Genomic DNA, 113,049 nt, shown 5'->3' with positions numbered 1-113,049 from the left:
TCGTCGGGAATTTCCGCCGGGCAGACGTGCTGCGTCATGCCATCGGTGTACTTGGCGTCGAAATCGTAAAACCCGCTCTTGGGCACCAGTTCGGTCACCAGCAGGGCGCGCGCCTTGTCGCCCGCGCCCATCACGGCGGCGGTCAGTTCGCGCCCGCGGATATAGGGTTCGGCCAGCAGGGTGGAAAACTCCTGCCACGGACCGGTGGCGTCGCGGCGGATCGGGTTGCCGCAGTTGGACTGGTCGGTGACGATGGCCACGCCCACGCTGGACCCTTCGTTCACCGGCTTCAGCACATAGGGGCGGGCCAGCGGATCGGCGGTGTACAGGTCTTCGCTCTTCACAATGCGCCCGCCGGGCATGGGGATGCCGTGGGGCACCAGCGCCTGCTTGGTCAGTTCCTTGTCGATCGCGATGACCGAGGTGACCATGCCGGAGTGGGTATAGGGGATGCCCATCAGATCCATCATGCCCTGCACCGTGCCGTCTTCCCCCGGCACGCCGTGGAGCGCGTTGAACACCACATCGGGCTTTGCCTCGGCAAGCAGTGCGGCAATGTCGCGGTCCAGGTGGATGCGGGTCACCCGGTGGCCGCGCTCCTCCAGCGCATCGGCCACGCCGTTGCCGCTCATCAGGCTGACGGGCCGCTCGTTGGCCCAGCCACCCATCAGGACGGCAACATGCAGTTTCGGCAAGGTGCTCACGGTCTTCCCACTCGCTTGATTTCCCATTCCAGCGCCACGCCGGTTGTCTTGGCCACGCGGGCGCGCACTTCCTCGCCCAGGCCTTCGATGTCCGCGCTGGTGGCATCGCCGGTGTTGATCAGGAAGTTGGCGTGCTTTTCGCTGACTTGCGCGCCGCCACGGGTCAAGCCCCGGCAGCCCGCTTCGTCGACCAGTTGCCACGCCTTGCGGCCTTCTGGATTCTTGAAGGTGGAGCCGCCGGTCTTGCTGCGCAGCGGCTGGCTGGCCTCGCGCGCTTCGGCAATGCGGTCCATCTCCGCGCCGATGGCGGCGGGATCGCCCCGCGTACCGCGGAAGCGGGCGGACACCACGATGGCCCCTTCGGGCAGGCGCGAGTGGCGGTAGGAATAGTCGAGATCGGCCACCGGCAGCGTCACAAGTTCGCCGCCGGGCAGCACCACGTCGCAATCGACCAGGATATCGGCCACCTCGCGGCCATAGGCACCGCCGTTCATGCGCACGAAGCCGCCCACGGTGCCGGGGATGCCACGCAGGAATTCCAGCCCCGCGATCCCCGCATCGCGCGCGGTGGAAGATACCAGGATGCCCGGCGCCCCGCCGCCGCATTCCAGGATACAGTCGCGCTGCACCTCCACGCTGGCGAAAGCCTTGCCCAGCCGCACCACAACGCCGGGCACCCCGCCATCGCGGATGATCAGGTTGGAGCCAAGGCCGATCGCCATCACCGGGGTATCCTCCGGCAGGCGGGAGAGGAACTGCGTCAGGTCATCCACGTCGGCCGGTTCGAACAGCCAGTCGGCCGGACCGCCGCTCTTGAACCAGACAAGCTTGTCCAGCGGCGCGTGTGGGGTCAGCTTGCCCCGCACCGGCGGCATGGCCACCTTGCCCCAGCCCGCACCGGTCATGCCATAGGTCTGCTCGCCCGCCTGCATGGTCATGAGCCACGCTCCTTGCGGATGGCATCGGCCAGCCCTGCCGCCCACTTGGTGATGTCACCCGCGCCCAGGCACACCACGATATCGCCCGGCACGATGAGTGAAGCCAGTTCCTTCGCCAGCGCTTCAGGCCCGGCAATGGTGCTCGCATGCCGGTGGCCGCGCGCCTTGATGCCCGCCACCAGCGCATGGTTGTCAACGCCCGCGATCGGTGCCTCGCCCGCTTGATAGACGGGCGCGCCGTAGACAATGTCGGCATCGCCGAAGCAGCCCTGGAACTCCTCCATCAGGTCGCGCAGGCGGGTGAAACGGTGCGGCTGGGCCACCGCGATCACACGGCCGCCCGGCGCCACTGCCTCGCGCGCGGCGGACAGGACGGCGCGGATTTCAACCGGGTGATGGGCGTAATCGTCGATGATCCGCACCCCGTCCACTTCGCCCGCCAGGGTGAAGCGGCGGCGCACCCCGCCAAAGCGGGCAAACCCGGCGCGGATGGTATCGTCCGGGCACTCCATCTCGCGCGCCACGGCAATGGCGGCCAGCGCGTTCTGCACGTTGTGGCGGCCCGGCATCGGCAGCGCGATCCCGTCAATCCGGTGTTCGATGCCATCCCGGTCGCGGTGCACGGCATCGAAGCGGCTGGTGCCGCCCTCGGTCGTGATGTTCTCCGCCCGCACGTCGGCATGGGGGGAAAAGCCATAGGTGATTACCCGCCGGTCACGCACGCGGGCGATCAGCTTCTGCACCTCCGGATGATCGAGGCACAGCACCGCCGCGCCATAGAAGGGCACGTTCTCCACGAACTGCAGGAAGGCATCCTTCACCGCATCGAAGCTGCCGTAATGATCGAGGTGCTCAGGGTCGATGTTGGTGACGACGGCAATCGTCCCGTCCAGCCGCAGGAAGCTGCCGTCACTTTCGTCAGCCTCCACCACCATCCAGTCACTGCCGCCAAGGCGCGCGTTACTGCCATAGCTTTCGATGATCCCGCCGTTGATCACCGTGGGATCGACCCCGCCGGCATCGAGCAGGGTCGCGACCATGCTGGTGGTCGTCGTCTTGCCGTGGGTGCCGGCCACGGCCACGGTGTTCTTCAGCCGCATCAGCTCGGCCAGCATTTCCGCCCGGCGAACCACGGGAATGCGCCGTTCCAGCGCCTCCGCCACTTCGGGATTGTCGCGCTTCACCGCGGTGGAGGTGACCACAACGGCGGCCTGCCCCAAGTTGGCGGCGGCGTGGCCGATATGCACGGTGATGCCGCGCTTGCGCAGCCCTTCCACCACGTAGCCTTCGGCAATGTCGGACCCTTGCACGCTGTAGCCCAGGTTGTGCATCACCTCGGCAATACCGGACATGCCGATGCCGCCGATGCCCACGAAGTGGATCGTGCCGATATCGGTGGGGACGCCTTTCATGGCTGCACCCGCGCGGTGGCTGCCCCGCCCATCACGGCCCCGGCCACGGCCGCATCGGCCACGCGGATCACGTCCTGGATCGGCGCACCGCCGAAGCTCTCCAGAATGTCCGCCAGGTCCGCCGCTGCGTTGGGCCGGCCGCAGTTCCACGCCGCATGGGCCGCAGTGGCGAGCGCTTCCGGGTTCTGGGCGATGGCCTGGATCTGCTTGGCCAGTTCGGGGGCGGTAAACTTCTCCTGCCGGATCGAGCGCGCCCCGCCGGCCTTCACCATCTCGCGCACGTTGGCGGCCTGATGGTCATCGGTGGCAATGGGCAGCGGCACCAGGATCGCCGGGCGGCCCACCGCCGTCAGTTCGGCAATGGTGCTGGCCCCGGCGCGGCCGATGAACAGGTGGGCATCGGCCAGCCGCGCCTGCATGTCTTCGAAATAGGTGCCCAGTTCCGCCGGAATGCCGTGGCTGGCATAGCGCTGGCGCACCGCGTCAAGGTCTTCCGCGCGGCACTGCTGGGTCACCTGCAGGCGGCTGCGCAGTGCCGGGGGCAGCATGGCCAGCCCATCGGGCACCACTTCGGAAAGCACCCGGGCGCCCTGGCTACCGCCGGTCACCAGCACGCGGAACAGGCCGTCGGCCGTGAAGGCCGGAAACTCCAGGTCACGCAGCGTCATGACCTCGGGCCGCACGGGATTGCCGACCAGGTGGACCTTGCCCTGGTACTTCGGCTTAAGGCGCGCAACATCCGGGTAAGCGGTAGCAATGGCATCCACCCGGCCCGCCAGCAGGCGGTTGACCCGGCCCAGCACGGCGTTCTGCTCGTGGATCACGGTGGGGATGCCATCGGCCTGCGCGCCCAGCAGGGCGGGCAGCGCGGGGTATCCGCCGAAGCCGACCACGGCGGTGGGCTGGAACGTCTCGTACAGGCGGCGCGCCATCTTGCGCCCTTCCAGCACGGCGGCAAAGCCCCTGGGCCAGTGCAGCGGGTTCTTGCCGAAGCGGCCGGCGGGCAGCACGTGGGCGGGCAGGAAATCGGGCTTGCCGGGGATCGCCGCGCCGCGCTCGTCGGTCACCAGCGCCACGTGATGGCCGCGCGCCACCAGCTCTGCCGCCAGGGCGAAGGCGGGGGTCAGGTGGCCGCCGGTGCCGCCTGCCGCCAGGACATAGTGCCGCGAAACCGGGGTCATCGCCTGATCCTCTTGGGGCCGCCTTGGGGCAGCAGGAATTTCTCGCTACTCAGATACGGATTACGCCGCGTTACCGCCAGAAGCAGGCCCACGGTAAAGCACTGGGCGATGGTGGAACTACCGCCATAGCTGACCAGCGGCAGCGTCATTCCCTTGGACGGGAACAGTTGCAGGTTCATCAGGATGTTGATGAAAGCCTGCCCGCCGAACAGCGCGGTCAGCCCCGTGCCCGCCAGCACGATGAACAGCCGGTCTTCCGCCATCAGGCGCAGCACCACGCGCACCACGATGGCCAGGTACACCGCCACCAGCAGGGCGCAGGCCAGCAGGCCGAATTCCTCGCCCACCACCGAGAAGATATAGTCGGTATGCGCTTCGGGCAGGCGCATCTTGTTGGTGCCCAGCCCCAGCCCGGTGCCGGTCCACCCGCCGCCAAGCAGCGTGCGGCTGGCCAGGTCAACCTGGTCATAGGCGGTGCCCCCGCCGAAGAAGGCGTTGATGCGGTTGCGGCCGTTTTCATAGAAGATGTAGGCCAGCACCAGCAGGCCCAGCCCGGCCCCGGCCATCAGGCCCAGCCGCTTCAGCGGCAGGCCCGCCAGCAGCACCAGCACGAACCAGCAGCCCACGAACAGGATCGCCTCGCCCAGGTTGGGCTGCAGCATCAGCAGCACCACGATGGCCCCCAGCACGGTGCCTGAAATGCCGATCACCGGCAGCCCGGGATCTCGCGCCTGCCATGAAAGGATCCATGCGATCAGCACGGCAAAGGCGGGCTTGAGGAATTCGGACGGCTGGAACTGCACGCCAAGGTTCAGCCAGCGGGTGGCGCCGTTCTTCTCCACGCCGATCAGCGGCACCAGCACCAGGAAGGCCAGCATCAGCGCGGCCAGCAGGATCGATCCGCGCCGCGCGGTTTCCGGCGGTACCAGCGACGTGCCCAGCATGACCGCGATGCCCAGCACCTGCCAGCGCAGGTGCAGCCAGAACCAGTGCATGTCGCCCAGCGTCACATCATCGGTGGACAGGCGACCGGCGCTGGCGGGACTGGCCGCCATCACCGCCAGCGCGCCCAGCGCCATCAGGCCCAGCACCAGCGCCAGCAGCACCCGGTCGATCTCGCGCCACCAGATCAGCAGTTGCCGCTTGCGGTCCAGCGGGAAGGCCGTGGCGGCCGCAGCGCGCTGGCCGGCGCGGGGGACATAGGGACGCGCGCCGTTCATGCCTCACCCGCTCCGGCGGACTGCCCGGTGACCCGCGCCACGCAGTCGCGGAAGGCATCGCCGCGTGCCTCGTAGTCGCGGAACTGGTCAAAGCTGGCACAGGCCGGGCTGAACAGCACCACGTCACCCGGACGGACGGCCTTTGCCGCGCGGTCGGCGGCCTCGCACAGCATCTCGCAGCGTTCGACCCGGGTGTGGGGCGAAAGGATGTCGGCAAACATCGGCCCCGCCTCACCGATGGTATAGGTGGACGCCACGTTGCCGATGTAAGGCAGGCACTCGTCCAGGTTATCGGCCTTGGCAATCCCGCCGCAGATCCAGTGGACGCGGGGCTTGTCCGTGGCAGGCCAGGCAGCCAGCGCCGGGGCGGTGGAGGCAGCGTTGGTGGCCTTGCTGTCGTTCACCCACAACACGCCGTTGTGCTGGGCGATGATCTCCATCCGGTGCGGCAGGCTGCGATAGGAGGCGAGGCCTGCCTCGATCTGCTGGTCGCTGAGGCCCAGCGCACGGCAGGCAGCGCGGGCGGCCAGCACGTTCTCCAGGTTGTGCGGACCTTGCAGCGCGGGCCAGCGGCTCTGGTCCTCGGGCTGCGCGGGATCGACCGTGATGACCTGCTGCGGCAGGCCGGCCACCTGCGCCAGCGCTGCGGGCGTGGAGGCGGAGACAATCGCCACCTGCCCCGCCCTCTGCATGGCGAACAGCCGCCCCTTGCTGGCGGCGTAGGCATCGAAGCCGTCATACCGGTCAAGATGGTCGGGCGTGATGTTCAGCAGCACGGCCACATCGCAAGCTAGGCGATGCGTCAGGTCGATCTGGTAGCTCGACAACTCCAGCACATAGACCCCGCCTTCAGGCAGCGGATCGCGGCCCAGGATCGGGAGGCCGATGTTGCCCCCCATCAGCGCGGGCACGCCTGCCTGGCTCAGGATGTGTGTAACCAGCGCCGTGGTAGTGCTCTTGCCGTTGGTGCCGGTGATGCCGACCACCTTGTGCGGCGGAAGCTCCGCGCGAGCCTGCGCGAACAGTTCAATGTCCCCGATCAGCGGCACGCCCGCCGCGCGGGCCTTGTCCGCCAGCGGGTGTGTGTTGAGCGGAACGCCGGGGGACACGACCACGCCGTCGAAACCCGCCAGGTCGATCTCCATGGGATCGGCCAGCGTGCAGCGGCCCTCCAGCTTGGCGCGCGGGGTCTGCTGCCGGTCCCACGCGGTGACATCGGCCCCGCTGGCCAGCAGGCTTTCCACCGTGGCCAGCCCCGTGCGGGCGAGGCCGAGAACGGCGTATCGTTTTCCTGCGAAGGCGCGAGCCGTGATCACCTGAGCTTCAACGTGGCAAGACCGATCAGCGCCAGCACGATCGCGATGATCCAGAAGCGGATCACCACGGTCGATTCCTTCCAGCCGAGCTGTTCGAAATGGTGGTGGATGGGGGCCATGCGGAACACCCGGCGGCCGGTGCGCTTGAACCAGAAGACCTGGATGATGACCGATGCGGTCTCCATCACGAACAGGCCACCCACGATCAGCAGCACGATCTCGTGATGGCTGGCCACGGCCACCGCGCCCAGTGCCCCGCCCAGCGCCAGGCTGCCGGTATCGCCCATGAACACGGCGGCCGGGGGCGCGTTGAACCACAGGAAGGCCAACCCCGCGCCCATGATGGCGGTGCAGAACAGCGCCAGTTCTCCCGCGAGCGGGACATAGGGGATCCCCAGGTAATCCGAATAGTCGACGCGGCCGACCACGTAACAGATGATGGCAAAGGCCCCGGCGGCGATCACCACTGGCATGGTGGCCAGGCCGTCCAGCCCGTCGGTCAGGTTGACCGCATTGCCCATGCCCACGATCACCGTGGCGGCGAAGACATAATAGAATGGCCCCAGCGGGATCGACCGGTCAGAGAAGAACGGCACATAAACGTTGGTGTTGATCTCGCCCACGATCAGCCACGAGGCGATCCCCGCCACGGCGAATTCGGCCAGCAGCCGCGCCTTGCCGGACAGGCCCTTGTGGTGACCCTTGGTCACCTTGTCCAAGTCGTCGAGGAAGCCGATCACGCCAAAACCGGCGCACACCGCCAGGCAGGCCCAGACAAAGGGGCTGCTGAGGTCCATCCACAGCAGCATCGAGACCATCAGGCTGGTCAGGATCATCAGCCCGCCCATGGTGGGCGTGCCGCGCTTGGCCAGGTGGCTCTGCGGCCCGTCCTCGCGGATCGGCTGGCCCTTGCCCTGGCGCACGCGAAGCATGGCGATGAACTTCGGCCCGATGATCAGGCCGATCACCAGCGCGGTCATCAGCGCGGCACCGGCCCGGAAGGTCTGGTAGCGCACGAGGTTGAGGATGCCCTCGAAGTCCAGCAGTTGGGCGAGGTAGTAGAGCATGGTTCCGGTCGATCAGCCTTCCCGGGCGCTGAAGTGCGCCACCAGGCGCGACAGGCCGACGCTGTTGGAGCCCTTGACCAGCACCGCGTCCCCGCCTGCCAGGCCGAACTCCTCCAGCGCGGCGATTGCCTCGCCCGCATTGGCGCAATGGGCAAAGGGGAGCGGCTTGCCAAGCGTGGAAGCCAGCCCTTTCCCCAATTCGCGCGCGAGGGGCAGCATTTCCTCGCCCACCAGCACGGCATAGTCTACCTGCGCGCCCAGCAAGGGCTCCAGCAACTGGGCGTGGAAGGCGGGGCCGAAATCGCCCAGTTCCTTCATCGCGCCCAGCACCGCCAGGCGGCGGGTGGCGGGCGTCTGCCCAAGCTGCGCCAGGGTGGCGCGCATCGATGCGGGATTGGCGTTGTAGCTTTCGTCCACCAGCAGGGCATGGCCGCCGGGCACGGGAATGCGGCTGCGCGCGCCCCGGCCCTTCAGGCCGCCCATGCTGGCCAGCGCGAGGCCCGCCGCGCCCAGGTCGCCGCCGGCGGCGTGGACCGCCGCCATCACACAGGCCGAATTGGCCACCCAGTGCTCGCCCGGCTCGGCCACGGTGTAACACAGCCGCTGGCCCAGCAGCGAGGCGGTGACCAGCGATCCGCCGCCGGCATCGGCAATCACGTCCAGCAGGCGCACGTCGGCATGCTCGGCGCGGCCGAACGAGAGCACTTTCGCCCCCGCCGCCAGCGCCGCCTCGCGCAGGATTTCGTATTGCGGGCTGTCCGCCGGGATCACCGCCGTGCCGCCCGGTTGCAGGCCGCCGAAGATTTCCGCCTTCGCCCGGGCGATCCCTTCGATGGACCCCAGGTTCTCGATATGGGCAGGCGCAATGGTGGTCACCACGGCCACGTGCGGGCGGACCATGCCGGTCAGGTGGGCGATCTCGCCCGCGGCGCTCATGCCCATCTCGAACACGCCGAAGCGGCTGCGCGGTGGCATGCGGCTCAGCGTCAGCGGCACGCCCACATGGTTGTTGTAGCTGCGGATGGAACGGTGCGCCCCGCCCCGGCTGGTCCTCTCAAGAGATGCGAAGATCGCCTCCTTCACACCTGTCTTGCCAACCGAACCGGTCACGCCGATCACCGTGGCCCCGGCCCGCTCACGGCTGGCCTTGGCCAGGTCCTGGAGGGCCTGCATGGTATCGGCCACCAGCACGTGCGGGCCGTCCACCGGCCGGTCCACCAGTGCGGCGGCGGCACCGCTGGCGAAGGCTTTCTCCACGAAGCGATGGCCGTCCATCGCCTCGCCCTTGAGGGCCACGAACAGGTCGCCGCTTCTCACGTCGCGGCTGTCCATCTCCACGCCGCTAACCTGAAATTCACCATAAGCGGTCCCGCCGGTAGCCTTGGCGATCTCGGCGGACGTCCACAGGGCCAGCCGCTGGCGGTCGGCTGCATCGGCAGGCCAGCGCAGGATGGAAGCGAGCGCGTTCATGCTGGGGAAGCTCCTGCTAGCTCGGCAGCGCACTCGCGCGCCACGGCAACGTCATCGAAGGGCAGCACGCGGGTCTGGTCCCCGCGGCCGATGATCTGGCCCTGTTCGTGGCCCTTGCCGGCAATCAGGACGATGTCGTCCTTGCCCGCTGCGGCAATGGCGGCGCGGATCGCCTGGCGCCGGTCGCCGATCTCGGTCGCACCGGGGGCACCGGCCAGCACGGCGGCGCGGATGGCGGCGGGGTCTTCCCCGCGCGGGTTGTCGTCGGTCACGATCACCAGGTCGCTGCCCGCCACGGCGGCGGCACCCATGGGGCCACGCTTGCCGGTGTCGCGATCGCCGCCCGCGCCAAACACGGTAATCAGCCTTCCCGTCACGTGCGGGCGCAGCGCGGCAATAGCCGCCTCCAGCGCGTCGGGCGTATGGGCATAGTCGACATAGACCGGCGCGCCGCCCTGCGCGATCACCGCCCGCTCCAGCCGCCCGCGCACCGGTTGCAGGCGGGAAAGGGCATCGAACACGTGCGCCGGTTCACCGCCCGTCGCCAGCACAAGGCCGGCAGAGACCAGCGCATTGGCCACCTGATAGGCCCCGATCAGCGGGAGGCGCACCTTGCGGGTCACGCCTTCATAGACGATCTCAAGATCCTGACCCAAGTGACCGGGAACGCGTGAGACGAGGTGCAGGGTTTTCCCGCCCTCGCCCACCGTTAACAGCGCCAGGCCGCGCTGCTGCGCCACGGCCATGGCACGGGCAGACCATTCGTCATCGGCCCAGATCACCGCCGTGCCGCCATCGCGCACCACTTCGGTGAACAGCCGCATCTTGGCGGCGAAGTAGTCCTCCATGCCGGCATGGTAATCGAGGTGGTCGCGGCTGAGGTTGGTGAAGGCCCCGGCGGCCACGCTCAGCCCTTCGTTGCGGTACTGCGACAGGCCATGGCTGCTCGCCTCGTAAGCCACGTGGGTCACGCCCTCGCGCGCCAGCCCCGCCATGTTGGCCAGGAAACTGACGATATCCGGCGTGGTCAGGCCGGTGGACACGCTCTCGTCCGGCGTGGTCACGCCCAGCGTGCCGATGGAGGCAGCGGAGTGGCCGGCCATGCGCCAGATCTGGCGCGTCATCTCGACCGTGCTGGTCTTGCCGTTGGTGCCGGTGACGGCCACCAGCGTGGCGGGCACGGGGGTATAGAAGCGCGCGGCCAGCCGGGCGAAGGCGCGGCGTGGGTTGGCATCGGCCAGGTGCAGCGCGCCCGCGACATTCGCCTCCGGCCGGGCGACCACGGCGATTGCGCCGGCAGCCACGGCAGCGGGGATGAAGTCCTCGCCGTTGACCTTGGCACCCTCGAAAGCCCCGAACACGTTGCCCTGCGCCACCTTGCGGTGATCGATGGCAAAGCCGGTGACCACCTTCTCGCCATCAGGGCCGGAGCCGATCCCGTGGGCTGCGGCAAGCTCCGCCAGGCGCATCAGTCGCCGCCCCCGCCCACCAGCGGTTCAAGGTCGGTCAGGTCGATGTCGCGGCTTTCATCGGGCAGCACGCCCAGTTGCGGGCCGATGCGCGGGATCAGCCGCTTGACGATCGGGGCGGCGTTCCACGCGGCGGTGCGCTGGAAGCTGCTGGCTGCCGTGCCCTGCGGCTCGTCCAGCATGATGATGACGACATAGCGCGGCTGGTCCATCGGGAAGGCGGCGGCGAAAGTGGCCACCAGGCTGGACTTGCGATAGCCGTTGGCACCCGGCTTTTCGGCGCTGCCGGTCTTGCCGCCGACGCGGAAGCCCGGGGCATCGGCATTGCGGCCGGTGCCATAGACCGCGATCATGCGCAGCAACTGGTTCATCCGCGCGCTGGTGCTGGCCTTGAACACGCGGCGGCCGCGCGGGGCGTGGCCCGGCTCCACCCGCTGCAGGGTGGCCGGGCGCCACACGCCGCCGTTGACCATGGCGGCATAGGCGCTGGCGAGGTTGAGCGGGGTGACCGCGATGCCGTGGCCGAAGCCAACGGTCATGCCGGTGATGCGCGCCCAGTCGCCACGCGGCCACAGCGGCGCGCCGCGACCGGGCAGCTCGATATAGGGCCGCTCGTTCATGCCCATGTCGATCATGTAGCGGCGCAGCACGGCCGGCCCCATTTCGTCGGCGATCTGGGCCGTCACGATGTTGCTGGAATGGATCAGCGCCTGCGGAGCGTTGAGATAGGGCGCGCTGGCGTGGCTATCGCCGATCGACATGCTGCCAAAACGGATCGGGTTGCTGGCCTGGTAGGTGCGGGCAAGGTTGGTGATCGACCCGGTGTCGATCGCTGCGGCCACGGTCAGCGGCTTGAAGGTGGAACCCAGTTCATAGACCTGGTTGGTCACGCGGTTGAACACGCGCGGCATGGTGGGGCCGCCCTCGGTGCCGGGCGGGCTCATCAGATCGCTCGGCTGCACGTGGTTGGGATCGAACTGCGGCAGGCTGGCCATGGCTAGCACTTCGCCGCTGTCCACGTCCAGCACCAAGCCGGCAGCGCCCACGGCGTTGACCACCTGCATCCCGCGCGACAGCTCGTCCTCCAGCGCGCCCTGCACACGCACGTCGATGGAAAGTGCCGTGGGCTGGCCGCGCGTGGCGGGATCGGTCAGCCGGTCATTGAGCACCTGCTCCATGCCCACGCGGCCCTGGCCATCCTGCAGGTAGCCCAGCACGTGGGCGGCAAGCGCCCCTTGCGGGTAATAGCGGTCACGCTCGCGCGGGAGTTCCAGCGCCAGCTCGCCGATGTCCTGCACGCGGTTGGCATCCTCGGGCAGTACGCGGCGGCGCAGGTAGACGGGCTCGCCACCGGTCAGCTTTTCGACCAACTCCACCTCGTCCAGGTCCGGGAAGATGGCCTTCAGTTCGGCGGCCACCTGTTGCGGGCTCTTGACCAGCGGCGCGCCGCCATCGTCCATCGCCTGCGGGTTGAACCACAGGGCATAGGCGGGGAAGGCGCGCGCCAGCGGCACCCCGTTGCGATCGGTCAGTTCGCCGCGCGGGGGCAGCAGCGCCTCGGCCATGCTGGCCTGTGCGGGGGCGGGCTGGACCACGCCCAGCCAACCGATCCGCAGCACGGCCACGCCGGCCACGGCCACGAAGGCCCCGCCCACCATCAGCGCGCGCAGGCGGGCCAGCAGCAGGGCGCTGCGGCGATAGTCGACTATGCGGGTATGCCGCCCGTTGCGGGGCTGCGGCGGCTTGGTCGTCACGATCCGCTGGCCAGGGGCCGAACCACCGGTGCGGCCGAAACCGGAGAAGGCGGTGGTCAGGCTCATGCTCAGTTCCCCCCCAGCATCACGCGCACCGTGCCTCGGTTGCCGGCAGGTGCATTGAGCGGCGCGCGGGCCGTGGCGCCGGTGACGGCGGCCAGCACGGTGGGCGCTTCGTCATCGCGCGCGGCGGCGGGGCGCACCAGGTCCTCGTCCAGCGGCTCGCCCGTGATGGGGGACACCAGCCGGGGGAACGGGGCCACTTCCTGGTCGGCCGAGAAGCTGGCCAAGCGCATGGCATCCTCGCGCCCCTGTTCGCCATCGGCACCGAAGGCGGCCAGTTGCCGCTCGCTGGCAATGAACTGGTCGGCGCGCGGGGCGGAATAGCCGAAGTCCACCCGGTTCCACGCCGCCAGTTGCGCCTGGCTGCTGCGCGTGAGGAACTCGGTCTCCAGCAGCAGCTTGGACTGCTCCAGCGCCACGATCCGGCGCTCGGCGCGCTTGACCTCGCTGGAGACGGACCAGACCTGCAGGTGCAGCAGGCCATACAGCAACGTGCACACCGTCAGCATGGCAACCCAGCCGATGCGGCGGAAACGGGCTTGCGGGGTCATGCGGCCTTCTCCTTCTGGCGGGGTGCGGGGGCGGCGGTGCGGATGGCAGCGCGCAGGGTGGCAGAGCGGGCGCGAGGGTTGCGCTCGCATTCGGCAGCGCTCGGGCGCACCGCCTTGGCAGGGGTGGCAAAGGTGGCCGGGCGGCTGGCGGGCATGTCCGGCAGGTGGCGGCTGGCGCGCCCGCCGGCATTGGCGGCATCGCGCAGGAAGCGCTTGACGATGCGATCCTCCAGGCTGTGGAAGCTGACCACGGCCAGCCGCCCGCCCTCGTTCAGCAGTGCCTCGGCCGCGCCCAGGCCCGCTTCCAGCTCGTCCAGTTCGCCGTTCACGTGGATGCGGATCGCCTGGAAGCTGCGGGTGGCAGGGTCCTTGGGCATCCCGGCGCGATAGCCCAGCGCACGGCGCACGACGTCGGCCAGTTGCCCGGTGGTCTCCAGCGGGCGGGCGGCCACGATGGCGCGGGCAACGCGGCGCGACTGGCGCTCCTCGCCATAGGTATAGAGCACGTCGGCAATCTCGCCCTCGCCCGCCGTGTTCAGGAAATCGGCCGCATCGGGCTTGCCCTGGTCCATCCGCATCGACAGGGGGCCGTTGAGCGAAAAGGCAAAGCCGCGCTCCGCCCGGTCAAGCTGCATGGAGGAGACGCCGATATCCATCGCCACGCCGTCCACCCGCTCGACCCCGGCGGCGGTCATCGCCTCCCACATCTCGGAGAAGCGGCGCGGGTGCAGCACCAGGCGCGGCGGGTTTTCCTGCGTTTCGGGCCAGCGCGCGCCATCGGCAATGGCATCGGGATCGCGGTCGAAGGCGTGGACCGTGGCGCCGGCATCCAGGAAGGCACGGGTATAGCCGCCCGCGCCGAAGGTGGCATCGATGATCACGTCACCCGGCTGGATCGCCAGCGCGGCCAGAACTTCGTCCAGCAGCACGGGGACGTGGGGGGCGGCGCTCATTTGCCTTTCCCCTTGGCCAGCGCCTCTTCCATTTCCTGTTCGCAGTAGATCTTGAACACCGCGAACTCGTCACCCAGGGCCAGCAGTACCTGCGGGTTCCACATAGTGATCACGTCACCCACGCCGTGGAAATAGATCTGGTCGGTGATCTTCCCCAGCTTCACCGAGGACGGGTTCATCACGAAGCGGCCGCTGGCATCGAACAAGTGGCGCTTGAAGCTCCACAGGTTGGCCTTGCGCAACGCGCGGTTGAACGGCTCGCCATTGGCGCGGGCTTCGGCCTGCTGCTCGTCCAGGATGGCATCGAACTGGGCCACGCGGTCGCCGCCGAAGCCGACCAGGCAGGGCCAGCTTTCGTGCAGGCCCACGTTCAGCACGCGGTCGCCGCTGGCGTGGGCAATGGCGTTGCGCATGTCGGCGGGCAGCACGAACCGGTCTCCCCCGCCCTTCAGCGAGAAGCCCTGTCCGCCAAAACCTGCCGCAGCCTGCGCCAAGCGCCCAACCCCCCTGAATTTCGGTCCCGAAACCCCACGCCGTCCCGGACACGCCTTCCCCGCCGCGAGCCGCGCAGGTGCGCGGCCCGGTCATCCACGGAATCGGGATGCATTACGGGCGCCATGTCCGGTTGCGCCCGTGATAACGCGGGTGGACTGGTGAGAAAAGGGGAAATCTGGGGGATTTTGGGGATGAACCTGCAAATCCCTGTTTATAATTACCTTTTAAGGCGGATCAGCATGGCCATGGTGGTCGGCATGGGAATCTGAAAATGGCGGATTTCCGCCATTTCCGCTGGCACCCCGCGCGCCATCCCCGATTTTCCCCGTTTCCCCCAGATCGACTCCGAAGGCCGAGTCCACCAGCGCCGCCAGGCCCGCTTCGGCCCCCGCAAGCGGGCCGTCGATGTCCAGCAGCGCGGCATCGGCCACCACCAGCACCTCGCCCGCGCCCAGGGCGCAGCGGGCAGCCACGCCATCGCCCAGTACGCGGCATGCGCCGGCAGGCAGGGCCATCAGTTTTCCCGCCTGGTTGACGGGGAACTGCGCCACACCCGCATCGCCCGGCACCAGGCCCGGCGCAGGCTGGTCGGCCAGCGCCAGCTCCAGTCCCCAGTGGGTGAGCACGGGAGACAGCAGCGCCACGTCTTGCGGGCGGCGCCGGTCACCGATGGCGAAGCGCGAGTGGCCGGTCATCAGCGGGTCGGCAAACAGCAGCACGCGCCCGCCACCCCGCACCCAGGCGTCCAGCGCCACGTTCTCCGGCGCGGATAGGGTGCGCGGCTGGGCCAGCAGCAGGCGGCCACCGGCGGGCGGCAGGGTCTCGGCGCTGAGGGTATCGAGCGGAACCAGTTCGAAGCCGCGCTCCAGCACGCCGCGCGCCCAGTGCGGGGTGGCTCCGCCGTGCAGCAGGTCGGTCAGTTCCCCCGCCTCGCCCCAGTAGATCGGGATCGTGCCCATCAGCAGCAGCGGCGGGCGCACCGGTGCCGCCGCGTCCTGAGCAGCAGCGGGGCCAGCCAGCGCCAGCCAGGCCGCCAGGCCAAGCGTCGTGCTAGTTCTGCGGAGCCAGTTCGAGGTCATTGCCGGCCTCCGCGGCTCCTGCGGCGCTGTCAGCCGCGTCATCGGCCGGCAGGCCGGGGGCCACGCCGGCATCCGCCAGCGGATCGCGCCGACCGGGCTCCGGCAGGTCTTCGGCGGAAGGCGCGGGCAGCTCTGCCACCGCTTCCTGCTCGCTCTGCCGCGCGCCGGCGATGATGATGTTGGCCAAGCCCACCAGCAGCAGGATGCCGCCCAGCCCCAGCAGCCCGATCTGCAGCCGCTGCAGGCGTTGCTGGTGCGTGCCGGCCAGCGGCGCCGGGGGCACGTTGTCCGGATTGCCACCGGCCTGGAGGATTTGGTGCGGATCGAGCGCCATGCCCGCTATCCTAGTGTCGCAAGATTAACCTAGCCAGTCGAAAACGGGCAGTTTCTTCGACCGCAGCCATTCCGCGTTGTAGAGCGTGGAGAGATAGCGGAAGCCGGTATCGCACAGGATCGTCACCACGCGCGCATCCTCGCGCCCTTCGGCCACCAGTTGCCGGCCCAGTTCCACCGCGCCCGCCACATTGATCCCGCTCGACAGGCCCAGCGCCAGCCCTTCCTCGCGCAGCAGGCGGGCGACCCATTCCAGGCCCTCCTCGTCGCTGATGCGGAACTGGGTGTCGATCGGCGCGCCTTCCAGGTTGGCGGTGATGCGGCCCTGGCCGATACCCTCGGCCACGCTGGAGCCTTCGGCCTTCAGCTCGCCGTGGGCGTAATAATTGTACAGCGCCGCGCCGAACGGATCGGTCAGCGCCACGCGGATGTTCTCGTCGAAGGCCTTCAGGCCCATGCCGGTACCGGCAATGGTGCCGCCAGTGCCCGCCGCGCAGGTGAAGCCGTCCAGGCGCCCGCCCATCTGCTCCCAGATTTCGGGCGCGGTGCCTTCGATGTGGGCACGGCGGTTGGCCACGTTGTCGAACTGGTTGGCCCAGACCGCGCCCGGCGTCTCCTCGGCCAGCCGGCGGCTGGTGTGGACGAAGTGGTTGGGATCGGCAAACTTGGTGGGCGGCACCAGCACCAGCTCGGCCCCCAGCGCGCGCAGGGTGGCCATCTTTTCCTGGCTCTGGTTGTCGGGCATGACGATGATCGTCTTGTAGCCCAGGGCATTGGCCACCAGCGCCAGGCCGATGCCGGTGTTGCCGGCGGTGCCTTCCACCACGGTGCCACCGGGCTTCAGTTCGCCCCGGCCTTCCGCATCGCGCACAATCCACAGCGCCGCCCGGTCTTTCACCGAGGCGCCGGGGTTGGCGAACTCGCACTTGCCCCAGATCTCGCAGCCCGCCGCCTCGCTGGGGCCGGCCAGCAGGACGATGGGAGTGTTGCCGATCAGGTCAAGGCTGTCGGAGCGCGGGGTCGGTGCTGTCATGCTGCACGAATTAGGTGCAGCACGTTACGGGTGCAACGGATTTGCGCTTGGGGGCCGTAAAGCCCTGCTGCCCTCAGTCCTCTTCGGCGATGGTCACCTTCAGGCCGTCCAGCGCATCGGTGAACGGGATCTGGCACGAAAGGCGGCTGGTGGCATCGCGGCTGTCGCTGGAATCGAGCAGGTCGTTCTCGTCCTCGCTCATGGCGGGCAACTTGTCGGCAAAGGCCGGGTCCACGTGGACGTGGCAGGTGGCGCACGAACAGCAGCCGCCGCACAGGGCCAGCAGCTCGTCAAACCCGTTGTCGCGGATCGCTTCCATCACGCTCAGGCCGGCGGCGGCCTCTACTTCGCGTTCTTCTCCGGCACGGTTGACGACGATCAGCTTGGGCATGGATGCGGGTCCCTGTTGCGTATGGTGGCGTTGCGTTTGGTGGCGGCTGGCTAGGCAATTGCCGCCGAATATGCAAGGCGGGACACATGGGCATTGCCGAGGATCAACTGCACGCCAGCGTGGACTGGCTGGCCGCGCGCGAACCGGCGATTGCCGCCGCGCTGGCCAAGGTCGGCTATCCCGCCGCGCGCATCCGCGAGCGCGGCTATCGCACCCTGCTGCGGACCATCGTGGGCCAGCAGGTGAGCGTGGCGGCGGCCAGCTCCATGTGGCGCAAGCTGGAGGCGGAACTGGGCGAGGACATCCCCCCGCACGAGCTGCTGGCCCGGGATTTCGATGCCCTTCGCGCCTGCGGCCTGTCGCGCCAGAAGCAGGGCTATGCCCGGTCCCTGTGCGAACTGGTGGTGAGCGGCGAGCTGGACCTCCATTCCCTGCCTGCCGATGACGAGGAGGCGATCGCCCAGCTCACCCGTATCAAGGGCATCGGCCGCTGGTCGGCGGAAATCTACCTGCTGTTTGCCGAAGGCCGCCCGGACATCTGGCCGGCGGGTGACCTGGCGGTGATGGCCGGCCTGGGCAAGATCCTGGACCTGCCCGAACGCCCGGACGAAAAGGCCACGCGCGCCATGGCCGAACCCTGGCGCCCGCACCGCGGCGCTCTGGCGATCTTCACCTGGCACTGTTACGACAGTACCGCCATTTAGAAATATTTTCTGCTGTATTACAGTGACTTATCTAAAGTCCTGCAAATGCCAATCCCATAGCATGATGTCAGTTGCCGAAAGGGATGACCTCAATAAGATCGTATTTTCAAAGGGTTGGGCCATCTCTGCACGACTGGAACATACCGGCGCGCAAACTGACATTGTAGTTGTCTGCTCTCGGCGTTTGATCATCAAAAGCTGCCTGTCGGCTAACGACCCCATAGGAGCCATTCGAGAGTTGGCCAGAGCTCCCCCCATTTTTTCAGATAGCTATGCATCTACCCCAAGCCTGTCGTTTTCGATTGCCCGCGCATATCGCTTCATAACCAAACGTTTAGGATGATCTTAACCGAGTGAGACTAAGCCCGTAGGCACCATGGCAACGACCGTCCAAAGTCTGCGACTACGTGCGGCGGAGTTTTTTTCACTCCTGCTGATCGAAACTGCTGGCAACGTCATCCTGATCGTGGCCGCGGCGCTGTTCCCCTTACTAGCCCTCGTTGGTAGCGGGATTGATATGGGGCGCGGATACCTCGCGGAAACACGGCTCCAACAGGCCTGCGACGCCGGAGTGCTTGCTGCCCGCAAGCGTCTGGGCACCGCTGTGGCGATCAGCAGCACCATTCCCTCCGCCGCCGCCGATAGCGGTCAGAGGTTCTTCAACGTCAATTTCCGCGACCAATCCTACGGCAGTGTAAACCGCAAGTTTTCAATGCGGTTGAACGAGGACAACTCGGTCAGCGGTTCCGCCTCCGCTGACGTTGAAACCACGATAATGGGCGTCTTCGGATTCAAGGTCATTCCGATCTCGGTATCATGCCAGGCCCAAGTCAATACCGGCAATATGGATATCATGCTGGTGCTCGACACAACCGGTTCCATGGCAACTACCAATTATGGAGATACCAAAAGCCGCATTCAGGCTCTTCGAGAGACGGTAAAGAGTTTTTACGCCCAAATGGAGGCCAACAGAACGCCAGGTTCACGCATTCGTTATGGCTTTCTGCCTTACTCAACCAATGTGAACGTCGGCGGCCTACTGCAGCAAGACTGGCTCGTGGACGAGTGGAGGTATAACTACCGTCGACCACAAAAGACCGGAAAGCTTAAGGAAGAACCGGTCTATGAAACCCAATACACCTACCTGAGCGGCAATACTTCTACGGCCGCAAGCTATATCACCTCTGCTTGTCCTGCATCCACCTCGCGTAAGACCGTTGAGAGCCAAACTGCGGGGGCGGATGGTTGGACTAACCAACAAATTTTGGAGACCGGGACAAGTTACGGATGCGAAGAAATCGCAGCCAACAGCTTTCGGGTCACCCCGACAAATCATGCAGACCACCGTTACCGCTGGTCGTTTCGCCAAATCGGGACGGAGATTAAAGAAGTCCCGGAATGGCGCTACGACACTCTCGAAATGGACTTAGGATTCTTGCCTTCTTCAAATTCGGTTGATGTGTTGATGGGCGGCACACCAATCGCCCCACTTCCGGTCGTTGCAACTTATCGTGGCTGCATCGAGGAGCGCAGCACCTACGAGATCACCAACTACAACAACGTAGACCTTCGCCGAGCGCTGGACCTCGACATCGACCGCATCCCTGACCGCAGAAATCCAGACACCCAGTGGCGACCGATGCTGCATGAACTCAGCTATACGAGAGAAATCAGGACCAATGGGCGCGGGGGCCTTAACCCAGGAAAGGTGGACAGCTCTGAAGAGTTCATCAACGCCTGGTTTTGGGGATACAGTGCTTGCCCTGCCCCAGCACAGCGGCTCCAAGTCATGACGGCTGCCCGCGTGGCAGCTTATGTCGACAGCTTGGTACCCCAGGGCAATACTTACCACGATATCGGCATGATCTGGGGCGGTCGCCTACTTTCTCCCACTGGTCTTTTTGCGAGCGATAATGCCGACGTTGGTGGCATACCAACCTCGCGCCACATGATCTTCCTGACCGATGGCGAAACCGCACCTCTCGACATCTCTTACGGAGCATATGGCATTGAACCGCTTGATCGTCGCCGCTGGAGACCCACGTCTTCGCTATCGCTAACCCAGACCGTAGAAGCTCGGTTCAGTTTTGCTTGCGAGGAAGTCAAGCGTCGCAACATCCAGGTCTGGGTCATCAGTTTCGGCACTGGTTCCAACACGCTGATGGAAAGTTGCGCTGGCGCAGGACATTACTTCGTAGCTGCCAATGCTTCGGAACTGCAAAATACGTTTGCCGAAATAGGCCGTCGGATGGCAGCTTTGCGGATCACTCGCTGATCGATTTTGCCCGAGAAGAAGATGCTTGGCCCCGACCGAGATCGTCGATTTGTGCGCCTTCAACCTTCCACCCCATATGCGATCTAGTACCAGGGTGAGCGTCAGCCTGGAAGCGGACGGTCAGCGAACGACCCCAATATGGACATTCGAACCGGACGCATGGGTGCGTGACCAAGCCAAGTTAGCGGGCATCTGTAGACCGCCTGAACTTCCGTCAAAGGCGGAGGAGCAGTTTCTCGGCGCTCACCTCCACATATGCCGAGAGGCTCGGCTGATGAGCGCTGACTTTTGCCGCTGCGCTTCTCACAATCTGCGTCACTTCCTCCCTCGTGGCATTGCCCGCCGCAATTCGAGAAGCGAGCATCTCGCACAACAATTCGAGTGCCAAAACTGCATCGGCGGCGGCGGGATTTGGCAGAGACATGGGTTAGCTACCTGTCTACAGTTTGAGTCCGAGCGATCTTACGGGCATCATTCAGGGAAACCGATGGGTACTCGCCGATTTTGCGCCTTGTCTTCCGGCGGCCAACTTCGATGAGCACATACCAATAGCCCTTTCCTCGATTGGTGACCTGCAGGAACAGGCGATCATCGTCCCACCATTTTTCGGGGACCGAGCATTGCATCGCAAGTTCTACTGAATCGGCTGTAAGGCGGCCCGTCAAGTTTGATGGCGTTCCTGTCCCGCTCGTCCTTCCGGGCGCAATCCAGTGGCAATTGTCCGGTCCGTAAATCCGCTCTTCATCAATCCGTCCAAGGACCAGATCGTCGCGGTATCCTGACACAAGCGCCCAACCTGCAAAGTTCTGGTACTCTTCCCAGGCAGGGTAGAGAAAGGCCGGCGGCCGTCCGGTCATACCACGATCTTCTTCGTTATCGGAGCATCGGGCTTTCAATTCCCTCCAGATGCGCTGAATCCGATCCGCGTCGATTAGTTGCATGCAGCACTATCCCTGCCAGCGGTGTACGAGCCAATCACGCAATTGGACCGGACGGTCTTGGCGACTCCTTGGCTAGCGCGTCAAAGTGATGACTGGTTGTCACGCATAATATGCCGCAGGGCAAGTTTTCCGCAATGTCCGCTTCCCACCCCCATTTCCGCCATTCGAAAGCTGGCGGTGTTGGCCCGAAAGCAGACATTGGACCCGACCGCTGACAGCGAAAGCTTTGCGCAGTTTGGGGAAGTCTGGCACGAATCTTTCTTCCAATCAGATCAATCGGTCTGCCTCTACACAACCTCCTGAGCGGTAGCATTGTTACGACAATCCGGCGCTGTAGCGGCCACCGCCCCTTCCCTCTCCGCGCCACTCTTCCTACCTCCCTCACCGGGACGCCATTACCGGAGCACACATGACCAGGACCGCCGCCAACCTCGTAAGCCACGTGCCCCTGATCCCGCGCGAGGTGCTGTATGGCAACCCGGAGAAGAGCGGCGGCAAGCTGAGCCCCGATGGGCAGTGGCTGAGCTGGATGGCCCCGCTGGACGGGGTGATGAACGTCTTCCTGGCCCCCTATGCCGAGCCGGACCAGGCCCGCGCCATGACCCGCGCCACGGACCGGCCGATCCCGCAGTATTTCTGGGCCCCGGACTCCTCGGCCCTGCTCTACATCCAGGACAAGGCGGGGGACGAGAACTACCTGCTCTACAAGGTGGACCTGGCGAGCGGGGAGGAAAGCTGCCTGACCCCGTTCGAGAACACCCGCGTGCGCGTGGTCGGCAGTTCCGAGACGATCCGCGACAAGCTGCTGGTGGGCCTCAACAACCGCGACCCCATGTGGCACGATGTGTGGCTGCTGGACCTGACGACCGGCGACCTCACCATCGTGCTGGAAAACAACGAATGGGCCGGGTTCGAGGCGGATGACAGCCTGACCCTGCGCTGGGCTATCCGCCAGAACGAGGCCGGCGGCACCGACATGCACCAGATCACCGACGGCGTGATCGCCCCGACCCCGTGCGAAGTGGTGGACATGGACGATGCCCTGACCACCGGCACCGATGGCTATACCACCGATGGCAGCACGCTCTACTGGCTGGACAGCCGGGGCCGCGATACCGCCGCGCTCTATGCCGAGGACGTGGCCACCGGCACCCGCACCCTGATCGCCGAAGACCCGCGCGCCGATATCGGGGGCACCATGCGGCATACGAAAACCGGCGAGGTGCAGGCCTGGAGCGTCACCTACCTGCGCACCGAATGGCACTGCATCGACCACGGCATCAAGGCCTCGCTCGACTGGCTGCGCGACCAGCTCGATGGCGATTTCGGGGTGATGAGCCGCACCGATGACGACCGCAAGTGGCTGGTGTGGAACGATCCCCTCACCGCGCCGATCCGCTGCTTCATCTACGACCGCGAGCTGGATTCGCTCAGCCTGTTCTACGTCACCAAGCCGGCGCTGGAAGATGCCCCGCTGCAACCGATGGCCTGCGTGGAAATCCCGGCGCGCGACGGGCTGACCCTGCCCGGCTATCTCACCCTGCCCGCCGACGCGAAAGATCCGGTGCCACTGGTGCTGCTGGTTCACGGCGGCCCCTGGGCGCGCGATGGATACGGCTTCAACCGCGCCCACCAGTGGCTGGCCAACCGCGGCTATGGCGTGCTGTCGGTCAACTTTCGCGGCTCCACCGGCTTCGGCAAGCACTTCACCAATGCCGGCAATCGGCAATGGTCGAAAGCGATGCACGATGACCTGCTGGACGCGGTCGACTGGGCCGTGGCGCAGGGCCACGCGGACCTCGACAAGGTGGCGATCATGGGCGGCAGCTATGGCGGCTATGCCACGCTGGTTGGCCTCACCTACACGCCCGACGTGTTCGCTTGCGGCATCGACATCGTCGGGCCGTCAAACCTCGAAACGCTGCTGGAAACCATTCCCCCCTACTGGGCACCGATGGTCAAGCAGTTCCACGACCGGATGGGCGACCCGACCACGCCCGAGGGCCTGCAACTGCTGAAGGACTGCTCGCCCATCCACAAGGCAGACAAGATCGTGAAGCCGCTGCTGATCGGCCAGGGGGCCAACGATCCGCGCGTGAAGCAGAGCGAGAGCGACCAGATCGTCGCGGCCATGCAGGGCCACGGCATCCCGGTCACCTATGTGCTGTTCCCGGACGAAGGCCACGGCTTCCACCGGCCGGAAAACAACATCGCCTTCAACGCCGTGGTCGAAGGGTTCCTGGCGACCGTGCTGGGCGGGCGCGCCGAACCGCTGGGGGAGGCGCTGGCCAAGTCCACCGCGCAGATCCTGACGGGTGAGGACATGGTGCAGGGACTGGGCTAGGCTCTCCCGAAAAGGGGAGAGTCGCCATGCGAAAGTCGATCTTCATCACCGGCGGCGCCAGCGGCATCGGCCGGGCCATTGCCCAGCGGTTTGCAGCAGAAGGCTGGTTCGTGGGACTGGCCGACCTCAACGTGGCGGGCATGGCGGAAACGCAAGCCCTGCTGCCTGCGGGGATGAGCGCGGCCTACCGCCTCGACGTGATCGATGCGCCCGCGTGGGACACGGTTCTGGCCGAATTCGCCGCCACGGCCGGTCGGATCGACGTGATGGCCAACAACGCAGGTCTCCCCGCCGGTGGTCCCCTGCGCGAGATCACGGTGGAGGAACTGGACCGGCTGATCGACGTGAACCTGAAAGGCGTGTTCTACGGGGCAATGGCGGCCTACCCTCACCTGAAGGCCGCTGCGCCGGGCAGCGCCCTGATCAACACCGCCAGCGCCGCCGCGCTTTACGGCATGGCCAACCAGAGCGTCTATGGCGCAACCAAGGCGGGCGTGAAGTCGCTGACCGAAAGCCTGGAAGCGGAGTGGGCTGACGAAGGCATCAGGGTGCGCAGCCTGATGCCCAGCTTCATCGATACGCCCCTGCTGATGAACCCGCCCAACCGCAGCCGCAACACCCCGATCCGCGATGCCGTGGTGGCCGCCGGGCTGGAATTCACCCCGGTCGAATTCGTGGCTTTCGAAGCCTGGCGCTCGATCCACGAGGACAAGGTGCATCGCATTATCGGCAAGACCGCGAAGAAAATGCGCCGCGTGGCCAAGTGGATGCCCAACCTCCTGCGCAAGCGGGCACGCCTGCTGGCCGAGGCGCACGACAGCAGCGAGGGTCGCTAAGCAATCGCGTCAACCGCCTTTGCCAGTCGCACATCCCTTGCGCTCAGGCCGCCCGCATCATGGGTGGTCAGCGTAATTTCCACCCGGTTGTAGACGTTGCTCCATTCCGGGTGGTGGTCCTGCGCCTCGGCCAGCGCGGCGACCTTGCCCATGAACGCCCAGGCTTGTGCAAAATCCTTGAACCTAAACTGGCGGGTGATTGCCGCACCATCTTCGCGCAGATTCCAGAGGGGCAGCTCAGCCAGAGCGGCCGCGCGTTCCTCGACCGTCAGTTCCGCAACCCTGCCCATGCGCGCCCTCTGCTTGTCGTGTGCCGCACTCTGCCCTAACGCAGCGCCCCATGGAACCCCGCCTCACCGCGACCGATCTTGCCTGCCGCCGTGGCGAGCGGCTGCTGTTCGCGCGGCTATCTCTGGAGCTTTCCAGCGGTCAGGCGCTGCAGGTGGCCGGCCCCAACGGCATGGGCAAGTCCAGCCTGATCCGCCTCCTCGCCGGGCTGCTGCGGCCCTTCGCCGGGAGCGTTGAACGGTCCGGCCAACTGGCGCTGGTGGACGAGCGGCCGGCGCTGGACGAGCACCAGCCGCTGGGCGCGGCGCTGGCTTTCTGGGGGGCATTGGACAAAGGCGCCGCCCCGCTTGAGCGCCTTGGCTTGGCCACCCTGATCGACGTGCCGGTGCGCTATCTCTCCACCGGCCAGAGGAAGCGCGCCGCCCTCGCCCGCCTGATTGGTCAGGACGCGCCGATCTGGCTGCTGGACGAGCCGCTCAATGGTCTCGACACCCACGGCGTGGCGCTGGTGGAGGCACTGGTGGGCGAGCATTGCGTCGGCGGAGGTATGGCGGTGATTGCCAGCCACCAGCCGTTTACGCTTCCCGGCCTCCAGCGCCTCGACCTGGCAGACTACGCCGCATGACGCTGTGGACGCTCCTCAAGCGCGATCTCGCGACCCTGCTGCCCGGCGGGCGCGGTGGCGGATCGCTGCTGCCGGTGCTGTTCTTCCTGGCCGTGGCCATGCTTTATCCCTTCGCGGTCGGCCCCAACCCCACCCTGCTGGCGGCGAGCGGCGGCGGCGTGCTGTGGGTCGGCGCGCTGCTGGCCGCGATCCTGCCGCTGGAACGGCTGCTGGCGGCTGACGTGGAGCGCGGCATGTTCGACCAGTGGGCCCTGCGTGGCCTGTCGGAAGAACTGGTGGTGGCCGTGCGCCTGCTGGCCCACTGGCTCAGCTTCGGGCCGTTCCTGCTGCTGGCCGCCCTGCCCGCCAGCGCGCTGGTGGGGATCGATGGCGAGACGCTGCGGATCGTGGAACTGGGCCTGCTGGCAGGCACGCCCGGTCTCGCCGCCATCGGCGTGATCATCGCCAGCGTGACCGTGGGCCTGAAAAGTGGCGGCGCGGCGCTGAGCGGCCTGCTGATGGTGCCGCTGGCCGTGCCGCTGCTGATCTTTGGCGCGGGTTCGCTCAGCACGGGCGGCGAAGGCGGCCTTGCCCTGACCGCCGCAATCAGCCTGGTGCTGGTGGCGATTGCCCCGTTTGCGGGCGGGGCGGCGATCAGGGCAGCGCGGGAGGGTTAGCGACTGAGGTCGACCCAGATGTCGCGATCGAGCACCCAGCCTTCCTCGTCCAGCACCCAGATATGGGCAAAGCGCCCACTACCCAGCGGGATACCGCTGTTGCGATCCAACACCTGATAGTTGCCGTGGACCAGCAACATCTCCCGGTCCACGACCGAATCGGTCACGTTCAGCACGGTGATCGGGTTGGAACGGCCCATGTCAGCCGCCCAGTAATCGCCGATCGCTCCGCGCCCCATGAAGCGGCCTTCCTGGTGGATGTAGAGTTCTGCGTCATCGGCGTAGAGCGCTTCCAGAGCCGGCACGTCCACCGAGTTGTAGGCCGCGGTCCAGCGGTTGGCGAGTTCCTGGATTTGCGCCTGCGATTGGGGTGCGTCCTGCGCCGTTGCGACGCCCGGCAAGGCCAGCCCGGCAAGAGCGAGGGCGGGGACGAAGGCCGCTGCAAGCTGACGAAATACCATGACTGCTCTCCCATTGATCCTGCAGGACCAAAGGAAAGCTCAGCAGCCGGCCCTGTCCTGCACCATCAGGATAGGCGTCGGCCAGGGCGCGGCATTGATGGCAGTCAATAAGGCGGCTTGTGCAGCCCCTTCGGACTCTCGGTAAAGATTTCCCGCCCGGTCGCGGTAATCCCGATCGAATGCTCGAACTGCGCGCTCAGGCTCTTGTCGCGCGTCACCGCAGTCCAGCCGTCGCTCAGCATCTTGGCGGGGGGCTTGCCCAGGTTGATCATCGGCTCGATGGTCAGGAACATGCCTTCCTTCAGTTCCGGTCCCGTCCCCGCGCGGCCGGCGTGAACCACTTCGGGGGCATCGTGGAACAGGCGGCCCAGGCCGTGGCCGCAGAACTCGCGCACCACGCCATAGCGGTGGTTTTCGGCATGGGCCTGGATGGCGGCGGCAATATCGCCGATGCGCACGCCGGGCTTGGCCATGTCCACGCCGATCATCAGGCACTCGTAGGTCACTTCCACCAGCCGGCGCGCCTTAAGCGGCACGTCACCCACCAGATACATGCGGCTGGTATCGCCGTGCCAGCCATCGACCAGCGGGGTCACGTCCACATTGATGATGTCGCCGCTCTTCAGCACCTTTTCACCCGGGATGCCGTGGCAGATCACGTGGTTGATGCTGGTGCAGCAGGAATGGGTGTAGCCTCGATAGCCCAGGGTGGCGGGCACCGATCCGGCGTCCAGCATCATGCCCCTCACCATGTCGTCGATGGCGGCAGTGGTCACGCCGGGGACGATGAAGGTGGTCAGCTCATCCAGGATCTCGGCGGCCAGCCGGCCGGCCTTGCGCATCCCGTCGAAGCCTTCCGGCCCGTGAAGCTTGATGGTGCCGTCGCGATAGACGGACATGTCGGAGGTTACGTGCTGATATTCGACCATGGCGGGCTACTTAGCGATTGCCGCGCTCAATTGCGAGCCGCGAAGGCATCGCGGAATTCAGGCGCCACCGTGGCCAGCACTTCCGCCGTCACCGGCAGGGTAAATTCCCAGCTGCCTTCCGCATAGGGTCCGGCCACGTAAGGTCCGATCTGCACCCCGATGCGGTTGAACTTGGAGCCATTGGTGGAGCCGAGCAGCAGCGTGGTATCGCTCAGCGGCACGCACTGGTTGAAGGGATCGTCCGGCTCGATGCCGGCAATGGCCTGGTTCTCCGCCGCGTCCGGGCCGCGGCGCTTGGCCCGCTCGGCGTTGAGCAGGTCGCACAGGTCTTCCCCCACCACCTCCTCCAGCGCGGCCAGCGAGGTGAAGAATTCGCCCACCTGCAGCACCCGCTCGCCCTGCTTGTCCCACACCAGCGAATCGAAGCCGTAATTGCCGTGGGCCCCGCCGGTATAGCTGGTGAGTTCCGCCGACAGGCTGAGGTAGTCCGGGGTTTCCGCCACCACTTCCCAGGTGACGCTGCTGGAATACTTGTTGAACGGGAAGCCGTTGCTGCGGGCATCGGCCCGGCCTTGCGCGCTCTGCTCCGCAAGCTGGGCACGCAGCCGGTCCGCCCTGGAATCCAGCAGGCGGGCCAGCGGGGCGATGTTGCCCGCCTGCGCCGGATAGGCATAGGCGAACAGGAAATCGTCCGTCTCCTCCTCCACGCTGCGCGCACCGCTGGCGGGGGCTGCGCTCGCGCTGGCACTGGCCGAAGGCGTGGGAGTGGAGCTTGCCTGGGGCTGGGGATCGGTCGGGTCGCAGGCAGCCAGCAGCAGGACCAGTGCCAGAGCCGGACTAACCTTGCGCATGAAACGTCATTGCCTTCCCAAACCGTGCCGCAACGGGCAATGATCGCGCTTATGAGCGCAAATGATGATCTAATCCAGCCGGATCGCGGGCAAAATGCCATGGCGATCCATCTCGTCAACAAGGAAGGCTACGAGGCGTTCGCCCGCTCGCTCAGCGCCCCGCAGCGGGCCAGCCTGGCCGGGCAGAAGTTTACCGGGGCGGGCTATCAGGTGGCCATCGTGACCGATGGCGATGGCTGGTTTGCCCTTGGCGGGGTGGCCGATCCGGCGGAACTATCCAGCTGGTGTCTGGCCAAGCTGGCCGAAGTGCTGCCCGCCAACACCTATCGGCTGCACGGAGCCCAGCCCGGCCCGGCCCTGTTCGGCTGGCTGCGCGCGCAATATGCCTTCGACCGCTATCGCAAGGACGAGAATGCCGAAGGCCCGCGTGTGCTGCTGACGGGTGACGTCGGCCGCATCCCCGCAACGATCGCCCTGGCCCGGGCCGAGGCGCTGGTGGCCGACATGGTCAACACCCCAGCCGAAGACATGGGGCCCGAGGCGATCGAGGCCGAGGCCAGGAAGCTGGCCAATGCCCATGGCGCGGCCCTGAATGTCGTTCGCGGCGATGCGCTGGCCACCGGCTTTCCAATGATCCACGCCGTGGGCCGCGCCGCCGCGCGCCAGCATGCCCCGCGCCTGGTGGAATTCACCTGGGGCGATGACAGCCACCCGCGCCTGGCCATCGTGGGCAAGGGCGTCGCCTTCGATTCGGGCGGGCTGGACATCAAGCCTGCTGCCGGGATGCTGCTGATGAAGAAGGACATGGGCGGCGCGGCCCATGCCCTGGCGCTGGCTGGCCTGATCATGGGCAGCGGCCTGAAGGTGCGCCTGCACTGCCTGCTGCCCTGCGTGGAAAACGCCATTGCCGGCAACGCCTTCCGCCCGGGCGACATCCTTTCCAGCCGCAAGGGCCTGACCGTGGAGATCGGCAATACCGATGCCGAAGGGCGGCTGATCCTGGGCGACGCCCTGGCCTATGCCTGCGAGCACGATCCCGAACTGGTGGTCGATTTCGCCACCCTGACGGGGGCCGCCCGCGTGGCCGTGGGGCCTGACCTGCCCGCCCTGTTCACCCGGCGCGACGGGACCGCCAACGAACTGCTGGCCGCCGGGCAGGAGGTGGACGATCCGTGCTGGCGCCTGCCACTGCACGCGCCCTATGGCGAATGGCTGAAGAGCGATGTGGCCGACCTCAACAATTCCCCCAGCAACGGCTTTGCCGGGGCCAGCGTGGCGGCCAGCTTCCTCGACCGCTTCATTGCCGACGGGGTGGACTGGGCGCACTTCGATACCTTTGCCTGGCGGCCAGCGGCCAAGCCCGGTCGACCCAAGGGCGGCGCGGCGCTGGGCCTGCGCGCCACCTTCCAGATGCTGAAGGCGCGCTATGGCTGATGCTTGCCCTCCCGTGTCGGCTTGTCTAAGCGCCCGGTCATGAGCACAGGGGACACCACTCTCAGCAGTCACACGCAAGGGCCGTTCTGCCTGGCCGGCCCGGTCGTGCGCCCGGACGAGCGGACCGTGCCCCTGCGCGGGGACCTGGCGCATATCGGCCTCGCCGGCCGCTATTTCGTGCCCCATTATGCCGTGCCCCAGCCGCGCACCGTGATGCCCGGCGGTGCGCCGTTGCTGGCCGCCCCGCGCGAGGATGCGGAGGAGCTGTGCGTGCTGCTGGAAGGCGACAGCTTCGAACTGCTCGACATTACCGGCCAGTGGGCCTGGGGCTGCCTGTCGCTGCATGGGCCGGTGGGCTATGTCCACAAGGACCGGCTGGAAGCGGTGGTCTGACGCGGTGGCGCATTCGGTATTCATCGACGGAGCCGCCGGCACCACCGGCCTGGAGATCGCCGACCGGCTGGCGGGGCGCAGCGAATTCGGGCTGATCGTGCTCGACAATGCCCGCCGCAAGGATCCCGCCGCCCGCCAGGAAGCGCTTCACGCGGCGGACTTCGCCGTGCTGTGCCTGCATGACGATGCCGCGCGCGAGGCCGTATCGCTGGCTGAAGGCAGCAAGGTACGCATCATCGATGCCTCCACCGCGCACCGCGTGGCGCCCGGCTGGGTTTATGGCTTCCCCGAGATCAGCGGGCTGGAGGCAGTGGCCAACGCGGCCCGCGTGTCCAACCCCGGCTGCTATTCCACCGGCTTCATCGCCCTGCTCGCCCCGCTGATTCGCGCCGGCCTGCTGCCGGCTGACTGGCCCTATAGCTGCAACGCGGTCAGCGGCTATTCGGGCGGCGGCAAGGCGCTGATCGAGCGGTTCGAGGCTGACCAGGACATTGCCTGGCGCGGCTATGCCCTGGCACTGGGCCACAAGCACGTGCCCGAAATGCAGGCCCAGTGCGGCCTCACCCTGCCCCCGCTGTTCACGCCCGCAGTGATCCCTGCCCATCGCGGCATGGTGGTGGAAATTCCTCTGCACCTGGCCGCCATGCCCGGTGCCGCCAGCCCGCCTGCCCTGCTTGACTGCCTGGCGCAGTTCTACGCGGCCAGCCCGGTGGTCAGTGTGGCCGAGGCGCCCGCCAGCGGCGAACTGCTGCTGCGCCGGTCGATGGCCCCCAGCGATACTATGCAGCTTTACGTACTGCCCAATGCCGGCGGGTCGCAGGCGCGCCTGCTGGCGATGCTCGACAACCTGGGCAAGGGGGCCAGCGGGGCGGCCGTGCAGAGCCTCAACCTGATGGCAGGCCTGCCGCAAGACCAGGGACTGGCCATCTAACCTGCCTGTTTTTTAGGCAGGCCTGCTGCATTTTTAAGCAACTTTTTACTTGACTGGCGGACAAAATGTTTCCCGCCAAGGTCCAAAATGATTCCATTCTTGCGAATCCGCCCTTTCCGGCGGCCCTGCACTGGTCTAGTCCCTCAAACCGGACATTGGCATGATTCTTGATACCCGTTGCGGGAACAGGAAATCCGCCTCTGGCCACAGGGGCATGGTACCGGCTTCCAGCCGCTATCATTCTACAAGTGACGGGACCGACGTGAAGAAAATCGAAGCGATCATCAAGCCGTTCAAGCTGGACGAGGTGAAGGACGCGCTGCACGAAGTGGGCGTTTCCGGCATCACCGTGACCGAGGCCAAGGGCTTCGGCCGCCAGAAGGGCCATACCGAGCTTTATCGCGGGGCCGAATACGTGGTCGACTTCCTGCCCAAGGTGAAGCTGGAAGTGGTCGTGCCCGATGCCCAGGCCGATGCCGTGGTGGAAGCCATTGCCGGCGCCGCCAAGACCGGCCGCATCGGCGACGGCAAGATCTTCGTGTCCGACATCCAGACCGCCCTGCGCATCCGCACCGGCGAGCAGGATGACGCCGCCATCTGACAATCTTCGGGCGACCGGAAGCCGCAATTTTTCCGGCCGCCGCCACCGAACACACGACCAATTCTGATCAAGGAAGGATAAACCATGTCGAGTGCAGCAAAAATCGTGAAGCGCATCAAGGACGAGGAGATCGAATGGGTCGATCTGCGTTTCACCGATCCCAAGGGCAAGTGGCAGCACCTGACCATGTGCGCCGGCGTTCTGGGCGAAGACGAGCTGGAAGAAGGCCTGATGTTCGACGGTTCGTCGATCGAAGGCTGGAAGGCCATCAACGAGAGCGACATGATCCTGAAGCCGGACCTCGATGCCGTGTACATCGATCCGTTCAGCGCCACCCCGATGATGATCATCTGCTGCGACATCGTCGAGCCGTCGACCGGCGAACTCTACGCCCGCGACCCGCGCTCGACCGCCAAGCGCGCCGAAGCCTATGTCAAGACCACCGGCGTGGGTGACACCGTCTACGTCGGCCCGGAAGCCGAATTCTTCATGTTCGACGACGTGCGCTTCGAGAACGGCTACGCCGGCTCGGGCTATGCGATCGACGACATCGAGCTGCCGACCAACACCGGCAAGGAATACGATGCCGGCAACCTGGCCCACCGCCCGCGCGCCAAGGGTGGCTATTTCCCCGTTGCCCCGGTGGACAGCTGCGTGGACATCCGCGCCGAGATGGTTTCGACCATGCTGGAAATGGGCCTGCCGTGCGACAAGCACCACCACGAAGTGGCTGCCGCGCAGCACGAACTGGGCCTGACCTTCGGCACCCTGACGCAGACCGCCGACCGCATGCAGGTCTACAAGTATGTCGTGCAGCAGGTCGCCCATGCCTATGGCAAGACGGCCACCTTCATGCCCAAGCCGATCAAGGACGATAACGGCAGCGGCATGCACACCCACATCTCGATCTGGGAAAACGGCAAGCCGACCTTCGCCGGCAACGAGTATGCGGGCCTGTCCACCAACTGCCTGTATTTCATCGGCGGCGTCATCAAGCACGCCAAGGCCCTGAACGCCTTCACCAACCCGACCACCAACAGCTACAAGCGCCTGGTGCCGGGCTTCGAAGCCCCCGTGCTGCTGGCCTATTCGGCCCGTAACCGCTCGGCCTCGTGCCGCATCCCCTATGGCTCGGGCGAGAAGTCCAAGCGCGTGGAATTCCGCTTCCCCGACGCGATGGCCAACCCCTACCTGTGCTATGCCGCGCTGCTGATGGCTGGTCTGGACGGCATCCAGAACAAGATCCACCCGGGCGATGCGATGGACAAGAACCTGTACGACCTGCCGCCGGAAGAACTGGCCCAGGTCCCCACGGTTTGCGGCAGCCTGCGTGAAGCCCTGAACTCGCTGGAAGCCGATCACGACTTCCTGCTGAAGGGCGGCGTGTTCACCAAGGACCAGATCGAAGCCTACATCGAACTGAAGTGGCCGGAAGTGTACCGCTGGGAAATGGCTCCCAGCCCGGTCGAATTCGACATGTACTACAGCCTGTAAGCACAGGTCTCGTAGCAACGAAAAAGGGCGTCCGGAGCGATCCGGGCGCCCTTTTTCTGATTCCCAGCGATACCCCTTCAGCCTGACAGGGCTTTCCTACAGGCCCCATTCTGTGCCTTGCCTGCGGCTGCTTTACCCGCAGGAGACATGCCCCATGGCTGCCAACCCCTTTGCCCAGATGCTCGACCGCTTGCTCGGTCGCCCGCTTGCCGCCGCCGAACAGCAGGCGCTGGAGCGCGAACTTGCCCGGCTTTACGCCGCCCCCGATGCCGCCAGTTCCCCACCTCGCGTCAGCCCGGTGGGTGTGGCGCTGATCAAGCGTTTCGAAGGCTGCGCGCGGCGGCGGCCGGACGGGCGCTATGCCGCCTATCCCGATCCCGGCACCGGCGGCGCGCCGTGGACCATCGGCTGGGGCGCCACCGGGCCGGACCGCTTCGCCCCCACCCCCGGCGCGCGGATCGGCCCGGGCACCGTTTGGACCGGCGCACAGTGCGATGCCCGGCTTGAGGCGGACCTCAAGCGCTATGCCGCCGATGTATCCCGGGTGCTGGCCGGCGCGCCCGCGACGCAGGCCCAGTTCGATGCCCTGACCAGCTTCCACTACAACACCGGGGCCGTCGCCCGCGCCTCGCTCACCCGCAGGCATATAGCGGGCGACCACGCAGGGGCGGCGCGCGAGTTTGCCCGCTGGGTGCGCGCCGGGGGCAAGGTGCTGCCGGGGCTGGTGCGGCGCCGGGCGGCCGAAGCGGAACTCTACCAGGCCGGCAGCTAGGCAGGCAGCGGGCGGAACCCCGGGTGCCGCCACCGGTTGTCTCCTGCAAAGGAGACAGTCGATGAAATGGATGCTGACAGGAGTGGCCGCGCTAGCCCTCGCCGCCTCGGGCGCGATGGCCCAGCCGGGCGGCGGCAACGGGAATGGCAATGGCGGCGGCAACGGCAATGGTGGGGGCCGCCCCGCTGCCGAACGGCCTGACCGCGCACCTACCGCCCAGCACGAGGAACGCGGCAACCAGGGCCAAGCCAGGCAGGCCGCCGCCCGCGACAACGGGCCGCCGGCCAATCGCGGCAACGACAATCCCGGGGCCATGCGCGAGCAGCGCGGCAACGAGCGGGCGCCCGTCGCCATGGCCCGCGGCTACGACCGCGCCGGGCCCGGCAACCGTGCCGTGACCCGCGACCGCAACAACCGCGGCCCGGACAACCGGGACTGGCGCGAACCGCCGCTGCGCTACATCGTGCGCGATGATCGTGGCCCGGACCGCGCGCCAGTCCGCTACGTCGGCGCGCTCGACGGCTGCCCGCCGGGTCTTGCCGCCAAGAACAACGGCTGCCAGCCCCCGGGCCAGGCGCGCAAGACCAATTGGCTGGTGCGCGACCGCTATGACCTGGGATGGTGGGGCCTGCCGCGCTATGACAGCGGCTACTACCGCTACGACAATGGCTACCTGCTGCGCCTGGGCGATGGCGGGCTGATCAGCGGCTTCATCCCCCTGCTGGGCGGCGCGCTGGCGGTGGGCAATCCCTGGCCTCAGTCGTATGGCTATGACCGGCTCGACCCCTATTATGCCGACTATTACGGGCTGGGACCGTCCTATCGCTATGCAGATAACGTGGTCTACCGGGTTGACCCGCAGACCTCGCTGATCTCCTCGATCGCCGCCCTGCTGACGGGGGACGAGTTCACCGTCGGATCGCCCCTGCCGACCGGCTATGACGTGTACAACGTGCCGTACGATTACCGCGACCGGTATTATGACACCGATGACGCCTGGTACCGCTATTCCGACGGCTACGTGTACGAGGTGGACCCGACCACGCAGCTCATCCGCACCGCGATCGAGTTGCTGGCATGAGCGCGCGGCTGAACCCCAGGGGCCGGGTGCTGGCCCTGGCGCTGGCCGCCCCCGCCCTGCTGCTGCTGGGTGCCTGCACGGACACCGAACCGGCAGCCGAAGACACGGTGCTGGACGTATCGGCCGACGAGACCGTGAGCGACCTGCTGGATGATGATCCCGCCCTGTCGCGCACAGCGGAACTGGTCGACCGCACCGGGCTGGAGGACGTGCTCGACGCTGCCCCCAGCTATACGCTGCTGGCCCCCACCGATACGGCCATGGGCGCGCTCGACCCCGAGCAGGGCGCCACGGCGGCGGACAATCCGGCGATGGCGGCGCTGCTGCGCGGCCACCTGTTGCCCGGCTTCGTGACGCTGGACGACATCACCAGGGCCATCGACGCCAGCGAGGATGGCCAGGTGACCATGCAGACCATGGCGCAGACCCCGCTGACCTTCACCCGATCGGGCGAGACGGTGACGGTGTCGGCCGCAGACGGGGCCAGCGCCACCATCGGCGGCCCCGGCAGGCAGGGTGGCAACGGCGTGGTGATGCCAGTGGACGGGCTGCTCAAGACCCTCTGACCGGCATTGCGGTTACAGCAGGGGCGCTGCGGGAACCCGGCCCGCAGCGCCCTTTTCCTATGCCTCAATAATCGTAGCTCACCACGGCCTCGCCCCGGCCACGGCCCACGGTATCCACCGCTGCCAGCAGGCTCAGCCAGCGGGTTACGCGGAACTCCAGCTCGGTGGCGTTATAGCCCTGCCCGTCGGTCACAATCTCGACATAGAACTTGCGGCCAAGGTTCTTGCCCAGCGCCACCGCCGTGCCCCGGTCCAGCGCCCGGTCGGCCGGCAGGATGCGCAGGCGATCCAGCCCGATCGCCGTGCGCAGGCGGTTGATCGTATCAAGCCCGCCGCCGCCACCGCGCAAGCTGCTGAGCGCCGCGCCCAGTTGCAGCGCATCGGTGGGGGAAATCTCGGTGATGGAGCCGCCGAACAGCAGGCGCGAAAGCAGTTCCTCCTCCGGCAGGGCAGGCGTGGATGCAAAGGCAATGTCGGCCCGGCTGGCAGGGCCGCGCACGGTGACCTGGATGTTGAGGCCCGAATCGTCGCTTTCCGCCAGGATGTCCACGCGCGGATCGATCGGCGCGTTCTCGTCGAACGAAATGACCCCGCGGGTGATATCGAAGCGGTTGCCGGCGAAGGAATAGAACCCCTGGCGCGGCACGATCCGCACGGTGCCGCCGATGCGCGGATCGGCGGTGGTGCCGCGCAGGCGGACGGCGCCCGACCATTCGCTGTCCAGCCCCATCCCGTCCACCTCGATTCCCCCCGGCGCGGTGGCATCGATCAGGTAGCGCCACGGCCGCGCCACGCGCGCCGGGGGCGCGGTATCGAGCGGGCGGTTGACTTCGGTAATGGCGATGTCGGGCAGGTCCACCGTCTCTTCCGCCTGGCCCAGCAGCCATTCCGCGCGGCGCACCAGCAGGCGGCCGGCAATGGTGCCGCCCACCCCGTCGGACACGATGCGGATCGGGCCGGTGACCGTGGCCCCCATTCCCGGCAGTTGCAGGATGCGGGCATTGGTCGCTGCCAGCCGCATGTCGATGGCGGGGCCACGCTGGCGGGTGATGCCCGACAGGTCCAGCGAGCCGCTGCCGCTCACCCGCCCGCCATTGGCCGTTGTGCCGGCGAAACTGGCCAGTTGCAGGCGGCTGTCGCGGAAGCGGCCGCGCAGGGTCACGTCGCTCACGTCGCTGCCGGTGAGCTGGCTCTGCACCCGCAGGTCATCGCCGGCGAGCGAGCCGGTGAGGCTGGGTTCGGCCAGCGATCCGCGCAGCCGTGCGCTGACCCGCAGCGGACCGGAAATGTCGATCAGGTCGACTGCCGCCAGCCGCCACAGTGATTCTGCCGGCCCGTCATAGGTCAACGTGCCCGCCAACACGCCCCGATAGAGCCGCTCGCCCAGCGCGCCCGCCTGCGGCAGGCCGGTGACGCTGGCGTTGAGGCGGCCCCCTGCCCCTTCCCCGCCGCGCATCACCGCGCGGGCGCTGAGGGCATCGGGGGTGAGCCGCACCACGGCGGCCAGGTCCAGCGGGCGCGAGGCAAGCACCAGGCCGGACCTTGTCAGGCCATCCACCAGCACCCGCGCCTCGCCCGTGGGCAGGCCAGAGGCGTCTGCGCCCATGTCGACGATGCCGGAAATGCGCCCCCCCAGCCCCAGGTCGGCCCCCACGGCATCAAGTACGCTCAGTGGCATGCCGTTCAGCGCCAGCCGTGCCGTGGCGGGGTTCGGGCCGCCAAAGCGCCCTTCGGCCACCAGCAACCCGCCGGCGTAATTGATCTGCGAGCGTTCGAGCAGCCAGCTCCCGTCATCCTGCGCCAGCAGCACGGCGCGGCGCGGCATGGTGATCGCCTCGCCCGCCAGCGATCCCCGCGCGGCCACGGCCACGCGGGACGCGCTGGCATCGGCATTGAGCAGCAGTTCGAACCGGCTGCCGCGCCGGCCGGCCAGTGCGGCATCGATATGGCCCTGCTCGCCCTCCATCGTGGCATTGGCGGCAAAGCGGCCGATGAAAAGCGTGCCATAACCGATGCCCTGCGCCCGCACGGTGCCTTCCGCACGCGAGGCGGGGCCGGCGAGATAGCCCGATAGGTCCACATCGGCGCTGGCGATGGTCAGCGGGGTGGACCCGCCGAAGCGCGCATCGCGCACGGTCAGGTCGCTGTCGAAACCCTGTCCTTCGGGGCGCACGGCCAGGTTCACCCGCCCGTCCACCCCGCCACCGGCAAAGGTGAGCGCGCCGTTGACCCCGCCGGTAACCAGGGCAAGCTGGCCGGTCACCTGCGTTGCGGCAACCTCCAGCCGCTCGATGGTGATCCGCGTCGGCCCGCCCGCGGGCGCGACCAGGCCAAGCTGGCCATTGAACGGCCCCAGCAGCGATTGGCCCTGGGTAGCAATGGCAAAGCCATCGCCTTCCGGCTCGATCTCCAGTGCCACGTCCTTCAGGCCCGCTGGCGGATAGGGATCGGCCAGAACCAGGCGCGCGCGCGGCCCGTCACCCGACAAGGTGGCGGTGAAGGTGAAAGCGCCGTAATCCGCCTGCCGCCCGCTGCCGGACAGCTCGGTCACCGCACCGCGCAATTCCCCGTCCAGTTGCGCCTGCAGCTTCGCCGCGTTGATCCGCATGCCCTGCACCAGCACCGGGCGGTCCTGCCCCAGCGACAGGCCACCGGCAAAGCGGATCGTCTCGCCCGCCAGGTTGGCGATGGTGGCATTGGCCACGCGCGCAATCTGGCCATCCAGCTCTGCGCGCAGGGTCCACGGCCGCCCGCCGCCCAGTGCGGCATCAATCCGCGCCGTGCCGCTGACCAGGCCGACATCGGCCAGGGCAAAGGCGCGGGCATTGACCGGCCCGGTCAGGCGCACACTGCCGGTGGAGGTGTTGCCCGCCAGCGCCAGCCGGGCGGTAAGGTCGGGGAAGCGCAGGTCCAGCTCGCGCGAGGAGATGGCCCCGCTGTCCATGTCATACAGCACCGCGCCGGTCAGCGTGCCCGCTACAAGCCGCTCGTCCGCCAGGGTATTTCCGCTGGTGACGCGGGCGACACGGGCGGCCAGTGGCAGGCGCAACTGCCCGTTGACGGACGTGAGCACACCGCGCTGCGTCAGGTTGGCCAGCACCACGTCACCCGCCTGCAGGCGGCCCACGGTCAGGCTGTGCGGCACGCGCAGCGCGTTGAACGGCCCGTCAAGGAACATCTCCGCCCGCGCATCGCGCAACTGCAGGCCGGGGCCGAACAGCTCCGGGTCCTGCACTTCGGCGACCAGCCGGAGTGCGTGCCATTCCTTGTCGGTCAGGTCGATCCCGCCCTGGCCGCTGAGGTCCAGCCCCGCCCCGTCGATGGCGAGGCTGCCGGTGACAACCCCGCTGGCTAGCGTGCCTTCGGCCTCCACGCCAACCTCGCGGCCCAGCGCGCGGGCACCCACGCCTTCCACCAGGTCGCCCGGAAACACCGTGCCGGCCAGGCGATAGAGCCCTTCGCGCGCGGTCAGTTGCGCATTGACCAGCGGCGCACCGCCAAGCTGGCCGGTCATCCGCCCCTGCCAGTTGGACCAGCCACCCTGACCGCCGATATCCAGCACCAGGTCTTGGTCGAACCCACCCATCGTGGCGAACAGGCCCCCGGCGGGCGCGGTCAGGTCAAGGTCCAGGTCGAACCGGTCGGCATCGGGCTCGGCATCGAGCAGCAGGGCCAGCCGGTCCATCCCGCCAACGTCACCGCGCGCTTCCACGTGCGCCTCGCCATCAAGGATTTCCACTTCCGCCAGCACCTGGATGGTGTGGGCGCGATCATCCAGCAGGCCGGGATCGACCTGCATATCCTCCACCACCAGCCGGCTGATGCGGATGGGAAAATCGGGCAGGATCGGCGCCTCGGGATCGCCCGGCACGAAGCGCGGGATCTTGTGCAGCGATCCGCCGGACAACACCAGGTGGCGCACGTCCAGCCCCCAGATGAACCACTTCCACGGCCGCCAGCCCAGTTCCACGCGGGGAACTTCGGCAAACAGGACGCCATCGGCATCGCGCAGCTTCACGTCTTTCAGCGTGGCGCTCCACAGGATCGAGCCCTCGATGTCCCCAACTTCCACCTGCAAGCCCGACGCGGGAGCATAGGCGGTGATCTGGTCCACCAGCATCTGCCGCCCCGGCGGAGTGTGGAGGAAGGCGACAAAGCCCAGGATGACCGCCACCAGCAGGAAGACCAGCCGCCCCAGCCAGCGCAGCGCCAGCCGCGCAGGGCCGGCCCTGCGCGGCTGCGGGGGCCCCTCGGCTGCCGGTTCGGTGGGGGGGAGCGTCTCGTCCGCCATCAGAATGCCTGGCCCAGCGCCACGTAAACCGCCACCGGCGCGTCGCCCGGCTGGCGGTTCAGCGGCACGCCAACGTCAAGCCGGATTGGGCCGAAGCCGGTGTGATAGCGCACGCCCACGCCCGCCCCCATGCGCAGCGCCTGTAAATCGGGCGTGGAGCTGCGCGCCACGCTGCCAATGTCGAAGAACGGTACAACCGACAGGGAATTGTCGAACAGCCCGGTGCGTACCCGCGCCTCGACCGAGAGTTCCACCAGCGAGCGGCCGCCATTGGGCTCACCCAGTTCATCGCGCGGGCCGATGGCGCGATAGCCATAGCCGCGCACCGATCCGCCGCCGCCGGCATAGAACCGGCGCGAAGGCGCGATGCTGGCCAAGTCCGCACCGTAGATTGCCCCCAGCCGCCCGCGCGCGGCCAGTACCACGTCCTCGCCCATGGCCAGGTAGTAGGACAGGTCGAACTGGCTCTTGAGGTAGAACGAATTGGTATCGTCAAACCGCGAGTATTCGGGCGACAGCGCCGCGCGCAGGCGGAAGCCTTCGGTGGGGTCCAGCAGGTCGTCGCTGGTGTCCCACTGGGCATAGCTGGGCAGCGCGGCGATCAGGTAGGTTTCGCGGGGGGCATTGCCCGGGGCGATGCGCGTGCGGTTGTCGCGCTCGTTGGTCACCACCAGCTCCAGCCCGGTGCCATAGGAAATCTCGCGCTGGAACAGCAGGGTGCTGAGCTGTTCGTAGGTAGCGATCAGGCTGGCCGTCTCGGCATCGAAGGCATCGTTGTCCATGTTGCTGGCATAGGCATCAAGGGTCAGCACCCGGTCGCGGCCCCGGAAATTGTTGAACCGCACGGTGGCGCCGGCCAACTGCTCCTGCGTGCCCGCCACCCCGCGCACGCGCAGCATGCCCTCGGGCGGGAACAGGTTGCGGTGCTCCCAGCTTGCCGCCGCGCGGAAGCCCTCCTGGCTGCCATAGCCGAGCGAGCCCTGCACAGTGCGCACCGGCGCGCGGGTGAGCGCCACGGCCATGTCCACCGTGCCCGGCTGGTCGCCTTGCGGCTCGGCCACCACGACCGGGGTCAGTTCAACCGTGCCCACCAGCCCGGTGGCCAGGATGGCGCGGCGCAGGTCCATGTCCAGACTGCGCTGGTAGAGGTCGCCCGGCTGGAAGCGGGCAATATCGGCCAGGTGGTGGCCGGACAGGAAACCCTCGTCGTTGCTGGTGACCGTGCCGAAGACAAAGCGCCCGCCCGGCGTCACTGGCAGGGTCACATCGCCTGCCTCGCGGGCGTGGTCGACCAGCAAGCTGGGCTCGTCGATGGTGGCGAAGGGATAGCCGCGCTCGCCCAGCTCGATGTCCACCAGGTAACGGCCATCGGCGATGGCATCGATGGAAAGCAGGTCACCCGGCTTGACCTTGTAGGCTGCGCGCAGGGCCGCGGGATCTTCCCCGATCGCCTCGTCCACGCGGCCCATGTCCACGTTGCCCACGGTGTAGCGCGGGCCCGGGATCACGTCGAACCGGGCCACGGCGCGGGTGGGATCGGCGCTTTCCCCTGCTTCGGGCAGCGTGACCGAGCGGATCACCTGGGCATCGAAATAGCCATAGACGCGCAGCATCCGCTGCAGCAGCTCCTCGTCGGCGCGGGCTTGCGCGGCCAGCAGGGCCTGGCTGCCGTCATCGTCAAGATCGGCCACGGACGAGAGCTTGCGGAACCGGTCGATGAACTCGTCACGCACCGGGAACAGCGCGTTCTCCGTGGGGAAGACCAACACTAGCTCGTCGGACAGGCGCACCTCGCTGCCGGGCGGAATCGGGCGGATCACATCGTCGAAGGTGACGAACTCCACCGGATCCTCCGGCTCCACTTCGGCAACGGCCGGCAGGTCCAGCCCGGCGGGATCGTCCAGCGCCAGGGCACCGTCCTCGCCGCGCTCAAGCGATTGCTCCAGCGCCTGGAACTCGGCCTCGGCCGCGGCGTCGAGCGCTTCTGCTTCCTCCTCGGTATCCGCCAGATCCTCGCCGGCTCCCTGGGCGGCCCAGGCATCGGGGTCTGTCACCGCGCTATCGGGGATCAGGGCTTCCAGCTCGTCCGAGGAATCAAGGTCCTGCGCCGCCAGCGGGGCGTGCAGCGCCAGCACCAGCGACAGGCAGAGCGCGACTTTCCGGGCTGGATGGGAGAAACGCAACGAGCGGTCAGGCGAACTTGTACTGGTCCTGCCCGCCAGGCGTACCGTCCTTGGAAAGGCCGTCGGCACCGGGCCGCGCCACCGCGCTTGCAGTGACCTGGGCAATATGGGCGGCCTGCTCCTCATTGCTCATACGGCTCCAGCCATCGGGGCCGAGCTGTTCGAGCGGGCGATAGCGGACCTTGTACTGCATGCGCGGCGAACCGGCGACCCAGTAACCCAGGTAAACAAAGGGCAGCCCTGCGGCGACAGCCTGGCGGATGTGATCCAGGATAACGAAACTGCCAAGTCCACCCCGTGCCCCCTGATCCTGGCCGTAGTCAGGGTCGTAAAAGCTGTAGATCATCGAAAGCCCGTCAGACTGCCGGTCGGTCAGGCAGGCAGCGACCAGCCGCCCGGGCCTGCCATCGGCATCAGGTTCCCGATATTCAACAACAAAGCTGGAAACCGAAGTGTGTTCCACCATGTCGGCAAAATCGACTTCGTCCATGGCGGCCATGCCCCCGCCGGGGTGGCGCCTGGCGAGATATTTCTGCAGCAGGGCAAATTGTTCCCCCGTGGCCCAGGGGCGGCATTCGCTGACGATCAGGCCGGCGTGGGCGCGCATGGTCCGGCGCTGGCTGGTGGAGGGCGCAAACTCCCCCGCCACCACGCGGACGGACACGCAGGCGCGGCAATCGATGCACGAGGGGCGATAGGCCACCGTCTGGCTGCGGCGGAAGCCGATGCGGCTGAGGGCATCGTGCAGTTGGTCCGCGTGCGGGCCCTTCAGCTCGGTAAAGACCTTCCGCTCCGTCTTGCCCGGCAGATAGGGGCACGGCGCGGGCGCGGTCACGAAGAAGCGGGGGAATCGTACGGGTGCCGTCACCTGTCCTCGATCCTTCGTCTAGGGGTTGATCCGTATGTGGACATCCGCAGGTATGCCTTGCGGATTCGTCCATTGAAACAATCTTAACCACGATTTGTCGCAAGGTCAGGATTATTTTGCACAAGGCAGGGGAAAAGCGCGGCCTGCCCGCCCCGAAACGGGGCAGATGCGGCAAGCGGAATTAGCGATTGGCCGGATTAGCGCTTGGCAGTCCCTAGTCGCCGTTGCTGCGGGTGAAGCGCTGGCCCTTGTTGCCCTGCAGGGTGATCACGTCGAACTTGTAGCCCGCCCGCTCCAGCGCCTCGAACAGCCGGTCGCGGGCCGCGCGGTCGCGCACCTCGAACTCGATGTCGGTCTGCGTGCTCTTGGCCGACAGGTTGCCGAAAATGCGCTGGTGCGTCACCTCGATGATGTTGGCGTTGTGATCGGTGAAAATCTGCGCGATCCGGCTCAAGGCCCCCGCGCGGTCGTCCAGCAGCACGCTGACACGGCCGATCCGGCCCGAACGGACCAGGTTGCGCAGGATCACGTTGGCCAGGAAGCGCTGGTCGATGTTGCCGCCGGTCAGGATGATGCCGACTTTCTTGCCCTTGAACTCGGTCCGCTTGCGGGTGCCATCGTTGGTGGGCAGCAGGGCCGCCAGCCCCACTGCGCCGGCCCCTTCGACCACGGTCTTTTCGATATCGAGCAGCAACGAGATCGCTTCCTCGATGAAGTTTTCGGACACGATGCGGATCTCGTCGACCACGTCCAGCACCACGCCGCGGGTGAACATGCCCGGTTCCTTCACCGCGATGCCCTCGGCCAGGGTTACCTGGCGCGAGTCCACCTTCTTGCCCGTCATCAGGGTGTAGAAAGCGGGGAACTCGGCCGTCTGCACGCCGATGATCTTGATCGCGGGCTTCAGCCCCTTGGCCGCGACGGCCACGCCGGAGATCAGCCCGCCGCCGCCGACGGGAACCATCAGGATGTCGAGATCGGGCTCGTCCTCCAGCATCTCCAGCGCCACGGTGCCCTGCCCGGCCGCCACCAGCGGATCATCGAACGGGGGCACCAGCGTCAGGCCCAGTTGCGCCTCCATGCTGCGGGCATAGGCATAGGCCTCGTCGAAGCTCTCGCCTTCCAGGATCACCTTGCCGCCGACCGCCTCGGTCTGCATGATTTTCACCGTGGGCGTGGTCTTGGGCATGACGATGGTCACCGGCACGCCCAGCCGGGTGCCGTGATAGCTGAGGCCCTGCGAATGGTTGCCCGCGCTGGCCGCGATCACGCCCTTGGCGCGCTGTTCCGGCGTCAGGTGCAGCAGGGCGTTAAGCGCGCCGCGCTCCTTGTAGGCGGCGGTGAACTGGTGGTTCTCGAACTTCAGGTACACCTCGGCCCCGGTGATGCGGCTCAGCGTTTCGCTGCGCATCGTGGGGGTGCGGACCACCGCGCCGGCAATTCGCCCCGCCGCAGCCTGCACGTCGGCCAGGGTCAGGGTGAGCGGTTTGGTCAGCGTCTCGGTCATGCCATGCCGCCTAGCGCACAATGGCGCACATTGCCAAGCCGCAGGGGAACGGGCAGGAGGCGGGGCATGACCGACTGCAAGACCATCGCCTTCCTGGGCCTGGGCGTGATGGGCGGGCCGATGGCCGCGCACCTGGCCCGCGCCGGCCATCGCGTAACCAGCTGGAACCGCTCTCCGGAACGGGGGCAGGCATGGCTGGACCGCTTTGCCGGCGAAGGGCTGCACCTGCGGATGGTCGAAAGCATGGCAGTTGCGGTGCGCGGGGCCGACATGGTGCTGAGCTGCCTTGGTAACGATCAGGACGTGGCCGGCGTGCTGCTGGGCGATCGGGGTGCGCTGGCGCTGATGGCGCCGGGCACCCTGCTGGTCGATCACACCACGATCAGCCCGGCCATGGCCCGGCGCATTGCCGTTGAAGCGGAAGCACACGGCGTGCTGGCGGTCGATGCCCCCGTCTCCGGCGGCCAGGCGGGTGCCGAGAACGGCAAGTTGGCGGTGATGTGCGGCGGGACTGAAGCAGCCGTGGCGGCGGCCCTGCCGGTGATGCAGGCCTATGCCGCGCGGATCGTTCATCTCGGTCCGGCGGGCGCAGGCCAGGGCGCGAAGGCGGTCAACCAGGTGTGCATCGCCGGAACCCTGGCGGGCCTCAGCGAAGGGCTGCGGCTGGCGCAGGCGAGCGGCCTTGATACCGGCAAGGTGCTGGAAGCCATCGGCGGCGGCGCGGCGCAAAGCTGGCAGATGGACAATCGCTGGACCACGATGGCGCGCGACGAGTTCGACTTCGGCTTCGCCATCGACTGGATGAGGAAGGACCTGGCGATTGCCCTGGCCGAAGCCGGGGAACACGGCCTTGCCATGCCCGTTGCCGCGCTGGTGGACGGATTTTACGAAACAGTGCAGGCCATGGGCGGCGGGCGGCAGGATACCTCTGCCCTGGTGCGCCATATTCCCAGGGTGGCCGGATGAAACGCGGCCTGCTGGCATCGGTTGCCCTGCTCCTCACCGGCCCGGCGCTGGCCGAGACCCATTTCGACAACCTGCGCGGCATGTCGATCGACCGGCAGGGGCGGGTGGACCGCTTCTCCGGCATGGTGGTGGATGAAGAAGGCCGGGTGGTGCAACTGCTCGACTTCGGCGACCGGCCCCGGGGCGAGATCGATTTCTACGAGGACCTGAACGGGGCCACGGTAGTCCCCGGCTTCATCGACAGCCACGCCCACGTGATGGCACTTGGCCTTTCCAAGCTGACGCTGGACCTCAGCGAAACTCGCAGTCTGGACGAGGCGCTGGCGCTGGTGGCCGCCTATGCCGCCGCCAACCCCAACAACCCCTGGCTGGTGGGGCGCGGCTGGAACGAGGTGACCTGGGGCCTTGGCCGCCTGCCCACCGCCGCCGAGCTTGACACCGTGTCCGGTGGCCGCCCGATCGTGCTCGAACGGGCCGACGGGCATGCGGTCTGGGCCAGCAGCGCGGCGCTGGCCGCCGCCAACATCACCGCACAGACACCCGATCCTGCCGGAGGCCGCATCGTGCGCGTCGGTGGTACGGGGGCCGGCTCGCGCGCGCCCGCCGGGGTGCTGGTGGACAACGCGATGGCGCTGGTCACTGACAGGGTTCCCCCGCCCCGCGCCAGTGATCGCAATGTAGCGCTGTGGGAGGCCGAGGAGGAATTCCTGCGCCACGGGGTCACCGCCGTCGCCGACATGGGCACCAGCGTGGAAGACTGGATGACCTTCCGCCGTGCCGGAGACGCGGGCGCGCTACGCCTGCGCATCATGGCCTATGCCGACGGCGTGCCCGCCATACTGCTGATCGGCGGCACTGGCCCCACCTCCTGGCTGTATAACGACCGGCTGCGCCTCAACGGCGTGAAGCTGTGGCTGGATGGCGCGCTGGGATCGCGCGGGGCGCTGCTTAAAGCCGACTATACCGATGATCGTGGCAATCGCGGCCTGCCGGTGCTGGATGGCACGCAGCTCAGGAATTCCATGGTCCGCGCTGCGATGGACGGGTTCCAAGTGGCGATCCACGCCATCGGCGATGCCGCCAATGCCGATGCGCTGGATGCTATAGACCAGCTGGCGATGGACTTCACGGGTGACCGGCGCTGGCGGATCGAACACGCGCAGGTAGTCGATCCCGCCGATGTGCCGCTGTTTGCCCGCCACGGCACCATTGCCTCTATGCAGCCCATCCACCAGTCCAGCGACCGGCTGATGGCCGAGGCACGGCTGGGGCCTGACCGGCTGGCCGGGGCCTATGCCTGGCGCAGCATAATGGCCGCCGGCGCACCGCTGGCTTTTGGCTCGGATGCGCCCGTGGAAGTGGCCGATCCGCTGGCTGGGATTGCCGCAGCGATCAGCCGCACAGGGTCAGACGGCGAGCCGCAAGGCGGCTGGCAACCGCAGGAAGCGATCAGCCGCGAGGCAGCACTGGCGGCCTATACCGCAGGCGGCGCCTATGCGGGTTTCGCGGAAGGGCGCTTCGGCACCCTGGCCGTGGGCGAGCGGGCCGATTTCGTGGTGCTCGACGGCGACCCGCTGACTGCCAGCGCGGCAGACCTGCGCACCATGCGCGTGCGGCAGACCTTCATCGGTGGGGTGCGGGTGTGGGATAACGAGAGGCCGGCGCAGCGGCCCGAAGGCGAAGCGGAATAGCCGTTATTCGGCAGGCTTTTCCATCACCGCCACCGCCGTTCCTGACTCTTCCGCTGCCTGTTCCTTTGCATCGCGCCCTTCCGTAAAGCGCATCACCAGCATCGAGCCTTCGAACAGCAGGATCAGCGGGATCGCCAGCATCAACTGGCTGACCACGTCGGGCGGCGTGGCCACGGCCGCCACGATGAAGATTGCCACGATCACATAGCGGCGCGCCCCTGCCAGTTGTGCCCGGCTGACGATGCCGGCGCGGTTCAGCAGCAGCAGCAGCACCGGCAGCAGGAAGCTGATGCCGAAGGCCAGGATGAACTGCATCACCAGCGTCAGGTAGTCCGCCGTGCCCGGCAGCGCCTCAACGCTCAGGCCGCCGCGGCTCCCCTGGAAGCCCAGGAAAAAGTGGAACGCCGTGGGCATGACCATGTAATAGGCCAGCGCCGCCCCGGCGGTGAACAGCACCGGCGTGGCGATCAGGAACGGCAGGAAGGCCTTCTTCTCCCGCGCGTACAGGCCAGGGGCAACAAAGGCCCACAACTGGTTGGAAATGATCGGAAAGCTGAGGAAGAAGGCGGAGAACAGCGCCACCTTGATATCCACGAAGAAGGCTTCGTACAGGCGGGTGTAGATCAGCCGCCCCTCGCCCGGCGGGAAGGCATCGGTCAGCGGGCGGATCAGGAAGCCGAAGATATCGTCCACGAAATAGAAGCTGATGGCAAAGGTGACTGCCAGGGCCAACACGCACTTCATCAGCCGCCCGCGCAGTTCGATCAGGTGATCGAGCAGCGGGGCCTGCGATTCGTCGAGGTCTTTCAGTTTCAGCACCATGACGCTCAGCCGTCCTGTTTCGGCGCGTCAGCAGCAGCGGGTGCGGTGATGGCAGGTGTGGGGGCCGGTGCAGCGGCTGGCGCGGCAGCAGCGGTCGGTGCCGGCGCGGCGGGGTAGGCGCCGGTCTGCTCGGTACCCGCAGGACCGCCTTCGGGATAGAGCGCCATGATCTTGGCGTTCTGTTCCTTCCACTTCTTCTCCAGGTCTTCCATCTCCGCCTCGCGGATCATGGCATCAAGCCCGGTGCGGAAGTGCGAGGACATTTTGCGCGCTTTCGCGATCCAGCGGCCTGCGGTGCGCAGGGCGGCGGGCATGTCCTTGGGGCCGATCACCACGATCGCCACGACGGCGATCATCAGCAATTCGGATGCGCCGATGTCGAACACCAGCTTTCCTTTACGTTACCGGCCCTTACTGGCCGGAGGTGGTGTTCTTGGTTTCGCTGGCGGCGGGCGCGGGCGTCACGGGTTCGGCGGTGATCTGCTGCGGCGGCGGAGCCGGGGTGGCGGGCTTGTTCTCGTCCTCGTTCATGCCGGACTTGAAGCTCTTGATGCCCTTACCGAACTCACCCATCACATCGGCCACGCGGCCACGGCCGAACAGCACCAGGATGACGACCAGCACGATGATCCAGTGCCAGAGCGAAAAACTACCCATCATTCATCTCCGAAAGCGTTGCGCGGGGGGCCTGCCCCCAGCAGCCGTCAACCCTATCTAGGGCCTTTCCCCGTCGCTTGCCACCTCTTCCGCACTTTCAGTGGGATCGTCGCGGGCAAAAGCGGCCTCGAAGGCATCGTCCACCTTGTCGAGCAGGCCCGCCGCCTTCAGTTCGTCGATTCCCGGTAGGTCACGGCGGCTGGTGAGGCCGAAATGGCTGAGGAAATCAGGTGTGGTGGCATAGATCACCGGGCGGCCGGGCACCTCGCGCCGTCCGGCGGGGCGCACCCAGCCCGCCTCCATCAGCACGTCCAGCGTACCGGCGCTGGTCTGCACGCCGCGAATCGATTCGATTTCCGCCCGGCTGACCGGCTCGTGATAGGCGATGATCGCCAGCACTTCAGTGGCCGCGCGGGACAGGCGGCGGGCCTGCTCGCGCTCGCGCCGCAGCAGATGCGCGAGGTCCGGCGCGGTCTGGAACTGCCAGCGCTTGCCGCGCTCCACCAGCACCACGCCGCGCGGGCGATAAAGGGCCTGCAACTCGTCCAGCGCCGCGCGCACATCGGCCCCTTCAAGGTGGGCGGCAATCTCCTCGGCGCTCATCGGCTCCTCGGCGGCAAACAGCAGCGCTTCCACTGCGCGGGTCAGGTCGTCGCTCATGCCACCCTCCTGAGGTGCAGGGGGCCGAACACGTCCTCCTGCCGCAGTTCCGCCTTGCCCAGCCGGGCCAGTTCAAGGGCCGCCACGAAGCTGGAGGCAAGCGCCGACTTGCGCAGGCGCGGGTCGCTGTGACGGGGCAGGAAATCCCGCAGTTCCAGCCAGTTGAGTGTAACCCCCAGCATGGAGGAGACGCGCTCGATGGCGCTGTCCAGCGTCATCACCGGGCGTTCGCGGACCATGTGGACCACCGGCTCGTTGCGCCGCTGGATCGTACCATAGGCCTGCACCAGCGCGAAATAGTCGCAGTCCCACCTGCTCTTGCGGATCACGCGGATGCCTTCGGGCGCGCCGCGGGGGAAGACATCGCGCCCCAGCCGGTCGCGCGCCATCAGCCGGGCGGCGGCATCGCGCATCGCGCCCAGCCGCTCCAGCCGCAGTTGCAGCCGCAGCGCCAGCTCCTCGGGCGAAGGGTCCTCCTGCTCGTCCTTGGGGAGCAGCATGGCGCTTTTCAGGTAGGCCAGCCAGGCGGCCATCACCAGGTAGTCGGCGGCAATCTCCAGCTTCAGCGCCTCGGCCCGCTCGATATAGGCGATGTATTGGTCCACCAGCGCCAGGATGGAGATGGCCTTCAGGTCCACCTTCTGCCGCCGGGCCAGGTCCAGCAGCAGGTCAAGCGGGCCTTCCCAGCCATCGAGTTCAAGATAAAGCGCGCCTTCGCCGGTGGGGGCAGCGGCGGGGCCGTCCCACTCCCCGGCAGCATCGGGCGCGGTGCCGAGCATCAGGCCGTCGTCGCTCATGCGGGCTCCGCCAGCGCCAGCAGCGCGTCACGCCTGGCGAGCAGCCCGGCCTGCGATTCGCCCGCTGACTTGGAGCGGTCCACCCGCAGCGCCCGCTCCAGCCGTTCATGCCCCTTGGGCGGCAGCGCGGGCAGCACCTTCGCGATGCCGACCATATCATCCATCTTAGCCCAGCAGTTCAAGGCCAGGTCGCAGCCGGCGGCAATCGCCCGCGCGGCGCGCTCGGGCACGGTGCCGGTCAGCGCCTCCATGTCGAGATCGTCGGTGAACAGCAGCCCGTCAAAGCCGATGCTGCCGCGGATCACCTGTTCGATCACGATAGGCGACAGGGTGGCCGGATTGGCCTTGTCCCAGGCGGTGAACACCAGATGCCCGGTCATGCCCGATGGGGCCTGTGCGGCAAGCTGGCGGAACGGGACCAGGTCCCACTCCAGTTCCTCTGCCGTGGCGGTGACGGTGGGCAGTTCCTTGTGCGTATCGACCATGCTGCGCCCGTGGCCGGGCATGTGCTTGATCGTGCCGGCCACGCCCGCGCGGGCGAGGCCATCCAGCACCGCACGGCCCAGGGCGGCCACCCGCTTCGGCTCGCTGCCCAGCGCCCGGTCGCCGATCACGTCATGCGCGCCGGGCTGGCGCACGTCGAGCACAGGGGCGTGGGTCATGGCGATACCGGCCTGGGCCAGGTCCATGCCCATGGCCTGCGCGCTGGCGCGAGCGGCCTCGATCGCGCTGGCGGGGGCCGTGTCATACAGCCGGTCGAACGCGCCGCCGGGGGGATAATACGGCCACACGGGATCCTTCATCCGCTGCACGCGGCCGCCTTCCTGGTCGATGGTGACCAGCAGGTGGTCCCGCCCGTGGATCGCCCGCAACGCATCGGTCAGTGCGCGCACCTGTGCGGGGCTGTCGATGTTGCGGCCAAACAGGATGTAGCCAGCCGGGTCCACCTCGCGGAAGAAGCCGCGCTCGGCGTCGGTCAGGACCAGTCCGGAAAGGCCGAAGATCGCGGGAGTCATGCCGTGCACGCTCGCAGGATTGGCCCCGCGCTTCAAGCGAGCGATGGGGCGGGCGGCGCGGTTTTCCCCCGCGCCAGCGCGCCCTACCGCTTCACCTGGCAATCACCGCCGGAGTTGCGGATGGCGCGGCACAGTGCATCGGCAGCGGCACCATCGGCAGCCACGGCCTGCAAGCGATAGACCCGCCCGCCATCCACGGTGGCCTCCACCACCCGGTGGCGGACCGATTGCAGCACCTCGTAGCGCGCCGTGAGCGTGGTCCAGCCGGTCTCCGCGCTCTCGCGGGTCTGGAATGCGCCCACCTGCACGCCCACGCCGCCACTGGCTGCGGGGCTGGCGGCGGGGGCTAGACTTGCGCCGGTGGCAGGGCGGGCTGCGGCCTGGTCCAGATCGACCGAGGGGACCACCTCGTCCTCACCGGGAGCCAGGTGGCCCTCGCGGTTGACGCCCTCGCCCACCTCGTAACTGAGATCGCCGGTGCCGGCCACGTCCTGGCCGCCGGGATCGTCCGGGCGTTCCTTGTAGGGGCCGTCGGGCGCTTCCAGCGTGCTGCCGTCGGCCTGCACCGGGCCGTTGCCGGCGCTGTCGAAGAACGCCTTGGCCGCCCACAGGATGCCGCCCAGCGCCAGTAGCGCCACCACGGCGAAGATCAGGATGCGGTAGTCGCTGCCGCCGCGCTGGTCTTCCTCGTCCTCGTCATCATTGGCCAGCCACGGCAGCACATCGTCATCGCCGGTCAGCGTGAACTGCGCCGCCGTATCAAGCGGTTCGTCGCCGTCATTGCCCCCGGGAAATGCCATGCCTTACAGTTCCTCGACCGCTTCCACGCCCAGTATGCCCAGGCCGTTGCGGATGACCTGCCCGATTTGCGCCACGAGATAAAGCCTCGCCGCGCTCAGTTCGACATCCTGTGCCACAATGACCCGCAGGGCGGGATTGTCGTTCCCCAGGTTCCAGAAGGCGTGGAACGCCGCCGCCAGATCATAGAGATAGAAGGCGATGCGGTGCGGCTCGCGCGCGCGGGCGGCGGCCTCCACCTCGCGCGGGAACTGGGCGGCCTGCTTGATCAGGGCCAGGTCCTCATCACCCAGCCGGTCGAGACGATCGGCGGCGGGCGCAAAGCCCTCGGCGGCAGCCTTGCGCAGGATCGAGCAGATGCGCGCATGGGCATACTGCACGTAGAACACGGGATTGTCCTTGCTCGTCTCCACCACCTTGGCGAAGTCGAAATCCATCTGCGCGTCGGGCTTCCTCGCCAGCATGGTGAAGCGGACAACGTCCTTGCCCACTTCGTCCACCATGTCGGCAATGGTCACGAAGTTGCCGCTGCGCTTCGACATCTTGGCCGGTTCGCCGTTGCGCAGCAGTTGCACCATCTGCACCAGCTTGACGTCGAACGGGATGGTCTTGTTTTCGCCCACCGCCAGCGCCGCCACGGCGGCCTTGATGCGCTTGACCGTGCCGGCATGGTCCGCGCCCCAGATGTCGATCAGCTCATCCGCGCCCTCGGCCTTCTGCATGTGATAGGCCAGGTCCGCGCCGAAATAGGTCCACTTGCCGTCGCTCTTGCGGATCGGGCGGTCCTGGTCGTCGCCGAACCTGGTGGAGCGGAACAGCGGCAGGGCCACCGGCTCCCAATCGTCCAGTACCTTGCCCTTGGGCTGTTCCAACACGCCGTCATAGACCAGGTCCTTGCCGCGCAGCCAAGCTTCGGCCTGCTCGGGCTTGCCGGCGGCCTGCAGCTCGGCCTCGGAGGAGAACACGTCGTGCTTGATCCCCAGCATGGCCAGGTCGGCGCGGATCTGGTCCATCATGGCGGCCACGGCCTCGGCCTTGAACAGCGCCAGCCAGGCTTCTTCCGGCTGGCCGACGTATTGCGAGCCGAACTTGTCCGCCAGCCGCTGGCCCACGGGCTTGAGGTATTCGCCCGGATACATGCCGGCAGGGATTTCGCCGATCTCCTCGCCCAGCGCCTCGCGGTAACGCAGGTGCGCCGAACGGGCCAGCGTGTCCACCTGGCTGCCGGCATCGTTGACGTAGTATTCGCGGATCACCTTGTGCCCGGCAAACTCCAGCAGGGCGGCCAGGGCATCGCCCACCACCGCGCCGCGGCAGTGGCCCATGTGCATCGGGCCGGTGGGATTGGCAGACACGTATTCCACGTTGACGCTGCGGCCGTGGCCCATCGTGCTCTTGCCGTATGCGGTGGCGAGCGCGGCCACGGCCGCCAGCTCGTCAAGCCACACCTGCGGGGCAAGGCGCAGGTTGATGAAGCCGGGGCCCGCAATCTCCGCACTGGTCACTGCCGGATCGGCGGCCAGTTTGGCCACGATCGCATCGGCCAGCGCACGCGGGTTGGTGCCGGCGGGCTTGGCCAGCACCATCGCGGCGTTGGTGGCCAGGTCACCATGGGAAGGATCGCGCGGCGGCTCCACGCTCACGTTGGCACGGCTGATCCCGGCGGGCAGCACGCCATCGGCTTCCAGCGCCGCCAGCACGGCATCGATCTTGGCCGCAAAGGCGGCGTAGAGGGTAAGGTTCGCAGACATGGCCGCGCCGTTAGCCGGTTTGCGCGGCTAACGCAAAGCAGCCGCTTAACGCGTGGCGTTATAGGCCAGCTGGTCTTCGGTCAGCTGGAAGCCGATCAGCAGTTCGAACGTGGCGCGGGCCACGGCGGCGCGCACTTCGGGCGTGCTCATCGGGTCGATCGCGGCGTCCTCGTCCCCGGCGCGGCGGGTGCGTTCAAGGCGCAGGCGGATATCGGGCGGCAGGGTGGCCTCGGCCCGGTTGATCACGGCCCCGGCAGTGCCGCTGGCCTGCGCGCGGGCCTGGCCATCGGCGAAGGACAGGGTGACGGTGCCCAGCCGCTTGGACACCACGGCATCGCCGCCGCGGACGACGGTGGCGAAATAGGGCAGTTGCACGGTGCGCGCGCCGCGCGTGTCACGCCGCAGGCCCTGCACGTCAAAGGTGGCGCGCGAATAGACTTCGTCACCCGAATCATCGCAGGTGGCACGCACGTTGGTGACCAGCGCGGTCACGTCGATGGCGTCGGCGGTCTGCGCGCTGCCGGGGGTGAACAGGGTGATGTCGCCAGTGTGATCGGGCACGCCCACGGCCGGGCAGGTGGTGCGCAGCGCAGTGATGCCCACGCCTTCCTGGATAATGATATCGCCTTCGGACCTGCATCCGGCCAGGGCAGTCGCAGCAGCCAGGGTGGCAATCATGGCAAAACGAAATTTCATTCCCGGTCCTTGAATTTTTACGCCTGGCGATCGTGCGCGAGTAACGCCCCTACCCCTTTCGCTGGCGGGGAACAACAGCTAGGAGCGCGGATATGAACGCCCCCTTGCCCGACATTGCGCCCGAACCGCTCGCCGCCGCCACGCTGCCGCCGCTGACCGTGCTGATCGCCGCCCCGCGCGGCTTCTGCGCCGGGGTCGACCGCGCCATCGAGATCGTGGAGCGCGCGCTGGAACGCTATGGCGCGCCGGTCTACGTGCGGCACGAGATCGTCCACAACCGCTACGTGGTGGATGGGCTGAAGGCCAAGGGCGCGGTGTTCGTGGAGGAACTGGACGAGGTGCCCGAAGGGGTGCCGGTGGTCTTCTCCGCCCACGGCGTGCCCAAGAGCGTGCCGGAGGAGGCCGAGCGGCGGCAGATGATCTATGTCGATGCCACTTGCCCGCTGGTTTCCAAGGTCCACCGCCAGGCGGAACGGCAGGTGGAGGCCGGGCGGCATATCCTGTTCATCGGCCACAAGGGCCACCCGGAAGTGATCGGAACCTTCGGCCAGGTGCCCGATGGCCAGATGACGCTGGTGGAAACGGTGGAGGATGTCGCCACGCTGCCCTTCGACCCCGGCGATACCCTGTCCTACCTGACGCAGACCACGCTTTCGGTGGACGATACCGCGCAGATCATCGCCGCGCTGGAAGCGCGCTTCCCGCAGATCGTGGCCCCCAAGGCCGAGGACATCTGCTATGCCACCAGCAATCGCCAGGCGGCAGTGAAGGACATTGCCCCGCAGGCCGACCTGGTGCTGGTGATCGGTGCGCCGAACTCGTCCAACTCGCTGCGGCTGGTGGAAGTGGCAGAGCGGAGCGGCACCCCCGCCCGGCTGATCCAGCGCGGCAGCGAAATCGATTCCGCCTGGCTGGACGGGGTGGAGACCCTGGGCCTGACTGCCGGGGCCTCCGCGCCCGAGGAACTGGTGCGCGAGGTGATTGCCCGGCTGGGGCAATGGCGCACGGTGAGCGAGCAGAAAGTGCTGACCACGGTGGAAAACATGGTCTTCAAGCTGCCCCGCCAGCTTGTGGAATAAGGCCAGCCCGTGGCCGTCTATACCCAGCTTTCCGCCGAAGCGCTGGCCGCGCTGATCGCCTGCTATGACGTGGGCGACCTGGTCAGCGCCAAGGGCATTGCCGAAGGGGTGTCGAATTCCAACTGGCTGGTCGATACCACCGGGGCAGACGGGTTTGGCGCGCGCTATATCCTGACGATGTACGAGCGGCGGATCGACCTTGCCGACCTGCCGTTCTTCCTCTCGCTGCTCGATCACCTGGCGGCGCGCGGCTGCCCGGTGCCGCGCACGATCCATGACCGCGAGGGCGCGCTCTACCGCACGATCGGCCAGAAGTGCGTGGCCCTGATCGAGTTCCTGCCGGGTGTTTCGGTGGGTGATCCCACCCCCGCCCAGGCCCGCGCCGTGGGTGCGGCGCTGGCGCAGATGCACCTAGCGGCCACGGACTTTGCCGGCAGCCGGCCGAACGACCTGGGCATCGCCACCAGCGCCAGTGTGCTGGCGGCTTGCGGGGCCGGAGCACTGGCGGGTATCGATCCGGACCTGCCGCGCACCATCGGCATCGCCGCGGACCTCGCGGCGCGCTGGCCGCAGGGCCTGCCCACCGGCGTGATCCATTCCGACCTGTTTCCCGACAACGTGCTGATGCGCGGCAAACAGGTTTCTGCCCTGATCGACTTCTATTTCGCCTGCACCGATGCCCGGGCCTATGACCTGGCGGTGACCCACGCGGCGTGGAGCTTCTCAGCCGATGGCCGGCAGTTCAACAGCGCCGTGGGCCAGGCGCTGCTGGCCGGTTATGAAAGCGTGCGGCCGCTGAACGCCGAGGAACGCGCCGCCCTGCCGGTGCTGGCGGAAGGGGCCTGCCTGCGCTTTGTCTCCAGCCGCGCGCAGGATTGGCTGGATACCCCCGCCGATGCGCTGGTCGCGAAAAAGGACCCGATGGCCTTCGTCCGCCGGCTGGACCACTATCGCGCCCATGCGGCGGATGTATTCGCTGCGGCATGAAGCAGGTTGACGTGTTCACCGATGGCGCCTGCAAGGGCAATCCCGGCCCGGGCGGCTGGGGCGTGCTGCTGCGCATGGGTCGCCACGAGAAGGAAATGTCGGGCGGGGAACCGCAGACGACCAACAACCGGATGGAGATGACCGCCGTGATCAGGGCCCTCAACGCCCTGATCGTGCCGTGCGAAGTGACCGTCCACACCGACAGCCGCTATGTCATCGACGGGATGACCAAGTGGGTCGGCGGGTGGAAGAAGCGCGGCTGGGTCAACGCCAGCAAGCAGCCGGTCAAGAATGCCGACCTGTGGCATGACCTGATCGCCGCCGTGGCCCGCCACAAGGTGTCATGGCAATGGGTCAAGGGCCATGACGGACACGTGGAGAACGAACGGGTGGACCGGCTGGCCAGCCAGGCAGCGGACGCAGCCCGCAGCTGAAGGCGGCCAGCCGGCAGGCGATCAGGCGTTGTCTTCGATCTCGGCGTCCGGCGCGTTCTTCTTGATCGATGCGATGGCGTCCTTGGCCCCCGACTTGGAGGCGTAGCCTTCCGTCGAGAACATCACTTCGCTGTTGTACTTGAAGCGAACGCGGAACTCGCCCGCCTTGTCCTTGTAGATTTCGAACTTGTGGGCCATCAGATGCCTCCCTTTGAGCGACGGTTGTCTGCGGCAGTCGTGATCCAGTCGCCTGCCCCGGCGGCGAGGCTAGCCAAACCGCTGCGGCGAGTAAACCGCCGGATCGATCCCCGCGGTCATCGCATCGGGCCGCTGGCCCAGCAGGAGCTGCGCGGCCAGACGCGCCGCGGCAGGTGCGGTCTGGATGCCGAAGCCGCCCTGCCCGGCAAACCAGAACAGGCCCGGCACGCCGCCATCCCAGCCATATACCGGCAGCCGGTCGGGCGCGAAGCTGCGCAGGCCCGCCCACTTGTGCTCCAGCGCAGCCACGCGCCAGTCCACCACCTGTTCGAAGCGGTCGATGGCCAGCGCCACGTCCAGTTCCTCGGGCGCGGCATCACAGGGCACGCTGGGTGTCTCGTCGTGCGGGGAGAGCCACAGGCGGCCGTTCTCGGGCTTGAAATAGAAGCTGCCGTCAATCCCGAGCACCAGCGGCAGGTCTGCCGGCGGGGCGGGATCGACGCGCAGTTGCGCCACGGTGCGGCGATAGGGGGTGATGCCCAACGCTTTCGCGCCCGCCAGCATGGCCAGCTCGTCGGCCCAGGCCCCGGCGGCGTTGACCAGCGTGGCGGCCCGCAAGGTCCCGCCACCGGCAAAGGCCAGCCGCCAGCCATCGCCTTCGCGCTCTGCCGCCACCAGGCGATGGCGCACCCGCAGGTCCACCCCCGCCTGCCGGCCTTGCGCCAGGTAGTGCTGGTGCAGGCCCGCCACGTCGATATCGGCGCAGTTGGGCTCGGTAATCGCGCCCACCCAGGCGGGCCGGATGCCGGGGACCAGCATTTCCAGCCGCTGGCGGCCGATGCGTTCGATGGTCACCCCGGTGCCCGCGAAGGTCTGCTCGAACCGGTCGAGCGCGGCCAAGTCCTTTTCCTCGGCCACGTAGAGTGCACCGCGCGGGACCAGGAAGCCGTGATCGCGCAGCCACTGGCCCGATGGCAGGGTCAGCGGCACCACGCCGGGCCCGCCATAGCATTCCTCCCAGAAGGCGGCGGAACGGCCGGTGGTGTGATAGCCCGGCGTATCCTCGCCCTCGGCCAGCAGCACGCGGGCGTGCGGGGCCAGTTCGGCGGCGATCGAGGCCCCGGCGATCCCGGCCCCGATCACGGCAATGTCGAATCGTTCGCTCACCCCGGCGACTTAGGCGGACAGAAGCGATCCAGAAAGGCATCTATCGCCGTCAGGGCGCGGTTGCGCACCGCATCCACCTCGCGCAGGATTTCGTGCCGCGCCTCGTCGCCCATTTCCAGGTAGGTGACCCGTGGCAGGTGGCGCGCGGCGCGGCGGTTGGCCTTGAGCGACACCAGCCGGTCGCCGCTGGTGGCCAGCAGGAACACAGGGCTGGTGACCCCGGCCAGCAGGTCTGCCCGCGCGGTGTGGCGCATCGACCGGGCCGCCGCCTCCACCCAGCCCCAGCTACCCGGCCCCATCACCAGTTCGGGGCGCGCCTGCCGCCACCAGCCCTCATCGGCATAGCGGGCCTCGTCATGCGTCAGCAGCGCCTGGCGGCCGGGCGGCAGTTCGCCGGGCTTTTCGCTCCACTTCCACGCCGGGCGGCGCGGATCGCCCAGCAGGCACATGACGTGGGCCGCCGCCTGCTGGACCGCATCGGGCAACCATTCCGGGTGGGTGCCCAGCATGGGAGTGGACAGCACCAGCGCGTCCGGCGGCGGATGCAGCGCATGGTCCACCGCTGCGCGCAGCACCACCTGCCCGCCCATCGAATGGGCCGCCAGCACGTGCGGGCCGGGCTGGCGTTGGGTCCAGTCGCGCCACAAGGCGGCCAGGTCGTCCACCCACTGGCCGAAATCCCCTATGTGCCCGGTAACCGCATCGGTCCCCAGCCGGCCCGATCCCGCCTGCCCGCGCCAGTCCGCCGCGCCCACCTGCCAGCCCTGCCGCCGCCAGTGCTCCAGCGTTTCCAGGTACTTCTCATAGGCATCGCCGCGACCGGGCAGGAACAGGATCGATCCGCGCGCCGGGCCGTCGGGCGCGGGCCAGTCGAGCAGCCGTATCGGCCAGCCATCCGCAGCCTGCCAAAGGCGCTCATGCGCGCCAGCGGGGATCGCGCGACGGTTGAACGCGGGCTGGTTGCCAAGGGCGCTAGCAGGAGAGCCGGTCAAATCCATTTGCTGAACACCAGCCTCCCGTCCGTGGTTACTTTTTGGTAAGTGATGCGCGCTAGCACTGCAAATCCTGAGGGGGAACCTCGCGAGGAATTGCGATGCTGGACGATCCATTCAAGTACGTGCTGCTGGCGGCCCTGGCTGCGGCCTTGCTTACCGCCGCGTTTACCGACCTGCGCAGCCGCCGCATCGCCAACTGGCTAAACGCCGGCATCGCGCTGGGCGCGCCGCTGTTCTGGTATGCCAGCGGCCTGTCGCTGTGGCCTGACGTGGCCAGCCAGATCGGCGTGGCCTTTGCCACCTTCGCGGCCCTTTCCATCCTGTTCGCGCTGAAGGCGATGGGCGGCGGCGACGTGAAGCTGCTGACCGCGCTCGCCCTGTGGATCGCACCGGCGCATTTCCTGAAATTGATCATCATGATGGCGCTGGTGGGCGGCGTGCTGACGCTGTTCTTTGGCGGCTGGTACGTGATCAGGCGCCAGCGCGAGAAGATCGCCATTCCCTATGGCGTGGCCATTGCCGCTGCGGGCCTGTGGGTCATCGCCAGTTTCTACCTTCCGGCCACCACCTTCACCGGGCTGGCGGGCTGATACCTCATTTTAACCAATGACGGCCTAAGCGGTACGCACATTTCCGCCAAGGAACACGAAAAGGGGCTTGGAGCACCATGGACAAGAAGAAGCTCATCCTGCTGGTAGGGGCGCTGATCATCGCGATCGGCACGGCCCTGGCCGCTCGCAGCATGTTCGCCGGCGCCTCCGCGCCCCAGGCGGAAGCGGCCCAGGCCGAACCGCAAGGCCCCAAGGTGCTGGTCGCCAAGCGCAGCCTGCCGGTGGGCACCATCATCACTGCCGATGCCGTGGCCTACCAGCTCTGGCCGCAGGAACTGGTGCAGGATGCCTACTTCATCGATGGCGAAGCCAACATGGAGCTGCTGCTGGGCACCGTAGTGCGCCTGCCGATCACGGCCGGTGAGCCGGTGACCCAGGGCTCGCTGGTCGCCCCCGGCGATCGCGGCTTCCTGGCTGCGGCGCTTGGCCCGGGCATGCGTGCCGTCACCATCTCCGTCTCGGCCCGCACCGGCGTGGGTGGCTTCATCTTCCCGGGCGACCGGGTGGACCTGATGCTGACGCAGACCGTGGACGGCACCGAAGGCCAGCCGCTGCGCGCCACCGAGACGATCCTGTCCAACCTGCGCGTGCTCGCCACCGACCAGTCGACCGAGACCACCACCACCGAGGACGGCCGCACCGTGGTGCAGGCCACCCGCACGGTGACGCTGGAAGTGACCCCGCGCATCGCCGAGAAGATCGCCGTGGCCGAAACCATGGGCACGCTCAGCCTGTCGTTGCGCTCGATCGCCGACAACCAGGTGGAACTGGAACGCGCCATCGCCGCCGGCGAAGTGGATGTGCCCGCCAATGCCACCCCGGCAGAGGAAGAGCGCATCCTGCGCCAGGCCGTGGCCGCCCCGCGTGACGGCTCCGCCTCGTTCGTGACCGGTGGCGACGTGTCGCGCTTCAGCCGCCGCACCGTGCCGCCGCAGGGTGGCAATGCCCCGGCCCCGACCGCCGCCGCCCCCACCTATACCGGTGGCGCACCGGCAGCCGCCAGCGGCCCCGCCCGCCCGTCCGGCCCCACGGTCCGCGTGACCCGTGGCCAGAACACCACCGAGGAATCGGTGCAGCGCGGCGCAGGTGCCATCCTTGATCGCCAGGCCCAGGGCGCAGGCAATGTTGCCCGCACCATGGGCAGCGTGGCCGGCACCCGGTGAGGACCCCAGCCATGACCCAGACCATCCCGTTCGCCCAACCCGCCAATTCGAGGGGCAAGACCATGCATAGCCGCCTTCTCAAGACCGTGCTGAGCGCTGCCTGTGCGCTGGCCCTGGTGCCCACGGCCGCCCAGGCCCAGGCCGTCGTCAGTCCGTCGCAGGAGCTTGTCCTGTCGATCGGCCGCGGCGAGCTGGTGACGGTGCCCGGCAACATGGCCGATATCTTCGTGGCCAACGACAATATCGCCGACGTCCAGGTCAAGTCGCAACGCCAGCTGTTCGTGATGGGCAAGGCCGGCGGCGTGACCACGATCTATGCCAGCAACGCTGCGGGCGACGTGATCTGGTCGGCCAACGTGCGCGTGGGCAGCAATATCGACAGCATCGACCAGATGCTGGCGCTGGCCATGCCGGAAAACTCCATCCAGGTGGCCACCATGGGCACCAACACCGTGCTGCTGACCGGCACCGTGGCCGCGCCCGAAGACGCCGCCGAGGCCGAGCGCCTGGTGGCCGCATTCGTGGGCAACGATGCCAACGTGGTCTCTCGCCTGCGCATGGCTACCCCGCTACAGGTCAACCTGAGGGTGCGCTTTGCCGAGGTCAGCCGCTCGCTGGTCCGCACCCTGGGCGCCAATCTTACCACGATCGACGGCACCGGCGGCTTCCAGTTCGGCATCGGCCAGGGCCGCCAGATCGGCTCCACCTTCGCTCCCGGCACCGCCACCTGCACCAGCACCAGCTGCACCGTTGGCCTGCCCGGCGGCGGCACCACCGCCGGCACCGCCGTTTCGCGCATCTCGCCCGGCACGACGCTGGCCGGGGTCGGCCACCTGCTGGGCTTGGACATCGGCGCCACGCTGGACATGGCCGAACGCGAGGGCCTGGTGACCACCCTGTCGCAGCCCAACCTGACCGCGCTGTCGGGTGAAACCGCCGAATTCCTCGCCGGCGGCGAGTTCCCGATCCCGCTGAGCCAGGGCCTGGGCACCACCACGGTGGAATACAAGAACTACGGCGTCAGCCTGACCTATACCCCCACGGTGCTGTCGAACGGCCGCATCTCGCTGCGGGTGCGTCCGGAAGTTTCCGAGCTGTCCTCGCAGGGCGCGGTAACGCTGAACGGCTTCCAGATCCCGGCGCTGACCATCCGCCGGGCGGAGACCACGATCGAACTCGGCTCCGGCCAGAGCTTCATGATCGCCGGCCTGCTGAGCAACAATTCGCAGAACGTGATCGACCGCGCGCCCGGCCTGGGCGAAATCCCGATCCTGGGCAACCTGTTCCGCTCCACCGACTTCCGCCGGGGTGAGACCGAGCTGGTGATCGTGGTCACGCCGTACCTGGTGAACCCGGTCAACGACCGCGACATCGTGCTGCCGACCGATGGCTATGAGAATGCCACCGCCGCCGAGCAGTTCCTGCTCAACCGCGCGCACAACGGCGTCAGCGGGGCCACCCGCCCGATGCCGCGCGCTGCGCAGGAAGGGCCGGCCGATCCCTCGGTCAGCCTGATCGACCAGAACGGCGAGGCCCTGGCCGGCGGCGAACGCCCGTCCGGTGCCGCCGCCCAGAGCGCCGACGCTGCCGCGCCCGGCTTCAGCCTGAACTGACGAGAGAGGTGAACGCCATGAACCCCATCCATATCCGCAAGGCTGCCAGCCTCGCCGCTCTCTCGCTGGCCCTGGGCCTGGGAGCCTGCACCACCCCCGCAGGCGTCACCCCCAACCATGGGCTGGAAAGCATCAACCAGCCGGTCGTCAGCCGGTCCAACATGACGCTGGACCTGATGGCCACCCCGGGCGGCCTGGCCGTGCCGGAGCAGGCCCGCCTGGCCGAATGGTTCGAGGCACTCGACGTCGGCTATGGTGACCGCATCGCCATTGACGACCCGATGGCCAGCCCTTCGGTCCGCGCCGACGTAGCCGCCGCCGCCGCCCGCCACGGGCTGCTGCTGGCCGATGGTGCGCCGGTGACTTCGGGCTTCGTCGATCCGGGCCGCGTGCGCGTGGTCGTCACCCGCTCCACCGCCCACGTGCCGGGCTGCCCCAACTGGGCCGGCCGCCAGAGCGGCAACCTGGGCAATTCGACCTCGCCCGGCTTTGGCTGCGCGATCAACGGCAACCTGGCCGCGATGATCGCCGACCCCGAGCACCTGCTGGAAGGGGCTGCCGGCACCGGCGATACCGTTGTCATGAGTTCGACCAAGGCGATCGAGACCTACCGCGAAGCCACGCCCACCGGGGCCGGCGGCCTGGGCCAGGTCTCCAGTCAAGAGACAGGGAGCTAAGCACATGAATGCACCGTGGAAATCCGGCGGAATGGGCAATCGCGATCCGTTCGCGGCCTATATCTGCGACGATGCCGCGCTGGACGTGCTGCGCCCGGTCGTGATCGAGATGGGCTGGCAGCCCGAGAAGTGCAACAAGGGTGGCCTGCGCAACGCGGTCCAGTCGCTGTCGATCTCGGCCAGCCCGGCGATCCTGATGGTCGACCTGTCCGAAAGCGGCGACCCGCTGAACGACATCAATGCCTTGGCCGAAGTGTGCGAGCCGGGCACCGTGGTGATCGCGGTGGGCCAGGTGAACGACGTGCGCCTGTACCGCGACCTGCTGTCCAGCGGCATCCACGATTACCTGCTGAAGCCGCTGGCCGCCGGCCAATTGCGCGATGCGCTTACCAATGCCCAGGCGATCTTCTCCGCCCCGCGCCATCATGAAGGCGACGGCGAGCACCAGCACATCGCCAATGCCATCGTGGGTACCCGCGGCGGCGTGGGCGCCAGCACGCTGGCCACTTCGCTGGCCTGGCTGTTCGCCACCGAGCACAACCGCTCGACCGCGCTGCTCGACCTCGACGTGCACTTCGGCACCGGGGCGCTGTGCCTCGACCTGGAGCCGGGCCGCGGCCTGACCGACGCGATCGAGAACCCCAGCCGCATCGACACCCTGTTCATCGAACGGGCGATGGTCCGCGCCAACGACAAGCTGGCGATCATGTCGGCCGAAGCGCCGATCTCCAGCCCGCTGATGACCGATGGCAGCGCCTTCCTGCAACTGGAGGAAGAGTTCCGCTCGGCCTTCGACATGACGGTAATCGACCTGCCGCGCAACATGCTGATCAACTTCCCCCACCTGCTGGCGGAAGTGGGCGTGGTGACGCTGGTGACCGAACTGACGCTGGCCTCGGCCCGCGACACCATCCGCATCCTCTCGTGGCTCAAGGCCAATGCGCCCTCGGCCACGCCGATGATCGTGTGCAACAAGGTGCCGCAGGGGACGACCGAGATCAGCAAGGCCGATTTCGAGGCCTCGATCGAGCGCAAGATCAACTTCATGATCCCGCTTGACCAGAAGGCCGGCGTGAATGCCGCCAAGCTGGGCCAGACCTTCGTGGAAGCCAACAAGGGCTCCAAGGCGGTCGCCGCCATGCGCGACATCGCCAATGCGGTGATGGGCGTCAGCAGCGACAATGGCGCCAGCCTGGCCGGTGCCGGCAAGGGCGGCACCTCGCTGCTCGGCAAGCTCGACCTGAAGGCGCTGCTGGCCAAGAAGCCCAAGGCCACCGAACCGGCCGCGTAATACCTGATCCCCCGGCCCGCCGCCAATCCGGCGGGCCTGGGCACAGAACCGTGATGGAAGAAGGCGAAGGACAACCATGAGCATTATCCAGCTCCTGTTGGTGGGTGTGGGCCTGATGGGTCTGATGATCCTGGGCTATACCCTGATGTCCGGCCCCTCGGCGGCCAAGGAAAGCCAGCGCCGCTTGCAGGCGCTGCGCTATCGCCATTCGGAAAGCACCAAGGACAAGGTCGAAAGCCAGCTCAAGAAGGCGATCGATGCGCGCAAGCCCAAGCAGTTCATGAAGGCCGGTGCCGGATCGCGCATCGAGGCGCTGATGCTGCGGCTGGAGCGGACCGGCATGAACTGGTCGCTGAACCAGTATCTTTATGCCTCGCTTGGCCTGGGTGTAGGCATCGCGGCGCTGGTGTTCCTGCAGACCGGTGCGGCCTTGCTGGGCCTGGTGGCCGGCCTGCTGGTGGGCGCGGGCCTGCCGCACCTGGTGGTCAACTACCTGATCAAGCGGCGCATCAACAATTTCACCGCCAAGTTCCCCGACGGGATCGAGTTGCTGGTGCGCGGCCTGCGGTCCGGCCTGCCGGTGGGCGAGACGCTGAGCGTGGTCGCCAGCGAAGTGCCCGGCCCGGTGGGCAGCGAATTCCGCGCCGTGGTGGAACGCATGCGCATCGGCCGGACGATGGAGGAAGCCCTCCAGGAAACCGCCAACAAGCTCAACACCGCCGAATTCCAGTTCTTCGTCATCACCCTGGCGATCCAGCGCGAGACCGGCGGCAACCTGGCCGAAACGCTCAGCAACCTGGCCGACGTGCTGCGCAAGCGCGCCCAGATGAAGCTGAAGATCAAGGCGATGAGCTCGGAATCGAAGGCTTCGGCCTACATCGTGGGTGCCCTGCCCTTCGCCGTGTTCGGCATGGTCTACTGGGTCAACCCCGATTACCTGGCCGGCTTTTTCAGCGACGAGCGCCTGATCATCGCCGGCCTGGGCGGCCTGGTGTGGATGACCATCGGCGGCTTCATCATGGCCAAGATGGTCAGCTTCGAGATCTGATCCCGGCACAGAAACCCTGACGAACCAAGGAAAGCGCGCAAGATGATTGCCCAACCAACCGGACCCACGCTCCTTGGCGTCGACGTGATCCTGGTCGGCACGATCCTGATGGGGATCGCCGCCGCCGCCGTGATGCTGGCCATTTACGCCGCAATCACGGTGAAGGATCCGATGGCCAAGCGCGTCAAGCAGCTCAACGCCCGCCGGGCCGAGCTGAAGACCGGGATGATCACCTCCGGCTCCAAGAAGCGCCAGAGCCTTGTCCGTCGCACCGAGACGACCGACAAGATGAAGGAAACCATGGAGGGCATGAAGGTCCTCCAGGAAAGCCAGGTCAAGCTGATCCAGCAGAAGCTGGCCCAGGCCGGCATCCGCAACAAGGAACTGGCCGTCGTCGTGCTGTTCGCACGCATGGTGCTGCCGGTGGTTCTGGGCCTGGTTGGCGTGGTGGTCCTCTACTGGACCGAGATGTTCCCCGACTGGGGCAGCATGAAGCGCTTCATGGGCTTCGCCGCGCTGGTCGTGGCCGGCTACAAGGGCCCGGAAGTCTACCTCAAGAACATCGCCACCAAGCGCACCAAGGAGATCCAGAAGGGCCTGCCAGACGCGCTGGACCTGCTGGTGATCTGCGCCGAGGCCGGCCTGACCGTGGACGCCGCGTTCGGCCGCGTCAGCCGCGAACTGGGCCGCGCCTATCCCGAACTGGGCGAGGAATTTGCCCTCACCGCAATCGAGCTGTCGTTCCTGACCGAACGGCGGCAGGCTTTCGAGAACCTGGCCTATCGCGTGGACCTGGATGCCGTGCGCGGCGTGGTGACCACCATGATCCAGACCGAGCGCTACGGCACCCCGCTGGCCTCCGCCCTGCGCGTGCTGTCGGCCGAATTCCGCAACGAGCGCATGATGCGCGCCGAGGAAAAGGCCGCCCGCCTGCCGGCGATCATGACCGTGCCGCTGATCATGTTCATCCTGCCGGTGCTGTTCATCGTGATCCTTGGCCCGGCCGCCTGCTCGATCGGCGATGCCTTCTCCGGCGGCGCTGCCACGGGCGAGGAGTAAACCCGGCGCACCGACGAAAAAAGGGCCCCGCAGCGCGAAGCTGCGGGGCCCTTTTTTCTTGCGCGGCGACGCCTCAGGCCACGCCGAAGTTGCCGCTGTCGATATCGTCGCTGTCTACCTCGCCCACCTGGGTGCGGACCCGTTCCAGCAGGCTGCGGAAATGGGCCATCTCCTCGGCCGTGAAGCCGGTGAACACGCGCCGCTCCATTTCCAGCGCCAGCGGCATGATCTGCCCGTGCATGGCCTTGCCGGTATCAGTCAGCCCCAAGTGGTGCGAGCGACCATCCTGCACATTGGGCGTGCGCGCGGCCAGGCCCCGCTCCTCCAGCACCTTGCACGCGCGGTTGACGGCCACCTTGTCCATCAGCGTGCGCCGCGTCAGCTCGCGCTGGGTCAGCGGCCCCGAATCACCCAGCACCGCCATCACCCGCCATTCGGGCACCGAGAGGCCGAAATGCTGCCGGTATTCCTGCGCAATACGCCCTGACACGGCGTTGGACGTGATCGAAAGCTGATAGGGCAGGAACTGCGCCAGGGGCATGGTCGGTTGCATGGGAAACCGCTTAGAATCTTTCAGCGGGTGATTGCAAGTTATTCGGAAGTTGCGCCCCGATTGGAGACGACAGACACAATCCGTCCCGCCACCGCATCCAGCCGGGCGGCGGCGGCCGGATCCCAGTTGTCGCGCGGGGTGATGATCGCATGGTCCAGCACGGTGTCGATCGGGCTGGCGGCGCGCTCGCCGGGCAGGCTCGCGGCCAACCGCGCCAAAGTGGTCTGCGCCAGATCGGCATTGGCGCGCATCACGGCCAGGATGTCGGTCACGTCCACGTCCGCCGTGGCATCGCGCCAGCAGTCATAATCGGTCACCATGCCAAGCAGGGCATAGGGCAGCTCGGCCTCGCGGGCGAGGCGCGCCTCGGGCATGGCGGTCATGCCGATCACCTGCGCGCCCCAGCTCCGGTAAAGGTGGCTTTCGGCCCGGGTGGAGAACTGCGGCCCCTCGATCGCCACATAGGTGCCGCCGCGATGCAACGTTGCCCCGGCCGCCTTGGCCGCATCGGCCGCCAGGGCGGACAGGCGCGGACAGACCGGATCGGCCAGCGGCACGTGGGCGACCACGCCGTTGCCGAAGAAGCTGCCTTCCCTTCGCGTGGTGCGGTCGATGATCTGGTCCACCGCCACGAAGTGCCCCGGCGCCATGTCCTCGGCCAGCGAGCCGATGGCGCTGATCGCCAGCACGTCGGTTACCCCGCAGCGCTTCAGCACATCCACGTTGGCGCGATAGTTGACGTGGGTGGGCGACAGACGATGCCCCGCCCCGTGGCGGGCGACGAAGGTGAACCGCACGCCGCCCAGACGGCCGGTCACCACCGGGCCCGAGGGTTCACCAAAGGCGCTGGCGACGGGAATTTCCTGCGCCTCGTCCAAGGCGCCGGGATCGTACAGGCCGGAGCCGCCGATCACGCCGATGTGCCAGCCAGCCATAAATCAGCGCGGCGGCATGCGGATGCCGCCGTCCAGCCGCACCGTCTCGCCGTTGAAATAGCCGTTCTCGATCATGGTCATGACCAGGTTGGCATACTCTTCCGGCAGGCCCAGCCGCTTGGGGAACGGGACGGAGGCGGCCAGCACGTCCTGTACGTTCTGCGGCAGGCCCGCCAGCAGCGGGGTGTTGAAGATGCCCGGCAGGATCGTGTTGATGCGGATGCCTTCGGACATGAAGTCGCGCGCCACCGGCAGGGTCATGCCCACCACCCCGCCCTTGCTGGCGGAATAGGCGACCTGGCCGATCTGCCCGTCGACCGCCGCCACGCTGGCGGTGCAGACAATCGCTCCGCGCTCGCCATCCTGCAGCCCGTCCAGCGCCATCATCCCCGCTGCCGCCTTGGCCACGCACATGAAGGTGCCCAGCAGGTTCACCTCCAGCGTCTTGCGGAACAGCGAGACCGGCAGGTGGCTGATCTCGCCCGTCTCGCGGTCGCGCTTGACGATCTTGCCAATGGTGCCGATGCCCGCGCAGCACACCAGCACCCGCTCCTGCCCGTGGGCCGCGCGCGCCCTGGCGAAGCCGGCATCGACCGACTCCTCGTCCGACACGTCGACCTTGCAGAAGGTGCCGCCGATCTCTGCCGCCACCTGCTCGCCGCGTTCGGCATTGAGGTCGAACAGCGCAACCTTCGCGCCCTTGGCGGCCAGCGCCCGTGCGCTCGCCTCGCCCAGACCCGACGCCCCGCCGGTAACCACTGCGGCGATGGAGGAATCGACTTTCATAGCCCTTGATGCCCTTTGTCCGTGTTGCATCCCCATGCCATTCCGGCAGGCGATGCCATGCAGCACCAGTCCCTAATGCCGCCCCGCAACGGGTCAAGCGCGGGCAGCTAACGGCATTGCAACCTTTCTGTGGTGAAAACGCAACAGGACCGACGCAATTGTGCAAGAAAGTATAATTGGAATTGAAACTACTTCGCCCATGCAGCACCAGCACGGGCAGCATAGCGCTAGGATTGCGCGTTCACGTCCATCGATAGGCGGCGGGACGCACCATAACGAATCGGGACCATCGCCGGTCCAAGCAATGGGGATACACACGTGAAGTTGAGAACCGCCTTGAAGGGTGCTGCGGCACCTATCGCATTCGCCGTTGCCTTTGCCGCCACTCCGGTGCTGGCGCAGGAAGCGGCTGACGAAGCCGTTCCTGTTCCCGCGAACAGCGCCACTGCGGCTGGCGATGACGTTATTACCGTTACCGGCTCGCGCATCCGCCGCACCGAGGCGACCAGCTCTTCGCCTCTGCAGATCATTGATACCGATCTGGCACGCCAGCTCGGTGCGAATGACACTGCCGAGATTGTGCAGAACTCGCCTATCTCCAACGGTTCGTCGCAGATCACTTCGGTGATTTCGGCCAACGCCGTCGCCAATGGCGGCCAGGGCGTGCAGACGGTTTCGTTGCGCGGCCTTGGTGCCAGCCGTACCCTGGTGCTGCTGAACGGCCGTCGCGCCGGCCCGGCCGGTACCCGTGGTTCCGTGTCTGCGTTCGACCTTAACGTGATCCCGTCGTCGATTGTTGGCGGGGTGGAGATCCTTAAGGACGGCGCTTCGTCGATCTACGGTTCGGATGCCGTGGCCGGCGTGGTCAACATCCAGACCGTGCGTGACACCGATGGTATCAAGTTCGACTTCTTTGGCTCTGTCCCCTTCCAGCAGGGTGGCGAAGAATGGTCCGCCAGCGCTGCCTGGGGCAAGGAATTCGATCGCGGCCACATCCTGGTGGCTGCCGAATACTACCGCCAGAACGAACTGGAGCGTCGGGACCGCGACTACCTGGATTGCCAGGCCGACTACGTCTTCACTGACGAGACGTACACCGAGCGGACCGACCTGATCGATCCGCGCACCGGTGACTATCAGTGCAACGGCACCGCCTGGGGCCACATCTGGGGCTACTTCGCCAGCAACACCCCGCCGGTGCCGGAAGTGCCCTACACCCTTTTCCAGTACGATTATGACAACAATCTGGGCCAGTTCATCCAGCCGGCCGGTCCGGCGGTCAATCCGTTCGATATCGACGCGCCTGCGGGCTGGTATCCCGTGGGCCGTGACGACCGCGTTTCCTCCGGCCTGACCAACTCGTACAGCCCGTTCGAGGCGAAGGACTCGGTCAGCCCGCAAACCGACCGCTACACCCTGTACCTCGACGCGTCGTATGAACTCGCCGACGGGATCGAGCTTTATACCGAAGGCCTGTTCAACCGTCGCAGCACCTATGTGGACAGCCACCGGCAGATCTACAACTTCGGCTACACCGGCCAGTATGCGCCCGGCGATCCGGACGATCCGTTCCCCGGCTGGGGCAGCGCCCCCGGCGCGGTGGCTTACCTCAGCCCCACCGGCATCATCGACTCCTATGACCAGGACATCACCGTCGATTATTATCGCGCGGTGGTGGGTGTCACGGGCGAACTCGCCAGCAACGTGTTCTTCGACGTGCACGGTCAGTGGAGCCGCTCGGATGGTGACTATCGCCTGCAGCAGGTGCTGAACGATTCGATCCAGCAGCAGACCGATCGCGCCTACGGTTACGGCTGTGCCGGCCTGGTCACCCCGATCAGCAACCGCGAATGCGTGCAGATTAACTGGGTCGACCCGCAGTTCATGGCCGGCTACCTGACACCCGAGGAATACAACTATCTGATCGAGTGGGAGACGGGTAACACCCTCTACACGCAGAAGTTCGTGGAAGCCTCGCTGTCGACCGAGCTGTTCGACCTGCCCGGCGGCCGTGTCGGCCTGGCCGGTGGCGGCGTGTACCGCGAAGACTCGATCGACGACCAGCCGGGTCACATCACCAACGCGGTTCGTCCGGGCGGCGATCCGAACGATCCCGATGACATCATCGACAATGCGTTCCAGAACGGATTCTCCTCGAAGCGCACGTTCGGCACGCAGACCACCAAGGAGCTGTTCGCCGAAATTGAACTGCCCCTGCTGGCCGACATTCCGTTCATCCAGTCGTTCACGCTGGGCGGTGCCGCACGCGTGACCAACGTGGGCGCGCGGCGCGGTTTCGACGGCGCGACCTACAACACCAACGGCAACTGGACCTACAAGGGCACGGCCAACTGGCAGGTCAACGACTGGGTGCGTCTGCGTGGCACCTATGGCACCTCGTTCCGCGCCCCGGCGCTGTTCGAGCAGTTCCTGCAGGGCCAGGTCAGCGGCGCCCGGCAAAACACGATCGACCCGTGCGTGAACATCGCCAACGGCCTGGCCACCCAGGCCATTACGCAACTGCAGTACGACAACTGCGTGGCTGACGGTTTCCCGCTCAACCACACTGGTTCGGGCCTGCAGGCCCAGGTGTTCACGTCCGGCGGTTTCGGCGTGCTGGAACCGGAAAAGTCGCGTGCCTGGACCGCGAGCCTCATCCTGACGCCGGATATCGGGGCGAACACGGACCTGGCGCTGACGGTGGATTACTTCGACATCCACGTGGAAGGCGAAATCCGTCGTCTGAGCGCGCGGGACATCATCTATGGTTGCTACAACTCGGAAGATTTCCCGAACAACCCGCTCTGCGCGCAGTTCGAGCGTGGGCAAGACGGCAATCCGCTGAACATCAAGAGCGTCCGCAACGGCTACATCAACGTGGACTCGCAGGACAACCGCGGCTTCGACTTCACCCTGCGGTTCGCCCAGGACTTTGGCGATGCCGGACGTCTGACGGTTCTGGGGCAGGCTACCCTGCAGACCAAGGATGCGGTGTTCGACGTCACCTCGACGCTGGATCCGAACCAGAACGGCGACGTGGGTGATCCGCGCTTCACCGCTGACCTGAAGGTTGGCTATGAGATCGAGAACTGGTCGTTCCTCTATGGCCTGAGCTTCATCGGCAAGGCATCGAGCGTTGACCGCCTGATCGAATCGGCCGGCGAAGTCTGCAACACGACCCCGCTGATTGTCCGCATCTACGGGCTGGCGCCGTGTTCGAAGCCGTTCGTGCCGGCAGTGGCGTACCACTCGTTCTCCCTGACCACGACCATTCAGGACAACTTCGAACTGACCGTGGGCATGTCGAACATCTTCGACAAGGAGCCGCCGGAAGTGTCGGGCGTGACGCGCCTTGGCAACACGCCGTTCGTTTCGCAGTACGACCTGATTGGTCGCCGGATGTTCGTGCGCTTCGGCGTCGACTTCTAAGCGACAGCCTGCAAGGCACTCGCGCGGGCGGGGCTGGCGGCATCATTGCGATGCCGCCAGCCCCGCCCGCAGCGCTTGCACTCCCGAAAATCTTGCCTAACGTCAGCCGATGCAACGTATAGTACTGGCCCCGGACAACCTGGACGCGCGCAATCGCGAGTTCGTCCAGGCCAAGCTGGAAACCGGCCTGTTCCTGAACTCGGTGCCGAAGTCCGGCAGTCACTTGTTGCGCAACATCGTTCGCATGTTTGTGCCGGTGGAACAGCAGTACCAGGCAGATTTCATCCAGTACGCCACGCTGAAAAATCATCTGGCCGCGTTCGACGGCCCGCCCCCCAAGCTGAGCTGGGGGCATCTGTTCTTTTCGGACATCTCCGCCATTACCACCAGTAGTTCGCGCAAGATCCTCCTGGTCCGCGACCCTTACGACTGGGTGCTTGCCAAGGCGCGCTTCATGCTGTCCGACGAGTTTTCCGGCGAACTCGACATCCTGAAGAGCGATGCCATCTCCCCTGCCGACCTCATCAACATCGTGATCTTCGGACTGCCACGCAAGAATCCCAGCCTGTATGATACTTTCACCCATAACGCCGTGGCATGGCTGAGCACCGGGGTTTACCTGGTGCGGTTCGAAGACCTGCGCCACGCCATGGCAGACCTGGACAGTGCCGGGAGCGAAGTGTTCTTCACGCAACTGCTGGATGCATGCGGCATCGCGATGCCAGGCGACTGGCGTGAACGTGTGCGGATCGGTGCCGATCCGGCCAACAGCGGCACGGCCCGGCAGAACCTCTCGGGCAACCTGGCCCGCCTGCCTGCCACCCTGACCACGCAGCAACGCGCCCTGGTTGACTATGCCGCACCGGGCCTGCGCGCCCTGCTGGGTTACGGCCGGACCGAAGAAAAAATAACAGCATGACCGATCTGTCCGACCTGCCAGCCCTTGCCAGCACGCTGGCGCACGATCCTGCCGCAGCGCTGGCCGGCATCCAGCGGTGGATGGCTGCCAATGGCGCACGGCCCGATGCCCTGCGTCTGGCCGCCGCCGCCCATCGCGCCCTGAGCGAACCGGCCAATGCGCAGCGGGCGGAAATCGCCGCGATCGAGGCCAGCGCCGGCGTGCCCGACCTGCGTGAGGCCGATGCCGCCCTGACCCGGCGCGAGTATTCCACTGCCCTGGAACTGGCAGATCGCCACTTGCGCAGCCAGCCCGATGACCTGAAGGGCCTGACGATCGCTGCGGAAAGCGTGATGGGCCTGGGGCAGGCAGATCGCGCAATTCCATTGCTGGAAAAGGTGCTGCAACGCGCGCCGCCCTACCTGCTGGCCCGCACCCTGCTGGTCAATGCGCTGACCCATGTCGACCGCCTGACCGATGCCCAACGGCTGCTCGATCCCGTGCTGGCCCGCCTGCCCGCCGATCCGGGATTTCGGGAACTGGCTGGCAAGATCGCCTCGCGCAAAAGCCAGTTTGCGCTGGCCGTTGATCATTATCGCACGCTGACCGGGCTGGCTCCCGACGTGCCCGAAGCGTGGATCGCGCTGGGCGACAACCTGCGCTATCTGGGCGATCGCCAGCAGGCGCTGGCCGCCTATCGCCAGGCGATTGCCCTGAAGCCCGATCATGGCCTGGTCTGGTGGTCGATCGCCGATCTGGCGGCAGACACGCTGACCGAAGGCGACCTGGCCGCCATTGCGGCTGCCCTGGACAGCGGCCCTCCGCCCGATCACAAGGCGAACCTGGAGTTCGCGCTGGGCATCGCCGCCGACAAGCGCGGCAACCATGCTGCGGCCTTCAGCCACTTCCACCGTGGCAACGAAGCGCGCCGCGCTTTCGACCATTATGACGGTGCGGCGCTGGAAGCGCTAGTAGACGGGCACCTGGCCAAGCTGGGCGCGCTGCCAGGCCGAAGTGCGCCGCCGCCCGGCACGGCCACCCCCGTGTTCATTGTCGGCATGCCGCGATCGGGCTCCACCCTGCTGGAGAGGATGCTGGGCCAGCACTCGCAGGTGGAGGCCCTGGGCGAGCTGCCCATCATCTCGCACATGGTCGCCCGGTTGCGGCGGGATGACAGCGAACAGGAGCTGGTGGACCGGGTGGCCGCCCTGCCCCATCCGCAACGCGCCTATCTGGGCCAGTTCTACCTGGCCCGCGCCGCCGAAATGCGACACGAACCGGACAAGCCATTGTTCATCGACAAGATGCACATGAACTGGCGCCACCTGCCCCTGATCCTGCGCATTCTGCCACACGCCAGGGTGATCGACATCCGGCGCGATGCGATGGACTGCTGCTGGTCCAACTATCGCACGATGTTCGCCAACGGGCACCCTGCCGCGCTTGACCAGCGGGATATCGCGCATTTCTATCGCCAGTATGCCCGGTTCATGGATGAACTTGCATCACGCTATCCGACAGCCGTGCATCGCGTGGATTACGAAGACCTGCTGGCCGATCCCGCGAATAGCCTGGCCGGCCTGTGCGGATATCTGGGCATCGCGCCGGAAGAAGCGATGCTGGCCTTCGACAGGTCCCGCGCTCCCGTCGCCACCGCCAGTTCCGAACAGGTGCGCCAGGCGCTTAACACCCGCGGTGTGGGTGCATGGCGCGATTATGCGGCGTGGCTGGGCCCGATGCAGGAGGCGCTGGGGCCGGCGGCAGACAAGGCCGCCAGCCCCCTGGCCCGCTAGATCACGCTCATCGCCAGCGCGCCGTCGCCCTCGTCGATCCTGACGGTGGAACCGTCGGGTATCTCGCCGGCCAGGATCATCTCGGCCAGCGGGTCCTGCACGTAACGCTGCACCGCCCGTTTCAGCGGCCGTGCGCCATAGACCGGATCGTAACCCACCCGGCCCAGCCAGGCGAGCGCGGCATCGGTCAGGTCCAGCGTCACCTTGCGGTCGGCCAGCAGCTTCTGCACGCGGCCAAGCTGGATCTTGACGATCGGCGCCATGTGTTCCTGCGCCAGGCGGTGGAACAGGATGATCTCGTCCAGCCGGTTGAGGAATTCGGGGCGGAAATGGGCGCGCACCACGTCCATCACCTGCGGCTCCACGGTTTCCACGCCCTGCCCGTCTTCCAGGCTGGCCAGGTACTGGCTGCCCAAGTTGCTGGTGAGGATGATCAGCGTGTTGGCAAAGTCCACCACGCGGCCCTGGCCATCGGTAAGGCGGCCATCGTCGAGCACCTGCAACAGCACGTTGAACACGTCCGGGTGGGCCTTTTCCACCTCGTCGAACAGCACCACCTGGTAGGGGCGGCGGCGCACGGCCTCGGTCAGCACCCCGCCCTCGTCGTAGCCGACATAGCCGGGAGGCGCGCCGATCAGGCGGGCGACGGCGTGCTTCTCCATGAACTCGCTCATGTCGATGCGCACCATCGCACTGTCATCGTCGAACAGGAAGCCGGCCAGCGCCTTGGTCAGCTCGGTCTTGCCCACGCCCGTAGGGCCCAGGAACAGGAAACTGCCGAGCGGCCGGTTGGGGTCCTGCAGGCCCGCCCGCGCACGGCGCACCGCCTTGGACACGGCCTCCACCGCCTTCGCCTGGCCGATCACCCGCGCACCGATGGCTTCCTCCATCCGCAGCAGCTTGTCGCGCTCGCCCGCCAGCATCCGTTCCATCGGGATGCCGGTCCACTTGCTGACGACGGCGGCGATATCGTCCTCGTTCACTTCCTCGCGCAGCAGGGCGTTGCCGGCCTGGTTCTGCGCCTCGGCCAGCTGCTTTTCCAGCGCGGGAATGGTGCCGTAGGACAGCTCGCCCGCCTTGGCGAGGTCACCCGTGCGCTGCGCCTGGTCCAGTTCGATGCGCGCGGCATCGAGCTGTTCCTTCAGCCGCGCCTCGGCGTGGATTTTGTCCTTCTCGTTCTGCCAGCGGGTGGTCAGCTCGGCACTCTGCTGCTGCAGGTTGGCAAGTTCGGTGCGCAGGTTGCTCAGCCGGTCCTTGCTGGCGGCATCGGTTTCGCGGGTCAGCGCCGATTCCTCGATCTGCAACTGCATGATCCGCCTGTCGAGCGTCTCGATCTCCTCGGGCTTGCTTTCCACTTCCATGCGGATGCGGCTGGCGGCCTCGTCCATCAGGTCGATCGCCTTGTCGGGCAGGAAGCGGTCCGAGATGTAGCGGTTGGAAAGCTGGGCCGCCGCCACGATCGCGCCATCGGTGATGCGCACGCCGTGGTGCAGCTCGTACTTTTCCTTGATGCCGCGCAGGATGGAGATGGTGTCCTCCACGCTGGGTTCGTTGACGAACACCGGCTGGAAGCGGCGCTGCAGGGCAGCGTCCTTCTCCACATACTTCTGGTATTCATCCAGCGTGGTCGCGCCGATGCAGTGCAGCTCGCCGCGGGCGAGCGCAGGCTTCAGCAGGTTGCCGGCATCCATGCTGCCTTCGCTGGCGCCCGCCCCGATCAGGGTGTGCATCTCGTCGATGAACAGGATGATCTGGCCTTCGGCGCCCTTCACCTCGTCCAGCACGGACTTGAGACGTTCCTCGAACTCGCCGCGATACTTGGCCCCGGCGATCATCGCGCCCAGGTCAAGGCTCATCAGGTCGCGGCCCTTCAGGCTGTCGGGCACGTCGCCGTTGGCGATGCGCAGGGCCAGGCCTTCGGCAATCGCGGTCTTGCCGGTGCCAGGCTCGCCGATCAGCACGGGGTTGTTCTTGGTGCGGCGGGCCAGTATCTGGATGGTGCGGCGGATTTCCTCGTCGCGCCCGATCACGGGGTCCAGCTTGCCGTCACGCGCAGCCTGGGTCAGGTCACGGGCAAACTTCTTCATCGCGTCATAGCTGGCTTCGGCATTGGCGCTGTCGGCCGTCTTGCCCTTGCGCAGCGCTTCGATCGCGGCATTGAGCGCCTGGGGCGTGACCCCGGCGGCTTCCAGCGCCTTGCCGGCGGCGGTGGTCTTGGCCAGCGCCAGCGCGGTCAGCATCCGCTCGACGGTAACGTAGGCATCGCCGGCCTTGTCGGCCAGTTGCTCGCTCTGGTCGATCACGCGCACGGCATCGTTGTCGAGGCCGGGAGCAGCCTGCGCGCCGCTGCCGGTGACGGCGGGAACCTTGGCCAGCGCCTTGTCCACTTCGGCCACGGCCAGCCGCGCGTCGCCACCGGCGCGCTGGATCAGGCCGGCGGCCATGCCCTCGTCATCCTCCAGCAGGGCCTTCAGCATATGCTCCGGGCTGATCCGCTGGTGGTTCATGCGGATAGCCACGGTCTGCGCGCTCTGCAGGAAGCCACGGGCGCGGTCGGTGAATTTTTCCAGGTTCATCGGTAACCCCTCGAGTTCGTTTCACCATAGATAGTGTTGCACTTTGGCAACACAAGCCCCCAGCGTCGCTGGTGTGTTAGCGGGATAGATCGGTTGTCTGACCGCCGATGCAAGCCCTCTCCCACAAGTCATTGGCCGATCATTTGTGCCCCTTGGTCGAACGACGAGCCATGATTTCCGTCAAACAAGGCAGCAGGCAGGCGGGACCAGTTGCATCCGGTCCCGTGGGATAATCGTGCCGCGGGGTCTTTGCCCGGCGGCAAAGGCTGCTACTGGATACAGATGAAACTTGCTCGCCTGACTTCATCCGCTCTTGGCGCCGTGCTTATTGCCGCGCTGGCCACCACCGCTCTTGCCCCCGTGGTCAGTGCGCAGAGCGCGCCGCCCGCCACGGTGGCCGCCCCGCAGCAGAGCCTGGCCGACCTGGTGGGCCAGGTGAACATCCCCTACGAGCAGTTCACCCTGCCCAACGGCCTGACCACGCTGGTCCACACCGACCGCAAGAGCCCGTTGGTCGGCGTCACCGTCTATTATCGCGTCGGCTCCAAACACGAACCGCGCGGCCGCACCGGCTTTGCCCACCTGTTCGAACACATCATGTTCACCGGCAGCGAGAACGTGGAGAACTTCGACATCCCGCTGGAGGGCGCGGGTTCCACCCCCACCAACGGCTCCACCTGGTTCGATCGCACCAATTACGTGGAAACCGTGCCCACGGGCGCGCTGGACCGGGCGCTGATGATGGAGGCGGACCGCATGGGCTACCTGCTCGGCGCGGTCAGCCAGGAGCGGCTGGATCGCCAGCGCGGCGTAGTCCAGAACGAGAAGCGGCAGGGTGACAACCAGCCCTTTGGCTTGGCCGAATACCTGCTGAGCGACCGGCTGCTGCCGATCGGCCATCCCTATCGCCACTCCACCATCGGCTCGATGGCAGACCTCGACGCGGCCAGCCTGGCCGACGTGGCCGACTGGTTCCGCGACAACTATGGCCCCAACAACGTGGTGCTGGTGCTGGCGGGCGACATCGATGCCGCCACCGCCCGCCCGATGGTGGAGCGCTGGTTCGGCGATATTTCGCGCGGGCCCGATGTGCCGCAGGTGCAGGCCGGCCCGGTAACACTCTCCGCCCCGATCGAGGAGGAGATTACCGACCAGGTCAGCCAGACGCGCATCAGCCGCAACTGGACCGGCCCTGGCGTGAACGATGCCGATGCGATTCCCTTGCAGGTGGGCCTCTACATCCTGGGCGGCCTCGCCTCCTCGCGGCTTGACAATGCCATGGTCTATGGCCCGCAGGTCGCCACCCGCGTGGGTGCCTATGCCCAGGTGCACGAGCAGTTGAGCTTCCTCAGTGCCGATTTCGACCTGGCACCCGATGCCGACCGCGCGCAGGCGCAAGCGCTGTTCGATGCCGAGATCGCCCGCATGATCGGTGAAGGCCCCACGGCGGACGAGGTGCAGCGCGCCGCCACCCAGCTCATCGCCGGGCAAGTCGGCTCGCTGGAGCGCGTGGGCGGCTTCGGCGGCAAGGGCATGGTGCTGGCCGAAGGGCTGCTCTACTCGGGCAACCCGGCGAAGTATCGCGAAGACCTGCTGCGCGTGGCCAGCCTGACCCCGGCGGAAATCCGCGACGCGATGGCCCGCTGGCTATCGCGCCCCGCCTATACACTCGCCGTGGTGCCGGGAGAGCGGACGCTGGACGGAGCCACGATGGGCGGCTGGGGTGACGAGGCGGAAAATCCGCCGCCTGCCCCCGATGCCGGCGGCGGCACGACAGCGGCCCGCACCGGCCCGGCGCGCGACATCCCCGAAGCCGGCCCCGTGCCCGTGCTCACCTTCCCCACGGCGGAAGTGGCGCGCCTCGGCAACGGCATCACCGTCAACCTGGTCCGCCGCACCAGCGTGCCCACCGTCACCGTGGCGCTGGCGCTGGATGCCGGCTCCGCCGCCGACAGCCCGGACGAAGCCGGCCGCCACCAGTTGATGGTCGACATGCTGAGCGAGGGGACCCAGACCCGCGATGCCATGCAGATCATTCGCGAGCAGGAGGAACTGGGCGCCAGCATCGCGACCAGTGCGGGGGTGGACAGCACCACCGTGCTGCTCTCCTCGCTCACCAGCAACCTGCCGCAATCGCTGGGGCTGATGGCCGACATCACGCTCAATCCCGCGTTCCGGGCCGATGATTTCGCCCGCGTGCAGACCCAGCGGCTGGCGCAGATTGACGAGGAGCAGACCAACCCTGGCGCGCTGGCGGGCCGGGCGATGGGCCGCGTGCTCTATGGCAATGCGCACCCTTATGCCCTGGCCGCCACCACCGGCGCGGAGGACGTGATCGCCCGGCTGACCCCGGCGGACATGCAGGCCGAACACGCCGAATGGTTCCGTCCGGACCTGGCGCAGATCACAGTGGTGGGCGATGTGGACATGGCTACGCTGCTGCCGCTGCTGGAAGGCACCCTCGGCCAGTGGGCTCCGCGCAATTCGCCGCGCCCGGTCAAGGCGATCGATGCCGCTGCCCCGGCCCCCGCCCCCCGACTGGTGGTGGTAGACCGGCCCAATTCGCCGCAGTCGGTCCTGGTGGTGGGCCACGTGCTGCCGATCACCGGCACGCAAGGCGGACAAGAGCCGCTGGAACTGGCCAACGAGGTGATCGGCAACGGCTTCCTCAGCCGCCTGAACAATGACCTGCGCGAAACGCGCGGCTGGACCTATGGCGTGCGCTCGTCGGTCTCGCAGCGGGTGGGCCAGCCGGCCTTCACCGTCTCCACCGCGGTGCAGGCCGATCGCACCGGGGATTCGATCAGGGTGATCCTTGACCAGCTTGCCGCTTTCCCCGGCAGCCGCCCGGTAGACGAACAGGAGCTGCAGCGGGTGACCGAAGGCAATATCCGCGGCCTGCCCAACCGGTTCGAGACCAACGGCCAGGTGATGGGTGCGTTGCTGACCAACCACCTGCTGGGCCGCCCGGACGATTATCAGGCACAGTTGCCCGCCATCTATGGCGCGATCGACGCGGGCCAGATCGACAGCGCGGCGCAGGCCTTCATGCGGCCCGAGGGCATGGCTATCGTGGTGGTCGGCGACCGTTCCGTGATCGAGCCACAACTGGCGCAGATCGGCCTGCCGGTGGAAGTGATGGAGGCAGGCGGGCTCTGATCCGGCCTCGCTAGAGCTTCCCTCTCATCGCTTGGTAGGCCGCCGCCGCCACGGTGTTGGCCAGGTTCAGGCTGCGCACCTTATCGCTCACCATCGGCAGCTTGAACAGGCGGTCGGGGTGGGCAGAGACGATGGAGTCCGGCAGGCCCCTGGTCTCGCGCCCGAAGACCAGCAGGGCATCATCCGGATAATCCGGTTCGTAGAAGCTTTGCGCCCCGTATTCCTCGAACAGGAACAACTGGTCGGGGCGCGGGCGTCGCCCGGCCATGAACGTGTCCCAGCTGGGATACTCGCTGAGGCCGATGTGCTGCCAGTAATCCAGCCCCGAGCGCTTCAGCCGCGCGTCCGAGATGACGAAGCCCAGCGGGTGGATCAGCACCAGTTCCAGGTCCAGCGCCACGCAGGTGCGCCCCACGGCCCCGGTGTTGCCGGGGATTTCGGGGTGTACGAGGACGATGGCGGGGCGCATGGCGGGTTCCTTGCCAGATCAGGCGGGGCGTTAACTACCCTAAAAAATGCTGTCATACTTTCCCGTTGCCAGCAGATTAAACCCGAAATATCAGTCTGCAGGGCACACCGTGCCTCCTGGCATGATAATGGACGAAATCTGCCGGGTCGATGATTGGGGGGGGTAAATCCAAAAATGCAGCGTATGATGAAGACGGCGCTTGGCGCCGCACTGGTGCTTGCCCTGGGCACACCGGCAATGGCGCAGGAAGACTGCGAATTGCACGTATTTCCGACCGTGGAAGGCCAGGCGCAGACCACCAGCTGGCTTTCCGGCCTGGGCGTGATCGGGGCCGTGGCCGATGCTGCCGGACACGAGGACGAAAACGTATCCGATGCCGATTACCTGCGTGATGCGCTGGGGCCGCGCTTCCAGGTAGAAGCCTTCCAGTCGATCGACCTGGTAAACACCCTGAAGCTGCCCGCCGGTACTCAGGTGATTTACGAGACACCGATTGCCGACCGTGACATCACCACCGAGGTGCAGACCCGGCTGACCGAGAGCACGGCCAGCTGCTATGCCGAACTGATCGTCACCCAGAACCTCTACCTGAAGCGCGCTATCTATGGCCGTTCGCTCAACAACCGGTTCATCTTCAAGGACTTCCGCAATGGCGTGACCGAGGCGGAGATGGTTCGCGGGCGTGGCGGCAATGGTCTTACCATGTTCCCGCCGGAGACACCCGAGGGCCGCCCTGATGCCGATGCCGACCTGCGGCAGGCCTTCCTCGCCAACTTCCAAGAATATGCGGCGCGCTTTGAATAGGCTCCGCATGACCGGGAAGGCGCTGGCTGCGGCCGGCGCCCTTCTGGCCCTTTCAGCCACGCCCGCGCAGGCCGATCCTGCGCGGACCGTGGCCGAGAGCGCCCGCCAGGTGGAACCGGCGCGTCCCGTGGGCGCGCTGGTGCCGCAGACGCGCATCGCCAGCAGCATCGAACTGGGGCGTATCATGTTCCCCAGCGGCGGCGGTGGCGCGCTGGGCGCGATCATCATTGCCGGCAACAATGACATCCCCCAGCGCCTGGCCGATGCCGCGCTGGAGCGGGCCGAGACGCGGATCGCCCCCCTGCGCACGGCGTTGGCAGGCTTCGATGCCACCCCGCTGGCGGGCGATGCCACCCTGGCTGCCGTGCAGGCAACCGGCTGGCTTGGCGCATCGCCGCCGGACCTGCTCACAGTCTCCGCCGACGAAAGCGCCGACGGCACCGCGCATCCCGTGCTGGTGTCACGCACCTACAGCATCGGCCTGTGGGGCCCGTCCCCCAACATGAACACGGCGGCGGAAACCTGGGCGGGTGACGTCGGCGCCATGCAGCGCCGGTTCGACGAAGCCCACGCCGATGCGGCGGAACGGGCGCAGGTGCAGTGGCGATACCAGATGTCGCCCGATTTTTCGCAGGTGCAGGTCTATGCCGATGTCTCGCTCCGCCGCCAGGGGGTGATCGAGCCCTATTTTGCCCAGCAGGTCATCAGTGTGGTGCGGCTGGACCGGGCGTCCTACATCGAGGAGGACAACGTGACCCGCTGGGCCGCCAACGATGCGGCGCTGGCCCGGCGAGCGCTGGCCATGGCCTTTGCCCGTGCGGGCGAAGTGCTGCCCCACGTGCTGGCGCTGGACCAGGCGAACTTCACCGCGCTGACGGAGGAAGAGGGCCGCCAGACCGCCACCGCCGCCGGCTATCACGGCCCGCTGCTGGTGCGCGATACCACGGGCCCGGTATTCTGGGCCGAGGACGGCGACCAGCGGCTGGCCGCCTTCGTGGCCACGCAGACGATCCGGGAATAGGCCCTGACTTGCGGAAAGTGATGCTCCCCCCTCTTAGGAGGGGGGAGATGCAGGCGCAGCCGATCAGAGGTTCCAGAAGACTGGCCGCGCTACTCTGCCGCGCTCTCCTGCGCTGCTTCCTCCAGCGCTTCCACTACCGGCGCCTGGGCGCCGCGCCGCAGATCGACCATGCGCGTACCATCATAGCTGAACAGGCCAGGGTAGGGCTGCACCCGGTTGACCGTCTGCCCGAACCAGTTGGGTATGGCTTCCACCAGTCGGAATTCCGGCACGGTGATCATTTCTCGCGGGATGCGTGGATCAAGCGCATAATCGCTCGGCGGTTCGATGATGACCCCTGAGCGCGTGCTTATGTCGAGCGAATTGCTGCCGCCGGGAAAACGATCGATTCGCCGCCCCTCGCTATCGAGCGGGGCATAGGCGATGCGCACGGCCGTGACCTTGCCTGGCTGCGTCGCGAAAGCCAGGGTGCCCAGGCAGGCGCAATCGCCGAATGCGCCCATGCCCAGTCCGCGGAAGATGATCTCCCCCGCTGGCACCTCATACAGCCACAGCGAATATTCGCTTTCGCTGGCGATCCGGTTCTGCGGGCCGATGGTGAACATGCGGCGCGATTCCAATTCGGGCCAGGCGAAGTTCTCGTTGCTCGGCTCGATGGGCTGCTCCGGCTCGGCACGCCGGCGGCCGCGCGAATTTGCCCAGGTTTCATGGTCGCGCTTGTAACTGACGAGCCTGCCGGGAAAAGCCGCGACGGCTTCGGCAAGTGCCGCCTGGCGCTGGCGCTCCCATTCGGCGCGCTGGGCCTCATCGGGCATGACCAGCCAGGTGGACAGTATCATCCCTGGCGCTTCCACCAGCAGATAGGCCTTGGTGGGATCCAGCGCCTCGACACTACGCCCGGTCACCGCCCGGTATTCGAATGCGGTCGGGTCCTGGGCCCGCAACGGCACGGCGGTGAGGGCAAGCGATGCGGCGGCAAGCGCGACGGCAGAGAGGGCGGCGCGCATCACAGCCCCAAGTCCTGCGTTGTCGGGCGCGGGCCGGAAGCCACCAGCGCCTGCTGCGCCAGCATACGCTGGCGATCGGCCTCGGTGACCTCGCCGTTACCTTCCTCGAAGTTGAAGCTTCCCCACAGAACCTCGTCTATCCCGAAGCGGTCGTATCCCTTGAAGAACATGCATCGACGCATGTTGACGCGGCGCTTGCGGCGCAGTTCCGCCGGGCCAAAGATGGCATCGGCCACTACCCCCACAAGCAGCCCGCCAGCCGCCCCCGCCAAGGGCCCATATTGCGTCATGGCCGCCGAGCTGTCGGGGTAGTAACTGCCGCGATGGAGGCCGCGTGCATGGGCATCGCAATCGCGCAGATCGCCCAGCGCGGTAGCAAAATCCGTGTCCGGGCGGTGGAAATAGTAATATTTCTCATAATTGTCGCGATCCTCCTGATCCTCGACAAAGGCGAGTTCGGGTCGCGCGACACTGGCCGGATCGGGCATCCAGACCATCCATTCGGCATCGCTTTGCGGAAGGGCGGCAACGGGGGTATTACCGACCGCTGCCTGCCTTTCGTCCTCAGCCAGGGCGGGCATGCCGATACAGCTGGCGAGCGCCCACGCCGCAACAAGCCTCAACCTCAAGTCCACCCCCCATATCCCCCGATGCGCGGAATCTAGCCGTGTTTCGAGCGGCGGCAAGGGGATTTCGGGTCAGCCCAGCTTGGCCTTCAGCACCTGGTTGACCAGCTGCGGGTTGCCCTTGCCCTGCATGGCCTTCATCGTCTGGCCCACGAAGAAGCCGAACAGGGCTTCCTTGCCGCCCTTGTACTGCTCCACCTTGTCGGCATTGGCGGCGAGAACGGCATCGACCGCCGCCTCGATGGCGCCGGTGTCGCTGGTCTGCTTGAGCCCTTCGGTGGTAGCGATTTCAACCGGTTCGCGGCCGGTCTTCAGCACGATCTCGAAGATCTCCTTGGCCTGCCCGCCGCTGATCTCGCCCTTGGCCTGCATGTCCAGGATCGCGGCCTGGGCTTCCGCCGTGGCGTGGGCCGGGTTCGCCTCGTCACCCAGCGCCTTGATCACCCCGGGGGCAACCGACAGCGACCAGTTGGCGACCTGCGTGGCCACGTCCTTCTCCGGCTTGCCGATCCCCTTTGCGGTGGCCGCCAGCAGCGTCTCGAACCGGGCATAGGTTTCCACCTCGGCCGTCAGTTCGCGGGCGTTGTAGTCGGACAGGCCCAGTTCGCCGGTATAGCGGGCACGCTTGGCATCCGGCAGTTCGGGCAGGCTGGCGCGGCAGGCCTCCAGGAAGGCATCGTCCAGTTCCAGCGGCAGCAGGTCGGGATCGGGGAAATAGCGATAGTCGTGCGCGTCTTCCTTGCTGCGCATCGACCGGGTAGTGCCGGTGCCGGGATCGAACAGGCGGGTTTCCTGCACGATCTTTCCACCGCCCTCCAGCACGTCGACCTGGCGCATCGCCTCGTGCTCGATCGCCTGCATCACGAAGCGCACGGAATTGACGTTCTTGGTCTCGGTGCGGGTGCCGAATTCCTCGCCCGGGCGGCGGACCGACACGTTCACGTCGGCGCGCATCGAGCCTTCCTCCATGTTGCCGTCGCACGAGCCGACATAGCGCAGGATGCTCCGCAGCTTGCGGACATAGGCCCCCGCCTCTGCCGGAGAACGCATGTCCGGCCGGCTGACGATCTCCATCAGCGCCACGCCCACGCGGTTGAGGTCGACATAGGACATGGTCGGGTGCTGGTCGTGCATCAGCTTGCCCGCATCCTGCTCCACGTGAATGCGCTCGATGCCGATCACCTTGTCTTCCGGAATGCCGGCCTTCTCGTCCGCCTCGATGGTCAGGCTGCCCTCGCCCACCAGCGGGTGATAGAGCTGGCTGATCTGGTAGCCCTGCGGCAAGTCGGCGTAGAAGTAGTTCTTGCGATCGAACCGGCTCCACTTGTTGATCTGCGCCTCGATCGCCATGCCGGTGCGCACGGCCTGGCGGATGCATTCCACGTTGGGCACGGGCAGCATGCCCGGCATGGCGGCATCGATCAGCGAAACCTGGCTGTTCGGCTCAGCCCCGAAGGCCGTGGCGGCACCGGAAAACAGCTTGGCGTTGGACGTGACCTGCGCGTGGACCTCGAGGCCGATCACGACCTCCCACTCACCGGTGGCACCCTGGATGCGATAGTTCGACATGCCCTTTCCGTTAGGGCGGTCAAACGCGGCTGAAAAGGGGCTTCGCGCGGATTTTGTCCCGATCGGCCTGCAGCAGGGCCAGCCGGTGACGGGCGGCATCTTCCCACCGATGCTGCTGCGCCGAGGAGGCAGCGGCGGCAGACAGGCGCGCATGCAGCCCATCAGGCGCCCGGCGGCCATCGGCCAGCGCTTTCAGGGCGGCCACCAGGGCGGCCTGGTCATGCGGATCGACGACGATGCCGTTGTGCCCGTGGCTGATGAAGCGCGCCGTGCCCATCGGCCCGGTGATGACCGGCAGGCCGCAGGCAGCCGCTTCATAGCAGACCAGCGGTGCGCCTTCCTCCAGCGTGGGGAAGAACAGGCAACCGGCCTGCCGGTAGAACGGTGCGGGATCGGCGGTAAAGGGCGTGTGCCGCACCCCGCCGCGGGCGATCTCGCAGGCCAGCAGCGGGGCCAGTTCGGGCGAGACCGCGCCCAGCAGGTGAAACTCGCCCTCGATGCCCGCCTCGCGCCAGGCCCGCAGCGCCAGGTGCGCACCCTTGCGCACGGTGATTTCGCCCACGAACAGCGCGGTGAAGGGCGCGACCGGATCGCGGTGCCGGGACACTGTGGGGAACCGCGCCGGATCCCAGCCGAAATGGCTGCGGTAAATCCTTTCATCCGCCACCCCGGCCGCCAGCAGCGACCGGTCCACCCCTTCAGCGGGCGAGACGACGCGGTCCACCAGCGCCAGTTCCGCTGTCTCCTCGGCCACGAAGGCGTCGGTGATCGGCATGGGGCCGGACAGGCCGCTGCGCAGGGCCTCGCCCAGTATGATCTGCCGGTAGGTGGCCGAATGGGTATTGATCATCTCGCGCACCAGGAAGGCACCGGCGTCCTTCAAACGCCGGACCGTGTCCAGTCCGGCATTGGGCCACAGCCAGACCACCGCGCCCGGCCCGGCGCGGCGCAGGTCGGCCAGCAGGCGCTCCACCACCCGGGCCTGGGCCGCTTGGTGGAAGCGACCGCCCCGCAGCGGACGCGGCAGCCACGCGGGCATCCAGGTGCACAAGTCCACTCCCTGGGGCGGGCGGGCCCGCAGGCTCGGTACATAGAGCCGGCTGCCCGGTGCCAGCCCGGCAAAACCCCGCGCCACGGCCATCGGCGTATGGCTGGAGCCAAAGCCGGTATAGACATAGGGCAGGAACGAGAGGACCTGCATCACGCGCTAGAGCAGCGCGGCCAGCTCACGCGCCCGCACATCCCACGTGGCCACCTGGTGCAGCCGGGCCAGGTTGCGGGCGCGCAGGCCCTCCCACGCATCGAGATTACCCAGGATGGCGTCAAGCTGGCCACACGGGTCCGCGTGATCGATGCCGATAACCGGGTCATAGCCGAACAGCTCCACCATTTCTGCCGGGCAATGCCCCAGGATCAGGGCACCGCTGGCGATGATCTCCAGGTAGCGCAGGCTCATCGTCTCCACATTCCCCGCATAGGAGGGGTGCGTCAGCGATTGCGGCAGCGCCACCACCAGCCGGGCATCGGCCAGACCCCGATAGAGATCATCCTGGGTGGGAAACAGCCAGGCATCGCCCTTACGGTAATGATGGACATAGCCGAGCGTCCGGCAATGATCCGCCACCATGCTGTTGAAACCGGGCGAGGCGCGGCCGAACTCCACGAGGTCATACCGCCGGTCCGCCAATGATCGCGATGGATCGTAGGGCGCGGGGTCGATCGCCTCGGGCAGCCAGGCGATTCGCTGGTCTGGCAGCCGGCGGCCCATCTCGCGCGCCGCATCGCGGGCCGAGAACAGCACCAGCCTGAAGGCGTTACGCCGCAGGAACCGTTCCCATTCGGCAAACCGCGGCTCCCAGCAATCGAAGCAATAGAGCACCAGGTCGCGGGTATACAGCGCTTGGGGATAGATGAACCGCGCAGGCAGGTTCATAGTGATGCCGATGGTCCGCCGGTTGCTCAGCGGCAGCAGGTGGCGCTGCTGGTCAAACCGCACCAGCGCGCGGCTGACCATCTGCCCCAGGCCCAGCCCGGTATTGACTGGCCGCGCCCCCAGCCGGGCCAGCGCGGCAACCATGTTGGTGACATTGAGATCGGCCGGATGCTCGCGCAGTCCGGCATCCAGCACAATGGTCCCGGCAAGGGGTTTGGCGGGACTGTCGCTCATGGGCGCCACGGGTAATGGCCCCGGCTTGCCTTGTGAAGCCGGTTCAACTGCGCGTGGCAGCCGCGAACTGCGCGATGTGGCGGGCGAAATGCCGCGCTACTTCCGCCCTGCCCGTATCGTCCAGATCGTCCGCGCCATAGGCCAGGAACGGGGGATGCCAGGCGAAATGCCCCTGGTTGGCAGTACACTCCCACGGGCGCAACAGTTCTTCCAGCGGATAGAGGTTCTCGCCCCCCGGGCGATAGGTTTCGCGGCCCTGTCCGGCGGTGGCGCTGATCATTAACGGCAGGCCGCGCAGCGCCTTGCCTTCGTCTGGCCGCAGGAAGAACATGCGGTTGAGCACCAGGTCCTGCCAGGCCATCGCGCGCGGCGTGGATGCAAACCAGTGGACGGGAAACTGCACGCACAGCCGCTCGGCCCGGCACAGCCGCCCGACCTCGAACTCCTCGGCCGCCTTCAGGTCGTCCTCATGCGGATAGAGGGCGTACATATCGACGACATCGACCCCCGCCATGCCGCTGACCGCCTCGGTCATCGCCAGGTTGAGCTTGCTGGGCTGGTAGCCGGGATGAAACTTCAGGATCAGGGTGCCGGACAAAGGGGCTCTCTCTTGGTGGACGCCAGAGCCATGCTGGCAGGGTGGAGACAGAACAGACCGGTACCGGTCCGGTTCCACCTATCCCGTGTTGCCCGCCAGCCGCGCATGGACGGCCCCGGCCACCTGCTGCCCCCAGTGGTCCCAGTTGAGCCGTCCGGTTGCATCGGCCAAGGCGCCCTCTGACAGGCGGCTATAGAACGCGGGATCACCCGCAATGTGGCGAATGGCCGCTGCCAGGTCCGCCGCAGTGCAGGCGGGATCGAGCAGCCAGCCGGTTTCTCCGTGCCGCACCACCGATGGCACCCCGCCGGTTTGCAGGGCAAGCGACGGCAGGCCGTGGGCGGCGGCCTCGGCAAAGACCACGCCGAAGGCTTCCGCGCGCGTAGGCATGGTGAAGAGATGGGCCTGCGCATACAACTGCTGCAACAGCGCCCGCTGGTCCGGGCAGCGCTTGTCGAGCCGGCCGTGGAAGCGGATGGCAGGCTGCGGCGGCTCGTCGGGCGGGCGCTGGCAGCCGACCACGTCCAGGCTGACCGCCACCCCATCGGCCAGCAGCAGGCGCACCGCGCCGCTCACCAGGTCGCCCCCCTTGCGCTGCCAGTCATAGCCCACGAACAGCAGGCGCAGGGGGCCATCGAGCACGCGGGCGCGGGCCTCGCGGCCGGCATCCAGGTTTGCCCCGTAGGCAATCTCCACCACCTGGTGCGTGCCAAGGCTGCATTCTGACCTGGTTGCCTCGCAGGCCCAGGCAGACGGGAAGATCGAAAGCACCGAGCTTCGCACGCTGTCCAGCGATCCCCGTTCTATCGTGTACTGGCGCGACGGCTGCATGCCGATGTATTCGGGGTAATAGTCTGTCAGCAACGGGCCGGTGGCCCCGGCAATGTTCACAATCCGGAATTCATCGCCCAGGGCCAGGATCAGTTCCCCGGCACTCAGGGCAAAGATCAGGTCCGGTTTTGCCCGTTTCAGGCGCCTGCGCATGGCCCATACGGCAAGGCGGGTGTAGGGTGCGAACCAGCCGATGTCGCAGTGTCCTCCGGTCAGCTTCAGCACTGCGCGGACCAGCAACGGATGCCAGCGTGGCCAAGGTTGCCGCTCGACGTGGACCAGGGCAAAGTGGTCTTCCAGGGCCCGCACCATCGAAACACAAAGCCCGGACCAGCAGCGCACATCGCGCGGATCGCCGCTGGCAATGACTGCTGCCCGGATCGTCATCGCCCCCCCTCCGGCCGGACATATCCCGCCGGGTCAACCATGGCTTGCCACCCGGTCCTTGCCATGATCCAGCCTCCGCTGCACCGCCAGCGCCACCTGCCGCCCCCAGGTATCCCAATTCAGCCGACTTGCAGCATCGGCCATGGCATTGGCGGAGAACGTGGCGCAGAGCGTAGGGTTGTTGATGATCCAGCGAATAGCCGCAACCAGATCGGCAACGCCGGCATCGGGCTCCAGCAGCCAGCCGGTTTCCCCGTGGCGCACGGCCGAGGGCACCCCGCCGGTCCGCAGGGCAATGCTGGGCACTCCGTGCGCCGCCGCTTCGGCAAAGACCACGCCGAAGGCCTCGGCCCGGGTGGGCATGACGAACAGGTGGGCATCACCGTACAACTGCTGCAACAGCACGCGCTGATCGGCCTGCGCCTTGTCGATGCGGCCATGAAAACGGATGGCCGGGCTGGGGGACTCGCTGGCGGGCCGGTTGCAGCCGACCACGTCCAGTCTGACGGGAAGGCCTTCCGCCACCAGCTGGCGCACCGCACCGCTGACCAGATCGCCGCCCTTGCGCTGCCAGTCATAGCCCACGAACAACAGCCGCAAGGGGCCGTCAAGCACACGGGCGCGCGGGATGGGGCCGGCATCCAGGTTTGCCCCGAAGGGAGCTTCCACCACCTCGTCGGACCCAAGGCCACATGCTGACCTGGTTGCCTCGCAGGCCCAGGCAGACGGGAAAATCGACAGCAACGCCCGGCGCACGCCCAGTAGCGAGCCGGCATTGATCGCCTGCCTCCGGGAAGGGGCCATGGCAGCGTATGCCGGATAGTAGGCGGTCAGCAGCGGCCCGGTGGCATCGGCCACGTTGACCACGCGAAAGTCCTCTCCCAGCGCCAGGATCAGCTCGCCCGCGCTGAGGGCAAAGACCAGGTCCGGGTTCGCCCGAGCCAGGCGGCGGCGCATGGCCAGCGTGGCCAGGCGGGTATAGGGGGCGTACCAGCCGATATCGCGGCGGCCGCCGGTCAGCTTCAGCACCAGGCGCACCAGCAGCGGGTGCCAGCGCGGCCAGGGGCATCGCTCCACATGGACCAGCTCGAAATGCCGCTCGAGGGCCCGCACCATCGAGATGCCAAGGCCGGACCAGTATCGCTGGTCCTGCGGATCGCCGCTGGCGATGATCGCTACCCTGATGCTGTCCCCCCGGGCCCCCAAGACCCCCGTCAGATTGCTACCACCACTTCTCCGGCTTGGCCGTGAAGCCGGCGCGCTGTTCGATGGCCAGGCCGGCGTTGAGCACGCCCTGTTCATCGAAGGCAGGGCCGATGATCTGCAGGCCCAGCGGCAGGCCATCCTTGTTGAGGCCGGCGGGCACGCTCATGGCGGGCAGGCCCGCAAGGCTGGCGGGCACCGAGAACACGTCGTTCAGGTACATGGCCAGCGGGTCTTCGGTCTTCTCGCCAAGGGCAAAGGCGGCGGTGGGCGTGGTGGGCGCAAGGATCACGTCGCAGGTCTTGAACGCTTCCGTGAAGTCCCGCTGGATCAGCGTGCGCAGCTTCATCGCCTGGGTGTAATAGGCATCATAGAAGCCCGCAGACAGCACATAGGTGCCCAGCATGATGCGGCGCTTCACTTCCGGCCCGAACCCGGCAGCGCGGGTGGCGGCATACATGTCCTGTAAACCGGCCCCGTCCGGCAGGTCACGCAGGCCATAGCGCACCCCGTCATAGCGGGCGAGGTTGCTGGATGCCTCGGCAGGGGCGACGATGTAGTAGGCCGGCAGCGCATACTTGGTATGCGGCAGGCTCACCTCCACCACCTCGGCCCCGGCATCCTTCAGCCAGGCGATGCCAGCGTCCCAGCTGGCGAGGATTTCAGGGTCGGTCCCGTCCATCCGGTATTCGCGCGGGATACCGACCTTCTTGCCGCGCAGGTCGGCGTTGAGGGCGGCGCTCCAGTCCGGCACCGGCAGGTCCAGGCTGGTCGAATCCTTGGGATCGAACCCCGCCATCGCTTCCAGCATGATGGCGCAGTCTTCCACCGAGCGGGCCATGGGGCCTGCCTGATCGAGCGAGCTGGCAAAAGCGACGATGCCCCAGCGGCTGCACCGGCCATAGGTGGGCTTGATGCCGGAAATACCGGTGAAGGCTGCGGGCTGGCGGATCGATCCGCCGGTGTCGGTGCCGGTGGCCGCCGGGCACAACCGCGCGGCGATGGCGGCGGATGAACCGCCCGAGGAGCCGCCGGGGGCCAGCGGCGCATTGCCGCCGTCGTTCCTGCGCCACGGGCTGATGACGTTGCCGAAATAGCTCGTCTCGTTCGACGAGCCCATGGCGAACTGGTCAAGGTTCAGCTTGCCCAGCATCCCTGCCCCGGCATCCCACAGCTTCTGGCTGACGGTGCTTTCGTACTGCGGGGTGAAGCCTTCCAGGATGTGGCTGGCGGCGGTGGTCTGCACGCCTTTGGTAGCGAACAGGTCCTTCATGCCGATCGGCACGCCGGCCATCTTGCCCAGCGGCTTGCCGGCGGCGCGGTCTGCGTCCACCGCCCTTGCAGCATCCAGCGCGGCATCGGGGGTGGTGACGATGAAGGCGTTGAGCTGCGCGGCTTCGGCCACGGCGGCGTTGAACGCCTCGGCCACTTCCACGGCGGAGAACTGGCCGGCAGCCACGCCATCGCGCAGGGCCTTCACGCCAAGGTCGGTCAGACTGGTCATTATTCGATCACCTTGGGCACGCCGAAAAAGCCGTGTTCGGCCACGGGAGCGTTGGCCAGCACGGCATCGCGCTTGCCGCCGCCGGTCAGCGGATCGGCATCCACCACGTCGGCCCGCAGGCGCAGCTTTTGCGGGATCACCGCCGTCATGGGCTCCACGGCCGAGGTATCGACCTCACCCAGCTGCTCTACCCAGGCGAGCAGGTTGTTGAATTCGGGCACCATGCGGTCGAGATCGTGCTCGTCCACCTTGATGCGCGCCAGCGCGGCAATCTTGGCCACTTCTTCTCGGGTTACGGACATGGGAACGCCCTAGCGAGCCATGCCGTAGGCTTCAAGCGGGGGAAGCAGCTAAGGCAGCGGCTGGCCCAGCTTCTTACCGTCGATGTAAATATAGCGCACCGTCTCCTCGCGCACTTCCACGCGCGATTGCTCGTTCAGCGGCACGGCCGCCGGGGCTACCTCGGGGGCGGGCGGGGCGGCGGGGCTGGCGGGATCTGCGGGCAGGGTCAATTGCTCATAGCCATAGCCCTGCACCAGTGCGATCTGCCGGCCGCCATCGGCCTGCGCGCCCAGGTCCAGCGCCACGCAATAGACCGAACAGCGCCACGGTTCGGCATTCAGCAGCGCCTCAACCCGCGCCTGCAGGGCGGGATTGGCGGGCTGCACGCGCACCGTGCCGGTAAAGCCATCCTGCGCCAGATCCCTGTCCCAGTCATAGGGGCGCGACGTCTGCGCCTTGGCCAGCGTCGCCTTTTCGCCCACCAGGCCATCGCGCTGCGCCAGCCGGTCCAGCGCCCGCCGTCCGGCATCGCCGAAATCCCACCTGAGCGCGGTGTAATCGAAATCGTCCGGGCTCACCTCGCCCGCATCCAGCCGCGCGACCTGGCTACGCGCTGAAATCGCGCCGAAATCCACCAGCGGCAGGGCCAGCAGCAGAGCCAATACGCAGGTACCTGCAGCAAGGTAGAGGTTTGCCTGCCGCACCTGCCCCGCCCATCCGGCGCGCTTGCCGCGGATCATGCCCGCCACGTAGGCCAGCCCATAGGCCACTGCCACGCCCACCGCGATTATCGCCCAGATGCGTTCCGGTGTCAGTCCGTGCTGGCCTATCCGCAAGCCCATCGACACGGCAGCAAACACCGCCAATGGCAGCACGCCTGCCGCCAGAATGATCGCCGTCAGCCGCATGACCGTATTGCCGGATATCGCATCCTCGCCATCGCGCACGATGGCATTGGCCAGCACGAAGCAACCCACCGCGCAGGCCAGCAGCACCGGGGTGGCGGCATCGGTGGCGTTCCAAAGGGCCTGCCCGCCCGACGCCAGCAAGGCGACCAGGAACACCAGCAGGGCCAGCGCCAGCGGCACGGCCAGCAGGCTGAGCACCAGCAGCACCACGTGTTGCAGGCTGCCGATCACTTTCAGGTTGTTGCGCAGCACCCCCAGCGCCGCGCCAAAGGCCCCGCCGGTCCAAACCCAGCCGAACCACTCCTGATCGAACAGCCAGTCGATCGCTGTGATGCCTACCAGTTGCAATAACTGGTCAAGGAGCACCAACAGCAGCCACGATAGGCCCGTGAAAGCGATGGCACCCGCACCGGTGATGGCATCGGTCCACACGTGGAAGTGGGTGAGCCGGTAACTGGTGGCAAAACGTGTACGGTGGAAATCGGCCTGGAACAGCGGCACAGCAATGGCGCTGGCAAAGACGGCGGCGGCAAAGGCGAATTCCTCACCCGCAGCGCTGTCCTTGGCCCGCACCCAGTGCCAGGCCAAGCCCGCCATCACGATGCCAAGGCCGCCGGAGAACAGCGCCGAATCGCGCAACCGGCCCGGCCCCAGCGTCAGCGCGAAGCTCAGGCTCCCGAACACGAAAAACGCCGCACCGGCAGACCGGGCGGCGTCAGGATCGAAATCATCGACCAGCAGGTGCACGAACAGCGCGGCAAGCGCGCCCAGCCCTGCCAGCAGCCAGGGGCGCGGCGACCAGTCTTCCAGCGGTGTTGCCGGGAGCCCGGCACCTGGAAGATTGTCCGCCGCTGCCCCTTCAGCGGTCATGGCTTATTCGGCCGGAGCCGGAGCCGGAGCAGCGCCCTCGGCACCGCCTTCGGCACCTTCGGGCGGAGCCATCTGGCTGGTGATGGCATTGATCTGGGCCAGCCGCTCCTGCACCTGCTGGGGCGACATGATCTCGTGCAGCGTCACCTCGAAGGTCAGGTCGGCGTTCGGCGGCACGGGCGAGCCGGCGGGCGGGTTGGCACCATAGGCCAGTTCCGCCGGGATGTGCACGGTGTAGCGCCCACCCTTCTGCATCTGCAACAGCGCCTCGCGGAAGCCGGGGACCACGCCGGCCAGTTCCATGTAGGAGCCCTGCGGAATCAGGTCGGCGATCTGTTCCGGAATGTCACCGCGCGGGGGCGACTGGTCGAACACCGTGCCATCGTCCAGCTTGCCGACGTAATCGACGAACACGGCGCTGTCTTCCTTGGGGTTTTCACCCGTGCCGGCGGTGATCGTTTCCACGTCCACCGAGGCGGGCCGGGCAATGTACCAGGCGACAGCACCGGCCAGCGCCGCGCCGACGATCACGCCAAGGAAGAACTTGATGAGCGAGCCCTTGTCGGTGGGCTGCAGCGGAACGCGGGTTACTTCGGCCATGTGGCTTGGATCCTGTCAGGTCTGAATACGAAACGGGCGTGGGAGCCCTGAAGCCTCTCCACGCCCGTTTGGCTTGTCTTTTCGCAAGGTGCAAGCGCGCCTTGCGGGCAGCGGCTTACTTCGAGCCGTCCCGCTCCATCCGCTTGCGCTCCATCTTGCGGGCGCGGCGGACAGCGGCGGCCTTTTCACGGGCGCGCTTTTCACTCGGCTTCTCGTAGTGGCGACGCAGCTTCATCTCGCGATAGACGCCTTCCCGCTGCAGCTTCTTCTTCAGAGCGCGCAGGGCCTGCTCAACATTGTTATCGCGAACGACGATCTGCATAAAACCGATACCACCTTTGCCAGTTCAAATGGCCAGAGCCCGCGAGAGATCGGCGCGGGATGCACCATCCAAGAATCAACGAAAATAGGGCCGAATCCCCGAAGGGTCCGGTCTGCTGCGGCGCGCCCTAGGCGAAATCGCGAGTAATGGCAAGCGGGCGGGTTGCCGCTTTTCGGCCCGTAACCTATTGGCTTGGGGCATGAGCATCACCCCGCCCCTTGCCGCAACCGCCTATGTCGCCCTTGGCGGCGCGGCGGGTTCCGTCGCCCGTTACCAGATGGGCCGCCTGATGACCTGGTGGCTGGGCCCGCAGGCCGTCAGCGTGTTTCCCTTTGCCACCCTGGCGGTCAACACCCTGGGCAGCCTGCTGATGGGCCTGCTGGCCGGCTTCCTGCTGCGCATGGGGGGCGAGACCGATCACTGGCGCCTGCTGCTGGGCGTGGGCCTGCTGGGCGGCTTCACCACCTTTTCCGCCTTCAGCCTGGAAACGGCCATGCTGATCCAGCGCGGCCAGGTGGGGCTGGCGGCCATCTATGCCCTGATCAGCGTGGGCCTGGGCGTATCGGGCCTGGTCTTCGGCATCACCGTGGCACGGATCGGCGCATGAGCTTCGACCCAACCAGGCCCGACGCGGGCGTGCGCCAGTTCACCGTGCGCGCCGACGATGACGGCGTGCGGGTGGACCGTTGGTTCAAGCGCCACCTGCCGCAGGTTGGCTTTGCCACCGTGTCACGCTGGGCGCGCACCGGGCAGATCCGGGTGGACGGCAAGCGGGTGAAGCCCGAGGATCGCCTGGCCACCGGCCAGACCCTGCGCGTGCCGCCGGGCGGGGACGAGGCAAAGGGCAGGGCCGCGCCGAAACGCCGCGCACTGACTCCCGAGGAAGAGGCCCAGGCCGAGGCCATGCTGATCACCCGCACCCGCAGCGCGCTGGTGCTCAACAAGCCGCCGGGTCTGGCCACGCAAGGGGGCACCAAGACCAGCAGCCACGTGGATGGCCTGCTGGATGCCTATGCCGACGAGGGCGAGCCGCGCCCCCGCCTGGTCCACCGGCTGGACAAGGATACCAGCGGCGTGCTGCTGGTGGCGCGCAGCCCGGGCAGCGCGGCCTTCTACTCCAAGCGCTTTTCCGGCCGCAGCGCCAAGAAGGTCTACTGGGCGCTGGTGGTGGGCGTGCCCGATGTGAAGCAGGGCACGATCGACGCGCCGATTGCCAAGCAGCCGGGTTCCGGCGGCGAGAAGATGCACGTGGACGTGGAGGGTGGGCAGACCGCGCGCACCCTGTATCGCGTGGTCGACAAGGCGGGCAACAGCGCATCCTGGGTGGAACTGCAGCCGCTGACCGGCCGCACCCACCAGTTGCGCGTGCACATGGCCGCCATCGGCCACCCGATCGTGGGTGACGGCAAATATGGCGGGCCGGATGCCTTCCTGACCGGCAGCATCAGCCGCAAGATGCACCTGCACGCCCGCCGCCTGGTGATCGAGGAGCCCGACGGCGAGACGCTGGATGTCTCCGCCGACTTGCCCGAACACTTCGCCGCCAGCATGGTGCAGCTTGGTTTCGACGAGCACGCCAGCGATGCCGAGCCTGACAAAGGCCGCCCTCCCCTGACGAAGGAGGATCGCAAGCAGGTGGCCAAGGCCCACGCCAAGCAATACCGCAAGGGCCGCCGGGGCGAACGCAAGGGCCGGGCCGAAGGCGGGTCACGCACAGGCAAGGCACCGGTGGGCGTGAAGGATGACAGGAAGGCCCCCGCAACGCGGGCTCCGGCCAAGGGCGCCGGTCCCAGGGGTGGCGCCAAGGCCGGACCAAAGGCCGGTCCGGCCAAACCCGCTGCTCGCAAGCCTGCCGCAGCACGGCCCCCTGCCGCCAAGCCCCGCACGGGACCGCGCAAGCCCCGCTGATCCATGCACCCCAACTCCGCCTTCCGTTCCGATGACCGGGCGCTGCTGGAAGCACTGATCACCGAAGTCGCCTTCGGCATGGTGTTTCTGGCCACGCCCGATGGCCCGCGCGTGGCCCACGTGCCGCTGGTGTGGGACGGTGACGGGCTGGTTCAGTTCCACCTGGCGAACGGCAACGCGCTCACCCGCCACCTGCCCGGCAGCACCGCGCTGGTGGTGGTCAACGGGCCGGACGGCTACGTCTCGCCGCGCTGGTATGGCGATCCCACGCAGGTACCCACCTGGAACTACGTGGCGCTGGAGCTGGAAGGGACGGTGCGCCAGATCGACGAGGCCGCATTGCGCGTCCAGCTCGACACAATCGGCGCCCAGCACGAGGCGCGCGTGACCACCGGCGGCGAGCCGTGGACGCTGGCCAGGACCCCGCCCGACAAGGTCAGCGCAATGCTGCGGGCGATCACCGGCTTTTCGCTTGAGGTGCAGGCCTGGCGGCCCACCCTGAAGCTGAGCCAGAACAAGGGCGCCGAGGATCGCGAGCGGGTGGCGCTGGGGCTGGAAATGCAGGGCAATGCCGCGCTCGCCAGCCTGATGCGGACCCTTGCGCAATGACCCGGCTGGTCATCTTCGACTGCGATGGCACGCTGACCGACGGGCAGGCCGCCGTGTGCCGCGCGATGGACCTGGCCTTTGCGGAAAGCAGCCTGCCCGCGCCCGATCCGCACCAGGTGCGCCGCATCGTCGGCCTCAGCCTGCCGCAGGCCGTGGCGCGGCTGGCGCCTGCGGCCGATGCGGCAACGCTGGCCCATGCGGTCGACGCCTACAAGAGCGCCTTCCGCGCCGCGCGGCTGGACGGATCGCTGCACGAGCCGCTGTTTCCCGGCATGGGCGAGCTGGTCCGTTCGCTGCATGCCCGCGGCTGGGATCTGGCGGTCGCCACCGGCAAGAGCGACCGGGGCACCCGGTCCACCCTGGCCACCCACGGCCTGTTGGCCTGTTTCGCCAGCCTGCAAACCGCCGACCGGCACCCGTCCAAGCCGCACCCGGCCATGCTGCTGGCGGCGCTGGCGGAAACCGGCACGGATACCGCCGACGCCGTGATGGTGGGCGATACCGTTTATGACATGGAAGCCGCCCGCGCCGCCGGAGTGCGTGCCATCGGCGTTGCCTGGGGCTATCATGAAGCCCACGAACTGCTGGCCGCCGGCGCATCTGCCGTGGCCGCGACCGCTGCCGAACTGGAGGACCTGATCCATGCAACAACCGCGACCTGACGACGACCAGCGCGCCAAGGGCCGCTTCCTGGCCATCAATGCCATGCGCGTGACCGGCGTGGTGATGGTGCTGATGGGCATCGCCATCGTGCGCGGCGCGATCGACCTGCCCGATGTGGCCGCCTATGTCCTCATCGCGCTGGGCCTGGTGGAGGCTTTCGTTGCCCCCGCCGTGCTCGCGCGGGTGTGGCGCAGCAGCGAGCGCGGCGATCTGGAAGGCCCGCCGCGCCCGTGAAACGCTTCTGGAAGGATGTGACGGTCGCCCCGGCCGATGGCGGCTGGCAGGTGCAGCTCGATGCCCGGCGGGTGAAGACGCAAGGTGGCACGCCGCAGGTGGTGCCGAGCGAGGCATTGGCCGAAATGCTGGCTGCCGAATGGCGCGACCAGCCGGAGGAGGTTGACCCCACCCGCTTTGCCCACCGCGACATGGCCGACTATGCGCTGGACGTGGTGACGGCGGACCCGGCGGACGTGGTGGCCAAGCTGCTGCGTTATGCCGAGACCGATACCTTGTGCTATCGCGCCGATCCGGACGAGCCGCTCTACCAGCGCCAGCGCGCCCTGTGGGAACCGCTGGTGACGGCGGCCGAAGAACGGCTGCGGATCAGCTTCGTGCGCGTGTCAGGCGTGATGCACCGCCCGCAGAAGGCCGCAACGCTGGCTGCGCTGCAAGCCCATGTGGAACGGCTGGACCCCTTCACCCTGGCCGCGCTGGAAACGCTTACGACTATATCCGCCTCGCTGATAACCGGCCTCGCCGCGCTGGAGGCCGGTGCCGATTCGGTCGCGCTCTATGCCGCCGCCCATGCCGAGGAGGACTGGCAGGCCGAGCTGTGGGGCCAGGACTGGGAAGCGCAGGAACGGCGCGACAGGCGGCTGGCGGCCTTCACCCGTGCAGCTGAATTTGCCGTAGCAGTGCGGGCCTAGCCCACCCAGTCCGCCACCTGTGCCGCCACTTCGTTCGCCGCCTGGTTGAGTGCGGGCGCGACCGACAGCGCATCTGGCAGCACGCCGGTTACGCGGCTTTCGAAGCGGCGGGTGCGAATCTCGCCGCCGGGCAGGCGCAGCACCGCGTCATAGCGGACCACCACGGCCTGGGCGGTGGCGTCATAGTCCATCGCCGCCAGTTCACCGCCGAGCTGGGTCTGGGCGGCATAGTCCAGCTCGCCCCCGCCCACGACCAGCCGGTTGCCGCGCGAGCGGATGGTTTCGCTGACCACGTTCTGGAACAGGCGCGCAGGGCGCTCCACCCATACGGCGTCCTTCAGATAGGCCAGTGCCGTGCCGTTCACGCGCACCGGCACGCGGGTGTTGTTGAGCTGCTGCGGCACGCTGGGTTCGGTAACCGCCAGGGCTGCGGCCATCGTGCCCTGCTGCGCCGCACCGGCCGGGGCCATGACGCTGCTAGTCAGGGTCAGCAACTGGTCGGGCGGATCGCCGCCACCGCCGATGCTGACGCAGCCGCCCAGCGCCAGCGCGCCAAGGGAGCAAAGGAGGAGCCTGCTGCGCATGATGGTGGTTTCCTTCCGGCTCACGGCTCATACTCCGGCAGCGGCGCGGAGCCGAGCAGCGAGCCCGCGCCATCGGTTTCCAGCTTCTCGGTAACGGCGCGCAGCGCGGCACTGGTGCGGCGCAGGTCCTGCATCGTCGCCTGCGCGGCGGGCAGCGTCTCTTCCGACAGTTCGCGCGTGACCGGCTCGACATTGGCCAACGTCCGCTTCAGCGCGGCGGCGGCTTCACGCGCGGAAGCCAGCGTGGCCCGCATGTCTGTGGCCAGCGGGCGGCCTTCCTCGTCCAGCAGGGCGTTGGTGCTGTCCAGCGTGCGCTGGAAGGCAGCCAGCGTCTGGGTTGACTGGGCCAGCGTCACCTGCAGTTCGGCCATTGTGCGGCGCACTTCGGGCGAGGCATTGGCCAGTTCGCGGCTGATCGCATCGGTGTTGCGCAGGATGCCGGCGATGGAGGCCTGGTTGTCATCATCCAGCACGCGGGTCAGCCGGTCGGTCAGCGTGGCCAGCCGTTCCAGCAGCAGCGGGGCGCTGGACAGGATCTCGTCCAGAGCGCCACCCGCCGTCGGGATTACCGGCACGCCTTCGGGACAGTCGGTCGTCTCGCAGGTGATTGGCTGGGCACCGCGCCTCGCGCCGTCCAGGTTGAGGGTGGAAACGCCGGTAAAACTGAAGCTTATCGAGGCGACGGTGCCCACCAGGATCGGCACGTCCTCCTCCACCCGGATGCGCACCCGCACATAGTCGGGGTCGCGCGGCCACAGTTCGATATCGGTCACCTGGCCCACCGGCACCCCGGAAAAGGCCACGCCCGAGCCCTTGGCCAGGCCGCCCACCGATTGCTGGAAGAACACGTCGTATTCCTTCTGGTCGGCATTGCCCAGGCGCGCCAGCCACACGAAGAAGCCCGCCAGCGCGGCCAGCAGCAGCAGGGTGACAACCCCGACCCAGACATGGTTTGCGCGTGTTTCCATCTGCCCCCCGCTATGCCCCCGCTTTGCCCGGCTTGTCCACTGCAACGCCCGCTTTCGCATGGCGTTCCTTGGCCGACAGCGCGGCGCGGGCACGCGGGCCGTTGAAATACTCCTGGATCCACGGGTGGTCGGTTTCCAGCAGCTCGGGGATCGTGCCCACGGCCACCACGTGTTTGTCCGCCAGAACGGCCACCCGGTCGCAGATGGCATAGAGCGTGTCGAGATCGTGAGTGATCAGGAACACGGTCAGGCCCAGGGTATCGGTCAGCTCGCGCAGCAGCTCGTCGAACATGGCCGCGCCGATCGGGTCCAGCCCGGCGGTCGGCTCGTCCAGGAACAGCAGTTCCGGGTCCAGCGCCAGGGCCCGGGCCAGGCCGGCGCGCTTCTTCATGCCGCCCGACAGTTCGCTGGGAAACTTGCTGGCCGCTTCCTCCGGCAGGCCCGACATGACCACCTTATAGCGGGCGATCTCGTCGAGCAGCTCGGCCGATAATTCCGGATAATACTGCTTCAGCGGAACCTGCACGTTTTCACCCACGGTCAGGGTGGAAAACAGCGCCCCGCCCTGGAACAGCACGCCCCAGCGATAGCGGATCTTGATCTCGCTATCGTCTTCCGCCGCGGTGATGTCGCGGCCGAACACCTTGATGCAGCCGTGTTCGGGGATTTGCAGACCGATGATGGACCGCATCAGCACGCTCTTGCCGGTGCCCGATCCGCCCACCACGCCCAGGATCTCGCCCCGGCGGACCTTCAGGCTCAGGTCTTCGTGGATAACCTGCTCGCCGAAGCTGTTGGTCAAGCCCTCGATCTCAATCGGGAAGTCGTCAGTCGGCAGTTCCTCGGGCGCAGCCGCGTCGTCATCGTCGTCCAGCGGGAACGGCAGGTCCTCGTCATCGTCGGGCGGCAGGGGCTGGTTCTCGCTCATCCCCAACCGATCTCGGTGAAGAACACCGCAAAGAAGGCATCGAGCACGATGGCCATGAAGATCGCCTGCACCACCGCCTTGGTGGTGCGGGTGCCAACTTCCTCGGCATTGCCGGAAACCTGCATGCCCTGATAGCAGCCCGCGAGCGCGATGATCAGGCCAAACACCGGCGCTTTCACCAGGCCCACATACAGGTCATACATCGGCACCACTTCCTGGATGCGCGACAGGAAGGTGAGGAAAGGGATGCCCAGCGTCAGGTCGGCGATCACCGCGCCGCCGATGATCGCCATGCAGGCGGCATAGAAGCCCAGCAGCGGCATCATCAGCACCGCCGCCAGCAGGCGCGGCAGCACCAGCACCTCCACCGGCGAAACGCCGATGGTGCGCATGGCGTCAATTTCCTCGGTCAGCTTCATCGTGCCGATCTGCGCGGCAAAGGCGCTGCCGGACCGGCCGGCGACCATGATCGCGGTCATCAGCACGCCCAGTTCGCGCAAGGTTATGCGGCCCACCAGGTTCACGGTCAGCGTCTCGGCCCCGAACTGGGCCAGTTGCACCGCGCCCTGCTGGGCGATGACGATGCCGATCAGGAAGCTCATCAACCCGATGATCGGCAGGCTGGTCACGCCCACCAGTTCCATCTGGTGCACCAGCGCGCGCAAGGGGAAGCGGCGCGGATGGCGCAGCACCGAGCCGACGGCGATGATGATCGCCCCCATGAAGCCAAGGTTGTTGCGGACCCCGTCCAGCGCGGCGAACACCTTGTCACCCACTTCCTCGGGCACGCGGCGGAAGAACCAGTCACGCCGGGGGGCAATGTCGGCCTCGCTGGCGCTGCCGGCCACGGCTTCCAGCAGCACTTCGGCCTGCCGGGTAGCACCCTGCACCTGCGCGCCGTGCTGCTGCGCCAGGCGATAGACAAGCCAGGCCCCCACGGTATCGATGCGCGGCACGGCGGTGAGGTCGATCGCGGTCACACCGGAATCCAGCGCCCGCAGATCGCCATCGATGCGGCCCACGGTGGACACGAGCATCGGGCCGTCGAGCACCACTGCGGTGCCGCCGGCGCGCTCCTCCAATGTGTACGTTGCCCACTTACGCATGACTGGCTGCGGTATGCTGGCAAACTAAGGCCGCGGCAAGGCAGGACATTTCGATGGCTCCTTGCCCTCGCCCCGCCCCGCTGGCAAAGGCCGCGCTGCCATGACACGCGAACTTGACAAGACCTTCGACCCCGCCGCCATCGAGGCGAAATGGTATGCCCACTGGGAAGCCAACGGCTGTTTCCGCCCCCACCGCCCGGATGCCGAACCCTTCACCATCGTCAACCCGCCGCCCAACGTGACGGGATCGCTGCATATCGGTCATGCGCTGGACAACACTTTGCAGGACATTGTGATCCGGTACGAGCGGCTGCGGGGCAAAGATGCCCTGTGGGTGGTGGGCACCGACCATGCCGGCATCGCCACGCAAATGGTGGTGGAACGCCAGCTTGAGGCGAAGCAGGACAAGCGCACCAACTACAGCCGCGAGGATTTCGTGGCCAAGGTGTGGGAATGGAAGGAAGAGAGCGGCGGCCAGATCACCCGCCAGCTGCGCCGCCTGGGCTGTTCGATGGACTGGAGCCGCGAACAGTTCACTATGGACCCGCACTTCACCCGCGCCGTGCTGAAGGTGTTCGTGGACCTCTACAACAAGGGCCTGATCTACCGCGACAAGCGGCTGGTGAACTGGGACCCCAAGCTGAAGACCGCGATTTCCGACCTTGAGGTGGAAACCCGCGAGGTGAAGGGCCACTTCTGGCACTTCCGATATCCGCTGGCCGATGGCGTGACGCTCGATAACGGGCAGGACTATATCGAGGTCGCCACCACGCGGCCCGAGACCATGCTGGCCGACATGGCCGTGGCGGTGAACCCGGAAGACCAGCGCTACCAGTCGGTCATCGGCAAGTACGTGGTGCTGCCGATCACCGGCCGCCGCATCCCCATCGTGGCGGACGAGCATGCCGATCCCGAACTGGGCAGCGGCGCGGTGAAGATCACCCCGGGCCACGATTTCAACGACTTCGAGGTGGGCCGCCGCGCCGGGATCGCTGCCGCCGACATGCTCAACATGCTCGATGCCGATGCCTCCGTGTGCCAGACGGCGGACGGGTTGATCCCCGACCGCTTCGTGGGGCTGGACCGCTTCGATGCCCGCGCCGCCGTGGTGGCTGAGCTGAAGGCCAGCGGCCACCTGATCCCGCACGTGGTGGAAAAGGACGGCGAGCGGGTGGAGCACGATGCCGAGCCCCGCACGATCCAGACCCCCTATGGCGACCGGGGCGGCGTGGTGATCGAGCCGTGGCTGACCGACCAGTGGTATGTCAACGCCGCCGCGTTGGCACAGGCTCCGCTGGAAGCCGTGCGCAGCGGCGCGGTGGAGATCGTGCCCAAGACCTGGGAGAAGACTTTCTTCAACTGGATGGAAAACATCCAGCCGTGGTGTGTGAGCCGCCAGTTGTGGTGGGGGCACCGGATTCCGGCTTGGTATCACGTGCGGGTCGAAGCGGATGGCACGCTGAGCCAGCTCGGCGTAGTCGTCGCCGAGAATGAGATGGAAGCGTCACACCAGGTCGCGAAACCTGGCACAGTTGTCGTCATGTGTGACTCTCTGGGTGCGCTTGAGAAGCGCATGACCAAGACTGACATGCGCGGCCAGTATGCGCTCTACCGTGACGAGGACGTGCTCGACACCTGGTTCTCCTCCGCCCTGTGGCCCTTCGCCACGCTGGGCTGGCCGGACAACACCGACCTGCTGGCCAAGCACTATCCCAACAACCTGCTCGTTTCCGGGTTCGACATCCTGTTCTTCTGGGATGCGCGGATGATGATGATGGGCCAGGCGATGACAGGGCAGAACCCCTGGCCGCGCCTTTACCTGCACGGGCTGGTGCGCGCGCCGGACGGGCAGAAGATGTCCAAGTCCAAGGGCAACGTGGTCGATCCGCTGGGCCTGATCGACAGGTACGGGGCCGATGCGCTGCGCTTCTTCATGGCGGCGATGGAAAGCCAGGGCCGCGACATCAAGATGGATGAGAAGCGGGTGGAGGGCTATCGCAACTTCGCCACCAAGCTGTGGAACGCGGCGCGCTTCTGCCAGGCCAACGGCATCGGCCTGTCGCGCCACGTGGCCGCCCCCAAGGCCACCCTTGCTGCCAACCAGTGGATCATCGGCGAACTGGCACAGACCGCGCAGGCGCTGGACAAGGCGCTGGCCGACCTGCGTTTCGATGCCGCCGCCAATGCCGTGTACCACTTCGTGTGGGACCAGTTCTGCGACTGGTACCTGGAACTGATCAAGCCGGTGCTGCAAGGCGATGCCAGCGCGTACGAGGCGCAGGAAACCCGCGCCGTGGCCGGCTGGGCGCTGGACCAGATCCTGGTGATGCTGCACCCCTTCATGCCCTTCATCACCGAAGAGCTGTGGCATTCACGCGGCCATCCGCATGACCTGATCGTGGGATCGTGGGTCGATCCGCAGGCGCAGGTGAGCAAGGAGGCGACGGATGCGATCGACTGGCTGATCGCGCTGACCACCGCCACCCGCGCCGCGCGCAACGAACTGGGGATTTCCCCGGGCGAGAAGCTGCCGGTCTTCTGCGCCAGCCCCTCTCCTCTGGGCGCGCGGGTGATCGCCAGCAGCGGCGCGGCGATCGAACGGCTGGCGCGCCTCTCCCCCATCACCATGGGCGAGGCTCCCGCCGGGGCGGCCATGCAGGTAACGGCCGGCGGCGATACCTTCGTGGTGCCGCTGGAAGGCGTGATCGACATCGCCGCCGAGAAGGCGCGGTTGCAGAAGGCGCTGGAAGTGTCAGCCAAGGAGGCAAAATCGCTCGAAGGCCGCCTGAACAACGCCGCCTTCGTCGAAAAGGCCAAGCCCGAAGCGGTCGACAAGGCTCGCGCCGATCACGCTCACCACGCGGCGGAAGTCGAGCGGTTGACGGCGGCGCTGGCGCGGCTGGGGTGAGGTGACCCTCACCCTCGCCACAGACGATAGCGGCGGGCCGGAAGTGTTCGCCAGCCTGCAGGGCGAAGGTCCGTCGCAGGGCCGGCCGGTGGCTTTCATGCGCCTGTCGCGCTGCAACCTGGCGTGCCGCTGGTGCGACACGCCCTACACCTGGCACTTTACTGGCGACAATCGCCCGCACCGGGGCGGCGAAACCTTTGACCGCAAGGCCAACCAGGTCACTCTGCCGGTGGCTGAAGTGGCCCGGCGCATCCTTGCCCTTGGCCAGAACCGGCTCGTCATCACCGGGGGCGAGCCGCTGTTGCAGAGGGGCAAGCTGGCCGATCTGGTGGCCCTGCTGCCGGACATGGCTATCGAGATCGAGACCAACGGCACGGTGGAGCCGCCCGCCCGGGTGGATGCACTGGTCCACCAGTACAACGTCAGCCCCAAGCTGGCCCACAGCGGCAATCCGGCCGATCTGGCGCTGGTCCCCCGCCTGCTGGACCGCTGGGCCGCCGATCCGCGGGCCTTCCTGAAGTTCGTGATCGGCCAGCCGCAGGACGTGGCCGAAGTGCTGGCCCTCGCCCGCACCCATTCCTTCGATCCCGCCCGCGTGTTCCTGATGGCCGAGGGAACCGACAGCGATACTTTGCACTCTAAGGAAAAGTGGCTGGCCCCCCTATGCCTTGAGCACGGTTTCCGGCTAAGCGACCGGCTGCATATTCACCTATATGGGGACACGCGCGGTACATGACTGGCGAAACGGCCCCAGAGACGTCCACAAAGGCTCCTCCAAAGCGCGGCCCGTTCAAGGGTGACCTGACGCAGGGGCCGATCATGCCCACGCTGCTCCTGTTCAGCGTGCCCACGCTACTGGCCAACGTGCTCCAGTCATTGAACGGCACGATCAATTCGATCTGGGTGGGCCGCCTGATCGGCGAGGAAGCGCTGGCCGCCACGGCCAATGCCAATATCATCATGTTCCTGATGGCCAGCGCCGTGTTCGGCTTCGGCATGGCCGGCACGGTCAAGATCGGCCAGCGGTTCGGCGCGCGGGACCTTGATGGCGCGCGGCGCACGATGGGCACGGCGGTGGGTTTCTGCTTTGCGCTGATGGTGGTGATCGCGGTGATCGGCTTTATCGCCACCCCCGCCCTGCTGCGGCTGCTGGGGACGCCGGACGACGTCTATCGCCTCGCGCTGGATTACCTCAGGATGCTGTTCGTCTCGATGCCGCTGGGCATGGTGGGTGTGATGCTGTCCATGAGCCTGCGCGGCGCGGGCGATGCGCGCACCCCGCTGATCTTCATGATCGTCACCGTGGTGCTGGACGTGGGCCTGAACCCCGTGCTGATCGCCGGCTATGGCCCCATTCCCGCGCTGGGCATCACCGGATCGGCGCTGGCCACGGTGATCGCCAACGTGGTCAGCTTCTTCGGCATGCTGGCCTATATTTATGCCAGGGACCTGCCGCTGCGCCTGCGGGGGGCCGAGCTGGCCTACCTCAAGCCCGTGCGCGAGGAGCTGGGCTATATCGTCAGCAAGGGTGTGCCGATGGGCGCGCAGATGCTGATCATGAGCGCGTCGGGCATCATCGTGGTGGGGCTGGTCAACCGCGAGGGCACGCTGATGACCGCCGCCTATGGCGCGGCCATGCAGCTGTTCACTTATATCCAGATGCCGGCCATGGCCATCGGCGGGGCGGTTTCCGCCATTGCCGCGCAGTATATCGGCGCGAAGAAGTGGGACGGGCTGGGCCAGCTGACCCGCGCCGGGGTGTGGGTGAATTTCCTGATGACCGGCGCGATCACCGGCCTGCTGCTGGCCTTCGACCGGCCGGCGCTGGTGCTGTTCCTGGGGCCTGACAGCCCGGCGGTGGACATGGCGCGGCACATCCAGATGCTGGCCGGATGGAACTTCATCATCTTCGGCGTGATGATGGTGCTGACCGCGGTGATGCGCGCGGCGGGCGCGGTGTGGATGCCGCTGCTGATCCTGGCCGTATCACTCTACCCCGTGCGCCTGGGATTCTACTATGCCACCTATGGTTGGCTGGGGGCCGATGCGATCTGGTGGAGCTTCCCGGTCTCGGCGGCGGCTGCGCTGCTGCTGGCCTGGTGGGCCTATCGCTATACCGACTGGCTGGGCGGCGGGCAGGCGGAAACGCCGGAGGAAGCGATGGAGCAGGCCCACGCGGACGGGCAGCCGGCCGGCCGGTTCCAGCCTGATCTCTGAGGCGAGCGCCCATCCGCGCGCTCGTCCTTGGTGCTATTCGCTCCACTTCGTTGCGCGGCACCTGCGGGCAGCTTGCCTGCCCGCATAGCGAGGACCGCACGCCCGGATGGGCGGGCGGAAAGCAAATCAGCTTCCCTGGCTGCGCCAGCGCTGGACCACGCGTTCCACCTGCTCTTCCTCGCCGCCGCACTCGCTCCACAGGTCGACGAAGCTGGGGTCTTCCGAAGCGGGGCGCTTCGCTTCTTCCAGGTTGTCGAACGCCACGCGGATCGGGATCGACACGCCCTCGCCGCAGATGATGCATTCGCGGTTGCGCAGCGCGGGGATCGAATCGAGGAAGCCGCGCGCGCCTTCGGGCATGGCGGCCTTCACGAAGGCCTGGTCGCGATCGTTGTTGAGGCGCATCGAGATGATCGTGCCGCACTGCGACAGCACGCCTTCGGCCAGGTCGCTTGGCCGCTGGGTGATCAGGCCCAGCGAAATGCCGTACTTGCGCCCTTCCTTGGCGATGCGGCTGAGGATGCGGCCCACGGACGAGCCATCGGCGTTCTTCTCGTTGGGCACGTAGCGGTGGGCTTCCTCGCACACCAGCAGGATCGGCCGGGTCTTCTCGTTGCGGCCCCAGATGGCGAAGTCGAACACCATGCGGCTGAGCACGGCAACCACGGTCGACGTGATGTCCGACGGTACGCCCGACACGTCGATGATGGAGATCGGCTTGCCATCGCCCGGCATGCGGAAGATGCGGCTGATGAAAGTGGCCATGGTATCGCCCACCAGCATGCCGGAGAACATGAACTGGTAGCGCGGATCGGCCTTCAGTTCGTCGATCTTGGTCTTGATCCGCATATAGGGCGCGCTGGTGGTGGCCTTGTCCAGCTTGCCCATCTCGTCCTGCAGCATGTTGGTCAGGTCGGAGATGAGATAGGGGATGGGGCTGTCGACGGTGATCTTGCCCATCGTCTGCGCCAGCCGGTTCTTGTAGCGCGCGGCCAGCAGGCACTTGGCCAGGATGTCCTTGTCTTCCTGCAGGTCGTTGCCGGTGGACCGCAGCAGCACCTCGCAGTGCTCCTCGAAGTTCATCAGCCAGTAGGGCATCTGCAGGTTCGACACGTCAAAGATGGTGCCGGTATTGCGGAACGCGGCGGAATATTCGCCGTGCGGGTCGATCATCACGATATGGCCCTGCGGGGCTGCCTGGCAGATGCGGTGCAGCAGCAGGGCCGCGCTGGTCGACTTGCCGGTGCCGGTGGAGCCAAGCAGCGCGAAATGCTTGCCCAGGAAGGCATCGATGTAGATGCCGGCGCGGATCTCGGTGGTGGGATAGACCGTGCCCACCTGGATCGCGCTGCGCCCGTCGCTGGCATAGATCTGCCGCAGGTCATCGGTGGTGGCGGGATAGACCAGCGCGCCCGGGATGGGATAACGGGTGACGCCGCGGCGGAAACCGTGGATCTTACCGGTCAGCCGCTCTTCCTGCCCCTCGCCCATGAAGTCGATGTTGGCCAGCACGGCATTGCCGTCGCCCCGGCGGTCCTGCCGCTGGTTGCGTACGCTGGCCAGCAACCAGCCGTCCTTGGTCTTGATCTTGATCTGGCTGCCCACCTGGCCCGCCAGCGCGATCGAGGGATCGGTATCTTCCGCGCACTGCGCCAGCCGTTCCAGGTCGATCGCGATCTGCGAGCCGGAACCGGCGATTTCCAGCACCATGCCGATCGGCTGGCTGGCGTTGTACAGGCTGCCTTCCGATACGAAGCTCTTGCTCGCCATCTGGTTCATTTGCTTGGCCAATCCGCTCTTGTTGTCACGTGTCGCGCGTGGCTGCGGGCTTAGGCGGGCGAGGTTAAGATCGCGTCAATAAGCGGGGAAAGGCGGCCCTCACACCAGCGCGAACAGGCGGCCCGCGGCCCAGCCCATGACCAGCGACAGCATCACGGCCAGCAGGCCGTAGAGGAACGAATTTTCGTCCGCCTGCTCGGTCACCACGCGGTCCAGCCCTTCCTTGCGCACTTCCACATGGGTGCTGGCGGCGGCAATCACCCGCCCGTCGCGCACGGCAAAGGTTTCCGCGATATAGCGGCCCACGGTGACGTTGGAGGGCAGCGCGATGCGCGCCTGGTAGAGCACCCCCTCGCTCATCGTCACGCCCGCCTCGTCCTGCTGGAACAGGCCGGAACGCTGGCGCAGGTCCACCAGCCCTTGCGTGAAGCGGGCATACTGCGGCGGGTCGATAGCGCCGGTGGGCGAGAGCTGCAGGTATTGCAGGCCGAATTCGTAGATCGCCGCCGTTCGCTCGTCCACCAGCTCGGCCACGGGGGCGGAACTGGCGATGGCGAAGAACGAGGGGACCGAGCGGAAGCTGGTCGCCTCGGCATTGATCCAGATCCCCAGGAAACGCTGCTTCTCGCGCACGCTGATCGCCTGGGCCGGGCCACGCAAGATCACCACGATGTCATAGTCATCGCTCGCCCGCCTGCCATCGGGATCGAGGATCGCCCCGAAAAGCAGCAATTCCGCGCCGGTGAAGCCCTGGCGCACCTGCACCTCGTGCTGGCTGATCTCCGGCACCAGGATGGGATCGCGCCCCTGCGCCTGCGCCGTGGCAGGCCACAGGGTCAGCAGGGCCAGAAGGGCCAGCCCCAGCCTTGTCGCCAGACCCCTCATAACGGCGTCACCGTATAGACCTCGTCGGGCACGAACCCCAGGCCGATCAGCATCCGCAGCGCCACCAGCAGCACGATCGCCGCCAGCGCCAGGCGCAGGTATTCGGGCTTGGCCGACAGCGCTATGCGGGTGCCGATCTGCGCGCCCGAGACAGATCCCAGCAGCAGCAGCCCGGCCAGCACGATATCCACCGCCTGCGTGGTCAGCGCGTGGATCATGGTGGTCAGCATGGTCACGAACAGGATGTTGAACAGGCTGGTGCCGACGACCACGTTCGCACTCATCCCCAGGATATAGAGCATGGCCGGCACCAGGATGAAACCGCCGCCCACGCCCATCAGCATGGTCAGGATGCCCACCACCATGCCCAGGATCAGCGGGGCCAGCGGGCTGATGTAGAGGCCCGAGCGGTAGAACCGCCAGCGCAGCGGCAGGCTGGCAATCAGCGGGTGGTGCCGCCGCTTGGTGGCCCGGCGCGGCGCATCGCCCTTGCGGCCCAGCGAGACCAGCGCCTCGCGCGCCATCAGCCCGCCGATCGAGCCGAGCATCAGCACGTAGAGGATATTGATCACCACGTCGATCTGGCCAAAGGCGCTCAGCAGGTTGAACAGCCCGGCACCGATCAGCGCGCCCAGCAGGCCGCCGGCCACGGTCACCCCGCCCATCTGGTAATCCACCCCGCCGCGCTTGCTCTGCGCGATCACGCCGGACACGCTGGCCCCGGTCACCTGGCTGGCGGCGCTGGCGGCGGCCACCGTTGGCGGGATGCCATAGAAGATCAGCAAGGGGGTGGTCAGGAACCCGCCGCCCACGCCGAAAATGCCCGACAGGATGCCGGTCGCGCCGCCCAGCAGCACGATCAGCAGCCCGTTCACGGCCAGGTTGGCAATGGGCAGGTACACGTCCATGCCGCACGGCGTAACCCATCCCGCCTGAGCGGAAAAGGCAAGGGCGCGGATTAGCTCAAAAACCGGCGGATAGTGTGAGCGCAGGGCCACTGGCAGGGCGTGCATCGCCCGCCACGCGGATGCGATAGTCGGCCGCCACGCGCCCGCGTGCCTCGCCTAGGTCGAAGGTGAGCGAGGCACTGGGCCCCACGTCCAGCCGGGAGCTGCCGCGCTGCGCGCCGCCCCAGGCCCCGCCCCCGGCGCGCAGGTCGAAATCCTCGTGCCGTGCCACGCTGCGGTCCACCCGCAACTGCCCGTCGACAAAGGCCGTGCGCGCCCGCCCGCCGACATAGCCGGCGGCGGCATAGGCTTCCGCGCTGGCACCCAGCGGCAGGGCCTGCGGGGCAAGCTCGGTCACGGCGAAGGCAGCCGGGCGCAGTCCGGTGCCGGTCAGCCGCTCGCTGGCGCGCAGCTCCGCCGCCACGCGCACCGGCACATTGGCCAGCGGGCGGGCGGAGAGGCCCAGCGCCGCCTCGCGCTCGCGCGTGCCCTGCAGCGCGCTCGCCACGCGCAAGTGGGCCTGCGGGGCATGGCCGCTGGCCGGTGCCAGGCGATAACGGGCCACCGCCCCCGCCTGGCTGCGGCCATAGGTGGGCTGGCCGGACGTGATCGGCGTGGTCGCATCGTCGCGCCACAGCAGCCAGCCATCGGCCGACCAGCGGCTGGCCGGGCGCGGGGCCGCGGCAGA

Annotated in this window: 104 protein-coding genes and 1 pseudogene (1 of these 105 only partly in view); 41 read left to right on the top strand and 64 right to left on the bottom strand. The window is 67.3% G+C overall.

Features of this window, described 5'->3' with window-relative positions; translation table 11 throughout:
* The 17 genes from GRI99_RS14260 to GRI99_RS14180 all read right to left on the bottom strand — a co-directional run.
* On the bottom strand, positions 1–731 hold the 5' portion of the coding sequence (locus tag GRI99_RS14260; RefSeq protein WP_160772737.1) for a D-alanine--D-alanine ligase. The gene continues 259 nt to the left of window position 1, outside the view; the window shows 731 of its 990 coding nt (coding positions 1–731); its start codon is at positions 729–731; the stop codon falls past the left edge of the window.
* Positions 701–1,609, bottom strand: coding sequence for a UDP-N-acetylmuramate dehydrogenase (murB, locus tag GRI99_RS14255; RefSeq protein ID WP_160772891.1), 909 nt, complete (start codon positions 1,607–1,609; stop codon positions 701–703). The genes GRI99_RS14260 and murB overlap by 31 nt, the downstream gene beginning before the upstream one ends.
* Before the next feature lie 29 nt (positions 1,610–1,638).
* Positions 1,639–3,054: a UDP-N-acetylmuramate--L-alanine ligase gene (gene murC, locus GRI99_RS14250; RefSeq protein WP_160772736.1), complete on the bottom strand. Its 1,416-nt coding sequence runs from the start codon at positions 3,052–3,054 to the stop codon at positions 1,639–1,641.
* On the bottom strand, positions 3,051–4,235 hold the full coding sequence (gene murG / locus GRI99_RS14245) for an undecaprenyldiphospho-muramoylpentapeptide beta-N-acetylglucosaminyltransferase (RefSeq protein WP_160772735.1): 1,185 nt from the start codon (positions 4,233–4,235) through the stop codon (positions 3,051–3,053). Before murG ends, murC begins: the two co-directional genes overlap by 4 nt.
* On the bottom strand, positions 4,232–5,455 hold the full coding sequence (locus GRI99_RS14240; RefSeq protein WP_160772734.1) for an FtsW/RodA/SpoVE family cell cycle protein: 1,224 nt from the start codon (positions 5,453–5,455) through the stop codon (positions 4,232–4,234). Before GRI99_RS14240 ends, murG begins: the two co-directional genes overlap by 4 nt.
* Positions 5,452–6,771, bottom strand: coding sequence for a UDP-N-acetylmuramoyl-L-alanine--D-glutamate ligase (gene murD / locus GRI99_RS14235; RefSeq protein WP_160772733.1), 1,320 nt, complete (start codon positions 6,769–6,771; stop codon positions 5,452–5,454). The genes GRI99_RS14240 and murD overlap by 4 nt, the downstream gene beginning before the upstream one ends.
* Complete coding sequence (mraY, locus tag GRI99_RS14230) at positions 6,768–7,838, bottom strand: phospho-N-acetylmuramoyl-pentapeptide-transferase (RefSeq protein WP_160772732.1); 1,071 nt, start codon at positions 7,836–7,838, stop codon at positions 6,768–6,770. The genes murD and mraY overlap by 4 nt, the downstream gene beginning before the upstream one ends.
* A 12-nt stretch (positions 7,839–7,850) precedes the next feature.
* Positions 7,851–9,308: a UDP-N-acetylmuramoyl-tripeptide--D-alanyl-D-alanine ligase gene (locus GRI99_RS14225; RefSeq protein ID WP_160772731.1), complete on the bottom strand. Its 1,458-nt coding sequence runs from the start codon at positions 9,306–9,308 to the stop codon at positions 7,851–7,853.
* A complete protein-coding gene (locus GRI99_RS14220; protein WP_160772730.1) occupies positions 9,305–10,777 on the bottom strand; it encodes a UDP-N-acetylmuramoyl-L-alanyl-D-glutamate--2,6-diaminopimelate ligase in 1,473 nt (490 codons plus the stop codon). Before GRI99_RS14220 ends, GRI99_RS14225 begins: the two co-directional genes overlap by 4 nt.
* Positions 10,777–12,597 (bottom strand): peptidoglycan D,D-transpeptidase FtsI family protein, encoded by a 1,821-nt coding sequence (locus tag GRI99_RS14215; RefSeq protein ID WP_160772729.1) that lies wholly within the window; start codon positions 12,595–12,597, stop codon positions 10,777–10,779. Before GRI99_RS14215 ends, GRI99_RS14220 begins: the two co-directional genes overlap by 1 nt.
* A 2-nt stretch (positions 12,598–12,599) precedes the next feature.
* Positions 12,600–13,145, bottom strand: a complete 546-nt coding sequence (locus GRI99_RS14210; RefSeq protein WP_160772728.1) for a hypothetical protein — start codon at positions 13,143–13,145, stop codon at positions 12,600–12,602.
* Entirely contained in the window at positions 13,142–14,098 is a 957-nt protein-coding gene (rsmH, locus tag GRI99_RS14205; protein WP_160772727.1) for a 16S rRNA (cytosine(1402)-N(4))-methyltransferase RsmH, read from the bottom strand. The genes GRI99_RS14210 and rsmH overlap by 4 nt, the downstream gene beginning before the upstream one ends.
* The gene (locus GRI99_RS14200; protein ID WP_160772726.1) at positions 14,095–14,592 is read right to left on the bottom strand and encodes a division/cell wall cluster transcriptional repressor MraZ; all 498 of its coding nucleotides are present in this window, start codon (positions 14,590–14,592) and stop codon (positions 14,095–14,097) included. The genes rsmH and GRI99_RS14200 overlap by 4 nt, the downstream gene beginning before the upstream one ends.
* A gap of 225 nt (positions 14,593–14,817) precedes the next feature.
* Positions 14,818–15,672: a motility-associated ABC transporter substrate-binding family protein gene (locus GRI99_RS14195; RefSeq protein ID WP_160772725.1), complete on the bottom strand. Its 855-nt coding sequence runs from the start codon at positions 15,670–15,672 to the stop codon at positions 14,818–14,820.
* Positions 15,644–16,006, bottom strand: coding sequence for a hypothetical protein (locus GRI99_RS14190; protein WP_160772724.1), 363 nt, complete (start codon positions 16,004–16,006; stop codon positions 15,644–15,646). Before GRI99_RS14190 ends, GRI99_RS14195 begins: the two co-directional genes overlap by 29 nt.
* Before the next feature lie 24 nt (positions 16,007–16,030).
* Positions 16,031–17,038: a cysteine synthase A gene (locus tag GRI99_RS14185; RefSeq protein ID WP_160772723.1), complete on the bottom strand. Its 1,008-nt coding sequence runs from the start codon at positions 17,036–17,038 to the stop codon at positions 16,031–16,033.
* Between the two features lie 73 nt (positions 17,039–17,111).
* Complete coding sequence (locus tag GRI99_RS14180; protein WP_160772722.1) at positions 17,112–17,429, bottom strand: 2Fe-2S iron-sulfur cluster-binding protein; 318 nt, start codon at positions 17,427–17,429, stop codon at positions 17,112–17,114.
* A gap of 86 nt (positions 17,430–17,515) precedes the next feature.
* Between GRI99_RS14180 and GRI99_RS14175 the strand changes: the two genes are divergently transcribed.
* Positions 17,516–18,133: a DNA-3-methyladenine glycosylase family protein gene (locus tag GRI99_RS14175; RefSeq protein ID WP_160772721.1), complete on the top strand. Its 618-nt coding sequence runs from the start codon at positions 17,516–17,518 to the stop codon at positions 18,131–18,133.
* A 376-nt stretch (positions 18,134–18,509) separates the two neighbouring features.
* Entirely contained in the window at positions 18,510–20,408 is a 1,899-nt protein-coding gene (locus tag GRI99_RS14170) for a Tad domain-containing protein (protein ID WP_160772720.1), read from the top strand.
* Positions 20,409–20,839: 431 nt separating this feature from the next.
* On the opposite strand, the gene GRI99_RS14165 is transcribed toward GRI99_RS14170, so the two are convergent.
* Positions 20,840–21,349: an Arm DNA-binding domain-containing protein gene (locus GRI99_RS14165; protein ID WP_160772719.1), complete on the bottom strand. Its 510-nt coding sequence runs from the start codon at positions 21,347–21,349 to the stop codon at positions 20,840–20,842.
* 409 nt (positions 21,350–21,758) lie between these two features.
* Between GRI99_RS14165 and GRI99_RS14160 the strand changes: the two genes are divergently transcribed.
* Both GRI99_RS14160 and GRI99_RS14155 read left to right on the top strand, forming a co-directional pair.
* Complete coding sequence (locus tag GRI99_RS14160) at positions 21,759–23,693, top strand: S9 family peptidase (protein WP_160772718.1); 1,935 nt, start codon at positions 21,759–21,761, stop codon at positions 23,691–23,693.
* 26 nt (positions 23,694–23,719) lie between these two features.
* The gene (locus GRI99_RS14155; RefSeq protein ID WP_160772717.1) at positions 23,720–24,529 is read left to right on the top strand and encodes an SDR family oxidoreductase; all 810 of its coding nucleotides are present in this window, start codon (positions 23,720–23,722) and stop codon (positions 24,527–24,529) included.
* Here GRI99_RS14155 and GRI99_RS14150 read toward each other — a convergent pair.
* Positions 24,526–24,819 (bottom strand): 4a-hydroxytetrahydrobiopterin dehydratase, encoded by a 294-nt coding sequence (locus GRI99_RS14150; RefSeq protein ID WP_160772716.1) that lies wholly within the window; start codon positions 24,817–24,819, stop codon positions 24,526–24,528. The two genes, GRI99_RS14155 and GRI99_RS14150, sit on opposite strands and share 4 nt — an antisense overlap.
* 50 nt (positions 24,820–24,869) lie before the next feature.
* On the opposite strand from GRI99_RS14150, the gene ccmA reads away from it, so the two are divergent.
* Both ccmA and GRI99_RS14140 read left to right on the top strand, forming a co-directional pair.
* Positions 24,870–25,442 carry a heme ABC exporter ATP-binding protein CcmA gene (ccmA, locus tag GRI99_RS14145; protein ID WP_160772715.1) on the top strand — a complete coding sequence of 191 codons (573 nt, stop codon included), beginning with the start codon at positions 24,870–24,872 and terminating at the stop codon, positions 25,440–25,442.
* Positions 25,439–26,098 (top strand): heme exporter protein CcmB, encoded by a 660-nt coding sequence (locus GRI99_RS14140; protein WP_160772714.1) that lies wholly within the window; start codon positions 25,439–25,441, stop codon positions 26,096–26,098. Before ccmA ends, GRI99_RS14140 begins: the two co-directional genes overlap by 4 nt.
* Here the strand turns inward: GRI99_RS14140 and GRI99_RS14135 are convergent.
* From GRI99_RS14135 to GRI99_RS14125, 3 genes are all read right to left on the bottom strand, one after another.
* Positions 26,095–26,559, bottom strand: coding sequence for a YybH family protein (locus GRI99_RS14135; protein WP_160772713.1), 465 nt, complete (start codon positions 26,557–26,559; stop codon positions 26,095–26,097). The two genes, GRI99_RS14140 and GRI99_RS14135, sit on opposite strands and share 4 nt — an antisense overlap.
* Before the next feature lie 104 nt (positions 26,560–26,663).
* The gene (gene map, locus GRI99_RS14130) at positions 26,664–27,488 is read right to left on the bottom strand and encodes a type I methionyl aminopeptidase (RefSeq protein ID WP_160772712.1); all 825 of its coding nucleotides are present in this window, start codon (positions 27,486–27,488) and stop codon (positions 26,664–26,666) included.
* Between the two features lie 26 nt (positions 27,489–27,514).
* Entirely contained in the window at positions 27,515–28,339 is an 825-nt protein-coding gene (locus tag GRI99_RS14125; protein ID WP_160772711.1) for a DUF4163 domain-containing protein, read from the bottom strand.
* A 51-nt stretch (positions 28,340–28,390) separates the two neighbouring features.
* Here GRI99_RS14125 and GRI99_RS14120 point away from each other — a divergent pair, with 51 nt between their 5' ends.
* The 8 genes from GRI99_RS14120 (at position 28,391) to GRI99_RS14085 (ending at position 35,611) form a co-directional block, all read left to right on the top strand.
* Positions 28,391–29,773, top strand: coding sequence for a leucyl aminopeptidase family protein (locus GRI99_RS14120; protein ID WP_160772710.1), 1,383 nt, complete (start codon positions 28,391–28,393; stop codon positions 29,771–29,773).
* A gap of 39 nt (positions 29,774–29,812) precedes the next feature.
* The gene (locus GRI99_RS14115; RefSeq protein WP_237438362.1) at positions 29,813–30,166 is read left to right on the top strand and encodes an SH3 domain-containing protein; all 354 of its coding nucleotides are present in this window, start codon (positions 29,813–29,815) and stop codon (positions 30,164–30,166) included.
* A 4-nt stretch (positions 30,167–30,170) separates the two neighbouring features.
* Positions 30,171–31,097, top strand: a complete 927-nt coding sequence (gene argC, locus GRI99_RS14110; protein ID WP_160772889.1) for an N-acetyl-gamma-glutamyl-phosphate reductase — start codon at positions 30,171–30,173, stop codon at positions 31,095–31,097.
* A gap of 262 nt (positions 31,098–31,359) precedes the next feature.
* Positions 31,360–31,698: a P-II family nitrogen regulator gene (locus tag GRI99_RS14105; RefSeq protein ID WP_160772888.1), complete on the top strand. Its 339-nt coding sequence runs from the start codon at positions 31,360–31,362 to the stop codon at positions 31,696–31,698.
* 84 nt (positions 31,699–31,782) lie between these two features.
* Positions 31,783–33,192: a type I glutamate--ammonia ligase gene (gene glnA, locus GRI99_RS14100; RefSeq protein WP_160772709.1), complete on the top strand. Its 1,410-nt coding sequence runs from the start codon at positions 31,783–31,785 to the stop codon at positions 33,190–33,192.
* Between the two features lie 154 nt (positions 33,193–33,346).
* Positions 33,347–33,964: a lysozyme gene (locus GRI99_RS14095; RefSeq protein ID WP_237438361.1), complete on the top strand. Its 618-nt coding sequence runs from the start codon at positions 33,347–33,349 to the stop codon at positions 33,962–33,964.
* 61 nt (positions 33,965–34,025) lie between these two features.
* Positions 34,026–35,045, top strand: a complete 1,020-nt coding sequence (locus GRI99_RS14090; protein ID WP_160772708.1) for a hypothetical protein — start codon at positions 34,026–34,028, stop codon at positions 35,043–35,045.
* Positions 35,042–35,611, top strand: a complete 570-nt coding sequence (locus GRI99_RS14085; protein WP_160772707.1) for a fasciclin domain-containing protein — start codon at positions 35,042–35,044, stop codon at positions 35,609–35,611. The genes GRI99_RS14090 and GRI99_RS14085 overlap by 4 nt, the downstream gene beginning before the upstream one ends.
* Positions 35,612–35,675: 64 nt before the next feature.
* Here GRI99_RS14085 and GRI99_RS14080 read toward each other — a convergent pair whose 3' ends face one another.
* The 4 genes from GRI99_RS14080 to GRI99_RS14065 all read right to left on the bottom strand — a co-directional run bounded on the left by GRI99_RS14080 (position 35,676) and on the right by GRI99_RS14065 (position 44,460).
* Positions 35,676–39,902, bottom strand: coding sequence for a translocation/assembly module TamB domain-containing protein (locus GRI99_RS14080; RefSeq protein ID WP_160772706.1), 4,227 nt, complete (start codon positions 39,900–39,902; stop codon positions 35,676–35,678).
* Positions 39,902–42,085 carry an autotransporter assembly complex protein TamA gene (locus GRI99_RS14075; protein WP_237438360.1) on the bottom strand — a complete coding sequence of 728 codons (2,184 nt, stop codon included), beginning with the start codon at positions 42,083–42,085 and terminating at the stop codon, positions 39,902–39,904. The genes GRI99_RS14080 and GRI99_RS14075 overlap by 1 nt, the downstream gene beginning before the upstream one ends.
* A 7-nt stretch (positions 42,086–42,092) precedes the next feature.
* Positions 42,093–42,953, bottom strand: coding sequence for an arginyltransferase (locus GRI99_RS14070; protein WP_160772704.1), 861 nt, complete (start codon positions 42,951–42,953; stop codon positions 42,093–42,095).
* A gap of 214 nt (positions 42,954–43,167) precedes the next feature.
* Positions 43,168–44,460, bottom strand: coding sequence for a threonine ammonia-lyase (locus GRI99_RS14065; RefSeq protein ID WP_160772703.1), 1,293 nt, complete (start codon positions 44,458–44,460; stop codon positions 43,168–43,170).
* Between the two features lie 66 nt (positions 44,461–44,526).
* Between GRI99_RS14065 and GRI99_RS14060 the strand changes: the two genes are divergently transcribed.
* The gene (locus GRI99_RS14060; protein ID WP_160772702.1) at positions 44,527–45,426 is read left to right on the top strand and encodes an NAD(P)-dependent oxidoreductase; all 900 of its coding nucleotides are present in this window, start codon (positions 44,527–44,529) and stop codon (positions 45,424–45,426) included.
* Entirely contained in the window at positions 45,423–47,117 is a 1,695-nt protein-coding gene (locus GRI99_RS14055; protein WP_160772701.1) for an amidohydrolase, read from the top strand. Before GRI99_RS14060 ends, GRI99_RS14055 begins: the two co-directional genes overlap by 4 nt.
* 3 nt (positions 47,118–47,120) lie before the next feature.
* Here GRI99_RS14055 and tatC read toward each other — a convergent pair whose 3' ends face one another.
* The 9 genes from tatC to GRI99_RS14010 all read right to left on the bottom strand — a co-directional run bounded on the left by tatC (position 47,121) and on the right by GRI99_RS14010 (position 54,314).
* The gene (gene tatC, locus GRI99_RS14050; RefSeq protein WP_160772700.1) at positions 47,121–47,939 is read right to left on the bottom strand and encodes a twin-arginine translocase subunit TatC; all 819 of its coding nucleotides are present in this window, start codon (positions 47,937–47,939) and stop codon (positions 47,121–47,123) included.
* 5 nt (positions 47,940–47,944) lie between these two features.
* Complete coding sequence (gene tatB, locus GRI99_RS14045; protein ID WP_160772699.1) at positions 47,945–48,325, bottom strand: Sec-independent protein translocase protein TatB; 381 nt, start codon at positions 48,323–48,325, stop codon at positions 47,945–47,947.
* 25 nt (positions 48,326–48,350) lie between these two features.
* Positions 48,351–48,596, bottom strand: a complete 246-nt coding sequence (locus GRI99_RS14040; RefSeq protein WP_160772698.1) for a twin-arginine translocase TatA/TatE family subunit — start codon at positions 48,594–48,596, stop codon at positions 48,351–48,353.
* A gap of 57 nt (positions 48,597–48,653) precedes the next feature.
* Positions 48,654–49,256, bottom strand: coding sequence for an SMC-Scp complex subunit ScpB (gene scpB, locus GRI99_RS14035; protein ID WP_160772697.1), 603 nt, complete (start codon positions 49,254–49,256; stop codon positions 48,654–48,656).
* A complete protein-coding gene (locus GRI99_RS14030; protein WP_160772696.1) occupies positions 49,253–50,053 on the bottom strand; it encodes a segregation and condensation protein A in 801 nt (266 codons plus the stop codon). Before GRI99_RS14030 ends, scpB begins: the two co-directional genes overlap by 4 nt.
* Positions 50,050–51,069 carry a beta-N-acetylhexosaminidase gene (nagZ, locus tag GRI99_RS14025; protein ID WP_160772695.1) on the bottom strand — a complete coding sequence of 340 codons (1,020 nt, stop codon included), beginning with the start codon at positions 51,067–51,069 and terminating at the stop codon, positions 50,050–50,052. The genes GRI99_RS14030 and nagZ overlap by 4 nt, the downstream gene beginning before the upstream one ends.
* 83 nt (positions 51,070–51,152) lie before the next feature.
* On the bottom strand, positions 51,153–51,869 hold the full coding sequence (locus GRI99_RS14020) for an SPOR domain-containing protein (protein WP_160772694.1): 717 nt from the start codon (positions 51,867–51,869) through the stop codon (positions 51,153–51,155).
* 3 nt (positions 51,870–51,872) lie between these two features.
* The gene (gene argS, locus GRI99_RS14015) at positions 51,873–53,618 is read right to left on the bottom strand and encodes an arginine--tRNA ligase (protein ID WP_160772693.1); all 1,746 of its coding nucleotides are present in this window, start codon (positions 53,616–53,618) and stop codon (positions 51,873–51,875) included.
* A gap of 45 nt (positions 53,619–53,663) precedes the next feature.
* Positions 53,664–54,314, bottom strand: a complete 651-nt coding sequence (locus GRI99_RS14010; RefSeq protein ID WP_160772692.1) for a hypothetical protein — start codon at positions 54,312–54,314, stop codon at positions 53,664–53,666.
* Positions 54,315–54,406: 92 nt separating this feature from the next.
* On the opposite strand from GRI99_RS14010, the gene ispH reads away from it, so the two are divergent.
* From ispH to rnhA, 3 genes are read left to right on the top strand one after another with little or no spacing between them, the layout of a single operon-like run.
* The gene (gene ispH / locus GRI99_RS14005) at positions 54,407–55,393 is read left to right on the top strand and encodes a 4-hydroxy-3-methylbut-2-enyl diphosphate reductase (RefSeq protein ID WP_160772691.1); all 987 of its coding nucleotides are present in this window, start codon (positions 54,407–54,409) and stop codon (positions 55,391–55,393) included.
* Between the two features lie 9 nt (positions 55,394–55,402).
* Positions 55,403–56,380, top strand: coding sequence for a homoserine kinase (gene thrB / locus GRI99_RS14000; protein WP_160772690.1), 978 nt, complete (start codon positions 55,403–55,405; stop codon positions 56,378–56,380).
* On the top strand, positions 56,377–56,814 hold the full coding sequence (rnhA, locus tag GRI99_RS13995) for a ribonuclease HI (protein ID WP_160772689.1): 438 nt from the start codon (positions 56,377–56,379) through the stop codon (positions 56,812–56,814). The genes thrB and rnhA overlap by 4 nt, the downstream gene beginning before the upstream one ends.
* Positions 56,815–56,835: 21 nt before the next feature.
* Here rnhA and GRI99_RS13990 read toward each other — a convergent pair whose 3' ends face one another.
* The 3 genes from GRI99_RS13990 to GRI99_RS13980 form a co-directional block, all read right to left on the bottom strand.
* A complete protein-coding gene (locus GRI99_RS13990) occupies positions 56,836–57,012 on the bottom strand; it encodes a YegP family protein (RefSeq protein WP_160772688.1) in 177 nt (58 codons plus the stop codon).
* Positions 57,013–57,081: 69 nt separating this feature from the next.
* Positions 57,082–58,179, bottom strand: coding sequence for an FAD-dependent oxidoreductase (locus GRI99_RS13985; protein ID WP_160772687.1), 1,098 nt, complete (start codon positions 58,177–58,179; stop codon positions 57,082–57,084).
* Positions 58,176–59,177, bottom strand: coding sequence for an alpha/beta fold hydrolase (locus tag GRI99_RS13980; RefSeq protein WP_160772686.1), 1,002 nt, complete (start codon positions 59,175–59,177; stop codon positions 58,176–58,178). The genes GRI99_RS13985 and GRI99_RS13980 overlap by 4 nt, the downstream gene beginning before the upstream one ends.
* 95 nt (positions 59,178–59,272) lie before the next feature.
* Between GRI99_RS13980 and GRI99_RS13975 the strand changes: the two genes are divergently transcribed.
* The 7 genes from GRI99_RS13975 (at position 59,273) to GRI99_RS13945 (ending at position 66,636) form a co-directional block, all read left to right on the top strand.
* The gene (locus GRI99_RS13975) at positions 59,273–59,764 is read left to right on the top strand and encodes an A24 family peptidase (protein WP_160772685.1); all 492 of its coding nucleotides are present in this window, start codon (positions 59,273–59,275) and stop codon (positions 59,762–59,764) included.
* A 77-nt stretch (positions 59,765–59,841) separates the two neighbouring features.
* Positions 59,842–60,948, top strand: coding sequence for a Flp pilus assembly protein CpaB (gene cpaB / locus GRI99_RS13970; RefSeq protein ID WP_160772684.1), 1,107 nt, complete (start codon positions 59,842–59,844; stop codon positions 60,946–60,948).
* An 11-nt stretch (positions 60,949–60,959) separates the two neighbouring features.
* Positions 60,960–62,561, top strand: coding sequence for a type II and III secretion system protein family protein (locus GRI99_RS13965; RefSeq protein ID WP_160772683.1), 1,602 nt, complete (start codon positions 60,960–60,962; stop codon positions 62,559–62,561).
* Between the two features lie 17 nt (positions 62,562–62,578).
* Positions 62,579–63,238: a CpaD family pilus assembly protein gene (locus tag GRI99_RS13960; RefSeq protein WP_160772682.1), complete on the top strand. Its 660-nt coding sequence runs from the start codon at positions 62,579–62,581 to the stop codon at positions 63,236–63,238.
* Between the two features lie 4 nt (positions 63,239–63,242).
* Positions 63,243–64,529 carry a pilus assembly protein CpaE gene (locus GRI99_RS13955; RefSeq protein WP_160772681.1) on the top strand — a complete coding sequence of 429 codons (1,287 nt, stop codon included), beginning with the start codon at positions 63,243–63,245 and terminating at the stop codon, positions 64,527–64,529.
* A 76-nt stretch (positions 64,530–64,605) separates the two neighbouring features.
* Positions 64,606–65,577, top strand: coding sequence for a type II secretion system F family protein (locus GRI99_RS13950; protein WP_160772680.1), 972 nt, complete (start codon positions 64,606–64,608; stop codon positions 65,575–65,577).
* A 42-nt stretch (positions 65,578–65,619) separates the two neighbouring features.
* On the top strand, positions 65,620–66,636 hold the full coding sequence (locus GRI99_RS13945) for a type II secretion system F family protein (RefSeq protein ID WP_160772679.1): 1,017 nt from the start codon (positions 65,620–65,622) through the stop codon (positions 66,634–66,636).
* Between the two features lie 73 nt (positions 66,637–66,709).
* Here GRI99_RS13945 and GRI99_RS13940 read toward each other — a convergent pair whose 3' ends face one another.
* The 3 genes from GRI99_RS13940 to GRI99_RS13930 are packed head-to-tail and all read right to left on the bottom strand — an operon-like array spanning position 66,710 to position 68,910.
* On the bottom strand, positions 66,710–67,189 hold the full coding sequence (locus tag GRI99_RS13940) for a MarR family winged helix-turn-helix transcriptional regulator (RefSeq protein ID WP_160772678.1): 480 nt from the start codon (positions 67,187–67,189) through the stop codon (positions 66,710–66,712).
* A 38-nt stretch (positions 67,190–67,227) separates the two neighbouring features.
* On the bottom strand, positions 67,228–68,124 hold the full coding sequence (mtnP, locus tag GRI99_RS13935) for an S-methyl-5'-thioadenosine phosphorylase (protein WP_160772677.1): 897 nt from the start codon (positions 68,122–68,124) through the stop codon (positions 67,228–67,230).
* A gap of 3 nt (positions 68,125–68,127) precedes the next feature.
* On the bottom strand, positions 68,128–68,910 hold the full coding sequence (locus tag GRI99_RS13930) for an SDR family NAD(P)-dependent oxidoreductase (protein ID WP_160772676.1): 783 nt from the start codon (positions 68,908–68,910) through the stop codon (positions 68,128–68,130).
* A 318-nt stretch (positions 68,911–69,228) separates the two neighbouring features.
* Between GRI99_RS13930 and GRI99_RS13925 the strand changes: the two genes are divergently transcribed.
* The 3 genes from GRI99_RS13925 to GRI99_RS13915 all read left to right on the top strand — a co-directional run bounded on the left by GRI99_RS13925 (position 69,229) and on the right by GRI99_RS13915 (position 75,030).
* Positions 69,229–72,339: a TonB-dependent receptor domain-containing protein gene (locus GRI99_RS13925; RefSeq protein ID WP_160772675.1), complete on the top strand. Its 3,111-nt coding sequence runs from the start codon at positions 69,229–69,231 to the stop codon at positions 72,337–72,339.
* Between the two features lie 109 nt (positions 72,340–72,448).
* Positions 72,449–73,258, top strand: coding sequence for a hypothetical protein (locus GRI99_RS13920; protein ID WP_160772674.1), 810 nt, complete (start codon positions 72,449–72,451; stop codon positions 73,256–73,258).
* Positions 73,255–75,030, top strand: a complete 1,776-nt coding sequence (locus GRI99_RS13915; RefSeq protein WP_160772673.1) for a tetratricopeptide repeat-containing sulfotransferase family protein — start codon at positions 73,255–73,257, stop codon at positions 75,028–75,030. Before GRI99_RS13920 ends, GRI99_RS13915 begins: the two co-directional genes overlap by 4 nt.
* Here the strand turns inward: GRI99_RS13915 and clpB are convergent.
* A complete protein-coding gene (gene clpB / locus GRI99_RS13910) occupies positions 75,027–77,606 on the bottom strand; it encodes an ATP-dependent chaperone ClpB (RefSeq protein ID WP_160772672.1) in 2,580 nt (859 codons plus the stop codon). The two genes, GRI99_RS13915 and clpB, sit on opposite strands and share 4 nt — an antisense overlap.
* 282 nt (positions 77,607–77,888) lie before the next feature.
* Here clpB and GRI99_RS13905 point away from each other — a divergent pair, with 282 nt between their 5' ends.
* Complete coding sequence (locus GRI99_RS13905; protein ID WP_160772671.1) at positions 77,889–80,765, top strand: M16 family metallopeptidase; 2,877 nt, start codon at positions 77,889–77,891, stop codon at positions 80,763–80,765.
* A gap of 10 nt (positions 80,766–80,775) precedes the next feature.
* Here GRI99_RS13905 and GRI99_RS13900 read toward each other — a convergent pair whose 3' ends face one another.
* The gene (locus GRI99_RS13900; protein WP_160772670.1) at positions 80,776–81,234 is read right to left on the bottom strand and encodes a tRNA (cytidine(34)-2'-O)-methyltransferase; all 459 of its coding nucleotides are present in this window, start codon (positions 81,232–81,234) and stop codon (positions 80,776–80,778) included.
* 174 nt (positions 81,235–81,408) lie between these two features.
* Here GRI99_RS13900 and GRI99_RS13895 point away from each other — a divergent pair, with 174 nt between their 5' ends.
* Together GRI99_RS13895 and GRI99_RS13890 are read left to right on the top strand one after the other, a co-directional pair.
* Positions 81,409–82,038: a hypothetical protein gene (locus GRI99_RS13895; protein WP_160772669.1), complete on the top strand. Its 630-nt coding sequence runs from the start codon at positions 81,409–81,411 to the stop codon at positions 82,036–82,038.
* 7 nt (positions 82,039–82,045) lie between these two features.
* Positions 82,046–83,059 (top strand): hypothetical protein, encoded by a 1,014-nt coding sequence (locus tag GRI99_RS13890; RefSeq protein WP_160772668.1) that lies wholly within the window; start codon positions 82,046–82,048, stop codon positions 83,057–83,059.
* Positions 83,060–83,148: 89 nt separating this feature from the next.
* On the opposite strand, the gene GRI99_RS13885 is transcribed toward GRI99_RS13890, so the two are convergent.
* From GRI99_RS13885 to rpsU, 13 genes are all read right to left on the bottom strand, one after another.
* The gene (locus tag GRI99_RS13885; protein WP_160772667.1) at positions 83,149–84,069 is read right to left on the bottom strand and encodes a hypothetical protein; all 921 of its coding nucleotides are present in this window, start codon (positions 84,067–84,069) and stop codon (positions 83,149–83,151) included.
* A complete protein-coding gene (locus GRI99_RS13880) occupies positions 84,066–84,647 on the bottom strand; it encodes a hypothetical protein (RefSeq protein WP_160772666.1) in 582 nt (193 codons plus the stop codon). The genes GRI99_RS13885 and GRI99_RS13880 overlap by 4 nt, the downstream gene beginning before the upstream one ends.
* A 117-nt stretch (positions 84,648–84,764) precedes the next feature.
* The gene (gene gatB / locus GRI99_RS13875; protein ID WP_160772665.1) at positions 84,765–86,261 is read right to left on the bottom strand and encodes an Asp-tRNA(Asn)/Glu-tRNA(Gln) amidotransferase subunit GatB; all 1,497 of its coding nucleotides are present in this window, start codon (positions 86,259–86,261) and stop codon (positions 84,765–84,767) included.
* Positions 86,262–86,280: 19 nt separating this feature from the next.
* The gene (locus tag GRI99_RS13870; RefSeq protein ID WP_237438373.1) at positions 86,281–87,462 is read right to left on the bottom strand and encodes a glycosyltransferase; all 1,182 of its coding nucleotides are present in this window, start codon (positions 87,460–87,462) and stop codon (positions 86,281–86,283) included.
* 6 nt (positions 87,463–87,468) lie between these two features.
* Positions 87,469–88,428: a CgeB family protein gene (locus tag GRI99_RS13865; RefSeq protein WP_160772663.1), complete on the bottom strand. Its 960-nt coding sequence runs from the start codon at positions 88,426–88,428 to the stop codon at positions 87,469–87,471.
* Positions 88,429–88,471: 43 nt separating this feature from the next.
* Positions 88,472–89,026, bottom strand: coding sequence for an NAD(P)H-dependent oxidoreductase (locus GRI99_RS13860; protein ID WP_160772662.1), 555 nt, complete (start codon positions 89,024–89,026; stop codon positions 88,472–88,474).
* 78 nt (positions 89,027–89,104) lie between these two features.
* On the bottom strand, positions 89,105–90,244 hold the full coding sequence (locus tag GRI99_RS13855) for a glycosyltransferase family 4 protein (RefSeq protein ID WP_160772661.1): 1,140 nt from the start codon (positions 90,242–90,244) through the stop codon (positions 89,105–89,107).
* Positions 90,245–90,277: 33 nt separating this feature from the next.
* A complete protein-coding gene (locus tag GRI99_RS13850) occupies positions 90,278–91,450 on the bottom strand; it encodes a glycosyltransferase family 4 protein (protein WP_160772660.1) in 1,173 nt (390 codons plus the stop codon).
* 16 nt (positions 91,451–91,466) lie between these two features.
* Positions 91,467–92,951 (bottom strand): Asp-tRNA(Asn)/Glu-tRNA(Gln) amidotransferase subunit GatA, encoded by a 1,485-nt coding sequence (gatA, locus tag GRI99_RS13845; protein WP_160772659.1) that lies wholly within the window; start codon positions 92,949–92,951, stop codon positions 91,467–91,469.
* Positions 92,951–93,253, bottom strand: a complete 303-nt coding sequence (gatC, locus tag GRI99_RS13840; protein ID WP_160772658.1) for an Asp-tRNA(Asn)/Glu-tRNA(Gln) amidotransferase subunit GatC — start codon at positions 93,251–93,253, stop codon at positions 92,951–92,953. Before gatC ends, gatA begins: the two co-directional genes overlap by 1 nt.
* A gap of 48 nt (positions 93,254–93,301) precedes the next feature.
* Positions 93,302–95,011: a DUF4153 domain-containing protein gene (locus GRI99_RS13835; protein ID WP_160772657.1), complete on the bottom strand. Its 1,710-nt coding sequence runs from the start codon at positions 95,009–95,011 to the stop codon at positions 93,302–93,304.
* Positions 95,012–95,014: 3 nt separating this feature from the next.
* Entirely contained in the window at positions 95,015–95,611 is a 597-nt protein-coding gene (locus GRI99_RS13830) for an FKBP-type peptidyl-prolyl cis-trans isomerase (RefSeq protein WP_160772656.1), read from the bottom strand.
* Positions 95,612–95,726: 115 nt separating this feature from the next.
* Complete coding sequence (rpsU, locus tag GRI99_RS13825) at positions 95,727–95,933, bottom strand: 30S ribosomal protein S21 (protein WP_160772655.1); 207 nt, start codon at positions 95,931–95,933, stop codon at positions 95,727–95,729.
* A gap of 199 nt (positions 95,934–96,132) precedes the next feature.
* On the opposite strand from rpsU, the gene crcB reads away from it, so the two are divergent.
* The 6 genes from crcB to GRI99_RS13795 are packed head-to-tail and all read left to right on the top strand — an operon-like array spanning position 96,133 to position 100,039.
* The gene (crcB, locus tag GRI99_RS13820) at positions 96,133–96,540 is read left to right on the top strand and encodes a fluoride efflux transporter CrcB (protein WP_160772654.1); all 408 of its coding nucleotides are present in this window, start codon (positions 96,133–96,135) and stop codon (positions 96,538–96,540) included.
* Positions 96,537–97,841 carry an RluA family pseudouridine synthase gene (locus GRI99_RS13815; protein WP_160772653.1) on the top strand — a complete coding sequence of 435 codons (1,305 nt, stop codon included), beginning with the start codon at positions 96,537–96,539 and terminating at the stop codon, positions 97,839–97,841. Before crcB ends, GRI99_RS13815 begins: the two co-directional genes overlap by 4 nt.
* A gap of 3 nt (positions 97,842–97,844) precedes the next feature.
* Complete coding sequence (locus tag GRI99_RS13810) at positions 97,845–98,450, top strand: FMN-binding negative transcriptional regulator (RefSeq protein ID WP_160772652.1); 606 nt, start codon at positions 97,845–97,847, stop codon at positions 98,448–98,450.
* Entirely contained in the window at positions 98,447–99,112 is a 666-nt protein-coding gene (locus GRI99_RS13805; RefSeq protein ID WP_160772651.1) for an HAD-IA family hydrolase, read from the top strand. The genes GRI99_RS13810 and GRI99_RS13805 overlap by 4 nt, the downstream gene beginning before the upstream one ends.
* A complete protein-coding gene (locus GRI99_RS13800) occupies positions 99,093–99,347 on the top strand; it encodes a hypothetical protein (protein ID WP_160772650.1) in 255 nt (84 codons plus the stop codon). Before GRI99_RS13805 ends, GRI99_RS13800 begins: the two co-directional genes overlap by 20 nt.
* Positions 99,344–100,039, top strand: a complete 696-nt coding sequence (locus GRI99_RS13795; protein ID WP_160772649.1) for an ATP12 family protein — start codon at positions 99,344–99,346, stop codon at positions 100,037–100,039. Before GRI99_RS13800 ends, GRI99_RS13795 begins: the two co-directional genes overlap by 4 nt.
* Here GRI99_RS13795 and GRI99_RS13790 read toward each other — a convergent pair.
* Genes GRI99_RS13790 through GRI99_RS13775 form a run of 4 tightly spaced genes read right to left on the bottom strand, consistent with a single transcriptional unit; the run spans position 100,036 to position 103,625 of the window.
* Positions 100,036–100,623, bottom strand: a complete 588-nt coding sequence (locus GRI99_RS13790; RefSeq protein ID WP_160772648.1) for an ABC-type transport auxiliary lipoprotein family protein — start codon at positions 100,621–100,623, stop codon at positions 100,036–100,038. The two genes, GRI99_RS13795 and GRI99_RS13790, sit on opposite strands and share 4 nt — an antisense overlap.
* Before the next feature lie 20 nt (positions 100,624–100,643).
* A complete protein-coding gene (locus GRI99_RS13785; RefSeq protein ID WP_160772647.1) occupies positions 100,644–101,591 on the bottom strand; it encodes an MlaD family protein in 948 nt (315 codons plus the stop codon).
* A 10-nt stretch (positions 101,592–101,601) separates the two neighbouring features.
* A complete protein-coding gene (locus tag GRI99_RS13780) occupies positions 101,602–102,519 on the bottom strand; it encodes an ABC transporter ATP-binding protein (RefSeq protein WP_160772646.1) in 918 nt (305 codons plus the stop codon).
* A complete protein-coding gene (locus GRI99_RS13775; RefSeq protein ID WP_160772645.1) occupies positions 102,516–103,625 on the bottom strand; it encodes an ABC transporter permease in 1,110 nt (369 codons plus the stop codon). Before GRI99_RS13775 ends, GRI99_RS13780 begins: the two co-directional genes overlap by 4 nt.
* A gap of 100 nt (positions 103,626–103,725) precedes the next feature.
* Between GRI99_RS13775 and GRI99_RS13770 the strand changes: the two genes are divergently transcribed.
* From GRI99_RS13770 to GRI99_RS13760, 3 genes are all read left to right on the top strand, one after another.
* A complete protein-coding gene (locus GRI99_RS13770) occupies positions 103,726–106,533 on the top strand; it encodes a valine--tRNA ligase (RefSeq protein WP_160772644.1) in 2,808 nt (935 codons plus the stop codon).
* 1 nt (position 106,534) lies between these two features.
* Positions 106,535–107,269, top strand: a complete 735-nt coding sequence (locus GRI99_RS13765) for a radical SAM protein (RefSeq protein WP_160772643.1) — start codon at positions 106,535–106,537, stop codon at positions 107,267–107,269.
* Between the two features lie 83 nt (positions 107,270–107,352).
* On the top strand, positions 107,353–108,750 hold the full coding sequence (locus GRI99_RS13760; protein ID WP_439098443.1) for an MATE family efflux transporter: 1,398 nt from the start codon (positions 107,353–107,355) through the stop codon (positions 108,748–108,750).
* A gap of 126 nt (positions 108,751–108,876) precedes the next feature.
* Here the strand turns inward: GRI99_RS13760 and GRI99_RS13755 are convergent, their stop codons facing one another.
* The 4 genes and pseudogenes from GRI99_RS13755 to GRI99_RS13740 all read right to left on the bottom strand — a co-directional run.
* Positions 108,877–110,529, bottom strand: a complete 1,653-nt coding sequence (locus GRI99_RS13755; RefSeq protein WP_160772641.1) for an ATP-binding protein — start codon at positions 110,527–110,529, stop codon at positions 108,877–108,879.
* Between the two features lie 99 nt (positions 110,530–110,628).
* A complete protein-coding gene (locus GRI99_RS13750; RefSeq protein WP_160772640.1) occupies positions 110,629–111,414 on the bottom strand; it encodes a TIGR02186 family protein in 786 nt (261 codons plus the stop codon).
* Positions 111,411–112,322 (bottom strand): sulfite exporter TauE/SafE family protein, encoded by a 912-nt coding sequence (locus tag GRI99_RS13745; RefSeq protein ID WP_160772639.1) that lies wholly within the window; start codon positions 112,320–112,322, stop codon positions 111,411–111,413. Before GRI99_RS13745 ends, GRI99_RS13750 begins: the two co-directional genes overlap by 4 nt.
* Positions 112,323–112,377: 55 nt before the next feature.
* Positions 112,378–113,049 (bottom strand): annotated as a pseudogene (locus tag GRI99_RS13740) (hypothetical protein); the annotation flags it as partial.

The organism is Alteraurantiacibacter buctensis, from assembly GCF_009827655.1.
Lineage (GTDB): Bacteria > Pseudomonadota > Alphaproteobacteria > Sphingomonadales > Sphingomonadaceae > Alteraurantiacibacter > Alteraurantiacibacter buctensis.
Note: the sequence above shows the minus strand (reverse complement) of the source record. Positions and strands in the feature narration are given on the sequence as shown.

What these genes read in the sequence shown, in the direction of transcription:
- map (WP_160772712.1), bottom strand. Translation starts at nt 27,488, where the DNA reads ATGGTCGAATATCAGCACGTAACCTCCGACATGTCCGTCTATCGCGAC.
- argS (WP_160772693.1), bottom strand. Translation starts at nt 53,618, where the DNA reads ATGTCTGCGAACCTTACCCTCTACGCCGCCTTTGCGGCCAAGATCGAT.
- GRI99_RS14150 (WP_160772716.1), bottom strand. Translation starts at nt 24,819, where the DNA reads ATGGGCAGGGTTGCGGAACTGACGGTCGAGGAACGCGCGGCCGCTCTG.
- GRI99_RS13790 (WP_160772648.1), bottom strand. Translation starts at nt 100,623, where the DNA reads ATGCGCAGCAGGCTCCTCCTTTGCTCCCTTGGCGCGCTGGCGCTGGGC.
- GRI99_RS14140 (WP_160772714.1), top strand. Translation starts at nt 25,439, where the DNA reads ATGACGCTGTGGACGCTCCTCAAGCGCGATCTCGCGACCCTGCTGCCC.
- GRI99_RS13920 (WP_160772674.1), top strand. Translation starts at nt 72,449, where the DNA reads ATGCAACGTATAGTACTGGCCCCGGACAACCTGGACGCGCGCAATCGC.
- rsmH (WP_160772727.1), bottom strand. Translation starts at nt 14,098, where the DNA reads ATGAGCGCCGCCCCCCACGTCCCCGTGCTGCTGGACGAAGTTCTGGCC.
- GRI99_RS14065 (WP_160772703.1), bottom strand. Translation starts at nt 44,460, where the DNA reads ATGACCGAGACGCTGACCAAACCGCTCACCCTGACCCTGGCCGACGTG.
- GRI99_RS13770 (WP_160772644.1), top strand. Translation starts at nt 103,726, where the DNA reads ATGACACGCGAACTTGACAAGACCTTCGACCCCGCCGCCATCGAGGCG.
- GRI99_RS14170 (WP_160772720.1), top strand. Translation starts at nt 18,510, where the DNA reads ATGGCAACGACCGTCCAAAGTCTGCGACTACGTGCGGCGGAGTTTTTT.
- GRI99_RS14220 (WP_160772730.1), bottom strand. Translation starts at nt 10,777, where the DNA reads ATGCGCCTGGCGGAGCTTGCCGCAGCCCACGGGATCGGCTCCGGCCCT.
- ccmA (WP_160772715.1), top strand. Translation starts at nt 24,870, where the DNA reads ATGGAACCCCGCCTCACCGCGACCGATCTTGCCTGCCGCCGTGGCGAG.
- GRI99_RS14055 (WP_160772701.1), top strand. Translation starts at nt 45,423, where the DNA reads ATGAAACGCGGCCTGCTGGCATCGGTTGCCCTGCTCCTCACCGGCCCG.
- tatC (WP_160772700.1), bottom strand. Translation starts at nt 47,939, where the DNA reads ATGGTGCTGAAACTGAAAGACCTCGACGAATCGCAGGCCCCGCTGCTC.
- GRI99_RS14010 (WP_160772692.1), bottom strand. Translation starts at nt 54,314, where the DNA reads ATGAAATTTCGTTTTGCCATGATTGCCACCCTGGCTGCTGCGACTGCC.
- GRI99_RS14210 (WP_160772728.1), bottom strand. Translation starts at nt 13,145, where the DNA reads ATGACCCCGCAAGCCCGTTTCCGCCGCATCGGCTGGGTTGCCATGCTG.
- GRI99_RS13745 (WP_160772639.1), bottom strand. Translation starts at nt 112,322, where the DNA reads ATGGACGTGTACCTGCCCATTGCCAACCTGGCCGTGAACGGGCTGCTG.
- murC (WP_160772736.1), bottom strand. Translation starts at nt 3,054, where the DNA reads ATGAAAGGCGTCCCCACCGATATCGGCACGATCCACTTCGTGGGCATC.
- GRI99_RS14160 (WP_160772718.1), top strand. Translation starts at nt 21,759, where the DNA reads ATGACCAGGACCGCCGCCAACCTCGTAAGCCACGTGCCCCTGATCCCG.
- GRI99_RS13915 (WP_160772673.1), top strand. Translation starts at nt 73,255, where the DNA reads ATGACCGATCTGTCCGACCTGCCAGCCCTTGCCAGCACGCTGGCGCAC.
- GRI99_RS13975 (WP_160772685.1), top strand. Translation starts at nt 59,273, where the DNA reads ATGCTGGACGATCCATTCAAGTACGTGCTGCTGGCGGCCCTGGCTGCG.
- GRI99_RS14175 (WP_160772721.1), top strand. Translation starts at nt 17,516, where the DNA reads ATGGGCATTGCCGAGGATCAACTGCACGCCAGCGTGGACTGGCTGGCC.
- rpsU (WP_160772655.1), bottom strand. Translation starts at nt 95,933, where the DNA reads ATGCAGATCGTCGTTCGCGATAACAATGTTGAGCAGGCCCTGCGCGCT.
- GRI99_RS13965 (WP_160772683.1), top strand. Translation starts at nt 60,960, where the DNA reads ATGACCCAGACCATCCCGTTCGCCCAACCCGCCAATTCGAGGGGCAAG.
- gatB (WP_160772665.1), bottom strand. Translation starts at nt 86,261, where the DNA reads ATGTCGAACTATCGCATCCAGGGTGCCACCGGTGAGTGGGAGGTCGTG.
- GRI99_RS14040 (WP_160772698.1), bottom strand. Translation starts at nt 48,596, where the DNA reads ATGGGTAGTTTTTCGCTCTGGCACTGGATCATCGTGCTGGTCGTCATC.
- glnA (WP_160772709.1), top strand. Translation starts at nt 31,783, where the DNA reads ATGTCGAGTGCAGCAAAAATCGTGAAGCGCATCAAGGACGAGGAGATC.
- GRI99_RS14190 (WP_160772724.1), bottom strand. Translation starts at nt 16,006, where the DNA reads ATGGCGCTCGATCCGCACCAAATCCTCCAGGCCGGTGGCAATCCGGAC.
- GRI99_RS13760 (WP_439098443.1), top strand. Translation starts at nt 107,353, where the DNA reads ATGCCCACGCTGCTCCTGTTCAGCGTGCCCACGCTACTGGCCAACGTG.
- mraY (WP_160772732.1), bottom strand. Translation starts at nt 7,838, where the DNA reads ATGCTCTACTACCTCGCCCAACTGCTGGACTTCGAGGGCATCCTCAAC.
- GRI99_RS13780 (WP_160772646.1), bottom strand. Translation starts at nt 102,519, where the DNA reads ATGAGCGAGAACCAGCCCCTGCCGCCCGACGATGACGAGGACCTGCCG.
- GRI99_RS13940 (WP_160772678.1), bottom strand. Translation starts at nt 67,189, where the DNA reads ATGCAACCGACCATGCCCCTGGCGCAGTTCCTGCCCTATCAGCTTTCG.
- GRI99_RS14090 (WP_160772708.1), top strand. Translation starts at nt 34,026, where the DNA reads ATGAAATGGATGCTGACAGGAGTGGCCGCGCTAGCCCTCGCCGCCTCG.
- gatA (WP_160772659.1), bottom strand. Translation starts at nt 92,951, where the DNA reads ATGACCAGTCTGACCGACCTTGGCGTGAAGGCCCTGCGCGATGGCGTG.
- nagZ (WP_160772695.1), bottom strand. Translation starts at nt 51,069, where the DNA reads ATGACTCCCGCGATCTTCGGCCTTTCCGGACTGGTCCTGACCGACGCC.
- crcB (WP_160772654.1), top strand. Translation starts at nt 96,133, where the DNA reads ATGAGCATCACCCCGCCCCTTGCCGCAACCGCCTATGTCGCCCTTGGC.
- GRI99_RS13955 (WP_160772681.1), top strand. Translation starts at nt 63,243, where the DNA reads ATGAATGCACCGTGGAAATCCGGCGGAATGGGCAATCGCGATCCGTTC.
- GRI99_RS13960 (WP_160772682.1), top strand. Translation starts at nt 62,579, where the DNA reads ATGAACCCCATCCATATCCGCAAGGCTGCCAGCCTCGCCGCTCTCTCG.
- GRI99_RS13830 (WP_160772656.1), bottom strand. Translation starts at nt 95,611, where the DNA reads ATGGCCGAAGTAACCCGCGTTCCGCTGCAGCCCACCGACAAGGGCTCG.
- murG (WP_160772735.1), bottom strand. Translation starts at nt 4,235, where the DNA reads ATGACCCCGGTTTCGCGGCACTATGTCCTGGCGGCAGGCGGCACCGGC.
- GRI99_RS13930 (WP_160772676.1), bottom strand. Translation starts at nt 68,910, where the DNA reads ATGAAAGTCGATTCCTCCATCGCCGCAGTGGTTACCGGCGGGGCGTCG.
- ispH (WP_160772691.1), top strand. Translation starts at nt 54,407, where the DNA reads ATGAACGCCCCCTTGCCCGACATTGCGCCCGAACCGCTCGCCGCCGCC.
- GRI99_RS13890 (WP_160772668.1), top strand. Translation starts at nt 82,046, where the DNA reads ATGACCGGGAAGGCGCTGGCTGCGGCCGGCGCCCTTCTGGCCCTTTCA.
- GRI99_RS14240 (WP_160772734.1), bottom strand. Translation starts at nt 5,455, where the DNA reads ATGAACGGCGCGCGTCCCTATGTCCCCCGCGCCGGCCAGCGCGCTGCG.
- GRI99_RS13895 (WP_160772669.1), top strand. Translation starts at nt 81,409, where the DNA reads ATGCAGCGTATGATGAAGACGGCGCTTGGCGCCGCACTGGTGCTTGCC.
- GRI99_RS14180 (WP_160772722.1), bottom strand. Translation starts at nt 17,429, where the DNA reads ATGCCCAAGCTGATCGTCGTCAACCGTGCCGGAGAAGAACGCGAAGTA.
- GRI99_RS13880 (WP_160772666.1), bottom strand. Translation starts at nt 84,647, where the DNA reads ATGCCCGCCCTGGCTGAGGACGAAAGGCAGGCAGCGGTCGGTAATACC.
- GRI99_RS13945 (WP_160772679.1), top strand. Translation starts at nt 65,620, where the DNA reads ATGATTGCCCAACCAACCGGACCCACGCTCCTTGGCGTCGACGTGATC.
- gatC (WP_160772658.1), bottom strand. Translation starts at nt 93,253, where the DNA reads ATGTCCGTAACCCGAGAAGAAGTGGCCAAGATTGCCGCGCTGGCGCGC.
- GRI99_RS14125 (WP_160772711.1), bottom strand. Translation starts at nt 28,339, where the DNA reads ATGCGCAAGGTTAGTCCGGCTCTGGCACTGGTCCTGCTGCTGGCTGCC.
- mtnP (WP_160772677.1), bottom strand. Translation starts at nt 68,124, where the DNA reads ATGGCTGGCTGGCACATCGGCGTGATCGGCGGCTCCGGCCTGTACGAT.
- clpB (WP_160772672.1), bottom strand. Translation starts at nt 77,606, where the DNA reads ATGAACCTGGAAAAATTCACCGACCGCGCCCGTGGCTTCCTGCAGAGC.
- scpB (WP_160772697.1), bottom strand. Translation starts at nt 49,256, where the DNA reads ATGAGCGACGACCTGACCCGCGCAGTGGAAGCGCTGCTGTTTGCCGCC.
- GRI99_RS14085 (WP_160772707.1), top strand. Translation starts at nt 35,042, where the DNA reads ATGAGCGCGCGGCTGAACCCCAGGGGCCGGGTGCTGGCCCTGGCGCTG.
- GRI99_RS13870 (WP_237438373.1), bottom strand. Translation starts at nt 87,462, where the DNA reads ATGCAGGTCCTCTCGTTCCTGCCCTATGTCTATACCGGCTTTGGCTCC.
- GRI99_RS13865 (WP_160772663.1), bottom strand. Translation starts at nt 88,428, where the DNA reads ATGAGCGACAGTCCCGCCAAACCCCTTGCCGGGACCATTGTGCTGGAT.
- GRI99_RS14155 (WP_160772717.1), top strand. Translation starts at nt 23,720, where the DNA reads ATGCGAAAGTCGATCTTCATCACCGGCGGCGCCAGCGGCATCGGCCGG.
- GRI99_RS13800 (WP_160772650.1), top strand. Translation starts at nt 99,093, where the DNA reads ATGCAACAACCGCGACCTGACGACGACCAGCGCGCCAAGGGCCGCTTC.
- GRI99_RS13835 (WP_160772657.1), bottom strand. Translation starts at nt 95,011, where the DNA reads ATGACCGCTGAAGGGGCAGCGGCGGACAATCTTCCAGGTGCCGGGCTC.
- GRI99_RS14215 (WP_160772729.1), bottom strand. Translation starts at nt 12,597, where the DNA reads ATGAGCCTGACCACCGCCTTCTCCGGTTTCGGCCGCACCGGTGGTTCG.
- GRI99_RS14030 (WP_160772696.1), bottom strand. Translation starts at nt 50,053, where the DNA reads ATGAGCGACGACGGCCTGATGCTCGGCACCGCGCCCGATGCTGCCGGG.
- GRI99_RS14225 (WP_160772731.1), bottom strand. Translation starts at nt 9,308, where the DNA reads ATGAACGCGCTCGCTTCCATCCTGCGCTGGCCTGCCGATGCAGCCGAC.
- GRI99_RS13905 (WP_160772671.1), top strand. Translation starts at nt 77,889, where the DNA reads ATGAAACTTGCTCGCCTGACTTCATCCGCTCTTGGCGCCGTGCTTATT.
- GRI99_RS13755 (WP_160772641.1), bottom strand. Translation starts at nt 110,529, where the DNA reads ATGAACCAGATGGCGAGCAAGAGCTTCGTATCGGAAGGCAGCCTGTAC.
- GRI99_RS13750 (WP_160772640.1), bottom strand. Translation starts at nt 111,414, where the DNA reads ATGAGGGGTCTGGCGACAAGGCTGGGGCTGGCCCTTCTGGCCCTGCTG.
- murB (WP_160772891.1), bottom strand. Translation starts at nt 1,609, where the DNA reads ATGACCGGTGCGGGCTGGGGCAAGGTGGCCATGCCGCCGGTGCGGGGC.
- GRI99_RS13805 (WP_160772651.1), top strand. Translation starts at nt 98,447, where the DNA reads ATGACCCGGCTGGTCATCTTCGACTGCGATGGCACGCTGACCGACGGG.
- cpaB (WP_160772684.1), top strand. Translation starts at nt 59,842, where the DNA reads ATGGACAAGAAGAAGCTCATCCTGCTGGTAGGGGCGCTGATCATCGCG.
- GRI99_RS13980 (WP_160772686.1), bottom strand. Translation starts at nt 59,177, where the DNA reads ATGGATTTGACCGGCTCTCCTGCTAGCGCCCTTGGCAACCAGCCCGCG.
- GRI99_RS14165 (WP_160772719.1), bottom strand. Translation starts at nt 21,349, where the DNA reads ATGCAACTAATCGACGCGGATCGGATTCAGCGCATCTGGAGGGAATTG.
- GRI99_RS13775 (WP_160772645.1), bottom strand. Translation starts at nt 103,625, where the DNA reads ATGCGTAAGTGGGCAACGTACACATTGGAGGAGCGCGCCGGCGGCACC.
- GRI99_RS14060 (WP_160772702.1), top strand. Translation starts at nt 44,527, where the DNA reads ATGACCGACTGCAAGACCATCGCCTTCCTGGGCCTGGGCGTGATGGGC.
- rnhA (WP_160772689.1), top strand. Translation starts at nt 56,377, where the DNA reads ATGAAGCAGGTTGACGTGTTCACCGATGGCGCCTGCAAGGGCAATCCC.
- GRI99_RS14135 (WP_160772713.1), bottom strand. Translation starts at nt 26,559, where the DNA reads ATGGTATTTCGTCAGCTTGCAGCGGCCTTCGTCCCCGCCCTCGCTCTT.
- GRI99_RS14185 (WP_160772723.1), bottom strand. Translation starts at nt 17,038, where the DNA reads ATGACAGCACCGACCCCGCGCTCCGACAGCCTTGACCTGATCGGCAAC.
- GRI99_RS13990 (WP_160772688.1), bottom strand. Translation starts at nt 57,012, where the DNA reads ATGGCCCACAAGTTCGAAATCTACAAGGACAAGGCGGGCGAGTTCCGC.
- GRI99_RS14095 (WP_237438361.1), top strand. Translation starts at nt 33,347, where the DNA reads ATGGCTGCCAACCCCTTTGCCCAGATGCTCGACCGCTTGCTCGGTCGC.
- GRI99_RS13810 (WP_160772652.1), top strand. Translation starts at nt 97,845, where the DNA reads ATGCACCCCAACTCCGCCTTCCGTTCCGATGACCGGGCGCTGCTGGAA.
- GRI99_RS14080 (WP_160772706.1), bottom strand. Translation starts at nt 39,902, where the DNA reads ATGGCGGACGAGACGCTCCCCCCCACCGAACCGGCAGCCGAGGGGCCC.
- GRI99_RS13855 (WP_160772661.1), bottom strand. Translation starts at nt 90,244, where the DNA reads ATGACGATCCGGGCAGCAGTCATTGCCAGCGGCGATCCGCGCGATGTG.
- GRI99_RS14120 (WP_160772710.1), top strand. Translation starts at nt 28,391, where the DNA reads ATGAGCGCAAATGATGATCTAATCCAGCCGGATCGCGGGCAAAATGCC.
- GRI99_RS14195 (WP_160772725.1), bottom strand. Translation starts at nt 15,672, where the DNA reads ATGACCTCGAACTGGCTCCGCAGAACTAGCACGACGCTTGGCCTGGCG.
- GRI99_RS13815 (WP_160772653.1), top strand. Translation starts at nt 96,537, where the DNA reads ATGAGCTTCGACCCAACCAGGCCCGACGCGGGCGTGCGCCAGTTCACC.
- GRI99_RS14020 (WP_160772694.1), bottom strand. Translation starts at nt 51,869, where the DNA reads ATGGCATTTCCCGGGGGCAATGACGGCGACGAACCGCTTGATACGGCG.
- GRI99_RS14115 (WP_237438362.1), top strand. Translation starts at nt 29,813, where the DNA reads ATGAGCACAGGGGACACCACTCTCAGCAGTCACACGCAAGGGCCGTTC.
- GRI99_RS13785 (WP_160772647.1), bottom strand. Translation starts at nt 101,591, where the DNA reads ATGGAAACACGCGCAAACCATGTCTGGGTCGGGGTTGTCACCCTGCTG.
- GRI99_RS13900 (WP_160772670.1), bottom strand. Translation starts at nt 81,234, where the DNA reads ATGCGCCCCGCCATCGTCCTCGTACACCCCGAAATCCCCGGCAACACC.
- GRI99_RS13950 (WP_160772680.1), top strand. Translation starts at nt 64,606, where the DNA reads ATGAGCATTATCCAGCTCCTGTTGGTGGGTGTGGGCCTGATGGGTCTG.